Origin of the sequence: Roseobacter sp. EG26 (assembly GCF_049830555.1) — a bacterium.
Taxonomy (GTDB): Bacteria; Pseudomonadota; Alphaproteobacteria; order Rhodobacterales; family Rhodobacteraceae; genus Roseobacter.
In genome coordinates this window covers 1-115,343 of record NZ_JBNBLH010000005.1, presented here as the reverse complement: position 1 = coordinate 115,343, position 115,343 = coordinate 1, and the positions used below count along the sequence as shown (strand labels likewise).

The following is a 115,343-nucleotide window of genomic DNA, read 5'->3' as shown; positions in this document are numbered from 1 at the left end:
GATCAGGGTCAACAGCGCCACGAACATCAACACGAAGCCCGCCAGGAACTGGTCCTGGGATTTCAGCGCAGTCAGCAAGGACGGCCCGATGGTCTGTAGCCCCAGGACAACGGAGACCAGAACCGAGCCTGACACCATCGCGGGCAGCAGATTGCCGATATCCGCGACGAAGGGATTGAAGGCCATGCGCAGCGGATATTTGGCCAGCAGCTTTGAGGGGGCGAGGCCTTTGGCCTTGGCGGTTTCGACGTAGGGTTTTGACAGCTCGTCCAGCATGTTGGCCCGCAGGCGCTGCATCATGGCGGCTGCCCCCGAGGTGCCGATCACGAAGGTTGGGACAATCAGATGCACGAGAATGGATTTCACCTTGTCGAAGGACATCGGCTCGCCTTCGAATTCAGGTGACATTAGTCCGCCAATCGGCAAATCGAAATACTTGTTCCCATAGTAAAACAGCATCAGGGCAAGCAGGAAATTGGGTGTGGCCAGACCCAGATAGCCGACGAAGGCGGCTGTGTAGTCAATCCATGTCTCGGATTTCGCGGCGGCGATGACACCCAAGGGTAGCGCAACCAGATAGACAAACAGAACTGCGGCAAGGTTGACGAGTACGGTGAGCCAAAGGGCGTCGCCTACGATCTCTGAGACGGGGCGATCGAACTCAAAAGACCAGCCGAAATTGCCCTGAATGAGCCCGTACCAGCCCTGCGGGCCCGGTGCCATGCCGACCCATATAAGGTACTGTTCCCAGATCGGTCGGTCGAGCGCGTATTCGGTGCGCAGGAACTCCGCCTTGGCGACGCCCTCAGCCTGCCCGGTGGCGCGCAGTTCCGCGATCTGATTGCTGAGGTAGTCGCCCGGAGGCAGGTTGATGATCACGAAAATCATGATCGATACAACCCACAGGGTGAGCAGCATCGTGATGAACCGGTAGATCGCGTATTTGAGAAACATCATTGGGTGAGCTGCTGGAATGGTTCATCGTAGTAGAATTCATCAATACGGTGAATTCCGAAATGCGCCCCGGGATCCCAGGCCCATTTTGCTTCTTCCGGAACATTGCGCAGCCTTTCCGAGACGACCACAGGCTGCGGCGCTTCGGCAAGGATTCCGATGCCGAACTGATGATCCGCATGGATCGCAAGCATTTCGCGCCAAATCTTGGCCCGCTTGTCCGGATCATTGGTGTGATCCCATTCCCAACTGAGTGTCATCAGACGTTGGGCGGCGGGCATGTCCGGTGCTTCACCCAATTCCCCGCCAGTTTGGTAATACTGACCCCATTTGGGCCAGGCGAAGAATTCCTGATGCGTTGGAGCCAGATATTCGGGCGGCGTATAGGGTTGCGGAAGCCCGTTGTCCCAGCCAAACCAGACAGCGGCCATCGACAGCCCAGAATAGACGCGGTTCCGAAGAATGTCGCGGTCCAGGGGGCGCATAATCAGTTTGATCCCGATTTCGCGCCAGGTGTCGGTGACGATGGCAAGCGCGTTTTCAACCTCCTGTCGCTCCCCGGCGGTCTCGATCACAAACTCCATCGGACGCCCGTCGGGCAGTTTACGAATGCCGTCCGGCGTGCGCTCGGTCAGCCCCATTTCATTGAGCAGGGCATTGGCCTTGGTCGGGTAGTAGATTGACCATGAGAAGAGGTTGGCAGGATCAAAGAACGGGCTTTTGGCAAGCGCGGTCATGCCGCCTTCCTTGGCGAGGCCAAAGTAGAGGGCCCGATTGATCATCCGCCGGTCGATGCCCAGACTGAGGGCACGGCGGAACCGGACATCCCGGATAACGTCGCGCCAGACGGGGTCTGCAAAATTGAGGTTTGGATAGATGGTGATCTGGTTGGCCGCCCCATTGGCCCACAGCAGCGTGCGATATCCCGCGCCGTCGTTTTCGCCTTTTTTCAGGATGGAGATATCCGGAAAATCGAGCCCGCGCGCCTGCAGATCAACCTCGCCTGCATTGGCTTTTGCCGCGATCAGCCCACCTCCAACGATCGTCATTTCCACAACATCGATGTAGGGAAGCTGAACCCCGCGCGCATCAATGCGGTGATAATAGGGATTGCGTACAAAAAGATGTCGGCTGGATTTGCTGCCAGAGGCATTCAACCACGGCTGCAAGGTGGGCAAATCCGGATTGTCGAATTTGTACATGTTGTCACGATCATTGTGCAGCGCTGCCCAGGCGCGCACTCTGGCCTTTTTTATCTTTTTTTTCAGGATCTTGGCGTCGGTAAAATCGGCATGAAACTGTTTGAGGTAATGCGCCGGACGATAGATGAAGAACGGGCTGGCCTGCGCCAGCAGTTGTAGGAACTGCGGGTTCGGCGTCGGCCATTCTATGACCACGGTATGATTGTCCGGAAACGATACCTCAGCCAGAACGCCGTCGACAATCATGTTCTGTGGCGGACCCGACGGGTTAAGTTCCTTGTTCAGCGCTACGTGTTTCCAATAGTATTCAAAGTCCTTCGACGTAAAGGGATGCCCGTCCGACCACCGGTGACCCCGCCGCAGATGCAAAGTGAATTTACGTCCCTCAAAGACTTCAAGGTCTCGCAGGATGTCAGGATAGAGCTCGTAATTCTGGTCGTAACCGATCAGCCGCGCGTAGCCATAAACCACCATCTGGCGCACGTCTTTTGACCGTGAAACGAGCGTACGCAGCGTGCCGCCCTGCTCACCGAAACTGCGCCCCTTTGCTTCCAGATCGACAACAAGCGGTTCATCCGGCAACCGTTGCTCCACAGGCGGCAAGGCGCCGTTTTCAACCTCCATCTGCCAGAACGAACTTTCAGCAGGCGTTTGGGGGTCCGCCAACGCCGCGAGCGTGGACATTGCGAGCACAGCAAATGCGGTGATTAGTCTAGACATGGCAACGCACCTTATGTCCGGGTTCGAGTTCTGTCAGCGCCGGCACGGCAATGCCCTCGAAACGGAATTGTTCGGGCCAGCTGGCGGGGGTTCCGGCCCCTTTGGCGACCAAGGTCAAATCAATGGGCCTGTTCACATCCGGTTCGGGCTGTGCGGCGATCAGGGCGCGCGTGTAAGGGTGGCGCGGGTTGTAAAACAGCGTGTCAGGAGGTGCCTGTTCCACGACCACGCCCTGACGCATGACCGCGACCTCATCGGCAATGCGTGCGACCACAGCCAGATCGTGACTGATGAAAAGATAACTTAGACCGGCCCGATCGCGGATATCTTCAAGAAGGGTCAGTATCTGTTCCTGGACGGAAACGTCGAGTGCTGAGGTCGGCTCATCGCACACAAGCAGCACAGGGTCGAGCGTCAGTGCCCGCGCAATCGACAGGCGCTGCCGCTGCCCACCGGAAAAGGCGTGTGGGAAACGACCCAGCATGGATGCATCCAACCCGACCAAACGCAGCATCTCTGCTGCTTTCTCACGACGTTCGGCTTTTGTGCCGAGCTTGTGAATTTCCATGGGTTCGGTCAACGCCTGTTGCACGCGCATGCGGGGGGAAAGGGATGAATAGGGGTCTTGAAATACCATCTGCGCCTGGCGCTGAAATGCAATCCGCTCGGCTTGTGACATGGCGTTGATCTGCACAGGTGTCGCCCCGGCTGCGGGCCGAAACAGCACCTGTCCGCCTTCATCGGGCGTTTCAGCGCCCAGTGCAATCCGGGCGCAGGTTGTCTTGCCTGATCCGCTTTCACCGACAACAGCCAGTGTCTTGCCGCGTTGGAGAGATAAATCAACTTCGTGACATGCCGTGACTGTCATCGGTTTGCTCCATCCGCCCGCGCGCATGGTATAGGTTTTCGACACATTGCGCAGATGCAGGATCAGATCATCATGTTTGCCCTCTCGGGCGGGGGCGGCGACCTCCGGTATCATGGGTGCTGCGGCGAAGAGCTTTTTGGTATAGCCATGCGCGGGGGCGCCCAGAACGGCGGCGGCAGGGCCACGCTCCATCACGCGCCCCTTGTTCATCACAACCACGGATTCCGCCATGTTGGCTACGACGCCAAGGTCGTGGGTCACCAGAATGACGGACATGCCAGTGTCTTTTTGCAAATCCTTGATCAGGCCCAGAACCTGCGCTTGTGTCGTGACATCGAGGGCCGTGGTCGGCTCGTCCGCGATCAGCAAATCGGGTTTCGCAACCATGGCCATGGCAATCATCGCCCGCTGGCGCATCCCGCCGGACATTTCAAAGGGATAGGACCGCCAGACACGGGCCGGGTCCGGAAACCCAACTCTCTCGAAGGTCTCAAGAACGGTTTTCTTGCAGTCTGCCGGGCGCATATTGCGATGAAGCCTGAGCACCTCAGACACCTGATCTCCCAAACGGTGCAGCGGGGACAGCGATCGCATGGGTTCCTGAAAGATCATTGAAATCTGGTCACCCCGAATGGAGCGCATGACGCGCTCGCTGCGGTCGAGCAGATTGATGGCCTTGCCGTTGCACTTGAAATTGATCGTTCCGCCATGAATGCGTGCCGTTTCCGGCAGGATACGCAGAACCGACCGGCAGGTGATTGTCTTGCCTGATCCGCTCTCGCCGACAAGAGCGAGGGTCTCGCCGGGCATAACCTGAAAACTGACGCCGCGCACCACTGGTTCTGACGGCCCAAAGCCAATGCTCAGATCTTGCACATCAAGCAATGGGGTCATCACGCTACAGTCACTTCCTTGCTACTCTTTTCGTCCCAAAAAGCCGCATGTTTGCGCAGACAGTCAACGCGATTTCTCCGCCCGCGTCCAGCGCACAGATACGTGATTATCTTTGTACTACCAATTTTCCCAAATTAGAGGCATTTGTGCAGGAAGTGTTTTCAAGGGTATTCGCATGAGCCGTCTAGATCTTTTCATCGACCGAATGGTGTCCCAGCGCGCTTGTCTGAACCATGCAGCAGAGTTGACCAAGGGCCTGCCGGGACCGGTGTTCGAGCTGGGTTTGGGAAATGGGCGTACCTATCATCATATGTGCTCCATCATGCCGCAAGGCGACATTTATGTGTTCGAGCGGGCAGTCGCCTCACACCCTGACAGCACACCGCCGGACGCTCAGGTATTTTTAGGTGATGTCTTTGAAACACTGCCAGCTGCGTTGGCGCAGTTTGGTGCCACGGTAAGCCTCATTCACGCTGATCTTGGGGGCCATAATGCCGAGAAGAACGACATCTTTGCGCGCCGGATTTCGCCGGTGATCGCCCCGCTTCTTGCGCCGGGAGGGCTTATGGTCTCCAGCGATAGGATGTATTTCGACGATATGACAGAGATTGCCCTGCCGTCCGATGCGGTTCCGGGACGATGCTTCATCTATCAGCGCTAACGCTACGGTCCTGTTCAATTCGTTGCTCGGCTGTTTGCGGTGAATTTTCTTGCGCGCTTGGCGTGTGTCTCATAACAATGGTAAAAATAGTGAAACACAGTTTCACTATGTAAAACAATTTTGGGAGAGATTGCCTTGATGAAGCTGAAATCCGCTGCCCTTGGTCTTGCAATGATTGCCACGGCGACACTGGCACAGGCTGACATCACTTTGATACATGGCGAGGCAGGTCCCAATCGCGGCGCGCGCGCCGCCGCCTTGCAGTGGTTTGCAGATGAAATCGCTGAGCGGTCGGAAGGGGAGATCAAACTGGATATTCAGTGGGGCGGTGCCCTATTCAAATCCAACGCCGCGATGCAATCGGTTGGCGATGGCGTCGCGGACATGGGGTCTGTTATCGCGGTCTACTATCCGCAGGAAATGGTTGCCTACGGCATTGCGGATCTGCCCATCAACAACCCGGACGCTTGGGTGGGGATGCGGGCCACCGACGCGTTGATGCGCAATTCCACGGAAATTGCGGACAACCTGAGGGACAAGAACCTCGTCTACATCGGCACCTGGACGACAAGCCAGGTGAACATCGGGTGTAAGGGGGCTGCGATCAGAAAGGCATCGGACATCGAACGCCTCAAGGTGCGCGGCGTTGGTGCCTATGGCAAGGTTTTCGGCGAGATGGGCGCCAACATGGTGCGCATGTCCATTTATGACGCCTATCAGGGGCTCGACACCGGGCTGATTGATTGCAGTCAGGGCTATAGCTACGCCGTTGCCGCGCTCAAGCAGGCAGAGGTCATGGATAGCTATACACTGCTCAACTGGGGCCAAGTGGGCGGTGTCGGCATGTTCATGAACGCTGATGTCTATGACAGTCTCTCCGCCGCTCAGCAGGATCTTTTGAACGCGGTGGGCTCTGACATGGCGGATGAGTTTGGGCGCATCATCACCCAGGCAAATGAGGATGCCATTGTTGCAATGAAGGAAGCTGGCGTGGAAGTGATTGTCTTGCCGGAACCTGAGCGTGAAAAACTCGTTCGCAAGGGTGGCAAGTTTCTTGCTGAATGGGTCAACACCGCTGAAAAGTCAGGGTTGCCGGGTCAGGCGCTGCTTGAGGATTATCAGGTGTTGGTCGCCAGGTTTTCAGCCGAACGTGATCAGAAAGGCTATCCTTGGGAGCGAGAAAGTAACTGATCGCTGGCTTGAGGTCTGAGGTGCAAGTCAAACTAGAGCAGTTTCTGTTGGCTCTGGGCGCGGTCGCGGTGCTCCTTCTGGGCGGCGTAATTACCGTCAACGTGATCGCCCGGGCTCTTTTCGCCACTGCCGTGCCAGACAGTGTGACGATCGTGCGCGAGTTGATGGTCGCGGCCATTCTTTTGCCGCTAGCAGCAACAACGGCAGCACGTGCGCATGTCTGTGTCGATTTCATTTCGGACCGGTTTGGTGCGCGATTGCGGTCGTGGTTGATCGTGCTGGGGTCACTGATGGGCATGATCGCCCTATCTGCGCTGATCTGGGCGGGCACGCGCGATCTGAGCAAAGTTCTGGCGTCGGGAAGCTTCTTTTATGGTGATCTGAACCTGCCCAAATGGCCGGGCAGGTTGGTCTTCGTGCTGGGCATCGCAGCCTGCTGGTTGCGCTTGGCTGAACTGGCGTGGCGAGATACATGCACCATTCTGAGGGGGGGAACGGTTCTCGATACACAGGATCATTCCCTGACCGGTGGAGGGGCGGAGTAATGGACCCTGCGACCATCGGTTTCGTCGCATTTGGCGCGGTGCTGGTGCTTTTGGCTCTGCGCGTGCCCATCGCCTTTGCGCTGGCGGCAGTTGCGACCCTTGCCACCTTTTTCATTTTTGCCTTTCGCACGGGCACCTTCATGCCGGAACGTGCCCTTCGGGCGACCACATCCATGGTCTTTTCGAATTCGTTCGATTTGATCCACTCTTACGACTTGTCGATGATCCCGCTGTTCGTGGCTCTGGGGCATATCGCCTATCGCGCCGGGATCACCACACGCATCTATGACGCTGCCAAGGTCTGGCTGACCCGGGTGCCGGGCGGCGTCGCCATGGCCAGCGTGATGGGGTGTGGCGGCTTCTCGGCCATTACCGGCAGTTCCATTGCCTGCGCATCGACCATGGGGCGCATTTGCACGCCTGAAATGCTGCGCATGGGATATGACCCGCGTCTGGCCACCGCAAGTGTCGCCGCAGGCGGCACGCTGGGCTCACTCATCCCTCCGTCCGTTCTGTTCATCATCTACGGGATCTTTACCGAAACCTCGATCTCCGCGCTGTTCCTGGCAGGGGTTCTGCCCGGTCTTTTGACACTTGCCGGATTTGTTCTGGTCATCGCGATATGGGTCTGGCGCAGGCCAGAGATCGCCCCGGCAACGGATCAGAGATATTCGACGTCACAACGTATGCAAACCGCGATCGGCGCCTGGCCGGCGGTTCTTCTTTTTGGGGTGATCATTGGCGGCATATATGGCGGCATTTTCACCGCAACCGAAGCCGCCGCGGTTTGTGTAAGTGCTGCGGTTTTGATCGGGTTTGTGCAACGGAGACTGGATTTGCACGGGCTGTGGGTTTCGGTCAAAGAGACCTGCGTGCAAACCACTGCGATCTTCTTCATTGCAGCGGGTGCCAAGATTTTCGTGGCCTTTATCGCCCTGACAGGGATTGCCCCCATGATCGTTGAGGCGGTCACGCAAGCCCAGCTTTCAGTGGTTGTGCTGATGATCGCGATTGCACTGATCTATCTGTTGTTGGGCATGTTTCTCGATCCCATTGGCATCATGGTGCTGACCCTGCCACTGATGATCCCACTGGTGGAAAGCTACGGGCTCAACCTCATCTGGTTCGGGGTGGTCGTCATCAAACTGCTGGAGATCGGGCTGATCACGCCGCCTGTTGGCCTGAATGTTTTTGTGATTGCCAATGTGGTTGGGAAGGAAGCTCCGATAGACAAGATTTTTGCAGGCATCGCCCGTTTCCTGAGTGTCGATATCATCGTTTTGATCCTCATCATGAGTTTTCCTGCAATTTCGCTATTTGTTCCGATGGCCGCGCGATGAACCAATCCACCACAGATCGAAAATTTGCCAACACATTGGCAAGAGGGCTGAAAGTTCTTGGCGTTTTTCGGGCCAGTGATGATGGGTTGACGCACGCCCAGATCGCGGATCGGACGGCCTTGCCAAAACCAACGATATCGCGTCTCACGTATACGCTGTGCGAATTGGGTTTTTTAACCCAGGCCAGCCGGAATGACCGCTTTCACCTTGGCCCGGCAGCGATTGCGCTGGGATCGGTTGCGACTATTTCGGCAACTTTCATCGATCTGATATCTGACGCCATGCAGGAGCTTGCAAATGAAACCGGCACGCTTGGTCTGATCGCGGTTCGTGATACGATGCGCATGATGCTGGTCAAGACATGGCGACCGGAAGGAACGGCATCGATCTGGCTTGAACCCGGCCATAGAATCCCGCTTTTTGGGTCTTCTTCCGGACAGGCCACACTTGCTGCCATGTCGGATGACAAGTTTGCAGGTCTGGCGCCCAACCCGGCTCTGGTCGATTTTCGGCAGGATGGCTACGCCCAGTTGATTGCGCAGGGGTTTACCATTGCCCCCCGCCCGACCCGCTATGCCCGAACGGTGAATGCGGTGGGCGTCCCCTTCTTTGCGTCGGAATTCGGAGCGCCCGTCGCGATTTCCTGTGGGGCGTTGCCCGAAGTGTTGACCGACGCTCGTATGGTTGAGGAGGTGGGCCCGGCCTTGCGTGAGGTGGTCCGGGAATTGGAACGCAGAACCGGTCAGGCGCCTGCTCTGACGCGGCGTGGTTGAGAGCATGAAAAGAGGGATCAGATGACAGATAAAATTGCCTATGGGCGCCATGGTGACATCGCCGTTTTACGTATCCAGAACCCGCCGGTGAACGCGCTGAGCCACGCGGTGCGCAAGGGGCTGCTGGCCGGGTTGGAGCGCGCCGAGGCCGATGACGGCGTCAAAGCGGTGCTGCTGGTGGGCGAGGGGCGCGCGTTCATCGCGGGTGCGGACATCAAGGAATTCGGCAAGACCCCGCTGGAGCCGCATTTGCCCGATCTGTGCAATCGTCTGGAGGCCTCGCCGCTGATCGTGGTGGCCTCGATGCATGGGGTCAGTCTGGGCGGCGGGCTGGAGGTGGCGCTGTCCACCCATTACCGCATTGCGCAGCCCGATGCGCGCGTGGGCCTGCCGGAGGTGCATCTGGGGCTTTTGCCTGGCGCAGGGGGCACGCAGCGTCTGCCGCGTGTCACAGGTGTGGCGGCGGCCATCGACATGATCACCACGGGCCGCCACGTCAAAGCCCCCGAGGCGCTGGAGGCTGGCGTCATCGACCGGATCGAGGCGGGCGATCCGCAAACCGTGGGGCTGGCCTATGCGCAAGCGCTTTTGTCGGAAGGGGCCGCGCGCCGTCCGGTCAGCGCCTTGCCTGCACCGGACCTCATCGACTGGGATGCGGCCTATGACGCGGTGCTGAAAAAGGGTCGGGGCCAGATTGCACCGGCGCAGGCCGTGCGTGCGGTACAGGCGAGTGTGGAGCTGCCCTTTGCCGAAGGTCTCAAGGCCGAGCGGCAGATGTTCTGGGATTTGATGAAAACCGACCAGCGGCAGGGGATGATCCATGCGTTTTTCTCCGAACGGGCGGTTGGCAACCTGCCTGAGTTGAAATCTGTGGCAGCACGCGATCTGGTCGCCATCGGGGTCATCGGGGGTGGCACGATGGGCGCGGGCATTGCCACCGCCGCCCTGTTGGCGGGTCTGCCGGTGACGCTGATTGAGATGAACGACGCTGCGATGGACGCCGCAAAATCCCGGATTGCCGGGTATCTGGCCGGGGCTTTGAAGCGCGGCAAGATCAGCCAGTCAACCCATGACGCGATGCTGAACCAGGCCCTGACGATTGCTACGGATTATGACGCGCTTGGCACGGTTGATCTGGTGATCGAGGCGGTATTCGAAGAGATGGCCGTCAAGAAATCCGTCTTTGCGCGGCTAGATGCTGCCTGCAAACCCGGGGCCATTCTGGCCAGCAACACCTCCTATCTGGACATCAACGAGATTGCCGCCAGCACCTCGCGGCTTGGCGATGTGATTGGGCTACATTTTTTCTCGCCCGCGCATGTGATGAAGCTGCTGGAGGTCGTTGTGGGCGATCAGAGCGCTGCCGATGTGGTGGCCACCGGGTTTGCCCTTGGCAAACGCTTGGGCAAGATTTCGGTGCGCGCAGGGGTCTGCGACGGCTTCATCGGCAACCGCATTCTGAGCACTTACCGGACGGCGGCGGACCATATGATCCTCGACGGGGCATCGCCTTATCAGATCGACAGGGTGCTGACGGATTTCGGTTTCGCCATGGGGCCTTACGCGGTGGCGGATCTCGCGGGGCTCGACATCGGCTGGGCGATGCGCAAACGTCTGGCCCCCACCCGCGATCCGCGCGAGAGGGTCGGGCGCTACCCCGACAGGCTCTGCGAGGCGGGGCATTTCGGCCAGAAAACCGGGAAAGGCTTCTACGTTTACGAAAAATCCCAGCGCGCAGGCGCGCCGAACCCGGAAGTCATGGCGCTGATCGAGGCGGAGCGGCAGGAGCGGGGCATCACGCCGCGTGACTTCGCGGATACGGAGATCCTCCGCCGCTATATGGCGGCCATGGTCAACGAGGCCGCGAAAGTTGTCGGCGAAGGCATCGCACGCCGCCCGCTCGACGTCGATATGGTACTGCTTTTTGGCTACGGGTTTCCGCGCTATTGGGGTGGGCCGCTGAAATGGGCTGATCTGACCGGATTGATCGGCCTGCTGGAGGACATCGAAAGCTACGCCAATGAAGACGCCTATTTCTGGCAACCTGCACCGCTGTTGCAAAAGCTGGTTGCCGAAGGCCGCAGTTTTGACGACCTAAACAAGGAGGCCGCGTCATGAAAGAGGCCGTGATAGTCTCCGCCGCCCGCACCGGGTTGGCCAAATCCTTTCGCGGGTCGTTCAACCAGACCCATGGGGCGCACATGGGCGGTCACGTGGTGGCTGCCGCTGTGGCACGCGCGGCGCTCGCACCAGACCAGATCGAGGATTGCGTGATCGGTTGTGGCTTTCCCGAAGGGGCGACGGGCCAGAACATCGCACGTCAGATCGCGCTGCGGGCCGGGTTGCCGGTGACCACTTCCGGCATGACGCTCAACCGGTATTGCGCGTCCGGGCTGCAAACCATCGCGACGGCTGCGGCAGCGATTGTCTCGAACGGCACGGGGCCGGTGGTGGCGGGTGGTGTGGAGAGCATCTCTCTGGTGCAGCCCAAGACGCAACCGACCCCGGAGCCCTGGCTGCTGGAACACAAGCCCGAGGTCTATATGGCCATGATCGAGACGGCCGACATTGTGGCCGCGCGCTATGGCATCGCCCGCGACGCGCAGGACGCCTACGGGTTGCGCAGCCAGAGGCGCATCGCCGCCGCCCAGCAGAACGGTCTTTTCGATGATGAAATCGTGCCGATGCAGACCACAATGGCGGTTCAGGACCGCGCGACTGGGGAGGTTTCACACCGGCAGGTGCGTGTTGATCGGGACGAATGCAACCGGCCTGACAGCACGGCGGAAGGGCTGGCCGCGTTGACCCCGGTGCGCGACGGCGGTGCAGTAACCGCCGGGAACGCCAGCCAGTTGTCGGACGGGGCGGCGGCGGTCGTTCTGATGGAGGCGCGCGCGGCGGAACGCGCCGGGTTGGAGCCCATGGGAGCCTTCAGGGGGTTTGCCGTCGCCGGGTGCGAACCGGATGAAATGGGCATCGGGCCGGTTTTTGCGGTGCCGCGTCTGCTGGAGCGGCACGGGCTAAAGGTGGCGGACATCGACCTGTGGGAGCTGAACGAAGCCTTCGCCAGTCAGGCGCTTTACTGCCGGGATCGGCTGGGCATTGACCCGGAGATATTCAACGTCAATGGCGGATCAATAGCGATTGGCCATCCCTTTGGCATGACCGGCGCGCGTATGGCGGGGCATTTGCTGCGCGAGGGCAAGCGGCGCGGGGCAAAGCTCGGCGTTGTCAGCATGTGCATTGGCGGCGGTATGGGCGCTGCCGGGTTATTCGAAATCTACGGATGAGGAGCGATCATGGACCTGAGTTACAGCGACGCGGAATGGGCCTTCCGGACGGAAGTTGAGCAGTTTCTGACGCAGAACCTGCCTGCGGAATTGTCGGAGAAAGTGCGGTCCGGCAGGGCCTTGACGAAAGCCGATCACGAGCGCTGGCATGCGATCCTGAATGCGCAGGGCTGGCTGGCACCCAACTGGCCCAGGGAATTTGGCGGGGCGGAATGGAACGCAGTGCAACGCCATCTCTTTGAAGAGGCCTGCGCGCGGGCGCATGCACCGCGCATCGTGCCCTTTGGCCTGTCGATGCTGGGGCCGGTCCTGCAGAAGTTCGGCTCCAAGGCCCAGCAGGAACACTGGCTGCCGCGCATTCTGTCCGGGCAGGACTGGTGGTGTCAGGGCTATTCGGAACCGGGCGCTGGGTCTGATCTGGCCTCTCTCCAGACTTCTGCGGTGTGTGATGGCGCGCACTATGTGGTCAACGGTCAGAAAACATGGACGACGCTCGGTCAGCACGCCAACATGATTTTCTGTCTGGTGCGCACCGATAAATCGGTCAAGCAGCAGGAGGGGATTTCCTTTCTGCTGATCGACATGGCCACCCCCGGTATCGAGGTGCGCCCCATCGTGCTGCTGGATGGCGGTGCGGAGGTCAATGAGGTCTGGTTTACGGATGTGCGTGTGCCGGTCGAGAACCTCGTGGGCGAAGAAAACAAGGGCTGGACCTATGCCAAGTACCTGCTCACCCATGAGCGCACGAATATCGCCGGTGTCGGGTTTTCGCAGGCCGGTCTTGCGGCGGTCAAACGCCTTGCCCGGTCGGAAATGGCCGGTGGCAGACCGCTGATCGAAAACCCGCATTTCGCCGCTCGTCTGGCACAGGTCGAGATTGATCTGATGGCCATGTCCACCACCAACCTGCGGATCGTCTCACGGGCGGCGGCGGGGCAGGCCCCGGGCGTCGAAAGCTCCATGCTCAAGGTCAAGGGCACGATCATCCGGCAGGAAATCAACGATCTGGCACGGCGTGCGGCGGGGGTTTATGCGATGCCCTTTGCCTCTGAGGCCGTAGAGGGGACCAATGACCCGCTGCCCGATCCCAATGGTGCCGGTCCGGTCGCGGGGCAGTATTTCAACAACCGCAAACTGTCGATTTTTGGCGGGTCGAACGAAATCCAGCGCGAGATCATTGCTAAGACGACCTTGGGGGGCAGACCATGAATTTCGATCTGACCGAAGAACGGCAGATGTTGCAGGACACGCTGCGCCGGTTTCTGAGGGACCGGTATACGCCGCAGATACGTCATGACATTCTGCAAAGCGACAGTGGCCTGTCGACAGAAATCTGGCGCGACCTGGCGGAACTGGGCGTGATCGGGGCGCTTTTTACCGAAGCGCAGGGCGGTTTTGGCGGACACGGCTTTGATCTCGGCGTGGTCTTTGAGGAACTGGGGCGCGCCGGGGTGGTCGAGCCCTTTCTCGACAGTGCCGTGCTGGCCGGAGGGCTGATCGCGGATCTGGGGGATGAAGGCCAGCGCGCGCATGTGGAGGCGATCATCGCGGGCGAGCTACACCTGGCCTTTGCCCACGGTGAACCCACCAGCCGCTATGATCTGAGCCGGGTTGCCACAAGTGCCGTGCCCGAAAACGACCGGGTGGTGCTGAACGGGCGCAAGGCCGTTGTGCATAATGCCGAGGCTGCGGACCTGCTGGTGGTTTCGGCGCGCGAAAGCGGCGGTGTCGATGATGCAGGGGGCCTTTCGCTGTTTTTGGTGCCGACCGAAACGGAAGGGGTGATGCTTCAGGGTTATGCGCTGCTTGCCGGCGGGCGGGCGGCGGAGGTCATTCTCGAAGATGTGAGCCTGCCTGCCAGCGCGCGCCTTGGACCAGCGGGGCAGGCTTTTGCCGCCATCGAGGCCCGTGTTGCCGCCGCGAATGTGGCGCTTTGTGCTCAGACGCTGGGGGGTATGGAAACCGCCAGCCGCCTCACGCAGGACTATCTGGTGACGCGCAAGCAGTTTGGCCGCCCTATCGGCAGTTTTCAGGCGCTGGCGCACCGCATGTCGGATATGCTGATCGAACTGGAGCAGGGGCGATCCGCCGTCATCAATGCAGCAGGCCATCTGGAACGCCCCCGGCAGGAGCGGGAACGCCACGTGTCGGCGGCTAAAAACCTGATGAGCCGCGCCGGGCGTCTGGTGGCCGAGGACAGTATCCAGATGCACGGCGGCATCGCCATGACGCAGGAATACGAACTGGCCCATATCGCAAAACGCATCGTGATGGCCGAACACAGGTTCGGCGATTGCGACCATCATCTGGAGCGGTTCATTGCCCTCTCAGCAGCCTGAATTTCCCATCAGCGGCGCCCAGGGGTTGATTGGTTACAACGTCGATCTCGACCGCGCCTCCGGACGCGCCGAGGTCAGCCTTGAGATCGCGCCGCAGCACCTGAACCGCAACGCGAGCCTGCATGGTGGCATTCTGGCGATGATGCTCGACTGCGCGGCGGGGTTTGCCGCCTCGCTCGGGTTTGGCGGTGACAGGCTGGCGCAGGTTGTCACCGTGTCGCTGAGCACGCAGTTCATTGCCCCTGTGCACGACGGCCGCGTGGTGGCGCGCGGCACGCTATCCGGGGGTGGGCGCAAGATTGTTCATGCGGATGCGGTCCTGCATGATGCTGAAGGCCGCCTGATCGCCAAGGCCTCCGGCACGTTCAAGAGGGTTACGTAATGGCGCGTGTCGAGGATAGGGGGGACCGTCTGATCATCTGGAACGGCAATGCGGCCCGGCGGGGGGCGCTTTCGCCCGAACTTTATGCCGCGCTGGCCGAAGCGATGCGCCTTGCTGAAGAGCCGCGCGTCCGGGCTGTCATTCTGACCTCGGAGGGGGATTTTTTCTGCGCGGGCGGGGACCTCAATGTGCTAATCGAGCGTCGCAAACTCTCCGAAGCGGCGCGCCGCGCCAAGGTGGACGACCTGCATGATCTCATCCGCGCGCTGCGTGCTTGCCCGGTGCCGCTGATTGCCGCGATAGAAGGTGGGGCGGCGGGTGCCGGTTTGTCGCTGGCACTGGCCTGTGATCTCATCATCGCGGCAGCGGGAGCCAAATTCACGGCGGCCTATGTCAAGGCCGGGCTGGTGCCGGATGCGGGGCTGACCGCCTCAATGGCGCGCTGCCTACCGCGCCCGCTGGCCATGGAGATGTGTCTGCTGGGACAACCGGTGTCGGCGGAACGCATGGGCGCATTGGGCGTGGTCAATGAGGTGGCAGCACCGGGGGAGGCCCTTGCCTGCGCTATGGTGCTGGCGGACAGCCTGGCACAGGGGCCACGCGATGCGCAGCGCGTCATTCGGGCGCTGGTCGCTGACAGCTATGAGACACCACAGGCGCAGCAGTTGGACGCGGAACGCGACGCCATGGCGCGTGCCGCAGGGGGTGTAGAAGCGGCAGAGGGCATCACCGCCTTTCTGGAAAAACGCGCGCCGGAGTTCGGGTCATGATCTGGGACACCGAACTGACGCGACGTCTGGGCATCCGCCGCCCGATCGTTGCGGGAGGCCTGCAATGGCTGGCAAATGCGCCCTATGTCTCTGCCGCTGCCCATGCCGGGATCATGGGGTTCATCACGGCGGCCAGTTTTCCCGACCCTGCCGATTTGCGGGCGGAAATTGCCAGAACGCGCGCGGCCTGTGGCAACCTGCCCTTTGGGGTCAACGTCTCCATGCTGCCGAAACTGGTGCCGGGTGATCAGACCGAAGATATTTTACGGCTCATCGCGGATGAAGGTGTCAGGGTGATCGAGACATCAGGGCGCAACCCGGAACCCTATATGCCCTTGCTGAAAGATCTGGGCCTGACCGTTCTGCACAAGGTTCCGGCGGTGCGCTATGCGCTGAAGGCGCAAGCGGTGGGCGTTGATATGGTCTCTATCGTAGGGGCGGAATGTGGCGGGCATCCGGGGCTGGATATGATCGGCTCTTTTGTGAATGGCGCCATGGCGGGTGAGGCGCTGGACATTCCGTTTCTGATCGGTGGGGGCGTCGGGCATGGCAGCCAGTTGGTAGCAGCCCTTGGCATGGGGGCGGCTGGCGTTGTGATGGGCACACGCTTGCTGGTCAGCACGGAACTGGTGGCACATGAGGGCTATAAACAGGCGCTGGTGGCGGCCACGGAACGCGACACGGCGCTGACCATGCAGTCGGTGCACAATACCGTGCGCACGCTGGCCAATGATACTACTGCCGAAGTACTCCGGATGGAGGCCGAGACGCAGGAGATCACCATTCAGGACCTGATGCCACTTGTGGCGGGCAGGATCGGGCGCAAGGCTTATGAGAGCGGAGATGTGAGCCGGGGCCTGCTTTCGGCAGGTCATGCGCTGGGGCTGACCGACAGGATCGAACCCATGGCGGATATCATTGCGCGCATTGAGGCACAGGCGCTGGCCGCCCGAGGCCGGCTGTCCGGCGTGGTTCAAATGCCGGAGGCCGCACAATGAGCCCGCGTGTGGAGGATTTTCTGAGCGATCAGATGGCCCGCCGCCCGGCGGCTTTTGCGATGTCCGATGGCACGGGCGCGCAGTGGCGCTGGCAGGATTTGAGCGTGGCCAGTTACGCCGCCGCCGCCTGTCTGACCGAGCGCGGCGTGGTGGCCGGAGACCGGGTTGTGATCTTATGTGAAAATTCCGCTGCGGCGGTTGCGTTTCTTTTTGGTTGCTGGCGCATGGGCGCTGTTGCGGTGCCGGTGAATGCGCGTCAGTCGGTAGCGGAACTTGCGCGCATCTTTGATCATGCGGCCCCTCGCGCGGTTGTTTTCACGACCGCCGTGTCCCCGGATGCGACCGCCCATGCCGCGCGGCATGATGCGGTGTCACTGACCGGTGCCTTCGGCACGGTGCAGATTGCCACGCCGCACGCCTCCAACCCCGAAGAAGATCCGCGCCTTGCGGTATTGCTCTATACAACCGGCACGACGGGCGTGCCGAAAGGTGTGATGCTGAGCCATGCCAACCTGCGGTTCGGCGGCATGGCGTCGGCGCGGTTGCGCGGTATGACGGCGCGCGATCTGATCTATGGCGTCTTGCCGATTTCCCATGTGTTCGGTCTGGCCTCGATTGTGACGGCGGCGGCCTCGACAGGGGCGACCATTCGGTTTGAGGCGCGATTTTCGGCGGCAAAACTCCATGCGTCACTGGGTCAGGGCATCACGCTTTTGTCCGCCGTGCCGCAGATGCACGCGCTTTTGATGCAATATACCGCCGAGCAGGGGCATGAGCGGCTGGGGTCGGACGATCTGCGTTATGTGTCTTCGGGGGCGGCCCCGCTTGATCCCACGTGGAAGCGCAAGGCGGAGGCGTTTTACGGCGTGGCGCTGCAAAACGGATATGGCATGACGGAGACGACAGCAGGGGTGACGATCACTGATAACCCGTTGGGATCAGAAGATATCTCCGCTGGGCCGCCCTTGCCGGGCGTGGAGCTGCGCATTGACCAAAGCGTGCCGGGCGGCGGCGATGGCATGGGGGAGGTGTTGACGCGTGGAGGCCATGTCATGCTGGGGTATTTCCGCAATCCTGATGAGACGGCGCGGGTGCTGGATGCACAGGGCTGGATGCATACGGGCGATCTGGGCAGGATTGATGAGGCGGGAAACCTGCACATATTGGGGCGCTCAAAAGAGCTGATCATCCACGGCGGGTTCAATGTCTATCCACCGGAGGTGGAGGCCGCGATCAACGATCATCCGCAGGTCATTCAGTCGGCTGTGATCGGGAAGATGACAGCAGGGGACGAGGAGGTTCTGGCCTTTGTGCAGGTGGCCCCGGCCTGTGATCTGAGCCCGGATAGGTTGCGCGATTTTCTGAATGACCGGCTGGCGGGATACAAACGCCCGAGTGTGATTGTGCTGGCCACGGAACTGCCCGCCGCCCCGACGGGCAAGATCCTAAAGCATCGGTTGCTGACGCATTTCGCGGATCAACTGCGCGAACGGGCGGGGTCTTAAGTGGCGGTGGCCTGAAGCCCACCTTACCGGATGCGGCGCTGTTTGTGCTTTCAGTCAGACATATGTGCCTTCTGCGGCCTGCCTTATGGCGCGGATGTTTGCGCCGTAAGGGGTCGGGTCCTGAACTGACCCACCCCGGAAGACCGCAGAGCCTGCCACCAGCACATCCGCGCCTGCCGTGGCCACGATCGGCGCCGTGCTCGGGTCGACCCCGCCGTCGATTTCGATATGCACGGGGCGCTCCCCGATCATTGCGCGCAGCTTTCTGATCTTGGCTGACATGTCGATGAATTTCTGCCCGCCAAAGCCGGGGTTGACGGTCATCACGCAGATCAGATCGACGCTGTCGATCAGTTCCGAGACAGCCTCCGCCGGTGTGCCGGGGTTCAGCGCGACCCCCGCCTTGGCACCTGCGCCGCGAATGGCTTGCAGCGTGCGGTGAATATGCGGACCTGCCTCCACATGGGCGGTGATCACATCGGCACCGGCCTGCGCGAAAGCGTCGATATAGGAATCCACCGGCGCGATCATCAGGTGCACGTCCATCACGCCCTTGATATGCGGGCGAATGGCGGCACAGGTCGCAGGGCCAAAGGTGATGTTGGGCACAAAATGCCCGTCCATCACATCCACGTGGACCCAATCGGCCCCCTGCGCCTCTATTGCCTCGCATTCAGCGCCGAAATTGGCAAAATCAGCGGCGAGGATGGAGGGAGCAATCTTGATGGAACGGTCGAAGGACATGCGCGCGCCTTTGGTCAGAGAGGGGTCCTCCGCGCTATAGCCTCCGGCACGGCCCTGGCGCAAGGGCAGAGCCTGCTTGCACGGGGCAGGGCCTGCGCTACACTGGCTGCGACAGCGCATCTGCGCCCGATCTTTGGGGGAGACCATCATGCCTAATTTCAACCGCCGCGAAGCACTTGCCAGCTTGGGGGCCGCAACGGCTCTGGGCCTCGCCGCACCCGCCTATGCGTCCGGCAAGAAGATCACTGTGGGGGCGCTGCGGTTCACCAGCCATTCAGGCTCTTTCATCGCTTTTGAGCGGGATTATTTTGCGGATGCCGGGCTGGACGTGGACCTGAAGTTTTTCCAGGCGGCGCAACCGATGGCCGTGGCCATTGCCAGCGGCGATGTGGATTTCGCGGTGACGGCCATTTCGGGCGGGTTGGTATCGCTGGCCGACAAGGGGGCGATCAAGGTCATTGGCGGGGCTCTTTCGGAAGAGCCGGGCATTGACGGTCAGAAAATCCTGGCCTCGGATGCGGCGTTTCAGGCCGGTCTGACAACGCCTGCAGCGCTGGATGGCAGGACATTCGGGATGTCCACGGCGGGATCATCCTTCCATTACATGGGCTCCAAAGTGGCGGCTGCGGAAGGGGCCACGCTGTCCTTCAAACCGTTGCAAAAGGTGGGCGCGATCATCGGCGCGCTGAAATCAGGCCAGATTGATGCCTGGTCCATCGTGCCCCATATCGCCAAGCCGTTGGCGGGGTCGGGTGCTGTGCATATCATTGGCAGCATCGCTGACTATCTGCCCGACTATCAGGTCACAACCGTTTTCACATCCGCCGCCAATGCCAGCGATGAACCTGCGCTGACACAGGATTTTCTGGGCGCCTACTCGAAAGGTGTGGCCGATTACAACGCGACGATGATTGCGCAGGAAGGCGGTCAGGAAGGCATCGATGCGATGGTCGATCTGATCCACAAATATGTCTATGCGGACAGGCCGCGCGAAAAGGCCGCCCCGTCGATCATCAACGGGACCATGCGGTTGAATGAGGGGGCGAAGCTGAACGTTGCCTCGGTGCGTGATCAGTTGGAATGGTTCCAGGCTGAGGGTCTGGTGGATGCCGGGATCACGCTCGATACGCTGCTGGATACCTCTTTTGTCGAGACCGTGGGCAGCTAGGGGTGGAACTGCGTCTGGCCGACGTGGGCCACCACTACGGCGCGCGCGAGGTTCTGCGCGACATCACTCTGGACATTCCCGAAGGGCAGATCGTCTGTGTCGTTGGCCCCTCGGGTTGTGGCAAATCGACATTGCTGCGCCTTATGGGCGGGCTGGAACGGCCAGATGCAGGCGCGGTGATCCAGCGCGGGGAGACGCCTCGGGGGTGCTTGAATGCACTCACCTATATCTTTCAGGATTTTGCGCTGCTGCCCTGGCGGACGGTGGCGGGAAATGTGTCGTTGGTGCTGGAAGATCACGCAATGCCGTCACCGGAACGGCGCGCGCGGATCGCGGATGTGCTGGCCCGGACCCGGCTGTCGGATTTCACGGATGCGCTGCCGCGCCAGCTTTCGGGTGGGATGAAACAGCGGGTGGCGATTGCGCGCGCACTGGTGGTCAATCCGGCGGTGATGCTGATGGACGAACCGCTCTCTGCGCTGGACAGCCAGACGCGTGAACTCTTGATGGATGATCTGGTCGGGCTCTGGACGCGGACGCCTTTCACGGCCGTTTATGTGACGCATAATCTGGCCGAAGCGGTGCGTCTGGGGCACCGGATTGTGGTTCTGTCCCGCAGGCCGGGCGAGATCCGCGAGATTGTCGAACTGGCGATGCCACTGGCACAGCGCGGCTACGGCGATGCGACATTGGAGCGGGCGCAGCAACACCTGTGGGGTATGATGCGCGATGAAGCAGCCGCAGCGGATGCGGAGCTGATAGATGCCTGAACCGGGCAGGCAGGTGGCTTTTCGCGGTGGTGGCTTTGCCCCGACACCACGCCGCTGGGTCGGGTTTGCCGTTTTTGCCGCGCTGATCCTGCTGGCCGAATGGGGCACCCGGTCGGGTGTGATTTCCGCCCTGACCTTGCCACGCCCCAGCGATGTGATTTTGACCTTTCAGGAGCTTTACGCCTCGGGTCTGCTGTTCAAACATCTTGGCCCGTCGTTGAGCAGGCTGGTGATTGGCGCGGTGCTGGGGGTCACGGTCGGCATCGGCGTCGGGCTGATGATGGGGTTGTTCTCCTACATTCGCGCCGGTCTGGTGCCGCTGGTGGCGGCGATTTTCCCGATCCCCAAGATTGCGCTGCTGCCGCTCTTTGTCATCTGGTTCGGAATAGATGAGGGGTCGAAATATGCGCTTATCGCCTTTGGCACCTTCACGCCGACGGTTGTTGCGACCTACGCGGCGGTGGACAATGTGGACCGCACGCTCATTCGCATGGGGCAAAGCTTCGGGCTGAGCTGGGTGAGCATTCTGCGCAAGATCGTGCTGCCGGGGGCGATGCCGGGCATTCTGGCAGGGCTGCGGATTTCACTGGCCATCGCGATCATCCTGCTGGTCGCGGCGGAGATGTTGGGCGCGGAATACGGGATCGGTGCCTATATTCTGGAGGCCGGGGCGCTTTATGATCTGGAGCGGCTTTTTGCAGGTGTGGTCATCCTGTCTGTTCTTGGGGTTCTGGTGAGCGCTTTGATCGGGCTGATCGAAAAGCACCTGCTGGGCTGGCGCAGCTAGGGCGCGGGTGTCACCAGCGCGGTGAGTTCGCAAAACCGCGCATCCGGTTCGAGCAGCCGGTCGCGCATGGACCAGATCCGCGCGCTGCGTTCGGCCCCCAACGTAGGTGCGGTAAAATTGTGGAACTTCCGCTCGATTTCAGCTTCCGTAAGGGGCGCGTCAAGTCCGCCGCGCGCATGGGTATCGCCGGATTTGAGCTCGCGCCCGTCGGTTGTTGTGAGGGTTACATCCGCCATGCGGTATTGCGGGAAGGTAGCATTGTGGCGCGCCTCCACTCGCACGGAAATGCGCGGCATAAGGCGCGCAACCTCCGGATCGGTGAGACCGGCACCTGCGATATGTTCAGGCCCTACGTGCCCGTAGCGCATCAGCGTGGCCAGCGCGAAAGCCAGTGAATACTGCGCCTGCCCGGTGGTTTCCGGCATCCCCGGATAAAGCGCGGCGCTTTCTGCAAAGGTACCGATGCGCAGGCTTTCTATGTCGTTGTGTGTCAGATCGTGCTGGCGCATGAGGCCGTCCAGCGCGTCCAGAGGGGCATGCGCCCAGCGGCAGACGGGGTAGGGTTTGATGTAGTTCTCAAGGATCGTCCAGCGGGTGCCGAGGTCCTGCCAGAAGTCTGACACCTCTGGTGCCTCTACGGTGATCGCGGGTGCTCCTTCAAAGCCGCGCAGCGCCAGCAGGGTGGCCATGGAACCGGTCAGAGCGCCCATGCCCGAGCCATCGTGCAACATGGTTGGATGGGCAATCTCGCGCATCATCTGGCTGCGCGGCCCGTGGTATTCGGCGATCCCCAGGGCTTCGCGCAGCTGTTTCTGTGACGCGTTCCGAAGACGGCACCCAAGCGCCGCAACCGCCAGCGCATTCCATGCACCGGAGGTATGATAATCGTGCACCGTTGCGTGCAGCGCCAGACCGGCTCGCGCGCCGATTTCGTAAGACATGGCCAGAGTGTCGAGCGCCGCTGTCGCCGTCAGATCGGGTAGGGCCGCCGAAAAGGCGATCAGCGCCGGGACAACCGCACAGCCAATGTGGCCCTTGACCGGGTTGAAACCATCATGTCCGTCCAGATTGTCGATCTGCGTGGCCGCGGCAAAGGCGGCCCCGGGGACCGAGGCCAGACGACCGTCAAAAAGAAGGGGGGCTGCATGTTCTGACCTGCCCGCGCCATGAAAATCGACGACGAAATCCCGCGCAATCCTTGAAGGATCGAGCCTGGTTGCACCGGCCGCGACACCCAAGGTATCAATCAGCAGGAGAGCTGCCATGCGCCGCGCGGGCGGCGGAACATCAGGGGTGTCGATGAAGCCTGAAACCATGTCAAAATGTGATGCCATGTTGGGGGTGTTTTCCAATTGCTGCCCACTCAGCAAGCACCGGTTTTCACCCTGAGGCATGTCTGTCTGCGACATGGATGCTGCGGAAATCAAGCACAAGATTATGTGAACATGGGTCACTGGTCTTGGTGCGACATCCATGAGAGATAACAACCGAAATTCAAATTCAGGAGATCTGCCATGCTGATGCCACGCCAGAAAGTACCCAACCTCGTTTTGCCCTTGCTTGATGGGGGCACGTTCGATCTGTCGGGTGATGCGGCCGAAACCGGAACTGTTGTGTGCTTTTATCGCGGGTTGCATTGCCCGATCTGTGCGACTTACCTCGCAGAGCTTGAAAAACGCACCGGCGATTTTGCCGAACGGGGTGTGAAAACAATCGCGGTAAGCTCGGATGATGAAGAACGGACCCGTGCGATGGCCGACAAGATCGAGGCGAAATCCTTGCGGTTTGGATATGACCTGAGCTTGTCGACAGCCAAGGAATGGGGGCTTTACATTTCAACCTCGCGTGGCAAGACGTCGATCGGGATCGAAGAACCCGCCCTGTTTTCCGAGCCAGGGTTGTTCATGATCACCCCGCAGCAAACCTTGTACTATGGTTCGGTGCAGACCATGCCGTTCGTGCGTCCGCATTTTTCTGAACTTGTCGGCGCTTTGGATTTTGCCATCAAGAACGATTATCCGGCGCGCGGCGAATACACCGGTGCCGTCTAAAAATTGAGCGGCTCCGCCGCATGACATGTCCCGGACAAATTCTTGCAGGATTTGTCCGGTGCTGGCGCGCGGTGAGAGGGCGTGACAGTTTAGCTGCCGTGCCCGCTTGTTGCGTTTTCAGCCTGCCAGTTCCGCTATCATCTGATCACGCATGATGAATTTTTGAGGCTTGCCCGTGACGGTCATCGGCAATTCATCCCGGATGGAGACGTGGGCCGGCACCTTGAAGTGGGCGATATTGTCTTTGCAGAATTGCCTGATGTCTTCTGGGGATATCTTGCTGCCTGCGTGAAGAACGATCCATGCGCAGACAATTTCGCCATAGGTATCATTGGGGATGCCAAACACCTGCGCCTGGGCGATGTCAGGATGCGTGTAGAGAAATTCTTCGATTTCGCGCGGATAGATGTTTTCGCCGCCACGCAGGATCATATCTTTGACGCGACCGGTGATGGTGCAATACCCCTGCGCATCCAGTGTGGCCAGATCGCCAGTGTGCATCCATCCATCCGGATCAATGCTGTCAGCTGTCTTGGCGTCCTCCCCCCAATAGCCGCGCATCACCGAATAACCGCGCGTGAGCAATTCACCCTGGGCGCCAATTGGCACGGTCTGTCCCTCTTCATCGACAACGCGGACCTCCACATGGGGATGGATGCGACCGACAGAGGAGACGCGTTGTTCAAGCGGATCATCCACGTTGCTCTGAAAGGAGACCGGGGAAGTTTCGGTCATCCCGTAGGCGATGGTCACATTGTGCATGTTCATTTTCGCCTGCACCTGCCGCATCACTTCGATGGGGCAGGGTGCACCGGCCATGATGCCGGTGCGCAGATGGGACAGATCGTAGCTTTCAAAATCCGGCAGGGCCAATTCATTCACGAACATCGTTGGGACCCCAAAAAGAGCGGTGCATTTTTCTTCGGAGACGGCAGCGAGTGTCTCACGCGGGTCGAACCCTTCGCCCGGGACTACGATTGTTGCCCCTTTCGTCACGCAGCCCAACGTGCCCATAACCATGCCAAAGCAGTGATAGAAGGGAACGGGGATGCAGAGCCGGTCGTTTTGCGTGAACTCCATCGCCTGAGTGACGAAGCGGGCGTTGTTGACGATGTTGTGGTGGGTCAGGCTGGCCCCTTTGGGGCTACCGGTGGTGCCGGAGGTAAACTGGATATTGATCACATCCTGCGGGTCGAGGGTTTGCGCGATGGCTTCGAGATCGGCCTCGGGTCTGGCCTTACAGAGGTTTGCGAAGCTCAGCATGCCAGCGGGTACATCTTCGCCCATCACGATGATGCTGCGCAGATGCGGCAGGCGTTCGGCGTGTAGATTTCCAGGCGTCGCCGCCGCCAGTTCCGGCGCAAGCTCGCTGAGCATTCCGGTGTAATCCGATGATTTGAAACGGCGCGCGGCGATCAATGCCGTGCAGCCAACCTTGTTGAGGGCGTATTCCAGTTCTGACCGTCTGTAGGCTGGATTGATGCAAACAAGGATTGCCCCGATACGTGCGGTGGCAAATTGGGCGAGCAGCCATTCGAACCGATTGGGCGACCAGATACCAACGCGGTCCCCCTTTTGCAGATTGAGGCTTAGCAATCCGTGGGCAAGGCGATCGACCTGATGATTGAGCTCAGCATATGTCCATCTGACACCCTGGGCTCGAAATACCGCCGCAGGATGGTCTGCAAGGCGCGCGGCTGTTTGCGACAGCAGATCCGAAATCGTCACATTCCAAAGCGGCTCTGCCCGATCGCCGATGACATGAGAAACTCCGTTCTTTGGACATCTGTCATGATCGGTCATCGCAAAGCTCCTCAATGGGTTGCCGCAAATTACCTGAAAGTCAGGGCAGCAGGCAATTGCGCGGCGGCTGAATATCAGGTGAATTTTCGGAAGAGTTTGGTTTGGTCGAACATTTCTTCAAGCGTGTGCATGCGGTTTTTTGTGGTTTCCCAGCTAAGATCCTGCACGGCTGCGATGACCGTTTCAACAAGCAATAGCGTGGTGGCAGCGGAATCCCAGGCAGAGGGCACGACAATGCGGCTGGAGAAGGAAACATGTGCCAGACGATGGATGGGCGAGCGCCATTGATCGGTAAACAGGATGATCTTTGCGCCGCGCTGATGGGCCATTTCCGCCAGCTTGAGCGTATTGCTTTCGTAACGGCGGACATCGAATATCACGAAAGTGTCCCCCGGTCCCACGTCCAGCAAATAATGCGGCCACGCGTTTGAGGTGGATTGGATGTGGATGACGTCGGGCCGGATCATCTGCATGTGCAGGAAAAGATATTCCGCCATTGTATGTGTTATGCGGCCACCGACAATGTTCAACCGCGACCTGGTGTCGGCCAGCTGGGCACAGGCTTTGTCGAAATCGGCGGTGTCAATCTGTCCCAGCGAGTGGCGGATATTGTCGATGACAGCCTCGGTGAACCGATTGAGCACATGTCCTGAGGGCGCACCTTCGGCCCAGGTGTCGTGTTTTGCGATGGGGCTTTTGACCTTGGCGCGCAGTTCCTCGCGCAGTTCCGCCTGAAATTCAGGATAGCCTTTGAACCCCAGTTTCTGAACCATCCGCGCCACCGTCGGTGTGGAGACATCGGCGTCATTGGCGAGGGTCGTGATGGGCCCCAGACCGGACGCGGGATAGTTTTCAAGTATCGAATGTGCAAGTTGCCGTTCGGCCCGGGTCAGGTTTTCCAGGCGGTCCTGAATGCGGTCAGCGATGGTCAGATTAGCGTCGCCCAAGTTACCTGCCCCTATTTTGACGGATTTTATTACAGAAAGATGAAATCTGAAGAGAATCTTTCATTATTGTGTTGACAGAATCCTGATCCGGCAAGAAGTTTGTGCGGACCGGGGGAAATATGACGCCTGAAAACCAGATAAACGCTGTGGTTGAATCCGCAATTGTGACCCGTCCGGCGGGTGCCTCTGGTATCGTTCTGGTGTGCGAACATGCGTCGAACCATTTCCCGGAAACCTTCGGCGGGTTGGGGTTGGATGACACCGTGCGCGGCAGCCACGCGGCGTGGGATCCGGGGGCTCTGGCCGTGGCGGAACATCTGTCTGAAATGCTAGAAGCACCACTGGTGGCAGGCGGCGTATCACGTCTGATCTACGACTGTAATCGTCCGCCCGAAGCGGCAAGTGCGATTCCAGAGCGTAGCGAAGCCTTTGATATCCCCGGAAACATCGGGCTGAGCGCGGAGAGCAAACAACGCCGCGCCCGGCAGATTTACGATCCTTTTCACGCGACCGTCTCGGAGCTGCTGGACGAGACCCATGCGCAGGTTATTATCACCGTTCATAGCTTCACGCGGGTCTATCTGGGCAAAACGCGCGACGTTGAAGTTGGTGTTTTGCATGATGCGGACAGCCGTCTGGCGGATGCGATGCTGGAGATTGCAGGGGATCACACAAGCCTGTTGGTGGCACGGAACCAACCCTACGGGCCCGGTGACGGGGTGATGCACACGCTCAAAAGGCACGGTGTTGGCCGCGGCATCCCACATGTGATGCTTGAGATGCGTAACGACCTGATCGCCACGCCTAAAGACCAAAAGGACATCGCCGCGATGCTGGCGGGCTGGCTGAAACAAGCCCTTGCGTCCGTCGTTCCGGATACTTCGCGCGCATGACCGAAATGGCCAAAAGATACATCCGCATCGTGGATGCCATGAACTACCGGATCGGTCGGGTCATGATGTACGGCATCTTCGTGATGATGGCGATCTTGCTGTGGTCCTCGGTTTCCAAAACGTTTTTTGTGCCATCGCTCTGGACACTTGAGGTGGCGCAGTTCGCGATGGTCGCCTACTATATGCTGGGGGGTCCGTACTCGATCCAGATGGGGTCAAATGTACGGATGGACCTGCTCTATGGCGACTGGTCCCCTCACCGTAAAGCGCAGGTCGACGCGATGACCGTGTTGTTCCTGATCGTCTATCTGATCTTCCTGCTCTGGGGCGGTTGGGAAAGCCTGATGTATTCGTTCAGCTATGGCGGAGAGCGCAGTTCCTCGGTCTGGCGACCCTATCTATGGCCGATCAAATCGATCATGGTTCTGGGCATCTTCCTGATGTTGTTGCAGGCCATTTCCGAATTTTTCAAGGATGTTCTGCGCATCAAAGGCCACGACATGGGAGAGAAGGTCTGATGTCGTACGAGGCCATCGCCATCCTCATGTTCTCCTCGATGATGCTGATGCTGCTGACGGGCCAGCGGGTTTTCGGCGCCATCGGTTTTGTCGCCGTTGTGGCCGCGTTTTTCCTTTGGGGGGACCGGGGCGGCTATGATCTGGGCTTTGCTGCTGCGATCAAACTGATGAAATGGTATCCGCTGCTGACCCTGCCGATGTTCATCTTCATGGGGTACATCCTGTCGGAATCCAAAATTGCCGATGATCTATACAAGATGTTCCACGTCTGGATGGGCGGGCTTTCGGGGGGCCTTGCAGTAGGCACAATCGGATTGATGGTGCTGATCTCTGCCATGAACGGGTTGTCGGTGGCGGGCATGGCGATCGGGGCAACGATTGCGCTGCCGGAACTGCTGAAACGCAATTACGACAAGCGGATGGTCACGGGCGTCATCCAAGCGGGGTCGTCGCTGGGCATTCTGGTGCCGCCCTCTGTGGTTCTGGTGCTTTATGCGATGATCGCGCGGCAACCGGTGGGCCAGCTGTGGCTGGCGGGGGTCGTGCCGGGGCTGCTGATGGCGGGGATGTTCGTGATCTACATCGTGATCCGCTGCCGGTTGAACCCGGCGCTCGGGCCCATCCTGCCGCCCGAAGAACGCGCCATGCCGATGGGCGAAAAGCTCAAACTGCTCGGGGCCGGGTTCCTGCCGCTCTTCATCTTCTTTGCGATGATGGTGCCTTTTGTGAACGGCTGGACGTCACTTGTGGAAAGCTCCGCCATTGGGGCCATCGCGGCCTTTGTCGCGGCTGTCGTGAAAGGGCGGATGACCCGCAGGGTATTCGAGGTATCGGTGCGCAAAACCCTTGGCATCTCCTGCATGTTCATGTGGATCATCCTCGCGGCCCTCGCCTTTGGCGCCGTGTTTGACGGTCTGGGCGCGGTGAAGGCCATCGAGAGCCTCTTTACAGAGAAGTTGGGCCTTTCTCCCTGGATGATCCTGATCCTGATGCAGCTCAGCTTTATCCTGATGGGCACGTTTCTGGACGATACCGCCATGCTGGTGATTGTGGCCCCTTTGTACGTGCCACTGGTTGGTGCGCTGGGTTTTGATCTGATCTGGTACGGGGTGCTTTACACGATCACCACGCAGATCGCCTATATGACGCCGCCCTTCGGCTACAATCTCTTCCTGATGCGCGCCATGGCCCCGCCGGAAATCACCTTGCGCGACATCTATGCCTCCATTTTGCCGTTTGTGCTGGTCATGGTGGTGGCTCTGGCAACCATCATGGCCTTCCCCGAAATTGCCCTGTGGCTGCCGGGATATGTGTATGGAAATTAACCAAGCGAGATCCCTCAAAGGGACAAATGAGACGAGCGACAACAGAGAGGAAATCAACATGACGACGAGACGTAAGTTCCTGACCACTGCCGGTGTCGGTGGTGCTGCGGCCCTGGCCAGCCCTTCCATCGTAAAGGCGCAGACGGCCATCAAATGGCGGTTCCAGACCTATGCCGGTGGTGCATTGGGCGAGCATGTGACCAAGCCGGTCATCGATTACATCAATGCCAATTCCAATGGCGAACTGGAGGTCGAACTGTTCTATGCGGATCAGATCGTGCCCACGGGCGAGCTTTTCCAGGCGCTGCAACGCGGCACCATTGACGGGGTCCATTCCGATGACGACTCGATGGCGTCCCCGACACCCCTGCGGATGTTTGGCGGGTATTTCCCGTTTGCGACCAAGCATATTCTCGACGTGCCGGTGCTCTTCAACCAGTATGGGCTGAAAGAGATCTGGGAAGAGGAGTACGCCAAGGTAGGGGTCAAGTGGCTGTCCGCTGCGGGGCAGGATCCTTGTAATTTCAATACCAAGAAAGAGATCACCTCGGTCGCTGATCTTGACGGTCTGAAGCTATATACTTTCCCAACGGCGGGCCGCTTCCTGTCCAAGTTCGGCGTGGTGCCGGTGAACATTCCCTATGAGGATGCGGAGGTTGCCGTGCAGACCGGTGAGCTTGATGGCATGGCTTGGTCGGGCATCACCGAAGACTACACCGTGGGCTGGGCGGATGTGACAGACTACTTCCTGACCAACAACATCTCGGGCGCATGGATCGGGTCGTGGTTTGTCAACGAGGAGCGCTGGGCGGAACTGCCGGATCACCTAAAATCGGTTGTCATGGCGGCAACCGAAGCCGGACACACCTATCGCAACCAGTGGTACTGGGGGGGCGAAGCGGCCCTGCGGGCCAATGGCGACAAGCTGCAACTGCGGTCCGTGCCACCCTCAGAATGGGCCGAGGTCGAAAACGCCGCCAAGGAGTTCTGGGAAGAGGTTGCCCAGGAAGGTGAAGTGCATCAGAAGATCGTCAACATCTTCAAGGAATACAACAGCGTCATCAACCAGGCGGGTGTGCCTTACAACTTCGAGTAAGCCGCCAAAGATGACCAAAAGCGTCCCCGTCCCGCGGGGGCGCTTCCCCATGAGAAAGGATCCTGAACATGGCCGGAACCCTGACGTTTGAGGCATTGAAAACAGCCGCCAAATCCGGTGAGATCGACACCGTTCTTGCCTGCATCGTCGACATGCAGGGCCGCCTGATGGGCAAGCGTTTTCACGCGATGAACTTTGTCGAGCATTCTCATGCGGAAACCCATTGCTGCAATTATCTGCTGGCCACCGATCTTGAAATGGCCACGCCTGATGGGTACGCCAGCACCTCCTGGCAATCCGGTTACGGCGACTACGTCATGAAACCGGACCTCGACACGCTGCGCCCGGTGCCGTGGCTGGAGGGCACCGCTTTGGTTCTGTGCGATGTGCTGGACCATCATACGCATCAACCGGTGCCGCATTCCCCCCGTGCGGTTCTGAAAAAACAGATCGCGCGGCTCGATGCGCTGGGCTTCACCGCGATGATGGCCACGGAGCTGGAATTCTTCCTCTTCGAGAAGAGTTTTGACGACATTCGCAAAAACGGGTTCCGCGATCTCGCGCCGATCAGCGGGTATAACGAGGATTACCATATTCTTCAGACCACTAAGGAAGAGGCGATCATGCGCCCGCTGCGCAACCACCTCTATGCTGCGGGTGTGCCGGTTGAGAATACAAAGGGCGAAGCTGAGGCGGGTCAGGAAGAACTGAACATCCGCTATGCTGAAGCGCTCGATTGTGCCGATCATCACAGCCTGGCCAAACACGCGGTCAAGGAGATCGCATGGCAGCAGGGGCATGCCGCGAGTTTCATGCCCAAGTGGAACGCGGGGAAGGTTGGCAGTTCGTCACATGTGCACCAATCCCTGTGGCAGGGCGGCAAGCCGGTGTTCTATCAGGAGGGCGCCGATCTGGGCATGTCCGATCTAATGCAACATTATATGGCCGGGCTGATCGCCTATGCGCCTGATTATGTGTGTTTTCTGGCGCCTTACGTGAACAGCTACAAGCGCTTTGCCAAGGGCACCTTTGCGCCCACCAAGACGGTCTGGTCGGTCGATAACCGCACGGCGGGCTTTCGGTTGTGCGGCGATGGCACCAAAGGTGTCCGCGTCGAGTGCCGGATTGGCGGGTCAGATCTCAACCCCTATCTGGCGCAGGCAGCGATGCTGGCGGCAGGCATCAAGGGGATCGAGGACAAGCTGGCGCTTGCTCCGCCCACCACAGGTGATGTCTATGAGGACGACAAAGCCGCCGATATCCCCCAGACGCTGCGCGCAGCAACCGAGACCCTGCGCAACTCGAAAATGCTGCGAGAAGCCATGGGCGATGATGTGGTCGACCATTACACCCGCGCTGCCGAATGGGAGCAGGAGGAATTTGACCGGGCTGTGACAGATTGGGAAATCGCGCGCAGTTTTGAAAGGGCCTGAACCATGACCATCACCTGTATCTCTCCGGTCGACGGATCGATCTATGCGACCCGCTCGACATTGAACGAATTCGAAGCCGCCGAAGCGGTCGCCAAGGCTAAAGTGGCGCAAACTGCCTGGGCCGCACGCCCGCTGACAGAACGGATCGAACTGGTGCGCGCCGGTGTCGCGAATGTGGGCGCGATGAATGACGAGATCGTGCCGGAACTGGCCTGGCAGATGGGCAGACCCATCCGCTATGGCGGTGAGTTCGGCGGGTTTGATGAGCGTAGTCAATATATGGCCGAGATTGCCGAAGAGGCGCTGGCCCCGATTATGTTGGAGGACAGCGGCGCTTTCAAACGCATGATCAAACGTGTTCCGCACGGGCTGGTGCTTGTCGTGGCCCCTTGGAACTATCCTTATATGACGGCGATTAACACGGTGGCACCAGCGCTGATTGCCGGCAATGCCGTGATGCTGAAACACGCGAGCCAGACGCCGCTGGTGGGTGAGCGCATGGCGCGGGCCTTTCAGAACGCTGGCGTACCGGCGGATGTTTTCCAGAATGTCTTTCTCGATCACAAAACGACCTCTGCGCTGATCGCTGATCGGGCCTTTGGTTTTGTGAATTTCACCGGATCGGTCGCCGGTGGACGGGCGATGGAAGCCGCAGCACAAGGCACCTTCACCGGTCTGGGGCTTGAGCTTGGCGGCAAGGACCCTGGCTATGTAATGGAAGACGCGGATCTGACGGCAGCGGCAGAGACACTGATCGACGGGGCGATGTTCAATTCCGGCCAGTGCTGCTGCGGGATCGAGCGGATTTACGTGACCGAGAGCCTTTTTGACGCCTTTGTCGAAAAGGCGGTCAAGATCGTGGAGGGCTACAGGCTGGGCAACCCGCTTGACCCCGAAACGACGTTGGGCCCGATGGCGCAGGCGCGCTTTGCCGATCTTGTGCGCAGCCAGACGGCGGAGGCAGTGGCCTCCGGTGCCCGCGCGCTGATTGATCCGGCACTTTTCCCGCAGGATGAGGGGGCCTATCTGATGCCGCAAATCCTCGTGGATGTGGATCATTCGATGCGGGTGATGCGCGAGGAAAGCTTTGGCCCGGTGGTCGGGATCATGCCGGTCAAGGATGATGCCGAGGCCATCCGGCTGATGAACGACAGCGACTATGGGCTGACGGCTTCGCTCTGGACCGCGGATGCCGCCCGTGCCGAGGCCATTGGTGATGCCATCGAGACCGGCACCGTGTTTCTCAACCGCGCCGACTACCTCGATCCGGGCTTGTGCTGGACTGGTTGCAAGGATACCGGTCGCGGGGGCGGTCTGTCAGTCATTGGCTATCACAACTTGACCCGCCCGAAATCATACCATCTCAAGAAGGCCTGAACTGATGTCACTCGTTGCAAACTGGTCCTACCCCACCGCCATGCGCTTTGGTGCCGGACGCATCTCGGAACTTGCCGACGCCTGCAAGGCAGCAGGGATCACCAAACCGCTGCTGGTCACGGACAAGGGGCTGGCAGAGCTGCCGATCACGCAGAACGCGCTGGAACTGCTGACCACGGCTGGTCTGGGCCGGGCGATGTTTTCAGATGTGGATCCGAACCCCACAGAGATAAACGCCGCAGAAGGGGTGCGCGTCTTTCGCGAGGGCGGGCATGATGGGGTTGTGGCCTTTGGCGGTGGTTCGGGTCTTGATCTGGGCAAGGTGATTGCTTTCATGGCGGGGCAAACGCGCCCTTTGTGGGATTTCGAGGATATTGGCGATTGGTGGACGCGCGCAGATGCGGATGCGATTGTGCCTATCGTCGCGGTGCCGACAACGGCGGGCACCGGGTCCGAAGTCGGACGCGCCAGCGTCATCACCAATTCGCAAACCCATGAGAAGAAGATCATTTTCCACCCGAAAATTCTGCCCGCCGTGGTGATCTGCGATCCTGAACTGACCGTGGGCATGCCCCCCGCAATCACCGCCGGAACCGGCATGGACGCCTTTGCCCATTGTCTGGAGGCCTATTGTTCCCCCCTTTACCACCCGATGAGCCAGGGTATCGCGCTTGAAGGGATGCGCCTGGTCAAGGACAACCTGCTGCTGGCCTATGAGGATGGCACCAACCTGACGGCGCGTGCGCATATGATGTCGGCGGCGGCGATGGGCGCCACGGCCTTTCAAAAGGGCCTTGGGGCCATTCACGCGCTTTCGCATCCCATCGGGGCTGTGCATCATACGCATCATGGCACGACAAATGCGGTGGTGATGCAGCAGGTGTTGATGTTCAACCGGCCCAAGGTGCGCAAACATCTTGCGCGGGCGGCGAACTACCTCAGCATCTCGGGCGGTTTCGATGGGTTTTACGGGTTTGTGGGCGATTTGAACGACAAACTGGGGATACCGAAAAACCTGACCGATTTGGGTGTGACGCGACCGGATATCGACGCGCTGGTCGCTTCGGCCCTTCAGGACCCGAGCTGCGGTGGCAACCCGGTCAAGATGACGGTCAAGAACACAACCGAACTGCTGCAATCCTGTTTCTAAGCGTACCAGATTGCGCGACGTAGCAGGTTGAGGCCCAGGAAAACAAAGACGATCAGCAGCGCGTTGCGAAAGCCGGAGACGGAGAGCTTTTTGCGCAAAACCTCTCCCATGCTGAACCCTGCGATTGTGGGGATCAGCATGATCGCTGATGCCCCGGCAAGGAGACCCGTCAGGAACCCCAATTGGGCATAGGCGATGCAAAGGGGCAGGCTGCCCACGAAGATGAGAAATCCGGTTGCGCGGACAAATTCATCCTTATCGACACGTTTTGTGGCCAGATACATGGCCAGCGGTGCGCCCCATCCGGCGGTCATGCCGCCGATGATGCCGGCCATGAGGCCGAAGCCAAACTGCGCCTTGCGGTCGTGGCGTTCCGGCAAGGGCGGCACCATACCCTTCCAACTGACGGCGACAAAAATCAGGATGACCACGCCCAGAACAGCGAGCAAAGCGCGATCCGATGTGTCTTTTGTGAAAAAGGTCGTGGCGGCGACGCCCACAAGCAGCACGACAGCAAACACGGCATAGAGACGCGCGGTTCGCCAAAGATGACCCGAACGAAACACCTGCCATGCATTTGATCCGATCATCGGGAACATCACGAGGGCAATTGCGGTGCGGGGGTCAAGGAAGAGCGTCATCAGCGCGATGGCAGCTGTTGGCAGACCAATGCCCGTCAGCCCCTTGATTGCACCCGAAAAAAGAAACGCCCCGGCGGCGATCAACAGGAGTACCGAATAGTCCAAAGTGCTGCTTCCTGTCTTGATGGGCCTTGCGGGTAATCCGCGCACGAGGATCGTTCTGACGTCCCGCATGTGTCAATTGAAGAGGTTCGCGCCATTGCTCTTGTGGCAGCAGTTGTTGCCCCCTGCAAGCTGTGCAAGAGTTCGCATCATACCCGATCCCCTCAAGAACCGGAGAGCGAAACATGGCTGCATTAAAAACGACTTCCGCACAGATGGTTGCGGAGGCCCGTGAGCGGATTGAAGAGATTGAAACACGCGATCTGATCGCGATGCTGGATGATCCGGATGTGGTGATCGTGGATATTCGTGATGTTCGCGAACGGCAGCGCAGCGGGTATATTCCGGGCAGTTTTCACGCGCCGCGGGGGATGATCGAGTTCTGGATTGACCCCGACAGCCCTTATTTCAAGGATATTTTCGCGCAGGACAAGAAATTCGTTTTTCACTGCGCCTCGGGGTGGCGCTCCGCGATAACCACGGCGACGCTGCAGGATATGGGGTTCGAGGCTGCCCATCTGAAAGAAGGGTTTTCGACATGGGAAAAGCAAGGTGGACCGGTCGAATACCCGGACCCGAAAGATTGAAAACCGCGCCGTCTGGCGGTTGGGGCCGCTCGCAAGAGGGCGAGGCCTCACAACGCACACCCATCTAAAGATGCGCAAATCGTCGCATCGCAATGGGCATTGAGACATCCGCAACTACTTCTGGAGTAAGCGCCTTCGAGGCGGTTGTTGATGATTTGAGGTACGCACTATGGACACATTGCTTTTGTCGCGCATTCAATTTGGCGCGAATATATCGTTCCATATCCTGTTCCCGACGATCACCATCGCTCTGGGCTGGGTGCTGCTGTTCTTCAAGCTGCGTTTCAACGCAACGGGAGAGCAGAAGTGGATGGACGCCTATATGTTCTGGGTGAAAATCTTTGCCCTCTCCTTTGCCATGGGCGTGGTGTCGGGCGTCACCATGTCTTTCCAGTTCGGAACGAATTGGCCGGGTTTCATGGAAACTGTCGGCAATGTGGCGGGGCCGCTGCTGGCCTATGAGGTGATGACTGCCTTTTTCCTCGAAGCGGTCTTTCTGGGGATTATGCTCTTTGGCGCATCACGGGTGAAGCCCTGGGTGCATACGCTGGCGACATTCCTCGTGGCTTTCGGCACCACCATGTCCGCCTTCTGGATCATCGTGCTGAATTCCTGGATGCACACACCACAGGGGCATGAACTGCGCGACGGGATCGTTTTTGCCACCAACTGGTGGGAGATTATTTTCAACCCCTCGATGCCCTACCGGTTGATCCACATGCTGCTGGCCTCGGGGCTGACCGTGGCCTTCCTGATCGCGGGTATCTCTGCTCTGCGCCTGCTGTGGGGTGACCGGGCGGAGAATGTGAAATCCACTTTTCGCTTCGGCATTATCACCGGGGCGGTGCTGATCCCCTTGCAGATTCTGGCGGGCGATCATCATGGTCTGAACACGTTGGAATACCAGCCTGCCAAGGTCGCGGCCATGGAAGGCAATTGGGAGACCGGACCGAACGTGCCGCTGTTGCTCTTTGCGATCCCGGATGACGCGGAGCGCACCAACCATTTTGAGCTGCGCATACCCAATGGTGCCTCTCTGATCCTGACCCATAAACTGGATGGCGTGGTGCCGGGGCTGAATGATTTTGTGGCCGAAGATGGCAGGCCCCTGCACCCGCGTGTGGCCCCGGTGTTTTTTAGTTTCCGCGTGATGGTTGGCACTGGCATGGCCATGCTGATCCTGTCCTGGGCCGGTCTGTACTATCTGCGCAGATACGGGGCGGAAAACATGCCCAGATTGCCGCTATACGCCTTTACGGCGATGAGTTTCAGTGGCTGGATCGCGACGCTGGCCGGTTGGTACACCACTGAAATCGGGCGACAGCCGTGGCTGGTGCAGGGCATTCTGACAACCAAGGAGGCGGTCAGTGATGTGCCGTCGGGCATGGTTCTGGGCACGTTGATCGGATACTTGCTGGTCTATGCCGCGCTGATCATCGCCTATATCGCTGTCATCACCTATCTGGCACGCAAGGCCTCCCGGGGCGAGCCCATGTCGACGCGCCGATATCCGCGTAGCGGTGAAGCCGAAGTCGCCGCCCTGCAACCGGGAGAATGAGCATGGAGATGTTTGGAGACCCCGCCGTCTGGCTGCCCTGGACTTTCGCCTTTCTGATGGGCCTGTCGATCCTGATCTATGTGATCCTTGACGGGTTTGATCTGGGCGTGGGCCTGTTGATGCCGCTGGCGGAACCGGTGGAAAAGGATCGTCTGGTCGCCTCCATCGGCCCTTTCTGGGACGCCAATGAAACATGGCTGGTGCTGGCCATCGGCCTGTTGCTGGTCGCCTTTCCAACCGCCCATGGGGTCATCCTGACCTCGCTTTATTTTCCGGTCTTTGTGATGCTGATCGGGCTGATCCTGCGGGGTGTTTCCTTTGAGTTTCGCGCCAAGGCACCCATCGCGCAGAAACCGCGGTGGAATGCCGCGTTTTTCGCCGGGTCCCTGATGGCGTCGATGAGCCAGGGGTTCATGCTTGGGATGTATGTCATGGGGCTGAACTGGACATGGAGCCACATCGGCTTTGCGCTGCTGACAGCGGTTTTTCTGACCGTGGGATACAGTTTCATCGGCGCGGCCTGGCTGATCGCCAAAACCGATGGTGCGCTGCAACGACGCGCCGTTGGCTGGGCCAAGGGGGGCATCTGGGGGCTGGTCCTGGGGATCGTGGCGATATCGCTGGCCACGCCCTTTGTCAGCCCGCGCATTTTTGAGAAATGGTTCAGCCTGCCGGAATTCCTTTACCTGTCGCCGCTGCCCGTTCTGTCGGTTGTGCTGGTCATCTACTTGTGGTGGCAACTGCGCAACCTTCCAAAGACCACCGGCAAACGGGTCTGGGCACCTTTTGCCGCCGCGATGGCGCTGTTTGTGCTGGCCTTTTGCGGCATGGCCTATTCGTTTTACCCCTATGTGGTGCCTGAACAGATCACCATTTACGAAGCGGCGTCTGCGCCTGAAAGCCTCTTTATCATCCTGATCGGCACAGTATTCGTTTTTCCCGCCATCCTCGGCTACACGGTGCTGTCCTATTATATCTTCCGGGGCAAGGCGACCGAACTGCGCTACGACTGAGGGGTCACAACCACCTACGTCAAACTGTTTCTGAGCCTGTCTTCCCCGAAGAACGCAGACAGGCGCGCCCACTGTTGGGTTCCCGGCATGAGGCCGAGAAAACCCACGGCATTGTCATGAAATACCCGGCGGGCATCAAGCCCAACGGTCTGCACCACGCCTTCGATTTGTCCGATATAGTCAGGATGCGTGGGCTCTCTGGCAAGTATCGACCAATCGGTGCCAAACATCAGGCGATCTTCGAGCGTGGGGTAGTCGCGGACCAATTGGCGCAGGCGGTTCCTGATCCTCGACCTATTGGAAAACGGTCCGTCATAGGCTTTGACCCAATAGCCAAGATCAGTATGGAGACCTGGATCGCTGTCAAGCATTTGCGCCGTCAGCTCTTCCCAATCGGTGGGGCCGCCGCTGCATTTGCTTGTTTCAACCGATTCATCAAACCGACCAAAATGCGCGAGGTTCAGCCGGAGCTCGGGCCGGGCCTTGAGGACCGGTGCCCAAAGTGCCGGAGAGGCATTCTGGGCCGTGCAAACGCCGGCATCATTCGAATTGGTGGCATGGGATTTGATCGGGACATCGTTTCTGACGCACCAATCAAATAGGGCATTCAATTCGCGATCTATCTGGGCGCCGCGTACCTTTTTCCCGGGTTTTTCCCCAAAGCTTGCGTCTGCGGCATTGCCGATTGGCTTATAGCCAAGCGGTGGATACAGCTTGACGCCTGCAAAACCGCGCCGCTTCACCGCGTGTTCCAGCAACTGCAGTGGGTTTCGTCCCTGCCTGCGCTGCAATGCGGCCCGAAGCGGGCAGAATTGCAGGAAGTTCAGAACAAGCAACTCATTGTTCCGCCTGGCGATTTCGGACATGACCTCAACCTGATCACTCATTGGCGACACCTTGTCATCGGCGCGGAACCACAGTTCAAAATCCAATATGGAAGGCGACAACACGCTGACCTGACCGGTTTCTTTGTAGAGCGAGACATATTCATCAAGAATGCGACTGCGTGGTCGGGTCAGAAGCCCTGCCCAACGGATCGTCTGAAAGATGCGCGAATTGCGGACATAGGTTTTCTGACCCGGTTCACGTTCATAAATGCGTTGAGCGGTGGGAAAATCCGCGGGGGCACCGATGCTTGGGGCGAAGTCAGGAATCTCGTCAGAAGGGCCCGCGAGCAGATCCAGAAGCTCCTGATCGGGATTGCTGCCATCGAGTGAGGGTGCTGCATCCCGATTGGCAAGGTTGGCGCGAAAATTGGCCAGCGCGCGTGCCACGGCGGCGCTGTCACCGGCGTCTGATCGTCCCGCCACGGCCGGTGCAAAATCACCCTGCGTCGGGGACCTGAGCGCATTCAACTCCTGTTTCGCGTCCGGCGTGGCTTCCCTAAAAATGAAGACCAGCAGGCGCAGCAGCGATCCGACGAGGCCGGGCGGCTCAATCTCCGAATGGGGATCGCGCAAGAAGACCTGCTCCAAATAGCCCTGAACGGGAATGTCCGTACCGTTGAAGATATGGCCGTGGATATCAATCACCGGAAAATCAAAATCTGTGGGTGTCAAGCTTCGGAGGACAGAACATCCACCCAATGCAGCAGCGGCCCCAAAGGCGGAAAAGTGTAATAACTTTCGGCGATTTATCATGATCAATTCCTTAAATATCCCGCAGATTCCCTAGTCGACCTGCTCAAAATCAAACAGGTATAGCGGTCAAAACTGACCACTCAGGAACCACCTGAACTAAGGGTGGCATTTTTTGGGAAGTTTCGTAAAGAAATTGAGTGGCGTGCTGCGGAAACTTGCCAACCTGAAAAAGATATCAGGGGTCTCACAGCTTGATAACGATGCCTTGCGATCTCCGAATCGCACAATAGTATTTGCCTATGGGACCCATTGATATTCGACGCGCCACGCCCGTTGATGCCGACCGCCTCGCTGCTTGCATTCAAGATGCATACGCCAGTTACACAGAAACGATACCGGATTTGCCGGATATTGCCGCAGATGTAGAGCAGGACATAGCCAATCACTTTACCTGGGTTGCGGTGCTGGAGGGTGAGATCGTCGGCGGGGCCATCGTTGTCTTGGATATTCCCGATGCTCAACTGGCCAACATCGCCGTGGCCAGTTCTGCAAAAGGGCGCGGGGTGGGGCGCATGCTGTTGAGACATATTGAACAGGCATGCCAAACGCTGGCGGTGCAGGTTCTGAAACTGAGTACCCACGTCAACATGCCTGACAATGTGGCGATGTATGAACACCTGGGATGGCGGGAAACCGGGAGAGCCGGCAGTAAGGTCCATATGGAAAAGCACCTGAGCGAAGAACCATAAAGGGCGCGCTGCCGACCGGCATTTGAAATCAGAAGATCATGTTTGTTTATCAAGTCTATCGAAAATAAGAATTTGAAGCTATCATGTGCGCCTGATTAAGTGTCGGTGAGCTTTGATCAGAGTAGGCCTGTAATGCAATCTTCAATTCGCCTTGGTGTAGATATTGGCGGCACGTTTACGGATGTGGTGCTGGAAAAGGCGGGGGAGCCATTCTCCACCAAGGTGCTGACCACCTATGCCGCGCCGGAAAACGCGATCATTGATGGCATGCATCAGGTTTGTGCCAAGGCGGGTGTCAGCCCATCAGACATTGATCAGATCATTCATGGGACAACGCTGGCCACCAATGCGTTGATCGAACGTCGCGGGGCCAAAACTGCATTGATCACCACGCGTGGATTTCGCGACGTGATTGAAATGCGCACCGAAAGCCGGTTTGAGCAATATGATCTGAACCTCAACCTGCCCGAACCGCTTTTGCCACGCCAAAGGCGCTATACCGTGACCGAACGCATTGACGCGCGGGGGGAGGTGCTGATCGCGATGGACCGCAAGGAGGTCGAAACGCTTGTCGACGAGATCGCGCAGGCCGGTTACGAGAGTGTCGCCATTGGCCTGATCCATTCCTATCTGAATGACGCGCATGAAAGGCTGGTGGCTGAAGTCGTCGCTGAGAAAATGCCCGACGCGATGATCTCAATATCCGCCGAAGTCTCCCCGCAGATGCGCGAATACGAGCGTTTTAATACGGTGGTTGCGAATGCCTATATCAAGCCGCTGATGAAATCCTACCTTGGTCGGCTTGAGGGGCGTTTGAGCGACGAGGGCGTGCGCTGCAATACCTTTCTGATGCATTCGGGTGGCGGGATCATCTCGCTGGAAAGCGCTGCGGAATTTCCGGTGCGTCTGGTGGAATCCGGCCCGGCCGGGGGCGCGGTTTTTGCCGCCCATATTGCGGCGCGCTACGGGCTGAACAAGGTGCTGTCCTTCGACATGGGGGGCACCACAGCGAAAATCTGCCTGATCAAGAACCAGACGCCAAAAACCAGCCGGGTTTTTGAAGTGGCGCGCACCTATCGGTTCAAGAAGGGCTCCGGCATGCCGATTTCGATCCCGGTTATCGACATGGTGGAAATTGGCGCGGGCGGCGGGTCACTGGCCCATGTGGATGCGCTGCGGCAAATCCGGGTGGGGCCCGAAAGTGCAGGTTCTGAGCCGGGGCCTGCCTGCTACGGTCGGGGCGGAGACAGACCTGCCGTGACAGATGCTGATCTGGTGCTGGGCAAGCTTGATCCGGAGAATTTCGCGGGCGGGTCCATTCCACTACATACGGACAATTCCCAAAACGCCCTTATGTCGGAGCTGGGCGAGACACTGGACATGGATGCGGCGACATCGGCCTTTGGATTGGCCGAAGTGGTGGATGAAAACATGGCCAACGCCGCGCGGGTGCATGCTGTCGAGAATGGCGAGGACCTCAGCGAATACACCATGATCGCCTTTGGTGGCGCCGCCCCGCTGCATGCCGGGCGTCTGTGTGAAAAACTCGGGGTAGACAGGCTGCTGGTGCCGCCGGGTGCCGGGGTGGGATCGGCCATCGGCTTTTTGCGCGCGCCTTTCAGTTTCGAGGCGAACCGCTCAGTCTACATGAAGTTGTCGGATTTTGATGCGGTCAGAATCCAGGCGCTGTTGTCGGAACTGCAATCCGAAGCCACGGGGTTTGTGCGCAACTGCGATGCCACGGCGGACATCCTGTCGGAATTCAAAGTCTATATGCGCTATACCGGGCAGGGGTGGGAAATCCCGATCGTGCTGACCCAGGCGCAGGCCATGGCCCCTGACGCCGCAACATTTGAGCGCCTTTTCGAAGAAGATTATGCCAAGCTCTTTGGTCGCACGGTGCAGGGTCTGGACATTGAGATCACGGTCTGGTCGGTCAATGCAACAACCCCGCAGGATGTGGTCGCTCCGGTCGCCTTGGCCGAGGTGCGTAGCACGGCAGCGGTTGCTGGCCACAGACAGATGTTTGACCCGGCAAAATCCGGTTTCACAGAAGCTGCGGTGGTGCTGCGGGGCGGCATGGCCGAGGGGGCGGAGGTCAGCGGCCCTGCGGCCATCACAGAGGATGAAACCACCATCATTGTGCCGTCATCGCGCCGGGCCATACGCCAACCAGACGGCTGCATTGATGTGATAGCGAAGGGCTGAAACCATGGCAGAGACACATTCCAACGTCGCCTATCAGGTCATGTGGAACCGCCTCATTTCGGTGGTTGAGGAACAGGCCCAGGCCCTTGTGCGGACCGCTTTTTCGACGTCGGTGCGCGAAGCGGGCGATCTTTCGGCGGGCGTTTACGACACCCACGGGCAGATGCTGGCGCAGGCGGTCACAGGGACACCGGGGCACGTCAATGCCATGGCCGACGCAGTGGCGCATTTCATTCGCCGGATCGGGCGGCAGAACATTGTCGACGGGGATGTCTACATCACCAATGATCCCTGGGAAGGCACCGGCCATTTGCACGATATCACCATGGTGACGCCTTCGTTCCACGACGGGCTGCTGGTGGGGTTTTTCGCCTGCACGGCGCATATCGTGGACATCGGCGGGCGTGGTTTCGGTGCGGATGCGGCCAGCGTCTATGAAGAAGGGCTCTATATTCCGATCATGAAGTTTGCCGACGCTGGGTCTGTGGACGACACATTGGTGCGCATCATCCGTGGCAATGTGCGCGAACCAGACCAGCTTATCGGGGATATCCATGCGCTGGCCACCTGTAACGAGATCGGACATCGCCGCCTGACGGCCATGATGACGGAATTTGGCCTTTCCGACCTCGATGGCATTGCCGCGTTCATTCTGGAGAATTCGCGGCGCGCCACGCTGGAGCGCATTGCCGCTTTGCCGCGTGGGCAGGCCAGTGGCGATATGACTGTGGATGGGTTCGACACGCCGATCACGCTCAAAGTGACGCTGACCATCGAGGCGGACCGCATCCTGTCGGATTTCGCAGGCACCTCGGGGCTCGACAAGAAAGGCATCAACTGCCCGCTGGTCTACACCAAAGCCTATGCCTGCTATGCGCTCAAATGTGCGATTGCGCCGGAAATTCCCAACAATGCCGCCTCTCTGGCCCCGTTCGAGATTGCAGCCCCTGAGAACTCCATCGTGCATGCGCTGCATCCGGCCCCGGTGGCTCTGCGTCACATCGTGGGCCATTTTGTGCCCGACACGGTCTATGCGGCGCTTGACAAGATTCTGCCGGGGGTTGTGCCTGCCGAAGGAGCGGGATGTCTGTGCAATTTTCAGGTCAGCCTGCGGCCCCGCACCGATGCACCAGCGCCACTGGGTGCGATGCGCTCCGAAGTGCTGACCTTCAACTCCGGCGGCTCCGGCGCGCGCCCCGCCCATGACGGGCTGAATGCCACCGCTTTTCCGTCCGGGGTGATGACCATGCCCATTGAGGCGACGGAACATGCGGGTCCGGTGATCATCTGGCGCAAGGAGTTGCGCCCCGATTCAGGCGGTGCAGGCAAGCAGCGCGGCGGGCTGGGCCAGCACATGGAAGTGGGCGCGCGCGAGGGTCATGAGTTCGATTTTCAGGCGATGTTTGACCGCGTGGGGCACCCCGCGCGCGGACGGCGCGGCGGGGCGTCCGGTGCGCCCACAACCATCGCGCGCGACGACGGTGCGGCGATGCGCGGCAAGGGCAAGCAGTTCGTGGCACACGGGCGCAGAGTTGTTTTGGCCTTCCCCGGCGGGGCCGGCTACGGCGTCGCGGCAGAACGTGACAAGGCCCGCGTCAAACGTGACCTGGCACGCGGCTATATTTCGCCGGATGTGGCGGCGGCCGATTACGGATTAACGGACGATGAGATCGCTGCCGTCGAGAAGGCCCGGCGGCTGGGTGAAGACATTTAACGCAGCTTTGGCTGCCTGCATCAAAAGGACAGAAAATGACAGACGTCAAAGTAGCGCTGGTGACGGCGGGTGGTAGCGGCATGGGGGCGGACAGTGCCCGCGCGCTGGCAGCCGATGGGTTCAAACTGGGCATCCTGTCGTCTTCCGGCAAGGGCGAAGCGCTGGCAAAGGAACTGGGCGGTGTCGGTATCACGGGCACCAACCAGTCCGAAGAAGATTTGCAAAGGCTTGTGGATGCGGCGATGAACCATTGGGGTCGGATTGATGTGCTCGTTAACTCCGCCGGTCACGGCCCGCGCGCGCCGGTGCTGGAGTTGACGGACGAAGACTGGCACACGGGCATGGATGTCTATTTCCTGAATGCGGTGCGCCCGACGCGGCTGGTGACCCCGATCATGCAGAAACAGGGCGGCGGCGCGATCATCAACATCTCGACCTTTGCCGCGTTCGAGCCGAACCCGGTCTTTCCCACATCGGGTGTCATGCGCGCGGGGCTGGCAGCATTCAGCAAACTCTTCGCCGATAAATATGCCGCCGAGAATATTCGGATGAACAACGTTCTGCCCGGTTTCATTGACAGCCTGCCCGAAAAGGACGAATTCCGCGCGATGATCCCGATGGGCCGCTACGGCAGTTCGCTGAACGAGATTGCCAGTGTCGTGGCCTTTCTCGCCTCTCCGGGAGGTGCCTATATCACCGGGCAGAACATCCGTGTGGACGGCGGGATCACACGATCTGTTTGATCCGGCGCCTTGTCAGCCTGGTCGCCTCGCTCGTGTCAAGCGGGGCGAATTCTTGATGTTATGCAGTGCGCCTCTTGGCGTCGAATTTTTTTTTGTATAGATTTCCGGCGCCACGCGTTTTCTTTATGTGGACCCTTTGAGTTCACAGGAAACTCGGAGGAAATGTTTCATGAAGTTTTTTGCCAATGTCGCCTGCGCCACTGCCCTGATGGCTTCCACAGCCTTCGCCGGAGGGCACGCAAATTGGGCGTCTGTCGAAGCTGAATCCAGCGTAGCATTCGGGTCGATCAAGAAAGACACGGTCGGCGAGGTACATCATTTTAGTGGCGTAAGCGGCACCGTGAGCGAAGCGGGCGATCTGGTGGTCACCATTGATTTGTCTTCGGTCGAGACAAACATCGATATTCGCAACGAACGGATGATGGAGCATGTGTTTCAGTCTGGCAAAGCCACAGCCGTACTGAGCGGTGAGTTGGACATGGCCGAGGTCGACGCATTGGCGGTAGGTGCGACCACGCTCGTCGATGTCGAAGGCACATTGGCCTTCGCCGGACTTCAAACCGATGTCGAAGCGGAGATGCTCGTCGCCCGTCTGGGCGAAGACCGCGTGTTGGTGACAACGGCTGATTTCATCATGCTTTCAACAGAAGATCTCGGGATCAATGCTGGCGTCGATAAACTTATGGAGCTTGCCAGCCTGCCAGGGATTACCCGGGTGACGCCCGTTTCAGTTCGTATGGTTTTTGAAAAGTAGGTTGTTAACGAGTGACACGACCGCGTTGCGCCGACTGGTGCAACGCGGTGGTGATCTGTTCGAACACAGGAGTGAAGAAGTGAAAATGCTATTGATTGGTCTTTCGACCGCGTGTTGCCTGGCGACCCAGAGTTTTGCTGAAGGTGATCCAAAAGCCGGCAAGAAGGTCTTCAAGAAGTGCAAAGCTTGCCACGAAGCGAAAGCCGATAAGAACAAATCCGGCCCATCGCTCTACAAGATCGTTGGCGCCTCTTCGGGGGCCGTGGAAGGGTTTTCATATTCGGGCGCGATGGCCGAGGCCAATCTGGTTTGGGACGAAGAAACGCTCGCAGCGTTCCTTGCCAAGCCGAAAGAAGTGGTTCCCGGCAACAAGATGGCCTTTCCGGGCTTGAAAAAACCGGAGCAGATTCAGGACGTCATTGCATATCTCATCGCTGCGGGTGAAAAATGAATGCGGTAATCGGTACCCTCGGCTAAGGATATCAGGTGAAACTCTGGCGTAACAACAATGCACAGCAGGTTGTTCGGGAAGGTATTCCCGTGATTTTCCCGCGCATTTGGCGTTATAGTTTGACGTTGACCGGCACGCCAGAACGTGCGGACGACCTGGCGCAGGCTGTAGTGTTACGCGCCCTGGAAAAAGCCGAGAAATTCGAGATCGGCACGAGGTTGGACCGGTGGATGTTTCGCATCGCTCATAACCTCTGGGTCAGTGAAATCCGCAAGAATACTGTGCGGGCAGGGGGCGGTTTGGTCGCCATCGAAGAAGCTGATATCATCAGCCCTGAACCGGGTCCCGAGGCTGTTGCGATAAACCGCGAGGTGATGATGGCCGTTCTGCATTTACCGGAGGCGCAGCGCTCGACAGTCGTATTGGTCTATGTTGAAGGGTACTCTTACAGGGATGCGGCCATGATACTGGACATCCCCCTGGGCACCGTCATGAGCCGACTGGCGACAGCCCGCGCGACATTGGGTCAGAAATTCAGAGAAGAAGGGCAGGCGCGTGATGCAAGATAGATACTTCTCCGATGAAGAACTTGTCGCCTATCTGGACGGCGAGGATGATTTGGCCCCGGTGGCAGATATCGCGCAGGCGGCTGAAACCGATGCGGCGCTTGGCGCGCGCATTGCGGCGTTGACCGTGGACACGGCGCGTATTGCGGCCAGTTTTGATCTGCTGAAAGCGGATGAACGACCGATGCCGAAATTACCTGAGCCCGCTTTGCATGCACCGAAATTCCAGATCGCTGGAATGGCACTGGCAGCCAGTGTGGCGCTGGCAATAGGGATCGGCATCGGGGCCTACTCTTCAGGTCAAAGAACCCCGGGTTGGGTTGACTATGTCGCCGCTTATCAGGCGCTCTACTCAAACAGCACCCTGGCGCACATCGACCAGACCGAGACCGCCAAGCAAGCCGAACTCGACAGGGTCACCGCGGCTATAGGTAAATCGGTTGGTGTTGGGACCCTTCAGACACTGCCCGAGGTGGAATACAAGCGTGCGCAGGTGCTGAGTTTCAATGGGCGTGCCCTTATACAATTGGCGTTTCTGACCAGCACCGGTGAGCCGGTGGCCCTCTGTATCATTCGGTCAAACGTGGCTGACACGCCAGATCCGGCATTGAGCGAAATGGAAGGTCTCAGCGCCGCCCGATGGGCGCGTGACGGGTATGACTACCTGCTTATCGGTGGCAATGATGATGCGCTCATTGACCGGATTGCAACGGAGTTTTCGACGGCTCAGATTTGACGTTCTCTGCGGGCGTTTCGTTTTATTGCTGATCATTTGCCCCCTTGTTGCCGCGTGGTTTGACCGGCGACAAACTCAATCGGGAGTACCGTTTTGACATCGGTTTTGGCCCCGTTTATCCGAGCCAGCAAATTGCGTGCGCCGACAATGCCCATCAGTTTTCGCAAAGTTCGCACCGTGGTAAGCTGCATCGGCAAAACGCTGGCCAGATCAAGCTCGTTGAACCCGACAATGCCAATATCCTCCGGAACAGACAGTCCCCGCGACTGGCAGCACATCATGCCGCCAAACGCCATGTGGTCGTTCAGATAGCAGATGATGTCCGGTGGATCGTCCGAAAGAAGTGCGGCTGTTCCTTCAAAGCCGGTCGCGAAGGTGTTCCCTGCCTCTGGTCTGGAAGACGCGACAGCGACAGATTTCAGCCTGCCAAAGACCTCCCGAACACCGTCAAGACGCGCATCGGCGCGCGTATCATGGCCCCGCGCGGTGCTGACAAAGGCGGGCCGTTCATACCCCAGGGCGACGGCGTGTTCCCCAATTATCTGTCCGGCTTTGAAGTGATCGATGCCGACGCAGATATCTATGGGATTTTCGGCCTCATCCCAGATTTCCAGAACCGGAATGGGTGCTGCGCGCAGCAGCTCCACGGTTTCCGGCCGGTGATCCGTGCCTGTCAGGATAATCCCGGCGGGTTGCCATGATAACAGGCGCCGCACCCAGTTGAGTTCGGCGTCCGGGCTGTATTCCGTTGTGTCGATCACGCTCGCATAACCGGCGGATTCAAACGTTTTACGCATGCCGTTGAGGATGTCGGCAAAGACCTCGCCCGCAAATGTCGGTAGTGAAATTCCGATCAAGTTTGAGTTCGCCACCGCCAGGGATCGGGCATTGCTGTTGGGCACATATTTCAATTCCCGGGCAATCTTCAGAATCTCGGCGCGTTTCTTTTCAGAAACCCCTTCAACACCTCGAATGGCCCGTGACACGCTCATGATGCTGACATTCGCCTTGGCCGCAACGTCCTCAATCTTCGTGAGTTTACCACGTCTGGCCATTTACCTGTCCACCTAGATATCTATTATTATCAATAGCTTGTCGGTTGCAATACGTTAACGCTAACGTTGTTTATCGCTTTTTCCCTTCGGGATTGCCAGCCCTTTGTGCACTCTAGAGGCGCGATCAGTCACATCGCTGCCGCGGTGTTGGTGGGGGAACACGTGCCAAAAATTATCTTTGATCAAGTGTCAAAAATCTACGGATCGGTAGAGGTGCTGCCGCCATTCGATCTGACGTTGGATGACGGTGAATTCACCGTGCTGGTTGGTCCGTCTGGATGCGGCAAATCCACGACGCTCAGAATGCTCGCCGGTCTCGAAACGCTCAGCGGCGGCGAGATATATTTCGATGAAAAACCCATCAGCAGGCTGGATCCGAAAGAGCGTGATCTTGCGATGGTGTTTCAGGACTACGCGCTTTACCCGCATATGAACATCGCCAAGAACATGTCTTTTGCGCTGCGTCTGGCGCGGGTGCCGAAATCCGAAATCGAAGAAAAAGTGCAACGCGTCGCGAAGATGCTGAACATCGCGCATCTGCTGGACCGCAAACCAGCGGAGCTTAGCGGCGGGCAACGTCAGCGCGTGGCGATGGGGCGTGCTTTGGTGCGTGATGCGGGTACCTTCCTTTTTGATGAACCGCTCTCGAACCTTGACGCCAAACTGCGCGGCAAGATGCGTGCCGAGCTTGCCGAGATGCGCGATACCATCGACAAGAACATGGTCTATGTGACCCACGATCAGGTCGAGGCGATGACGCTTGGCGACCGGATCGTTGTGATGAGCGATGGGTTCATCCAACAACAGGGCACGCCCGAAGAGCTGTTCAAACGACCAGTCAATAAATTCGTGGCGGGGTTCATCGGATCGCCCACTATGAATTTTCTGGACGGGGAGTTGACGCAGGAAGGCGACGCCATGTGGGTGCGCGGCGCGGGCTATGCGCTGCCGCTGAGCCCTGAAACTACGGCCGACGTCAAAAATACCAAGTCCAAGGATGTGACATTGGGGCTCAGACCATCGAGCTTTGTCTCTGAAGGCACCGAAGGGGCGGCGATTGAGTTGCGCGTGATCGTATCTGAATACCTGGGCGCGCAATCCGTTCTGGTGACGCGCTGCGGCGAGGCGGATGTTCTGGTGGAAACACAAAGTGCCACCCCGATTAAATCCGGCGCTGTCCGGACGTTTGGCGTGCTTACTGACGAAATCATGATTTTCGACAAATCAACAGGGCTCAGGCTCTGACATAGGCCGAAATTGGCATTAGGGAGGAACCAAGAATGCTATCACTGAAATCAGTTCTGACGGGGACGGCGGTGTCCGTCTCCATGGCGGGGGTCGCACTTGCGGACGGCCACGGCGGGCCCTATGCGCCCTATGCCGGCACCACGCTGGTGATCAACGTACCGGCACACCCGCACTACAATGCGATGATGAAAGTCCTGCCGGAGTTCACCAAAGAGACCGGCATTGAGGTTGAGGTCGACCAACTCCAGTACCTCAAGATGCGCGAGAAACAGACGCTGGAACTGACCAAATCCGAAGGCGATTATGACATGATCGCCTATGTGGTTTTCTCCAAGGCGGACTATGTTTTTGCGGACCAGCTTGAAAACCTCGCACGTTTCTTCATGGATCCCAAGCTGGCGGATCCGGCTTATGACGCCGAAGACCTGATTGACGGTTATGTCGCCAACATCGGTGTTGCAGGCGGGTTCAAAGGGTATCTTCCGGGGGCAACAGGATCGCTTTTCGGCATCCCTTATGGGTCTGAGACATCCGTTCTGGCCTATCGCAAAGACATCTTTGAAAAGCACGGCATCGACGTGCCGCAAAACTATGACCAACTGCTGGATGCGGCCTGCAAGGTGCCCGAAGTGGAACCGGGCATGGGCGGCATGGCGTCGCGCGCAGCCTCTGGCCACCAGGCATCTCACGCGTTCCTGTTGCATCTGGCCCCTCTGGGGGGGCGTGTTTTCGACGACAAATGGGAACCGATCATCAACAATGAGGCCGGTGTTGCTGCCGCCAACGCGCTGAAAACCATCGTGGATTGCGGTCCGGAAGGCAGCCAGACATTCGGCCCCGCCGAAGCCGCTGCCGCTTTCAGTCAGGGGCAGGCTGCGATGTTCATGGACAGCATCGCCTTTGCCGCCGGGTTTGAAGACCCCAGCAAATCGAAGGTGGCGGGCAAGGTCGGCTACGCGCTGCACCCCGAGGGCGTGCGCAGAGGCTCGCAAACCGGTGGTTTCGGCATCGCAATTCCGAAAAATGCGCAGAACAAGGAAGCTGCCTTTTTGCTGATGCAGTGGCTGACGTCGAAAAAAGGCGATCTTCTTGTGGCCATGGCCGGGGGCAACCCGTCGCGTTTCTCCACCTATCAGGATGCAGCGCTGAATGAGAAATATCCCTACTCCGCGACCTTTGGCGAAGCGCTGAAATATGCCGATCCTGACTGGCGTCCGATCATCCCGACATGGGGCAAGATCAACGCCGATATCGGCACCACCATGAGCCAGGTTCTCACTGAGGGGCTCGACCCGCAGGAAGCCCTGAACGGTGTCGCCGAACGGGCGCGGGCCATCATGGATGAGGCCGGGTACTACACCTGGCAGTAACCCTCTCCCAGAGGGGTCGGGCGGCACAAGATCGTCGCCCGACCGAACCACGGCTTTCCCGGAAATGAGATCATGCAAAGCGCAAACATAAACAGGGTGACGCCATATCTGTTCCTCGCCCCGGCGGCGCTGGTCATGGCGGTGGCACTGCTCTACCCGATCGGGTACATGATCTACGCCAGTTTTCTGGATTGGAACCCCAGCCAGCGCATTGGTGAGGCCGAGTTTGTCGGATTGCGGAACTATGTCAACCTGCTGGGCGACGCCGCTTTTCGCGAAAGCTTTTTTGTTACGCTGAAATTCGCCGCCGTTGTGGTCAGTCTGGAGATGGTCATTGGCGTTGGGCTGGCGCTTCTGCTCGACAGGAATATCCGCGGCATGTCGGTGCTGCGCACACTCTTTATCCTGCCCATGATGATTGCGCCCATCGTTGTGGGTCTCATGTGGCGCTACATGTATCACCCGTCTGTCGGTGTCTTTAACCGCACGCTGAAATCACTTGGGCTCGATCCGATCCCGTGGTTGTCCGATGGGTCCTGGGCTTTTGCCTCCGTGGTGATTGCCGACATCTGGCAATGGACCCCATTCATTTTTATTCTGTCGCTGGCTGCGCTGCAATCGCTGCCGCAATCTGCCATGGAAGCGGCCCGGATTGATGGTGCCACGGGATGGCAGCAGGTGCTCTACATCAAGCTGCCGCTGATGATGCCGGTTTTGATTGTCACCTTGCTGCTGCGGCTGATTGATGCCTTCAAGGTGCTCGAAGTCATCCTTGTGCTCACCAACGGCGGGCCGGGTCTGTCGACCGAAATCCTGTCCTTGCGCATTTCCCGAACTGCGTCGGAGTTCCGCGAGTTGGGGGAGGCGGCGGCCATGTCGAACTACCTGCTGATCCTGCTGGTGATCCTGACCTTCGCGATGTTCGCCTACAACAAGGCGGTCGAGGCGCGCACCGCCCGTCTGCGCAAAGCCGCGGAGGAGGACATCTGATGGCCGACAGGACCTACGAAAAACAGAACCCGGCATTCTATGCGCTGCTTGTGGCGCTCGTCGTCATGGCCATTGGCCCCATCCTGATGATGCTGACGACCTCGCTGAAGCTGAATGTGGACATCATGTCCGACAGCTCGTCGCTTCTGTTCATGCCAACGCTGCGCAACTACGAAACCGCGCTGTGCGACTTTCTCTGGTACGAAGCGCCCCATATCGACTATTGCGACAAGACCTTCGGGCGCGCGTTGGTCAATTCCCTGATCATATCGCTGGTCTCGACCGTGCTGACACTGGTGATCGGCTGCATGGCGGCCTATGCGCTGGTGCGTTTCCGCTTCATGGGCCGGGATGCGGTGTCCCTGTCCACGTTGGCCATGCGCATGGTGCCGCCGGCGGTGCTGCTGGTGCCGGTCTTTGGCATCTGGACCTTCCAGTTTCAGATCGACGGGACGCGCGCAGGGATCATTCTGGTCTATGTGGCAATGAACCTGCCCTTCGTCATCTGGATCTTGCAGAGCTTCATCATTCAGGTGCCTATCCAGCTTGAGGAGGCCGCGCGTATGGACGGGGCGGGTCCGTTTCAGGTCTTTTTCCTTGTCGTCCTTCCGCTGATCAAACCGGGACTGGCGGCAGCGGCGATTTTCACCTTCCGGGTCGCGTGGAACGAATTCCTGCTGGCCAATGCGCTGGCGGATCGCAATTCGCGCACGGTGCCGGTGACCATCGTGAATTCCATCACCGAATTTGACATCGACTGGGGGGTGATCATGGCAACGGGCATGTTGCTGGCAATTCCGCCCATCATCTTCACCTTCGTGGCGTCGCGACAGATCATCACTGGCATGACCGCGGGCGCGGTCAAAGGTTGATGATGGAGTGGCTGCTGGCTCCGATGGATGTGACCCGCGCGCATGACGTGGGCTGGCATCTGAGTTGGCACGCACGGTTCATGGTGATCGCCTGGGGCGTGCTGGTGCCAATCGGCATTTTTATTGCGCGTTACTTCAAAGTATTTCCAGGACAGAACTGGCCCGCTCATCTGGACAGCCATTTCTGGTGGAACACGCACCGGGTTTGTCAATATTCGGCCTGTGTCCTGATGTGTGTCGGGCTCATTCTGATCTTGATCGCACCCCCTTTTGTGTCCCTTACCGGCCCGCATATGTGGCTGGGGTGGACCGTATTGGCGCTGGCGCTGGTGCAAATACTGGGCGGTATTCTGCGCGGCACCAAGGGCGGCCCGACGGAACCTGCCGCCGACGGTTCACTGCATGGGGATCACTTCGACATGACCCCGCGCCGTCTTGCCTTTGAATATGTCCACAAAGCGGCCGGATACGCGGCCCTGATCCTGTCGGTTGCAACCATTCTGGCCGGGTTGTGGCAGGCCAATGCGCCCAACTGGATGTGGCTGTGCCTGTCGCTCTGGTGGGTCGGCCTGTTGGTACTTTCAATCCTTTTTCAACGCCGTGGCATGGCCGTCGACACCTATCAGGCGATTTGGGGCCCGGACCCGGCCTTGCCCGGCAACAGGCGCAAACCCATCGGTTTTGGCGTCACGCGTCACACGCCCAAAAACTAGAAACCGACCGCCATGCCGTCTTTGCGCGGATCGGACCCGGCAACATAGCCTTTGCCCGGTAATCGGTGGATCAGTTGTGCTCCGCCAAAACCAAAGGCATTGTCCGGTGTTTCCAGCGATATGTCGTGACCCATGGCGCGCAGCCTTTCCAGAACCTCTGCGGGCATGGTGGTTTCGCAGGCCACGCCCAGTCCATCCGTCACGCGCCAGCGCGGCGCATCAACGGCCATCTGCGGGTCCTGACCAAATAGCTGCGTTCTCAGCACCATCTGCACATGGCCTTGGGCCTGCATGGGCCCGCCCATCACGCCAAAGCTCATCACCGGCCCCTCGTGATCCATCAGAAAGCCGGGGATAATGGTGTGAAACGGCCTTTTGCGCGGGCCAACGGCGTTTTGATTGCTTGGATCAAGCGAGAAACCGGCTCCGCGATTTTGCAAGGCGATACCGGTGCCGGGCACCACAACACCCGAGCCGAAGCCTGCGTAATTCGACTGGATAAAGGAGACCATCATGCCACTGGCGTCAGCGGCGCTCAGATAGACGGTGCCGCCGTGTCTGGGCGCGCCAACGCCAAAATCACTGGCGCGGTTGGGGTCAATTTCGCGCGCACGTGCGGCCAGATACCCGTCATCAAGCATGTCAGACACGGTGATATTGCGCATGTGATCAAGATCGGCCACGTAGTGTTCTGCGTCGCGCAGCGCCAGTTTCATGGCCTCGATCTGCAAATGATGTGCCTGCGGGTCGTCTGCGTCCAGATCGCGGATGTTGGTGCCCGACAGAATGCCCAATCCCATAAGCGCCGCAATGCCCTGACCATTTGGCGGAATTTCATGCAGGATACTGTCGTCAAACCCTTTGCTGATCGTGCCGCACCAGTCCGCGCGGTGCGTGGCCAGATCATCCAGGGTCAGGGCCGCATCATGCTCAGCGGCAAAGGCTGCGATCTCTTCAGCAATATCACCTTCGTAAAAGGCTTTGCCTTTTGTCTCGGCAATGCGTTTCAAAGTTCGCGCGTGCCCGGGACTTTTGAAGTACTCACCTGCTTTGGGGGCCCGCCCGTCGGGCATGAACGTTTCAGCAAAACCCGGCTGATGCGAGAGCTGTCCAGCGCCACGTTGCCAAAGGGCGGCGATGACGGGAGATACCGGAAACCCGTTCTGCGCATAGCCGATTGCTGGCTCGAACAGTTTTTCGAAAGGCAGTTTGCCAAATCTCTCTGACAGATTGACCCAGGCCGAGACGGCCCCGGGGACGGTCACGCTTTCCCATCCGTGAAAAGGCATCTTCGCGTGGCCGGAAAAACGCTCAGCGGTCCAGTTGGCGGGGGATCGCCCGGACGCGTTCAGACCGTGCAATTCTGCGCCATCCCAAAGAATCGCAAAGGCGTCTGAACCAATACCATTGCCTGTTGGTTCTACGACCGTGAGCGCTATGGCGGCGGCCAGGGCCGCATCTACTGCATTTCCGCCCTGATAGAGCATGGACAAACCGGCCTGGGCGGCCAGCGGATGTGATGTCGCGACGAGGTTGTCCGCAGCAACAGCAGATCGGCGAGAAGGGTAGGGATGGTGGGACTGGAGGTGCATGGGCCTTGCTCTTTAGGGGGCTGCCGCAGTTTCCGCAGGAAGCTGGGCGTCATCCTAGAGCAATGGCAAAGACAGTAAAATGGGCATTCAGGTCAACAAGCTGCGATCCGTTCTGTGAACGACGGTCAAGAGCGCAGAAACCAGGTTCACGATGTTGAAACAGCCACTACCGTGAGGCAGTGGCCATTGTCTTCAGCGGGACCGGACAGGGTTACAGTGTGCAAGTAGCCCTCTCGTGATCTGGTTGGATTATCCGACCTTATATCCCCAGAAACTGGTTTGATCAGCCAGGAAATATCCATCAAATCCGCGCAGGTGTCCCTGCAATTCGACCGTATCCCCGGCATTCAACAGCACCATGCATTGAATGTTCAGGCACGTCTGCTCCGAGATATGCGGCCCGGTGTTTTCGCCCAACGACCCACTGATCACTTCTGCGCCGTTTCGGAGCAGGCGCGCGCCAATCCGGGCCTGGTTTGATGCGTTTTGCTTGAATGTCAGCGCGGCAGCAAAAACGTAGCTGCCAGCCGCCGGGGCAACAAAGTGATTGTTTGCTGAATCAAACGCATTCTGATCGTTGAACTCGGTCAGGTTGATGGCGATTTTGGTCCATGCATCCGCAGACAGATAGTTGTCGAAATTCGTCACACCCTTGAAGCGCGGCAAGTTGGGCTGATCGACCACGCCGGTACCCGCATCCACGATCAATCCGTCATGAAAACTGGTGCCATCCGCAGATGTCGCCAGCCGAATATTATCGCTGCCGAAAAGGCCAAAGAGACCGCGCGTTTCAAAATCCTGTTGCAGGATGAATCCGGCATCGTCCCCGCTCGCTTCCTTGTTCAGGGTGGAAATCATGCTGCCATTGCCACCATCATCCCGATAGAGCGCGGTCCAGAGTGCTGCGTTCAGCTTGGCGGAAAAAGGGGATGAGGGCAGGGAGATCATACCAAGCCCGAAGGCTTCGATCTCCTGCAGCTCGGCGCTGTCCAGATCGATCCAATCCGTGCCATCATGCACAATCAGGGAATCCCGCCCGATCACATAGGCGCGCCAGCCGGGTTTCGGGGTGAAAAACTGCCAGACGCCGTTCTCAAAAAGCGCAATATCCCCGTCGTGCCCGGCCCAGTCGCCTGTCCCGCTATCCCCGACGATATAGCGGTCTCCTTCAGCGGGTGTTGCAGGTGGCACGGGCTGGTCATCGGCCTGCACGCCCAATTGGGTCAGGATATCGAGGATCCGCAAGGCTTCATTGTGCGTGACGTGTTTCTGGGCCTGGTTCGGTTGAATGAACGGCAAAGACAGGCAGCTTGAGGTATCGGCCATTGGTTTTCCCATGAGACAGTTGTGATCTGCCCCAACGTGCGTCAATCGCCTTGCCGCGCGCTTAAACGGGCGTACGCAGCGGTAACCTTCAGAAAACCGAAGAATTCATCGGCTTTGCCATTATCCGCCTTGCACGCGCGAGTGTCTTTAGCGCAGGCAAAAATAATGTTAATCATTTGGCTGGTGGATCGCATCCTTGCCGGAACTGCGCACCCTATTGTTTTGAAAGAGTACATATGATGATTTTTGCCAGATTTGTTGTTGCGCTGTTTCTGATTGGTATCGTTTTGCCACCAGGCTTTGCGATCGCTCAGGTGCCTCCGAACTGTGAGATCACCAAGGCAGACGATCCCGAGCGTGATATTCTGCGGTGTGCATTTGGCATCATCCTCGAGATCGAGGCTGTCGCCGAGATGGCGTTTACTGACGGTGACGAGGCTGAACTCGACCTGAAAAACGGCGCAGTTTTACTTGAGGTGACGCCCGGAGAGGCGCGCCCTCAAATCCGAACGCCACATGCGATCGCGGCGGTACGCGGCACAGTTTTCGTGGTCGATGTTTCGGAGACGTCGACGGCGGTGTTTGTCGTGCAGGGCGAAGTTTCCGTGTCACCGCTTGGGGCCGAAGCGCCAGTGGCCTTGGTGCGCGCAGGCGAGGGCATTGATGTATCTTCGCAAGGCGCGTCCGAGGTTGGGGTTTGGGGGGAGGAACGTGCCGCGGCATTGATGGCACGCTTCGGGAGATGAAAACCGTATCTGCGTCCCCACTCTGGACCGGCGTCATCGCGTTGGGCATGGCCGCTTTGTGGGTTTACTGGATTTCTCTTCCCCATATTTCCGGGACCAGCAGTCGATTGGATGGGTTGGAAGCGGTGCTTCTGGACTACCGGTTCGCCTTGACGGGCCCGGTCGACCCTGCCGGGGATGTTATCATTGTCGCAATCGACAACGCGACCATAGAAGGCACGCGCGATACGGCTGCCGAAGGCCGGTTGCTCCTGGCCAAAGTGATCGAGAGCGTAAGTGCCGCAGAACCCAAGGTTGTGGGGCTCGACGTGATCCTGGCCGATGCCGGTGCTCCGGAAACCCATAACAAGCTGGCGGCGGCACTGGCCAGTGTCCCCACGGTGATAGCCTCCGCAGGAAGTTTCTCGCAATCCAATGCACCTTGGGAAATTGTGACACCTGACACGGTGCTCAGGCCGCAATCAATTTTTGCCAGTGCTGCTATGACCGGATTGGTGAATGTCTCGACCGACGCCAGCGGGACGCCGCGCCATATGCCGGTTGTTTTCCTGACGGACCAAGGCATTGAGCCCTCTTTGCCGCTGCGTGTCGCTGCCTTGTTCGCTGGTGCAGAGCCGAGGGTCTCCGAGGATGCCGTGACCTTGGCGGGCATGGTCATTCCTCTGGATTTGGGTATGCAGATGCCGCTTCGGCTGGTTGGTCCGGAGGGAACCTTGCCGACCCTCTCTGCCCTGGATGTTCTGGCGGGAAATCACGACGCACAGCTGCGTGGCAAAGCCGTCGTCATCGGCTATACTGCAACGGCCTTCGGGGATCGGTTTCCCACCGCCTTCGGGGATGACACACCCGGGGTTGAGGTCATTGCCACGGCGGTCTCTCAATTGCTGGGTGGTGAGACCCTGCAGCGTGATATGACTACCCGATGGGCAGATGTGGGAGCCTCGATTGGGCTTGCCCTGATTTGCACGGTTCTGGTACTCAGCCTGCCTTTGTCTACGGGCATACCGCTGGCGCTTGGGGCGCTCGGGGCCTATATGGCGGTCGTTTGGTTTGCTTTTTCGAATGGCATCTGGCTCAGTGCCGCTGTGCCGCTGGCCAGCGCCGGCCTGCCTATGATCGCCGGATCGGCGCTGCGTTACTTCCGCGAGAAGCGCAAAGCCAGTCTCGGCGCGCGCGCCCTTGCCGCGCTCAAGCAGTTTCAGTCACCTGCTCTGGCCGAGATGATTTCAGAGAACCCGGCATTCCTGAAAGAGCCAACCCCGATGATCCTTTCCGTATTTTTCGTGGACCTCAGCGGGTTCACCCAATTGTCCGAAGCGCTTGGCCCGGCTAATACGCAAGATTTCCTGAAACGGTTCCATCAGGTGATTGCCAATCGGGTCGAAGAACACGATGGCATCGTTCTGAATTACATGGGCGATGGTGCATTGGCCGTTTTCGGGATGACGGATGCCGTCAAACCCAGCGCGGATAATGCATTACAGGCTGGTTTTGAGCTGGTTGATGATGTGCGGGGTCTGGGTCGGGCGGTCGTTGGGACGCCCGTACTCGGGTGCCGCGTCGGCATTCATCGTGGTGAGGTGGTGCTCTCGCGGCTGGGGGGTGAGCGGCATCAACAGGTCTCGGTTGCCGGTGATACTGTCAATCTGGCCAGCCGTTTGATGGAAGTAGCCAAATCGGAAAGCGCGGTCATTGCAGCTACCGAGGAATTGATGCAAGGGCTCGGTACCCCTGCTTCGCAGCCTTCGAGCGATGTGAAACCGGTTAAGGTACGTGGACGGCAGGAGGAGGCACAGGTCCACCTCTGGCACAATGTTCAGAACCTCAGCTGTTGATCAGCGCGGTAAGCTCCTGCGCTGCGGTCTTTAACGCATCAATGTTCTTGGCCAAACCGGCCAAATCCTGACGCTGCAACGGCGCATGGACCGATAATGTCGACACAAGGCGTTTGCGGTCGTCCAGGATGGGGACGGCAATCGCAGCCATACCCTCCATGAACTCTTGATTATCGGTCGAGTATCCGCGCTTGCGCGTTGCCTCGATTTCCTCTTTGAGCTTGGCCTTGCTGGTGATCGTTCCGGGTGCACGTCTTTCCAGCCGCGCATTGGAGAGAAACCGGTCCAGATAAGCGGGTCTCAGGGAGGATAGGAACATCTTGCCGCTGGCGGTGCAGTAAAACGGTACCTGCGTTCCAACAGGCAGTTGAATACGCAAGGGCCAATGTGTCTCTACGCGGTCAAGATAGGTCATCCCATCCCGGTCGGGGACCGCGATATTGCAGGTTTCACCGATCTTCTCAGCGACACTGCGCAGAATTGCCAGACGCACGGTTCTGAGGCGCTGCGAAGAGACCGTATTGATGGAAAGTTGCCGCAGCCTGGGGCCGGGGCCATAGGACTTGCCATCAATATCTCGCTGTAGGAAACCGGATGCTTCGGCCGTGTGAAACAGCCGATGCAGGGTTGGTTTGGGCAATTGCAGACTTTCCTTCAGAGCCGACGGTGTGACAGGGACACCCGCCTTTGCAACTTCTTCCAACAGGACCAGCAACCGTAGGTTGGTTGGTATCTGGCCCTGTCCTTCATTTGCAAAATCGTCCGGCATTTGTCTTCTTTAGTTTGGTAGCAAAAAGAGTGCCAGTTGAGGTGTCAGGGCGACCAGTATCCAAACCGCCAGGAGCGAGAACAGATACATTGTCGAATATCTCAGCAGGCGGAAATAGGGAACGCCTGTGACACCCGACGCCACGTAAAGGTTCAAGCCATATGGTGGCGTGATGAAGCCGATGGATGCGCCAACCAGGAAAATGACCGCGAAGTGGATCGGATCCACACCAACGGAGGCTGCAATAGGCGCAAGGATCGGGGCCATGATGATCGTCACAGGAAGGCTTTCCAGGATCATTCCGGCGACAAAGACCATCGCCATCGCCGTAAAGAGCACCGGATAATATCCACCCATGCTGGTCACGAACCCACCAATGGTCTCCTGTGCGCCCAGGAGCGACAGGATTTGTTGCATCACCACCGAGACCGCGATCAGTGGGGCGAGAATGCCGGTGATCTGTGCGGAGCGTACGACAATTGAGGGGATTTCCGGCAGGGTGAACCCTTCGACAACAACCATTGAGCCGAAGGTTCTTTCATCCACGGGAATGCTGGAATCGTTGCCCATCAGCTTGTTCAGCGGGTAGCTGACCAAACCAACGATGATCCCGAACCCAACGGTGACCCCCGCCGCTTCGGTGGGGGAGAACTTGCCGGTGTAAATGCCCCAAAGCACCAGACCGATGGCAAAGAAACCCAACCAAGCGCCAAGCGCCGTTTTGGTCATGCGGGTGATGCTGAGGTTTGTCAGAATGCCCCACTTGTTGATCGTGCAGACCACAAAGCAGACCGACATCATGGCGAGGACCATCAGAATACCCGGAATGATACCTGCCAGGAACAGCTGTCCCACTTCGAGATTCATCAGGAAGCCGTAGACGATGAAGATGATCGACGGCGGAATGATGATCCCGACTGTACCACCAGCAGCAGCCGTGGCCGCGGAGAAGCGTTCGTCGTAGCCGCCCTTGACCATCTCGGGGTGTAGCATCGAGCCGATGGTTGCGGTAGTCGCCGAGTTCGATCCTGAGATCGCAGCGAAAAGGCCGCAGGCCCCGATGGAAGCCATCGCGAGGCCGCCGCGCAACCAGCCGAGACAGGCGTAAGCATAATCCGACAGGCGTTTGGCGATCCCTGATTTGTTGATCAGGTCCCCGGTCAGGATGAAAAGCGGCATCGCCAGTAGCGCAAACCCGTCCTTGAAGACGTTCAACATCTCCGATCCGGTGTTGTCGAGCGTCAGGTCGAGTACGAAGCTACAGCCAACCACCCAATAGAAAATGATGAGCAAAACTGGCGTGCCAAGCATGAAGAGAAAGGTCACCCCGAGCGAGATGATTGTGATCCATGATCCGTCAGACATCAGACATCTCCCCCGATAACGGCTTGTTCAATCAACGGCTCGCCGTTGCGGTATTTCTCAAGATCTTCGAAAAGGTTCTCTAGCACTCGCCCGGCCATCATCACGAAACAAATCGGCATGGTGACGATGAACCACCAGCGCATGACGTTGTCGGTGCCCAACACGATGGCGAAATTGTCATAGGTGTTGACGGTCACCCGCGCGGTTGTGGTGACAACGATGATGCAGAAGATGAACCACAGCAAGTTGTCGAGCAGCAGGCAGGTCAATTGCCCTTTGGGTCCCATCTTGGTGCGGAACTCGTTGAAGCTGAGGTGCGTGCGCAGTTTGACATTATAGGAACATCCGTACCACGCCATGATCATGAACAGGAGCGGGGGGATCGTCGTCGACCAGGGCACCTGCGCCGAAAAAACGAAACGCTGGATTACGCCGACAAAGATGATCAGGGCGATGATGATGTAGGTGTAGACGATGATCGTGCGTTCCAGATGCCGGTCAAGCCACGGAATCTTCTTGTACAACCAAAGCACCAGAAAGCCGCCGATCACGGTCAGTGGTCCAAACACGAACCAAGCCCCCGGGGACCGGTAGGCCTGGACCACTTTGAAATTAATATCGCCACTCAGCGTCGCCGTGACGATGGTGCCCATATCCGCCAAGATTGACATCTGGCGCCCTCCCTATGTTGTTCTCATGCAATGCTGCCCGAAAAGCACCATTGGATCAAAGCACTATAACCATCGGCCCGAACATTTTTTGGACTTTTTCAAACGGATGAACCGTTCAAGGGCCATTTGCGAGATACTGAAAAGTACTGGAAAGCCGGCCCGCCTGTTGACGGACCGGCTTCTTATTTGGGTTAGGCCGGAATTAGGCTTTCCACCAGCGGCGTGGTTCGACGTTTTCTGGCAGTGTATCTTCGTCGATCTCGCGCGCGATGTTGTAGATCTCCTGGTACGTGTCGAGACCACCCGACCATCCGTTGAGACGCTCGCGCCAGTCTTCCCACAATTGTGGCTGGAACTCTGGCGAGCACATTTCTTCGGCCTTGCGACGCTCTTCTTTCGACAGGAAGGCGTTACGCACGTTGTTTTGAGCGAAGATTGTGTTTGGCAGAATCGGGTCGGAGAGACCAACCGTTTTGACCAGAGCCGCCTCGTTTGCAGCCTGTACATGGACCTGGCTCCAGTAGGAACTTTCCATCACGGCGTCCTGCAATTCGCCGCCAAGGCTGTCGAAGACACCTGCGTTCATCGCCGTGTGCTCTGTGCCGCAGAAGAAGTCGAGGTGTACGGACTGGGACACAACCGGCGACATGTTGGCGTAGGCCACGGCGGATGCCCATGTTTCCGCACCATCAATCAGACCCTGCTTGAGACCGTCGAGGGTTTCTTCCCAGGCGACGGGTACCGGGTTCAGGTTCAGCGCTGTCATGGCGATTCGGCCCAACTGGGTGCCCGTGACGCGGTTTTTCGTGCCAAAGAGCTCTTCGATGCTGGTCACCGTTGGCTTGTCTTCCCAGGACAGGCCCAACTGGATGCCGCGAAGCTCCGCGTGGGAGAACAGGAATTTCAGACCGTGGCGGCGCTCATAGGGTTCGCGCAGCAGTTCCTGAGATTTGGGGTGATAGAGGAAGTGATACTGGTCGGCCCGGCTGCGGAACATGAAGGCGTAGTCCAGAACGTTCAGATAAGGGGCGCCCCCGGCGGAGTTCTGAGTGGAGGCCGCATAGATATCAACGATTCCCTGTTGGGCTTTTTCGACGCAGGAAACCTGACCACAAATCTGATTATCGCCGATAAACTCGACGCGAATCTCTCCGTCGGTGCGACTTTCAAGGTCACGAGCGAATTCCAGCGCACCGGCGCGTTCGATCAAAAGGTTGCGTGCATTGAAGCCCGCGGCGCCAAATTTCAACGTAAATTTAGGCTCTTTTGCGAAACGTTTTTCGTAGGTCGATTCGGCCGCATTAGCCAAGTTTGCAAGGCTCATCGCCCCACCAAAGCCACCCGCAGCGAGCAAAGTGGAGCTCATGCCGTAGCGCCCCGCGACCCGGAACAGATCCCGGCGCGAAATGTGGTTTAGTTTGTCGTAAATTCCCATGACTTCCTCCCTGAATGTCATTTATTGAGACTATTAGTCCCAAAAAACACTAGTATAGTATTCTCTTTTTGCATAGAGTTTTTTTCACACTGGTTTGGGAGGTCGATATGGAAGCTGATTTTGTTGTCGTCGGAGCAGGGTCCGCAGGATGTGTGTTGGCCAATCGGTTGAGCGCCGACCCCAAGAACAAGGTGATTTTGCTGGAGGCAGGTGGGCGGGATTTGAACCCCTGGATTCACATTCCGGTCGGATACTTTAAAACCATTCACAACCCGTCCGTGGACTGGTGCTACAAGACCGAGCCTGATCCCGGGCTGAATGGCCGGTCGATCGAATGGCCCCGAGGGAAGGTGCTTGGGGGGTCTTCTTCACTGAACGGTCTGCTTTATGTACGTGGGCAACCGCAGGATTATGACCGCTGGCGTCAGATGGGAAATACCGGGTGGGGCTGGGATGATGTGCTGCCCCTGTTCAAACGTGCCGAGAGCAACGAACGCGGCGCAGACGCGTATCATGGCGATCAGGGCCCGCTGTCGGTTTCCAACATGCGCATTCAGCGCCCTATTACAGATGCATGGGTCGCCGCGGCCCAGGCGGCAGGGTACAAATTTAATCCCGACTACAACGGCGCTGATCAGGAGGGTGTAGGGTTTTTCCAACTTACGGCCCGCAACGGCCGTCGGTGTAGCTCCGCCGTCGCCTATCTGAACCCGGTCAAAAAACGGCCGAACCTGCAGATTGTCACACATGCGCAGGTGGACAAGGTCGAGATTGAAGATGGTCGTGCCACGGGGGTCAGCTACAAGGACCGATCAGGACGGGTCCAGACCATCAAGGCAAATCGCGACATTATCCTCTGCGGAGGGGCCATAAATTCTCCACAGCTCTTGATGCTGTCAGGTATTGGCGAAGCTGAGCAACTTTCCGAACACGGCATTGAGGTCAAAAAAGAACTCAAAGGGGTCGGCAAGAACATGCAAGACCATTTGCAGGCGCGCTTGGTATACAAATGTAACGAGCCGACCTTGAACGATGAGGTCAGCAGTTTGTTTGGTCAGGCAAAAATCGGTCTGAAGTACGCGCTTTTCCGGGCGGGTCCCATGACCATGGCGGCAAGTCTCGCAACCGGTTTTCTCAAAACCCGCGAAGATATGGAAACGCCGGACATCCAGTTCCATGTCCAACCCTTGTCAGCCGAGAACCCGGGCAAGGGGGCCGACAAGTTCTCGGCGTTCACGATGTCGGTTTGCCAGTTGCGGCCCGAGAGCAAGGGCGAAATTCGTCTGAGTTCTGCTCAGCCGCGCGCCTATCCGAAAATTGTTCCGAATTACCTGTCCACTGAAACCGATTGTCGGACGATTGTGGCAGGCGTGAACATCGCGCGCAAAATCGCGCGCCATGCGCCCCTGACCTCCAAGATCTCGGAGGAATTCAGGCCGCACTCAACTCTGGACATTGACGACTATGATGCAACGCTCGATTGGGCGCGGAACAATACGGCCTCGATCTATCACCCGACAGGGACCTGCAAGATGGGATCAGGCGAGGACGCGGTGGTTGACGCTGAGTTGAAAGTCCATGGCATCAAAGGCCTGCGTGTCGCAGATTGTTCGATCATGCCCGAGATCGTTTCAGGAAATACAAATGCGCCTGCGATCATGATTGGGGAAAAGGCCTCTGATCTGATACTTGGAACAACCTGAGGCTGCGGGGGGCTTCGCAGCCCCCCGCGCAAGTCGTTCACAATTCGGAGAAATCGGCACATTGCGCCTGTTGACGGGGCGCAATGCATTGTCATCGGGTGCTGATTAAACGTACCTTGCTTAAAATTTGTGCGGTGATCTGCACAGTGATTTGCACAGGCCAAAAAGACCTTCGAGGAGGCGCAAAATGAGCTTCCGGTTTTTCTCCACCCGGAATAGGGCGCCACATCTGGGGCCCTACCCGTTGGAGCGTCTTGTGCGTGGCGAGATGCCGGATTTGGCGTCACTCCCGCCATTTCAACCTCCGGATTTCCAACGACCGCATACCCCTGCCTCGATCGTGAATGCGATGGCGGATTATCAGGCGACAATGGACGCCATCCGTGACGGGCTGGTCAACAAAACGCGGTCCCAATGTCCGGATGACTTGCACGAAAGGGCCAATCATCTGAAGTCGTTCGGGTACTTCAGTGATGCCTCGATGGTGGGGGTTGGCCCGCTGGTTGCGTCTGCAATTCTGAACCAGCCCATTCGAAACCCTGACATTGACAGGCTGGCAGAGGATTTGCGCACCAAGCAAACCAAAACCCTCGCGTCGGGCATAGATGTGATCATGGCGGATCTGCGCGATTCCATGACCGCGCCACCGACCACGATTGTCGATCACGCCCATTGCGTGGTTTTCCTGTATGAAATGCCGCGTGACCCGCGTGACGGGGAGGCTGGGACAGACTGGCTGGAGGACGCGCAGGCCCATCGCGCCTGTCTGCGCGCCACAGAAACAGCGGTCGTTCTGGCCAACTACATCCGACTGTTGGGTTGGGATGCCAAGGCCCATACCGGCACCAGCACGGATGTTGACCTCGACCGGTTGACGGTGGCCGCCGGTCTCGCCTCGATCGAAGAGGGGACCCTTGTGAACCCCTATCTCGGAACCCGATTTGGCGTGGCCGTTTTGACAACGACCATGCCGCTTGCCCATGACGCCCCGCTGGCACCGATGCGCGCTCAGACTTGGTTGCGCACCAACGCCCCGGCCTGGTGGCTGGGCAAAGGCAGTCAGAAATCGGCTTTCAACAAGGACCCGTTCGCCAGCCGGGATTTTGCCCTTGGGCCACATCCATTTGAGACGCTCACACGCGTCGATCAGCCCACAACCTATATTGATGAGCCCAATGTGGCGCGTGTGCCCAAACGCACCGACATGTTCGCACGGGCGCAGTTTGGCGATATGGGCAAGGCCAATCAGGAAGGATCAGCAGGGGGGCACTATGCCCGCAAAGCAGCGCCATCCATGGCACAGCGCCGCATGTTGGGAGCGTTTGTCCTGTTGCAGGATGGCCCGCGCAATGAAGGACCCCGCCCCGATGATGCAGAGTGCAATGCCGCGAATGTCAAAGCGGCCTGTTATTTCCTGGGCGTGGACGCTGTTGGGCTGAGCCGGTGTCCGGACTGGACCTGGTACAGCCACGACGCCACCGGCGCGCCACTCAAACCGCCACATGATCAGGCGATCAGCATGATCATTGATCAGGGGTTTGACACCATGGAAGGGGCCTCTGGCGACGACTGGATTTCCGTGGCCCAGTCCATGCGGGCTTATCTTCGGTTTTCTCTGCTGGGCGGCGTGATCGCTCGGCAAATCCGAAATCTCGGCTACAAGGCCAAGGCGCATACGGTTCTGGATGGCGAAGTATTGCAGCCGCCGCTGTTGTTGTTGTCCGGGTTAGGGGAGGTCAGCCGCATTGGCGAGGTTATTCTGAACCCCTTTCTGGGGCCGCGGCTGAAGTCGGGCGTTGTGACCACGGATATGCCCCTGGCGCATGACAAGCCGATTGACTTCGGCCTGCAGAAGTTCTGCGAAAGCTGCAACAAATGCGCGCGCGAATGCCCCTCGGGGGCAATTACCGCAGGCCCCAAGCTGATGTTCAACGGCTACGAAATCTGGAAGTCGGATAGCCAGAAATGTGCGACATACCGGATCACCACACCGGGCGGGGCCATGTGTGGCCGCTGCATGAAAACATGTCCCTGGAACCTCGAAGGGCTCTTTGCAGAACGCCCCTTCAGGTGGGCGGCGATGAATGTACCGAAGTTGGCACCGGCGCTCGCAAAACTGGACGATGCGGTGGGCAATGGCCGGTTGAATACGGTCAAGAAGTGGTGGTGGGACATCGAATTGGCCGAAGACGGCGGATACCATCCGACCTGCAAACCGGTGAATGCGCGCGATCTGCAAAAGGATCTGGCGCTGAAATACGAGGACCAGACGCTGGCGGTCTATCCGGCCAGTCTCGCCCCGCACCCCTGGCCCTACCCGTTCCCGATGGATCGCGAGGCGGGGATCGAAGCCTATCAGGCGATGATCACGGCGGAGGAATACAAATCCCGCAAGGCGGCGGGTGAGACAGGCGCGTGGGATCACCGCTATCTCAATGGCCGTGACAGCCCGGTGGTTCGGGTTGAGATCGCGCAATCAGAGAAGCTGACAAACGAGGTCAGCCGCTACGTCTTTCGTGCATTGGACGGCGGGGAATTGCCGGAATGGGCCGCGGGCGCCCATCTCGACATCGTCGTGACTCCGGACAAGCTGCGGCAATATTCGATGTGTGGTGACCCAGGCGACCGCTCACGCTATGAAATTGCAGTCTTGCGGGAAGCGGACGGGCGCGGCGGGTCGGAACTGCTGCACCGTATTTTCAACGAGGGTCGCAAGGTTTTTGTGTCCCGTCCGATCAATCACTTCCCGGTCGAAAAATCGGCTTCGCACAGCTTTCTGATGGGCGGCGGGATTGGGATCACGCCGATGATCGCCATGGCGCATGAGCTGCATCACTTGGGCAAGCCCTTCGATCTGCATTATTCTGTGCCCACCCGGCAGGCAGGGGCGTTCATCCATGATCTGGCTGAAATGCCCTGGGCGGATCGGGTCCACATCCATATTTCAGATGAAGACACGCGCGCTGATCTGGATAAGGTACTGGCAGGATACCAGCCGGGCTGGCATGTTTATACCTGTGGACCTGAAAGCTACATGAACGCGGTTGTCGCGGCAGCCGAGCGTGGGGGTTTCCCGGAAGAGGCGCGGCGTTTGGAGTATTTCTCGGTCCCTGAACTGCCGGAATATGAAAACCACCCCTTCACATTGGCCTTGAAAGACGGTCGAAAAATCGCCGTCCCGGCGGACCGTTCGGCGGCGGATGTACTGGTCGAGCATGGCGTGAAGGTGGATATCAAATGCTCGGATGGCATTTGCGGTGTGTGCAAATGTGGGGTGATTGCCGGCGAGGTCGAGCATCGCGATTTTGTTCTGTCCAAGGCGCAGCGCGAGAACAACATCATCCTGTGCCAATCCCGGGCGGCGGACGAAAACGGCGAAATCGCAATCGATCTTTAAAACCTGCTTTCACAAAACTGATACCGGAATGTCATGCCCATGTGTCCTGAATCTGCGCCTTTGCGCGCATGTCGAGACATATGGAGAAATCAATGACCAAGACCCTGCTGCTGACCAGCACCTTGCTTGCCGGAATTGCCTTGTCGCCTGCCCATGCGGAGATGAACTTCAACCGCATCGCCTCTTTTCCCGTGACCGCCAATTTTGAGGGCGACGTCCCCGAAGAGACATCCGCGGAGATCATTGATGTCTCCGGTGACGGGCTGACGCTGATATATACCGATAGCCCCGCAGGGGTGATTGGCGCCATTGATATCACGAATGCTCATGCGCCTTTGCCCAAGGGAACCTTGCCAATGCAGGGCGAGCCGACAGCCGTTTCCGTGATCGGCAACATAGCCTTCGTCGCCGTGAACACATCCGAAAGCTACACTGCGCCCTCTGGTATGATCAAAGCCGTTGATCTTGTGGACATGCAGGTCGTGCAATCCTGCCAATTGGGGGGGCAGCCCGATAGCACAGCGCGGGCAAAGGATGGATCCTTCCTCGCTATTGCCATCGAAAACGAACGCGACGAAGATTTAGGAGAAGGGCGGGTGCCGCAAATGCCTGCGGGTGATCTGGTCCTTGTGGATGTCGCTGACGGCAGAATGGATTGCGGCTCCATGCGCCGGTCCGGTCTGGCTGGATTGGCCGATATCGCAGGCGAAGATCCCGAGCCGGAATTTGTCGACATCAACGGCCTCGGCGAGGTCGTCGTGACGCTTCAGGAAAACAACCACATCGCCATTGTCGCCAGGGACGGGTCGGTCTTGTCGCATTTCTCCGCCGGGGCGGTTGATCTGGAAGGGATTGATGCCACCGATGAACGGGCGGCATTGATCTTTGATGAACGCCAGCCGGGCCGTCTCCGTGAACCCGATGGTGTGCAGTGGATCGACGATGACCACTTCGCCATCGCCAATGAGGGCGACATGGACGGCGGTGCGCGTGGGATGACCATTTTTCGCAAGGACGGCACGTTGATCTGGGAAAGCGGTGCCACGCTGGAACAGGCGATTGTGCAGATCGGGCATTATCCCGACAAGCGCTCCGACAGCAAAGGTGTTGAACCGGAAGGCATGGAGTTCGCCATCTATGACGGCACGCCCTTCGTATTTGTCATGGCGGAACGCGCCTCAATCGTTGCCGTATACGATGTCACTGACCCGACGGCACCGGTTCTGCATCAGCTGCTGCCGTCTGGCATCTCCCCCGAGGGCGCCGTGGCCATCCCCGAAAGAGGGTTGTTGGTCACCGCCAATGAATTTGATGGGCGCCAGGACGGGGCCGCGCCCGCACATGTCATGCTCTATGAATACACGGACAGGGCGGCGAGCTATCCGCACCTTACATCGGAGGGAATGGAAACGCTGACCGGGTGGGGCGCGATCTCTGGTCTGGTGTCGGATCAGAACGGCATGATCTACGCGGTTTCTGACAGTTTCTATGGCCACCAGCCCCGGATTTTCAAGATCGATCCCAGAACCTCGCCCGCCCGCATTGTCGAGGCGATTGATGTAACGCGTAATGGCTTGCCAGCGCAAAAGCTGGACATGGAAGGGATCGCGCTGGACGGCAAAGGCGGCTTCTGGATTGCGTCCGAAGGGCGCACGGATCGTCTGCGGCCCCATGCCATTCTGAACGTAAGCGCGAACGGCGAAATCATCGCGGAAATCGGTTTGCCCCCTTACCTCATGGCCTTTGAACGGCGTTTTGGCTTTGAGGGTATTGCGAAGGTGGGGGAGATGCTCTGGATGCCGGTTCAGCGGCAATGGGCGGATGACCCCAAAGATCACGTGAAACTTGTCGCCTACAATCTTGAGACCGAAGAGTGGGGCGCTGTGCTCTATTCAAAAGCGGCCGCAGAAGAAGGCTGGGTTGGACTGAGCGAGTTGAGCCTCTATGGGGACAGCGTCTACATCATTGAGCGCGACAATCAGCACGCAAGCGACGCCGTGACCAAGAAAATCTATGCGGTGCCGCTTGATGATTTGACACCCGTAGCGCTCGGATCGGATTTGCCGGTGGTTTCCAAAACGTTGGTGCGCGACATGATCCCGGACCTCAAAGCGACGGGCGGATATGTTCTCGACAAGATCGAGGGTCTGGCCATCACCCCGGAGGGCCAGGCATGGATTGCAACCGATAACGACGGGGTTGATGATCATTCCGGCGAGACCATGTTCTTTGACATCGGGAACATCTCGCGCAAGGCGTTGAACTGACAACATCAAAATCCCTGCTTCGCCGTTTTCTGGCGGAGCAGGCTCCTTGAGCGGGGCAAGCTTTTATAGGCCGGCGCGCAGTTTAAAGCGCCTGATTTCGCGGAACCGGCTATCCGCGCCTTCCCCCACCAGCGTCAGGCTGTCGATGACAAAGGGGCGCGGCGGGAGATCGCCAAAATGTGTATTGGCCCGCGCCAGAACAGCATCACGCTGTGCTTGCGGGAGCGGGCCGGTCAGGGTCATGTGAAACTTGAAAGCCTCCATCACGTAAGGATAGCCCCAGTCTTTGAGGTTTTGTTCCTGCAAGGCCGTCAGGTTGGATTGCCGCCGGCGGGCAAGCTCTGCCTCATCTGGGGGCGCGCGGTAGCCATCCAAGTCGCGCACAACCTGACCTGCCATCTGCGCCAGTTCCCGGACGTCTCCCACAGCCGTCAGCGCGAGGAACGGGCCAATCCTGCTCAGCGTCAATCCTTCCAGTACCACCGGTTCAAGAGCATCACAGAGCCTTTCCAGATCGCTCTCAAGCGCCTGTGCGGTCTTGCTGGGCGCCAGATGAAACGGTGGCTTGATGGTGCCGTGAAACCCGTAGCGGCGCGGGCGTTTGGTGACATCATCATCGGGGGCACCCACGCGGCACCCGTTCGCCACGTCCCACCCGAGCCATGTCGCGCCCGCTTCAGCGAAGGGGCCCGGAGCGGGTGTGAAATAAATGCCGTATCTGGAGAAGGTCATGGGCTGCTTTTCGTCGTTGCCAGTCGCTTGGATCAGTGAAAGATAACACTGTCATGACAGGAAGGTCACTGGATTTGATGCCTTGGTCATTTACGGTCATTCACGAATAGCGCTGGCTTGAGCCGGTCAGCCGCGACCCAGAAAGGAAACGTCGATGCGCGCCATGCAGGTCACCGAACTCGGTCAACCTCTCGTACTGCGGGATATCCCGACACCAAAGCCCGCGCCAGGGCAGGTACAGGTCAAGGTGCACACATGTGGCCTGAATTTTGGCGATCTGCTGATCATCAAGGGAACCTATCAGGAAAAGCCCGCACTGCCCTTCACGCTGGGTATGGAGCTTTGCGGCACGGTGACCGACGTCGGTGAAGGTGTCACAACTTTGCGCGTCGGCCAGCGGGTGGCGGCCTACTGCGGGTTTGACGCCTTGGCAGATTACGCCGCCATTTCCGCCGATATCTGTGTGCCGATCCCGGACCAGATGACCGATGAAGACGCCGCGGCATTTTTGATCGCTTATGGCACCAGCCACGTGGCGCTTGACTACAAGGCGCATTTGAAACCGGGCGAAAGGTTGCTGGTGCTGGGCGCTTCCGGCGGGGTTGGTCTGACGGCGGTGGAACTGGGTAAACTCATGGGGGCGGAGGTCATCGCTGTTGCCAGAGGTGACGACAAACTACAGGTCGCCAAGGCCGCAGGTGCGGATCATCTGATCAATTCTGAGACCGATGATATCCGCGATACTGTCAAATCACTGGGGGGTGCGGACGTGGTTTATGATCCCATCGGAGGGGATCAGTTCAAATCCGCTCTGCGGGCGTGCAGACCCGAGGCGCGGCTTATCCCGCTGGGCTTTGCGTCGGGCGAGGTGCCGCAAATCCCCGCCAATCATCTGCTAGTCAAGAACCTCACCGTCATCGGGTTCTATTGGGGGGGATATACACGTGTGAATCCGAAAGTTCTGACCGACAGTTTCGAGGTCCTGACGCAATGGTACGTGGACGGCAGGATCAAACCGCATGTCAGTAACATCTTGCCGCTGGCGCAGGTCAACGAAGCGCTCGATCTGCTGAAAACACGCAAAGCCACGGGCAAGGTCGTTGTGCGGATCGACTGAGCTCACATGACTTTGGCTCTATGATATAACCCCCATTTGTTGGCGGTTCCGGGGCTGTGTTACTGCGCGATGAACTGGCGAATGGCGTTGGTATATTCACCGGGGGCCTGGAACGATGCGAAATGGCTCACGTCTTCCAGAACGCGCAACTCAGCCGCAGGCATGATGCCCGCGATCATTTTCGAATGATCCATCAGGATGGCTTCGTCGAATTCGCTTTGTACCACCAGGGTCGGCACCGTCACGCTTTTGAGCGCCTCGGCCCCGCCGGGTTTTGACGTACTCCACATCTCCACCACGCCCGCCAGAAAATCATCGAACCCATCCGGGACGGGCGACATCTGCGCGTAGTCAGACGCCATCATCCCGACGTAGGTGCCAAAGACCGCGTTGTTTTCAACGGAAGGGTCGATGCCATCGAGCGTGATATTGCCTGCATGGGCAAAGTGGCTGGCCAACCGGTCCGGGTGTGACTGGGAGATGGCATAGCCGATGTTAGCCCCATCCGACCAGCCGACAAGATGCACCTTGTCCACGCCGATCTGATCCAGCAGCGCGAGGTAATCGGAGGCCAGCAGGTCGTAGGAATAGGCGCTGCCATCGTTCGAGCTTCGCCCGTGCCCGCGCGTATCGGCAACGATGACCTTGAAATCTGTCATTAGATCCTTGACCTGCTCCGCCCAGATGTCCGCATGGGCCAAACCCCCATGGATCAGCAGAATAGGGGTTTCCGAAGCATCGCCATAGGTGGCGTGATACATCTCGATCCCATTGACCGAGACCGTGCCACTCGTCGCTGCTTCCGGCATCGCGGGTGTTTCCGGGATCGACAGCCATCGGTCTTCCGCCGCTGCAATGGTTGCTGTGAATACCAGGGTGGCGGCTATCAGGTGCTTGAACATTTCACTCTCCCTTATTGATCCGATCATTGGTGTCGGGCCATCCTAGCGCGTCCTGCGCCTGTGTCGTCAGGTTTTTGACGGGGGAGTTTAGCGCACCAACCATCCGCGAAGGATGTCGCGAGACGGGTCAGGAAACAATGGGCTGGTGCAGGCGCGGATAAGGCAGGCGCACGCCTAGCGCCGCCGGACCGGGGCACGGGCAACAATGCGGGCCTTCTGGCGTTCGCGAAGAAAGACAAAGAGACCAGAGCCGAGGATCAGGGCGATCCCCGCCCAGACCTCCCAGACGGGCAATTCGGCAAAAACCGCCCAGCCCCAGAACACGGCAAGAGGCAGGCCCACATATTCGAACGGAGCAACCGTTGCGGCATCTGCCAATCGATACGCTTGGCTGAGGCAATAGCCGATGATCGCGGAATTTGCGCCCAACCCGATGATGACCCACCAGTCCGCCGCCGCAGGCCAGACCCAGGCGCGCAGCAAAAATTGCATCGAAGGATTGTCGATGCCTGTCGCAAAGCGGCCATCTCCGGCGACGACATAGAACAGCAGGGAGACGACGACGAACGTCGCCTGAATATAGACCGCAAGGGCAGAGGCCTTGCTTTCGACACCCAGCTTGCGGGTCATCAATTGATTGAGCGCATAGGTCAGGGCCGCGACGATGGGGAGCAGCAGGACAAGGCGGGAAGCTTGCAGGCTGTCTGCGTCCGCCCAGGGCCGTTGCATGATGATGACGCCTGCAAAGCCCACAAGAACCGCGCTCATGCGCATCAGGCCGACTTTTTCGCCGAGGATCGGAATGGAAAGGACAGTGATGAAGAGGGGGGCTGCGAAGAACAGCGCCGTGGCATCCGCCAGAGGAATTGCCGCCAGAGCCACGAAATAGCTCATGTTTGCGATGACAATCAGAAGGCCTCTTGTCGCATGCAGGAGTGGGCGGCGTGTCCTGAGAATGCCAAAACCGCCTTCCATCTGCACCATGATCAGCGAAAACAACATGCCGATCCCGGACCGCAGGAAAACGATCTCGTGCAAGGGATAGCCACCCGACAATTGCTTGATCAGCATATCGTTGATGGATATTGCAAAAACGCCTGCCAGCACGAAGAGAATTCCAAGCCCGGCGCGGTTCTGAGGGAGGGCAGTCATGGCCCACTCCTATCAGGCAGGCAGGGGCTGTCCAGCACAGAAACGACATAGACCAAATGCCGATTGGTGCTTTGCGATTCTCTGAGGTAGAACGGCCAAAGGTCAGTAAGAAGGAGCCTTCCGATGCAGATGTCCGATACCCGCCAGATAGCAGCTTCCCCGGCGCAGGTTTACGCAGCCTTGCTGAGCCCGGAAGTGTTGGAGGCCTGTGTGCCAGGCGCGCAGGGAGTGACCGGATCGGCAGAGGAAGGTTTCGAGGCGACGGTTGTGCAGAAGGTGGGGCCGGTCAAAGCGACCTTCAAAGGGGCCGTGACCCTTTCTGATCTTGTGCCGGACCAGTCCCTGACAATTTCCGGTGAGGGCAAGGGTGGTGCGGCAGGCTTTGCAAAGGGTGGCGCAGAGGTGCGCATGACCGCCAAGGATGGTGGCACCGAATTGTCCTATGACGTTGAAGCAAAGGTGGGCGGTAAGCTCGCGCAGCTGGGCAGCCGGATCATTGATGGGTTTGCCAAGAAAATGGCCGACCAGTTCTTTACCAACCTGCAGGAAACGCTCGAAGGCCCGGCGACTGCCGAGGAGGCACCCGCCGATGATGCGCCTGAGGCGGAAAAGAAAAGCTGGTTAAAGCGTCTGACTGGCAAATCCTGATATCCCCTTTGCGGACTGGCGCACATTTCAGCGAAAAGCTGTGCGTATCTGCGCTGTTGTTTACGGCGCGCGCCGCCTAGTTTGCGCGGGATAGCAAGTGGGACAGAGCGACAATGCCACCAATTCTCGACATTTCAGAGTTGCGGAAATCCTATTCTGACGGATTTGAAGCGCTCAAAGGGGTCAGCCTGCAAATAGATGCGGGTGAAATCATCGCATTGCTGGGGCCAAACGGGGCTGGCAAGACCACCCTGATTTCAACCGTTTGCGGCATTACCACGGCAACGTCCGGGACCGTTGCGGTTGGCGGCCATGACATCATCCGCGATTTTCGCGCTGCGCGATCCATGATCGGTCTGGTGCCCCAGGAGATCAATCTTGAGCCTTTTGAGAAAGTCATCAACACGGTGCGGTTCTCCCGGGGGCTTTTTGGCAAAGCCCCCGATGACGCAGCGCTGGAACGGATCTTGCGGCAATTGTCGCTGTGGGACAAACGCAATAGCCAGATTCGCGAGCTCTCCGGTGGGATGAAACGCCGCGTGCTGATCGCCAAGGCGCTGAGCCACGAGCCGCGCCTGCTGTTTCTCGACGAGCCCACCGCCGGGGTCGATGTGGAATTGCGCAAGGACATGTGGGAAATCGTCGAAGGGCTGAAAGCCGATGGCGTGACCATCGTGTTGACCACCCATTATATCGAGGAAGCCGAAGCCATCGCCGACCGGGTGGGCGTGATCGCCAAGGGCGAGTTGCTGTTGGTCGAAGACAAGGAGAACCTGATGGCGCGCATGGGGCAAAAACAGCTTGATGTGCAACTGTCAGAACCTTTGTCGGCGGTCCCAAAGGCGTTGGAGAAATACGATCTGATCCTTTGCGACAACAATCGCACGCTGACCTACAGCTACGACACCCGCGCTGAACGTACCGGCATCACGAAACTGCTGTCGGATGTCTCCGCCGCCGGGCTTGTCCTGCGGGATGTGGTCACCCGTCAAAGCAGTCTTGAGGATATCTTTGTCGGCCTTGTGCACGAAGACATGGGGGGTGCGTCATGAACTGGACTGCGATCAAGGCGATTTATCTATTTGAAATGGCACGTTTCTTCCGCACGTTGGCGCAAAGCTTGATTTCACCGGTGCTGTCCACCTCGCTCTATTTCGTCGTGTTTGGTGCCGCCATCGGCAGCCGCATTCAGGAAATCGAAGGCGTCAGCTACGGGGCCTTCATCGTGCCGGGTCTGATCATGCTGTCGGTGATCACCCAGGCCATTTCCAACGCGTCCTTCGGCATCTATTTCCCCAAATTCATCGGCACCATCTACGAACTGCTGTCAGCACCGGTGAATTTTCTGGAGATCGTCGCCGGATATGTCGGCGCTGCGGCAACCAAGGCCCTGTTCATTGGCGTGATCATATTGATCACCGCGTTTTTCTTTGTGGATGTCCAGATCGCGCATCCGCTGGCTATGGTGGCTTTCCTGCTTCTGACCTGCCTGAGTTTTGCGCTTCTCGGTTTCATCATTGGCATCTGGGCCGGCAATTTTGAACAATTGCAGCTTGTGCCGTTGCTGGTGGTCACGCCGCTGGTGTTTCTGGGTGGGTCGTTTTACTCAATCTCCATGCTGCCTCCGGTCTGGCAGACAATCTCCTATTTCAATCCGGTCGTTTACCTGATCTCAGGCTTTCGCTGGGCATTCTTTGGCACGTCGGATGTGCCAATTGCCCTGTCGCTGGTCGCAATCGCCGGCTTCACGTCTTTGTGCCTGCTGGTCATTGGCTGGATCTTCAAAACCGGCTGGCGCATCCGGCAATAAAGACGCAGTGTAAAACTCTAGGGTTCTTCTCCTTGTTTGGAGGGGGGTGCCATTCTACATGGGAACACATGAAACGCTGGATACCCTTTCTGAAATCTGACCCAACCGTTGCTGTTATTCGCCTTGCTGGCATGATCAGCGCGTCGGGGCGTGGCGCATTGAATGACGCAGCACTCGCGCCGGTGATCGAAAAAGCCTTCTCGCGCGGCAAACCCAAAGCCGTGGTATTGGAGGTGAATTCGCCGGGCGGCAGCCCCGTGCAATCGTCGCTGATCGGTGCCCGTATTCGCCGGTTGGCCGAAGAAAAAGACATCCCCGTGATCGCCTTTGTAGAGGATGTTGCGGCCTCTGGTGGCTATTGGTTGGCCGCTGCTGCAGATGAGATATTTGCGGATGAAAGCTCGGTTGTGGGATCAATTGGCGTGATCTCTGCCTCTTTCGGCGCGCATGAACTGCTGGCGCGTCAGGGGATCGAACGACGCGTCTATACGGCGGGCAAGTCGAAATCCATGCTGGACCCGTTCCGCCCGGAGAATCCCGAGGATGTGGCGCGTCTGAAGGGGTTGCTGGAAGACATCCATACGAATTTCAAAGACCACGTCAGCGCGCGCCGTAAAGGCAAACTGCCGGAAGATCAGGATCTCTTTACCGGTGAGGTCTGGCTGGCACGACGGGCGGTGGACCTTGGGCTGATCGACGGCATTGGGCATCTGAAACCAATGATGCAGGACCGTTTTGGAGAAAAAGTGAAATTCCGCCGCTACGGGGTGCGCAAATCCTTCCTGTCGCGCTTCGGTGCGCGGGTTGTGGACGACGCGCTTCAAAGCGTGGAAGAACGCAGCGCCTTTGCACAGTTCGGGCTTTAACCCATATGATTTTCAAGATTGTCACCCTCTTTCTGGTCGTTATGGGCGTCCTTGCCATGTTCGGCAAAATGCATTGGTTGGGTGGCAAACGACTGACATCGGCAAAATGCAGCCGCTGCGGTCGCTACCGGATCGGGCGCGGGCCTTGTGCCTGCGGCGGGGATGATCGTTCATGATGATGCCGTGGTTTCTCTGCGGCTTTGGCCTGATCCTGTTGCTGCTTGCAGGGGACGCGTTAGTCAAAGGCGCGGTTAACCTCAGTCTGCGATTGGGTGTCCCGGCTCTGATTGTCAGTTTGACAATTGTGGCTTTTGGCACCTCTGCGCCCGAATTGTTGATCGCCATTCAGGCCATCAAGGACGAGGCGCCGGGTCTGGCATTGGGCAACGTCGTGGGATCCAACACCGCGAATATCCTTCTGGTTCTGGGAGTTCCGGCGCTGCTGGCCACCATGCATATGGCGGAGTGCAACACCCGGAAAACCTATAATTTCATGATCCTGGCCAGCCTGCTCTTTATCGGGCTCGCCTTTCGCGGCGTCTTCGACTGGATCGCAGGTATGGTGCTGCTGGTTTGCCTGGCGCTGATGCTAGGGGACGCCTTTCGCGACGCCCAAAAGCACCGGAAGGCCTGCAGGGATCTGCCCGAAGAAGAGCCTGAAGGCGCTGATCCGGATATGCCCTGGTGGCGGATCATCGTGTTTCTTGTCCTGGGTCTGATTGGCCTGCCTCTGGGGGCCGACCTGCTTGTCGATAACGCGACGATCATTGCGAAAACCTATGGGGTCTCGGACACTGTGATCGGCCTTACCCTGGTGGCAGTGGGCACATCACTGCCGGAACTGGCAACAACTGTCATGGCCGCACTGCGCCGTCAGGCGGACGTGGCGCTTGGTAATGTCATAGGGTCTAACATGTTCAATCTGCTGGCGATCATCGGCATCGCAAGTTTCGTAGGACCAATCAGGGTAGACCCGGGCTTTTTGACCTTTGATTTGTGGGTCATGCTGGGGGCCTCTGTTCTTTTGGCCCCCTTCGTCTATCTGTGTTGGAACATCACACGTATCTGGGGCGTCATCCTGACAACGCTCTACCTGACGTATCTGATCGTGGTTCTGAGCTGATCTAACTTGAGGAGCAGAGGATATGGCAACAGCGCTAGTCACCGGTGCAGGGCATCGTATCGGGCGTGCCATGGCACTATTTCTGGCAGACCGCGGGTATTCCGTGGCCGTGCACTATGCCTCATCAGACAAAGGTGCGCGCGAGACCGTGGCCCTGATCGAAGAGCGAAACGGTCGTGCCATTGCCCTGCAAGCCGACCTTTTGGACGACGTGCAGACAACAAAGCTCTTCTCGGATGCGATTGCGCAATTGGGAGGGCCGATTACCTGTCTGGTCAATAATGCGTCGATCTTTGAATATGATACGGTTGAAACGGCAACCCGCGACACCTGGGACCGGCACATGCAAAGCAATCTGCGCGCGCCATTCCTGTTGACACAAGCCATGGCCGCGCAGGGATTGTCCCCGCTGAAGGATGATGCCGGTGAGCCGATGGCGGCGGCGCTGATCGTCAATATGGTGGATCAACGGGTGCGCAAGCTGACGCCTGAGTTCATGACGTATACGCTGGCCAAGATGGGGCTTTGGGCGATGACGCGCACGACGGCTCAGGCGCTTGCTCCGGCGATACGGGTGAATGGTATTGGTCCCGGGCCGACGTTGCAGGGCGGTCGTCAGTCGGCGGAACATTTCGCCACCCAACGCGCGAATACAACCCTTGAGCGTGGCTCAAATCCACAGGATATGACGGCGGCGCTGGGGTACTTTTTGGACGCGCCTGCGGTGACCGGCCAGCTGCTTTGCGTGGATGGTGGGCAGCACCTTGGATGGCAGACCCCCGATGTCTTGGGCGTTGAATAATTCGGTGACCCGGTTCGAGTTTTGCACCACGTTAATGGGTGTTACAAAACCGTTACCAAAATGTCTTTGTTTTCAAAAACTTGCACTGTGTAAAAGAATATTTCTTTATTTATCAGAAGCTTAACATAGTGCCTATTTTTTGTGCAAATCGTGGAAATGCCCCAATTCAAACAGAATTTTCCAAATGCCTTGAAGTTATCGGCAGAGTTATCCACACGATCCGTGGAAAGGTTATGGCTTGCAGTCGGCTACGCTACAGTGCAGCCAGCAGATAGAATCGACACCGGGATCAGATGACAGACAGAGACAACATTCAGCTTCCGCGCGAGCTGACCGGGCATGAAGTGATCCAGGGTTATCTCAAGACCCTCGATTCCTCGCCGGGTGTCTACCGGATGCTGGATGGGGAAAGCCGGGTTTTATACGTGGGCAAGGCGCGCAATCTGCGCGCGCGTGTCAGCAGTTACGCGCGGCCAGCTGGGCATTCGCCGCGGATTGCGCGCATGATCTCCAATACCGCTTCGATGATGTTTCTGACCACGCGGACGGAAACCGAGGCGCTCCTTCTGGAGCAGAACCTGATCAAGCAGCTGAAACCGAAATTCAACGTTCTGCTGAGGGATGACAAAAGCTTTCCCAACATCCTGGTGACTGCGGAGCACGATTTTCCCCAGATCAAGAAACACCGCGGGGCCAAGAAGGAAAAGGGCAGCTACTACGGCCCCTTTGCGAGTGCGGGGGCGGTCAACCGGACGCTGAATCAGTTGCAGCGGGTTTTTCTGCTGCGCGATTGTTCCAACGCCATGTTTGAAAGCCGCACGCGTCCCTGTCTGCAATTCCAGATCAAAAGATGCTCGGCCCCCTGCGTCGGCAAGATCAACCCGCAGGAGTACCAGCAAACCGTTCGGGATGCGGAAAAATTCCTGACCGGGAAAACAACCGATATCCAGGCGCGCCTGGCCGCCGAAATGAGCGCTGCCTCCGACGCCATGGAATTCGAACGTGCTGCGGCATTGCGGGACCGCATCAAGGCCCTGACCCAGGTGCAAACAGCGCAGGGCATCAACCCAAAGAATGTGGCTGAGGCCGATATCATCGCGCTGCATATGGACAGCGGACAGGCTTGCGTTCAGGTGTTTTTCATTCGCGCCAATCAGAACTGGGGTAACCGGGACTATTATCCGCGGGTGGGCAATGATGTGGATGCGGCGGAAGTTCTGGAAGCCTTTGTCGGGCAGTTCTACGACACGCGTGAGCCGCCGCGTCAGCTGATCCTGAGCAATGAAATTGAAAACCCAGATCTGATGGCAGATGCTCTGACCGGGAAACTCGGGCGCAAGGTCGAGCTGATTGTGCCGCAACGGGGCGAAAAGGCCGAACTGATCGACAGTGCCTTGCGAAATGCCCGGGAATCGCTGGCACGCAAGATGGCGGAGACGGCGACACAGGCGCGCTTGATGAAAGGGGTGGCGGAAGCCTTCGATCTGCCAAATCCGCCCGAACGCATCGAGGTCTATGACAACTCTCATATTCAGGGCGCATTTGCCGTGGGCGCTATGATCGTCGCGGGTGCTGAAGGGTTCATGAAGAACCAGTACCGCAAATTCAATATTCGGGGGGAGGAGCTGACGCCGGGGGATGACTTTGGCATGATGAAGGAGGTGCTGACCCGGCGTTTCAAGCGGCTCAAAAAGGAAGATCCGGATCGTAAGGAAGGCCATTGGCCGGATCTCCTGCTGATCGACGGTGGGGCCGGGCAGGTCAGTGCAGTGCGTGAGATCATGCGGGAATTCGGCGTCGAAGACATTCCCATGGTGGGCGTGGCCAAGGGGCTGGATCGGGATGCGGGCAAGGAAGAATTCCACCGGACCGGAAAGCGGCCCTTTGCGCTGAAGCACAATGACCCGGTTTTGTATTTCGTGCAGAGGATGCGGGACGAGGCGCACCGGTTTGCCATCGGAACACATCGGGCAAAACGGTCCAAGGCCGTTGGCGCGACGCCGCTTGATAACGTGCCCGGTGTGGGGGCTGCGCGCAAACGGGCGTTGTTGGCGCATTTTGGATCGGCCAAGGCGGTATCGCGGGCAAATCTGAGCGATCTCAAAGCGGTGGAGGGTGTCTCGGGCGCCCTGGCCGAAAAGATTTATGACTATTTCCACGAGCGCGGTTGATCCAGCGGACGCGCGTGCCGCGCGACACGATGTTTTGCTTTTCTGCCGAAAAGCGTGGCTGCGTGTCACGGTTAGTTCATGCGCTCTTGCGGTTGTCGCTTTCGCAGCCAATTTGAGCGATGTAAGGTAGCCTCATGACACTCACGATGCCCAATGTCCTGACGATCGTTCGCTTGCTGGCGGCACCCATGGTGGCTGTCATGTTCCTTTATTTCACAAGACCTTATGCGGACTGGTTTGCCTTGGTGCTGTTTGTGCTGGCCGCTATCACCGATTGGTTCGACGGGTATCTGGCGCGGGCCTGGAAACAAGAAACCAAGCTTGGGGCGATGCTGGACCCGATTGCGGATAAAGCCATGGTTGTCATTGCCCTGATGGTGATCATCGGATTTTCCAGCTGGTCACCGTGGCTGGTTCTGCCCGCGACGGTCATCCTGTTTCGCGAGGTTTTCGTCTCCGGACTCAGGGAGTTTCTGGGGGATACCGCCGGCACACTCAAGGTTACGAAACTGGCAAAGTGGAAGACGACCTTTCAGATGGTCGCGATTGCGGTTCTTTTTTCGCAGGGCGTGTTCGAACATTACCTTGGCATGTCGGCCTATGGAATGGACCAAACCATGGTCAATGCGATTTTCGAGGGCACGGAGCCGGATTTACAGGGGCTGCGCTGGAAACATGCGGCAATGGAATGGGCGGGCAGTACCGGACATGTGCTCTTGTGGGTGGCCGCGGGTCTGACGCTGATCACCGGCGTGGACTATCTACGCAAGGCCATGCCTCACCTCAAGGATGATGAGAAATGAACGTATTATATTTCGCCTGGGTGCGTGAACGCATCGGTTTGCCGCGCGAGGATGTTGAAACAACGGCCGCCACTGTTGCGGAACTTGTCGACGAACTCCGGGCCCGCGAGGATCGTTATGCGCTGGCTTTTTCGGACCTTTCCGCCCTGCGCGTGGCGATTGATCAGGAACTCAGCGATTTTGATGCCAAGCTTGATGGCGTGCGTGAGGTAGCGTTCTTTCCGCCGATGACCGGGGGCTGAAACATGCGGATTGCCATTCAGCAAGCGCCTTTTGATCTGGGTGTCGAAAGTGCCCGTTTTGCGGCCGGTCATCGCGATGTCGGTGCCGTGGTAACATTCACGGGGATCGTCCGCGACACAGGCAATGCGCCGTTGGATGCCATGGAAATCGAGCATTACCCGGGCATGACCGAAACGGCGGTGACCGAAATTGCACGCGAGGCGCAAACCCGCTGGTCGCTTGCGGATGTTCTGATCATTCATCGCCATGGGCGCCTTGAGACCGGCGACATGATCATGATGGTTGCCACCGCGTCACGGCACCGCAAGGATGCCTTTGAGGCGGCTGAATACCTGATGGATTATCTGAAATCCCGCGCGCCGTTCTGGAAGCGGGAAGTTACTGCCGAAGGGGCCTCCTGGGTTGAGGCGCGGGGTGAGGACGAGGATGCGCTAAGCCGTTGGTAATGCCGCACCTATCCTCCGGGTCGCTTGCACTGTTCTGTTTTGAGGGCTTCGGCGGAACGTTGCACGACATCGGAAACCTGGTGGAGCTGAGCCGACAGTGGGCTGGTTTTTCGCCAGACCATCCCAATGGTGCGGGAGGGCTCCGGCGCGTTCAGGGAGGCAATGGAAACGGCGGCTGATTTGGTTTCGACCGGCACGGCCATCTCCGGGATCAATGTGACACCAATGCCTGTCCCGACCATTTGGACAAGGGTCGAGAGCGAACTGCCATCCATCCCCTCGCGCGCCAAGGGCGACCGCAAGCCGCAGAACGACAAGGCCTGATCGCGAAAACAATGGCCTTCTTCGAGCAAAAGTAGCCGCATTTCGCGTAAGGATTCGCGATTTGGCACCGGTTTTCCGGCATCTTCCTGACTGCGAACAAGGACAAAATTCTCCTCGAACAGCGGAATTTCTGTCAGCGAAGGCTCGGAAATCGGCAAGGCCACAATGGCCGTATCAAGCCGCCCCTCGATCAGCTCCTTGATCAGCTTGTCCGTCAGCGTTTCGCGGATGTGAATGTCCAGATCGGCATGGGCCAGGGACAGGTTGCCAATGATCCTGGGCAAGAGATAAGGGGCAATTGTAGGGATAATACCAATGCGCAGCTTCCCCACCAGCCCGTCATTGGACGCGCGCGCCAGATCGCCCAGATCGTCCACAGATTGCAGGATCGCGCGGACCCGCTCGGCAAAAACCTCGCCAAAGGCTGTCAGGCGTACATGACGCGCGCCGCGCTCGAAAAGCGGTGTGCCAAGCGATTCCTCAAGCTCCTTTATCTGCACAGAGATCGCCGGCTGCGAGATCGAACAACTGTCTGCCGCGCGACCAAAATGCCCCAGCGCGGCCACGGCTTCGAAATAGCGCAATTGTTTGAAGGTGAGATTGAGGGCCATAGGTTCAGATTATCGCTGCGATAGGAAAATCCAAATTAAACATATCAAAGTGATCTGGTAAACCACCCTCGACAGCAACATCTTCAGGAGCGAGAAAATGGACGGAAACGATATTGGCAAGTGCCCGGTCATGCATGGGGCCAGCATTCATGCGACCAATGAAGTCAGAGGCAACCGCGATTGGTGGCCCAACCAGCTCAACCTGAAAATCCTGAACCAGAACGCGCCGCAGACGGACCCTTTCGGAAACGCCGTGGATTATGCCGAAGCGTTCAAAAACCTTGACCTTCAGGCGCTCAAGAAAGACCTGACCGCCCTGATGACCGACAGCCAGGACTGGTGGCCGGCGGATTACGGTCACTACGGCCCTTTGTTCGTGCGGATGGCCTGGCATTCGGCGGGCACCTACCGCACCGGTGACGGGCGGGGGGGCGCGTCTTCGGGCTCTCAGCGGTTTGCGCCGCTCAACAGCTGGCCGGACAACGGCGGTCTGGACAAGGCGCGTCGCTTACTGTGGCCGATCAAGCAGAAATACGGCAATCAGATTTCCTGGGCCGATCTGATCGTTCTGGCAGGTAATGTCGCCATGGAAACAATGGGTTTCAAAACCTTTGGTTTTGGCGGCGGTCGTGAAGATGTCTGGGAGCCCGAGGAAGATATCTATTGGGGCACAGAGGAAACATGGCTGGGCAACAGCCGTTACACTGGCGACCGCGAGTTGGAAAACCCGCTTGCCGCGGTGCAGATGGGCCTGATTTACGTCAACCCGGAAGGCCCGGATGGCAATCCTGATCCGGTGGCCTCCGGCCGCGACATCCGCGAGACATTCGCGCGGATGGGGATGGACGATTATGAAACCGTGGCTCTGACGGCGGGCGGCCACACCTTTGGCAAGGCCCATGGCGCGGGGGATGCCGCATTGGTTGGTCCCGAGCCTGAAGGCGCGCCTATCGAACAGATGGGTCTGGGGTGGAAGAACGCCTTTGAATCCGGAGTTGGGGGCCATGCCACCGTCAGCGGGATCGAGGGCGCGTGGACGCCGACGCCGACAACGTGGGACATGTCCTATTTCGATACGCTGTTTGGGTACGAGTGGGAACTGACGAAAAGCCCGGCCGGCGCGCAGCAGTGGACAGCCGTCGGCGGTGAAGGCACCGTGCCGGATGCCCATGATGGCGGCAAAAGCCATGCGCCGATGATGACCACTGCGGATATGGCCATGCGGATGGACCCAGCCTACGAGAAAATCTCGCGCCATTTTCATGCCAATCCGGAGGAATTCGCGGATGCCTATGCGCGGGCATGGTTCAAGCTGATCCACCGCGATATGGGGCCAAAATCGCGCTATCTTGGCAATGAAGTTCCGGCAGAAGATCTGTTGTGGCAGGATCCTTTGCCCGCCGTTGATCACGCTCTGGTCGACGCATCTGACGTCGCGGATCTGAAGGCCAGGGTTCTGGCGTCAGGGCTGTCGATTTCGGAACTGGTGTCGACCGCATGGGCGTCTGCATCGACCTTCCGTGGGTCGGACCGTCGCGGTGGTGCCAATGGTGCCCGCATCCGTCTTTCTCCGCAGAAAGACTGGGAGGTCAATCAACCCGCGCAGCTGTCCAAGGTGCTTGGCGTATTGGAAGGCATTCAGGCCAGCTTCAACGGCGCGCAATCCGCCAAGGCAATTTCGCTGGCGGACCTGATCGTGCTGGCGGGTTCGGCTGCGGTCGAGCAGGCGGCGAAGGCTGCTGGCCATGACCTTGAGGTTCCTTTCACAGCCGGACGGACGGATGCCTCGCAGGAGCAGACAGATGTCGAGAGCTTTGCGGTTCTGGAGCCGGATGCAGATGGTTTCCGCAACTACCAGAAAGCCGAGTTCACCGTATCCGCCGAAGAGATGCTGGTCGACAAAGCACAATTGCTCACACTGACCGCGCCGGAAATGGCCGTCCTGGTAGGGGGCCTGCGGGTTCTTGGTGCTAATGTGGGTGGCTCCAAACATGGTGTCTTCACCGACCGCGAAGGGGCCCTGACCACGGATTTCTTCACCAATCTCGTGGATATGAACACCAGATGGGCACCCACCTCTGACGACGCCGTGTTCGAGGGCAGCGCAGATGGGGCGGTGAAGTGGACGGCAACCCGTGTCGATCTCGTTTTCGGGTCGAACTCGCAGTTGCGTGCGCTTGCCGAGGCCTATGCGCAGGACGACGCCAAAGACGCTTTTGCCCGGCAGTTCGTGGACGCCTGGGTCAAGGTGATGGAGCTGGACCGCTTCGATCTGTCCTAACAAACGGACCTGCCTGGCAGGCCAGTTTCAGATAAACCAGACTATTTTGGCGGGTGGCTTCGGCGCCCGCCAAAACTTTATCTGCCGCGCCATCCGGGTCTTGTGTTGACGTGTATCAAGGCACGGGTTCCGCGTGGGCGCTAAGCTTTTGACATCCCAATTTTTTAGCAGGAGACAAAAGCAATGTTTAGCAAGATTACCGTCGGATTTGACGGATCGAAACCATCTGAAAACGCACTTCGGCTCGCCTGCGACCTTGCAGGGAAATACGCCGCGGAGATTCACATCGTTCACACGCCGAAACCCGAAACCGTTGCCTTTGCCACAGGGGCGGTGTCGGGCTACCACGTTGCCACCACCATGCCGTCGGCCGAAGAAGTGGAAAAAACCGCCAAGAAGTTATTGTCCACCGCCATCGAGATCACCAAGGAGGCAGGCTTGCCATCGGTTGCCACGCACATCGAACATGGCGATCCCGCGCAATCCCTGCTGGATATGACCGAAAAGCTGGGTTCTGATCTGATCGTGACGGGGCGTCGCGGTCTGGGCAATTTATCCGCTTTGGTTCTGGGCAGCACATCGCAAAAGGTCAGCCATCTGGCGACATGTGCCCATCTGACGGTTTCCTAGCCGCGCGTCAGCCGACGTGCAGACGATCCAGGCGCGCGCGCAGCTCTTCGGCTTCGTGGCGCGCATCGCGCAGCCCGTCCATGGCGGCGCGCAACTCGGCCTCGGTTTGGGCCAGCTGATTGGTCAGCTCGGCCTCGCGCTGTTGCAGGTAGGTAATGGCCTGATCGCGGGTCTCTTCGGCCTCGTGTAACTCCTGGCTCATCCGGTCAAGTTCTGCCACATCCCCTGCGGCAACACGGCTGAAGCGATGCACGATCCAGTTGGCAAACCAACCAAGGCAGAAAGCCACAAAGAGGATGATCGCTGTCGCAATGACAAACTCTGTCCTACTCATTGTTGCTTCCCTCTTCCGCGGTACCTGCTGCTGCGTCACCGGTCTGAGCTCCTGTATCACCGGATTCGGCCACGCTTTCCAGTGTTGTTTGCGGCTCAGGCTCTGAAGGTTTCGGGCGGATCAGCCTGAATTCAATGCGTCTGTTGGCTTCCCGGCCTGCCTCGCTGCCGTTGTCGGCGACGGGGGCGGTCTCACCATATCCCTTGGCCGCAAAAGAGCCCGTCAAAACCCGGCGCGCGCGCAATTCGTTCAGAACCGATTCCGCTCGGGCCTGGCTCAATGACAGGTTCATTTCTTCACGGCCCTGGCTGTCGGTATGCCCCTGTACCTCAAGGCGGATATCGCCGCATTCCTTCAGAATCTCGGCGATGCTGTCCATCGTACTCAAGGCGCTGGTATCAATGGTCGCGCTGCCGGGTTCAAAGTTGATCTTGGCCTCAGAAACAACCGTCGCGATCTGCGCCTCGCACTCTTCGGGCGATGGCAATGCCGCAATCGGGTCGAGCGCTTCGACATAAGCAATGTCGATCTCGAAGGTGGCCTCTTCACCCAGCTTGTCAGCCATCAACTGGGCAATGGCGGTGCTGGCATTGGCGTTGCCGGAACGGCCTGTCATGGTAATGGCATCCGGGGTGACGGTTGCGGCACCATTGTTGAGAAAACCCAGAGCCTCAATGCCCGTCAGGACACGCGCGGGCCAATCTGCGGGCAAGTCATCGACAACCCGCGCGGCCGTGTAGACATTTTCCGATCCGAACTTTGCCCGCGCGAAGCTGTCGGCGACCTCGCGCATTTTTGCGTCTGTGATGCGCCCGCGTAACTGAATCTGACCCTCGGGGCTCAGGGTGGCCACGAATTCCGGTGGTCCCGCTGATGGCTCCGGGGTCTCGGGCAGCACCGGGTAGAGCGCGAAGACTTCCGGCAGGCTGTTTTCCAACTCGCCCGTGACGCGATCAAACAGGCGTTGTTCAGTCCCTTCCGCGGCCACCAGGGTGATGTCGGCATTGGAAAAGGTCACACTGCCCGCGCCCAGTTCGGCCAGCGCGCCAATGGCCGCTTCGGCGGCGTCGGTCCAGTTTCTGGACGGTACGCCCATGCCAATGGTACAGCGCCCGGGTCCGGTAAGGCCCGCCTCAAAAGCGGCTGTCAGAATACGCCGCTGGCTTTCTTCGGTGTCCGCCGAGCAGGAATCAAACCGGCTGCCGTTTTCATCTTTCACAAAACGCAGCGTAAAGGGCGTGATAACCGGGCGCGGGGCCGTGATGTTCATCGACAGGCGCAGCGCCGGGGGGGCCGAGCGGATCAGATCTGCTTCCATTTTGGCCTTGGCATCGCTGCTGTCGGCGATGGCCGTGATTTCAACGCGGCCTGCGTCAACCGACACTTTGGCGCGCGGCAGATCTTCTATGGCGGCTGTCGCAAAGGCCAGGGCATCGTCCCAACCGCCGGGGACGGGGTAATCCGCGGTCTCCAGAAGATCGGTCACCGGCAGATCGCTCATGTCCACGAAGCCTTCAATCAGCGCGTCGCGGTCCGTCGCTTCCGGGATCAACCCGATGATCGACAAACCCGCGGTGTTGCGCAGCACTTCGACGGAAAACCGCGGGGCGATGATAGAGGCCGCGGCTTCGACTTCCATCTCGTCGATCACCCGCGCGGCATCCACGACCGAGCCCGCGACGCTGAGGGCGCGAAACCGCACAGCTTCATTCGGGGCCAGCCCGGCGAGGGTGACGCGCAGCCCGTCTGCCTCAACCTCCGCCCAGACAAGATCATTGCTGTCCAGCGCATCTCTCACGCCGATTTCAGATGAGTCCTCGATCAGTTGAACTGATGAATTGGCGGCAAACAAAGCCGCCGCGGCAGCGGCCACAAAGGCAGAGATAACAAGAGAATACTGAGACAGGCGCATATCACCGGGTGGTCTGAACAAGGTCTCTCACCTGATACGCCTCCGGGCGCGGGGTTTCAATCATGCCAGCAGTGCTGCGGCAAAAAAGAGCAGCGGGATCATGCCAGTATCCCGGTTGGCGCGAAACAGTTGTAACAATTTCCCGCTATCCTCGATGTCGAGCCCGCGCAATTGCCAGGCCATGTGCCAGCCCATGGCCCAGGGTCCCGCCAGCGCCAGCACCATGGCCAGCACGCTGGCACGGGGCAGCGCGCTGTAAATCACTGCCAATCCCATCAACCCCACTGTCGCCATCAGGAAGCGGCGCAGCCATTTTGCGGTGTTTTTTCCAAAAAGACGGGCGGTGGATTTGATGCCGATCAGGGCGTCATCCTCGGTATCCTGATGCGCGTAGATCGTGTCGTAGAATAATGTCCAGGCGATTCCGGCGGCGTATAACACAATCGCCGGGGCGTGCAGGGTGCCGCTATGGGCGGCCCATGCGAGCATGGCGCCCCAGTTGAAGGCGAGCCCCAGAAAAACCTGCGGCCACCACGTGAACCGCTTTGCAAAGGGGTAGATGGCCACCGGCAGCAGCGCAAGCACCCCCATGGCAATCGCCGCCTGATGGAAGGTCAGCAGAATGCAAAGGGCCAGCAACGACTGCGCGCACATCCAGATCACGGCCCCCCGAACGCTGACCTGCCCTGACGGGATGGGCCGTGATCGCGTGCGCTCGACCTGCCCGTCAAAATTGCGATCACTGATGTCATTCCAGGTGCAGCCCGCGCCCCGCATGAGCCAGGCGCCAATGCCACAGCCGACCGCGATCCACAGATCGTGCCAGCTGGTGTTGCCATCGTGGATCATCGCCAGAATGAGACCCCACCAACAGGGCAACAGCAAAAGCCAGGTGCCGATCGGTCGGTCGGCGCGGCTGAGGCGCAAATACGGGCGTGACCACGCAGGGGCATGTATATCGACCCAGTTGTCTTTTACCGCATCGGCCACCTGACCATCTGGTACTGTCTTCGGGTCTTGCATATGTATCTCTCCATGGACCGTATCGTGACAGCCAAGATCCGACTTTATGTAGAGCATGCTTTGGGGCAGGGGCAATTGGTTCCGATGTCGCGGGAGCAGGCACATTACCTTTTTGGCGTGATGCGGCTGGGTGTGGGTGCCCCCGTGCTGCTTTTCGATGGAAAGAATGGCGAATGGCTGGCCGAAGTGGCCGAGGCTGGCAAGCGCGGCGGTGTGCTGAGCGTTCTGGAGCAGACAAGGCCGTTGCAGATGCCGCCCGATCTGTGGTTGCTCTTTGCGCCGATCAAAAAGGCGCGCACGGATTTCATCGTGGAAAAAGCGGTCGAGATGGGGGCGGGCATGATCGTTCCGGTCCAGACCGCGTTCACGAATTCCGGACGTATCCAGAAAGATCGTCTTCAGGCCCACGCGGTGGAGGCAGCCGAGCAATGTGGTGCCACATATGTGCCCGAAGTGCCCGATATGGTCCGGCTGGACGCGGCACTGGACCGCTGGAACCGGTCGCGCCAGATCATGTTCTGCGACGAAGCCCGGGCCGGGGAGCAGGCGGCTCTGCCTCCGGCAAACGGCCCCTGGGCGATCCTGATCGGTCCCGAAGGCGGGTTTTCACCCAAGGAACGGGACCGCTTGCACCGGCTGGAATGCGCGCACCCGGTGCCGCTTGGCCCCCGGATTCTACGGGCGGATACGGCGGCGGTTGCGGCGTTGACCCTGTGGCAAACTCAACTGGGAGACTGGCAATGATCCGACCCGAGGCCAAGGCCCAGCTGCTCAGATGGCGCGAAGCCCTCGCGGGCGCTTTCATGGTTGCTGTGGGCCTGTGGTGGCTTCTGGGTCCGGGGCGGCTCTTGATCTTCCCGGCAGCGGCACTGATTGTTGCCGGGGGCGCGCTGATCTGGATCGGTGTGCAACGCGCGCGGTTTCGAAATGCGGGTGAAGGGCCGGGTTCCGTGCGTGTCGACGAGGGACAGATCACCTATTTCGGACCCCTGACGGGCGGCGCGGTTGCTTTGCAGGAACTGTCGCAACTCACTCTGGACAAAGGGCTTTTCCCGGCGCATTGGCGGTTGCGGCAGCCCGGTCATCCTGAACTGCTGATCCCGATCAACGCCGAAGGGGCCGACGCACTTTTTGACGCTTTCGCGACGCTCTCGGGATTGCGGACAGAACGCATGCTGAGCGCCCTGCAGACAAAGGGCAAACACCCGATTGTGATCTGGCAGCGCGACCCTTCGGCGAATGCACAGATTAGTCTGCATTGACACCCCGATGAATTCGCCGCATCCCTGAGCCCTGATACGCATCGGCTGAACAAACGGAGCCTCGCACATGTCCATTCCTCAATCCGGCGGCGGCCCGATCACCTCCCATGACCAATTGGCGCAATATCTGGCGGATGGCTGCAAGCCGAAAGAAGACTGGCGCATCGGGACCGAGCACGAGAAGTTCGGCTATTGCAAGGACACGCTGCAACCGCTGCCCTATGAGGGTGCGCGTTCGATCCGGGTGATGCTGGAAGGCCTGCGCGACACCCACGGCTGGGCGCCGGTCGAAGAAGGCGGCAAACTCATCGGGCTGGAAAAGGACGGGGCCAATATCAGCCTGGAACCCGGCGGGCAGCTTGAGCTTTCGGGGGGTCCGCTGGAGACCATCCACGAGACCTGCGACGAGGTGAACACCCATCTGCGCGAAGTGCAGGACGTGGCCGACAGGATCGGCGCGGGGTTCATCGGTCTGGGGGCAGCCCCAATCTGGACCCATGGCGACATGGATCTGATGCCCAAGGGCCGCTACAAACTGATGAATGAATATATGGCCAAAGTCGGCACCATGGGCCGGGTCATGATGCGCCGCACCTGCACGGTTCAGGTCAACCTCGATTTCGGCTCCGAGCAGGACATGATCCAGAAAATGCGTGTGGCTCTGGCGCTGCAACCGATTGCCACGGCACTGTTCGCCAATTCGCCTTTCTTTGAGGGCAAACCCAACGGGCATAAATCGTGGCGCAGCCGCGTCTGGCGCGATCTAGATGATGCGCGCACCGGGACCTTGCCCTTTGTCTTTGAAGACGGCTTTGGCTTTGAGCGCTGGGCTGAATATGCGCTCGATGTGCCGATGTATTTCGTCTATCGCGACGGCCAGTATATCGACGCGCTGGGCATGTCTTTCCGCGACTTCCTGAAAGGCGAACTGCCTGCCTTGCCGGGCGAAATCCCGACATTGAGCGATTGGGCGGATCATTTGACCACCGCCTTCCCCGAGGCGCGGATGAAGCGGTTTATCGAGATGCGCGGGGCCGATGGTGGCCCATGGCGCCGTCTGTGTGCCTTGCCCGCGTTCTGGGTCGGACTGATGTATGACCAGTCGGCACTGGACGGGGCCTGGGATCTCGCAAAAGACTGGGATGCCGAAACCCGTGAGGCCATGCGCGTGGCGGCCTCCGTCGACGGGCTTCAGGCCGAGGTGAACGGTATCAACATGCATGACATCGCGCGCGAAGCCGTGGCGCTCAGCCATGAAGGGCTGAAAAACCGCGCCCGGCCCGGAGCCGGCGGGCTGGTGCCGGATGAGACCCATTTCCTCAACGCGCTGCAAGAGAGCATCGAAAGCGGCAAAGTGCCCGCCGATGAGCTGCTGGATCATTATCACGGCGACTGGCAGGGTGATCTGAACCGCATCTATGCGGAATATTCCTACTGAGCGCAGAGCGCCCCGCAGCCTGATGCAGGCGCGAGGCCCGAACGCCGGTCACGATATCGGGCTCCTGTAAATGGCAGGGCCCTGGTTTCAAGGATCGCGCGCCGCTCAACGCCTGAATACGATCTGAAAAATGGCACCCTTGTTGCCGGGTTTCGCTCTCAATGTCGCGCCATAGCCCTCCAGAATGGTTTTGCAGATCGCTAGCCCCATGCCGGTGCCGCCCGTGTCGCGCCGGGTCGTGAAAAACGGCTCGGACAGGCGGTCAATATCTTCCGCCTCGATGCCATCGCCATCATCCGCAAGCGTCAGGATATGCCCATCCCGGGAAATCCGCAGCGTTTGTGCATTATGGGCCTGCGCGTTTTGCGCTATGTGCAGCAGGATCATCCGGCCATGTTCCATGGTCAGGGGCAGCTGTGTATCCTCAGGGCAGCCATTGTCGATGCGCAAGCCGTCCACCTGCGGGATCATTTCGCAGAGCTTGCCCGGCTCACCCGGCGCCATGGTTCTCGCCTGTGTCATTTCGCGCAACTGCTCCAGCAAGGCGTTCATGCGGTGTCCCTCGGCGGCGATGTTATCCAGCAGTTTGAGGCGGTCGTCATCGGCAAGGCCATCGCCCTGTAACAGCTCTGCCGCAGCCACGATGGTCGTGACGGGTGATTTCAGCTCATGGGTCACATGATCCGAATAGGTTGTGATCTCCTGCGACCGTTTGGTCAGCGTGGCAGCCATCTGTTCAACGCTTTCACCCAGGGTGGCCAGCTCGCGAAATCCGTAATGCGGCAGCGCTGCTGCGTGGTCCTTGTGGCCCTCGGCCACCGCCATTGCCGCATCGCGCAGCCCCGTCACGGGACGTGAAATCAGCCGGGTCAGCACCCATCCGATCAGAGAGGCAAGGGCGAGCATGACGACAAACATGGTCAGGATGGCGCTGCGTTCCTGATAGAGGAATTTGCCCAGATTGAGGGGTGTTCGTGAAATGTGGACGGCACCAATGACACGATCTGCAACAATCACCGGGTAGGCGACAAAAACGCGAAACCCGGTGTCGCGGCTCAGGGACGCAAGCGGATGCACCTTGTTGCCATCGCCGCGCAACCGCAGCACCCGACCGATGTCACCACCCAGTGCCGCCTGAACTTCGACAAGATCGCCAAGGCTCGGGGCACCGGGCGCGTTCAAAAGCCGCCCGTCATGGTTCAGAAACGCAACGCCTGAGAAAGTCGTCTGCTGCGCCCCCCGGGCGATGCTGACAAGCGGGTCAATGATGGCCATATACCGCGGGTCAATTTCCGTCGAAACCGGGTCACCTGCCGGGCGCGGTGGCAGCACCGGATCGTGACGCACATTCAACAGCGCCCGCGCCGGATGCAGGTCCTGGCCCCAGTGCTGCTTTTGTGCATCCGTCAGAGCGGTGCCAATTGTCGGTCCGGGCAGGGGGCTGAAGGCGCTCGCGTAAAGCTCGGCATAGATGGCGGCTTGCTGAATAAGCGATTGTTCTGTCTCCCGCACGAACTGGTTCGAGGTCAGCCGAAGGGCGAGCAGTGCGATCAGCGGAACCGAGACAAGGGCCGCACAAACGCCTGCAACAACCATCGCAATGGACGGGCGCCGGCGTTTTCGGATGCCGGTCACCTGCGACATGTGCCCAGTTTCAGGCCAACGCTATGGACGGTTGCGATCAGATCGCCACACCCCACTGCCGCTGCCTTTGCGCGAATATTGCGCAGGTGGCTGTCCAATGTCCGGCCTGACAGGGCGGTATTGGGCCCATAGATGCCGGTGATCAGCTGGTTGCGGTCAAAAACCCGCTGTGGCGCGCGCACCAGCAGTTCCAGCAAGGAAAATTCCGTCGCGGTCAGGACCAGTTCGGCCCCGCCAAGAACACAGCTGTGAGCGGTCGGATGCAAGGTCAGATCCCCGTGGCTCAGACTGTCATCCGCCGCAGGTTTACCGCGCGCAAGGATCGCCTTGATCCGCAGAACCAGTTCGCGCGGACTGAAGGGTTTGGGCACGAAATCATCCGCGCCCAGTTCAAAGCCCAGCACCCGGTCAATCTCATCTTCCTGTGCAGTCAGGAAGAGCACCGGAACATTTGAGGTGGCGCGGATCGCCTTGCAGCAGTCAAAGCCATCCATTTGTGGCATCCCGATATCAAGAACCACCAGATCGACAGCCTCACGCGAGATCCGGGTCAGCGCAGCCTGACCATTTGCCGCCTCCAGCGTCTCGAAACCCGCCGATTGCAAGGCGATCCGCACGACATCGCGAATATGCGGGTCATCATCAACAATCAGGACGCGGGACATCATGGGTGACGTTGTACTTCCGCGCATCGCTTTGTCCAGAACCAACCGGCACTTGCGATCCTGCGGCGCAGGCTGATCAGCGACATGACGAGGACGATCAGAAAGCCGAAGATCGTTTGAGGCTCCGGTGTGGACGCGCCGGAAAACCCGCCCTGAAACGCGGTGACGGGCACGCCTGCGGGGATCGGCAACGGAACCGATGCCGGTGTCGCCGCCTGTCCGGTCGTGTTCACCTTTTGCCGGGACACCGCAACAAAGGAGGTGTTCTGCGTTTGCAGCGAGAAGGCCAAGCCAAGGCGGGTGATCTCCGCATTCGCGGCCTGCGCATTGTCGCGCCCAAGGGCCACGTCGCGCGTCAGCGTCGCAATCCGGTTGCGGGCCCAGACCAGCGGCAAACCCGCCGCCTGTTCGTTATGTGTCAGGCTCAGCGCCACCGGCATTTCCGCAGCCCGGCCCTGGACGCGACCTTTGACCACGATTTGTGCTGTGTCGGGGCCGTTGTGACGCGCATAGACCCGCAGACCCTGCCCCGCGAACAGGTCAGGAATGCGCGACGGGGTAACATCGGAAACCTCCAGATCGCCCCAATCAATAAGGATGTCGGTCAACAGCGGCGTCTTTAAGTCTGCGGCAAGGGTTTCGGCCACATCATTGGCCTTTTCCCCCACCGGCACATAGCGGGTATAGCCACGCCCCTCTTGTGTCATGGCATCGAGCAGATAGCGGTTCACCGAACTGCCAATGCCAAAGGCATAGATGCGCGCATCACCGATCTGCCGGTGGATCGTGCGCAAGACCTGTGCCTCGTCACCGATGTAGCCGTCGCTCAGAAAGACAACGATCCGTAGGGTGTCGGCGGGCTGCTCAGTGGCAAGGGCCGTGCGGATGGCCTTGTCGATCTCGGTCCCGCCACCAGCGCTCAGGCGGCGCACGTAATCGCGCGCTTTCCGAACATTGCGCCCCGTCGCAGGCTGGGCTTCGGCGGAATAGATCCGGGTGGTGTCGGCAAAAGGGATGATCCGGAAATAGTCGTCTTCGCGCAGGCCCTGCAGGGCCCTGTCCATGAACACCTTGCTGGCCTCCATTGGCGCGCCATTCATGGAACCAGAGGTGTCCAGAACAAAGACAAGCTCGCGCGGGGTAATCATCGCGTCGTCAGGCAGTGCGGGGGGTTCCACCATCAGCGACAGAAAGCCGCCGCGTTCGTCAACATGCGACAGGCTCGCCGCCTCCAGGGTCGCGCCCCCCAGCTTGTAGCGGATCACGAGGTCTTTGTTGTCGAGCACCCGCGCATCGGAGAAGGCAGCGGTCAGCCCGTCTTCGGTTCTTTCAACGGTCAGAGGATGCGTTGCACTGCCGAAATCCGCGACGGAAATGCCGCTGATCATTTTCAGGTCAAGCGAGACCCGCTCAGCGCGAAAGGTCTCTGGGATCTCCAGCCCAAACACCGGCGGGTGATCCGGCACATCGGCGATGGTCCATGTGTTGACCGGCAACGCCGCCGAATCCTCTGTCGCAATCGCTGCGGTTTCTGCCCCCTCCGGCGATCCCTTGTAGCGCGGGCCGACGACCAGGGGGATGACCAGCTCCTGTTGTCCGTCGATTTTTGGTACCATCTGTACATAGCGCAGGGTCACTTCGATGGGCAGCCCCGGCATCAGATTGGCGATGCGTTGCGTGAACATATTCGGGCGGTGCTGGGTCAGGAGGGCTGCGGCCTTACCCGCCTCGGCAGCCTCCTCAAACGTGGCTTCGGCCTCGGCCCTTTCCTGAATGACGGCTGTTACGATGTCATCGCCCACGACCATCTCCATGCCGTAGATGGCCGCGCTCTGGTTCAGGGGGAAAAGATATTCCGCCTCAATCGGCAGCTGCGCGTCGTTGACAAAGGTCTGCGTGATCTCGACCGTGGCCACATCGCCTTCGATGCTGACCGCGATGTCGCTGTGCAGCATCGGCAGCAGAAACGCCTCACCTCCCAAGGACCCGATCACGTGACCTCCCATGTCGTCAGGGGTGAGTGCCCGCGCGACAGGCGCGCTTGTGAGGCTGAAAAGGGCGCAGAGAAGCGCAAGGAATGAGTGTTGCATGGTATCCTCGTGTTAGGGAAGGTCGAGTGCAGCCAGCGTTGCCAGCTCATAGGAATTTCGGGCGGGCTCGGGAAGTGCTGCGGGGGTGATCCGTTGAACAGACCGCCAGGTGCGGGATGTGCCGATGAGCCACCGCCACACCGCCTCTACCACGCTTGCGGTTGCATACCCCTGTTCCGAGATGAAACTCACCGCGACGGTCCAGACCTGACCGTCCGGTCCCGTGGCCTCATAGATCGAGGTCGGGATCGGGTCGAACCAGGTGCCCTTGAACACGACCTCAAAGCCCATGCCCCGCAGACAGGTTTCCGGGGAATGCAAGTGGCGCAATGGCGATGAGGTGCTGACAAGGTTCAGGCCAAGCGGGCCGTATTGCACCTTCTGGGCCGTTCCCCCGAAGGCGGTGAAATAATGCTGTTCGATCTCAGACAGGGCAACCTCGACCGCGGGGTGGCCGCGCAACTGTATGGGCAAAACCGCGGCTTTTACGGGGGCGGATACGTCGAGGGGCCGTTCAGGCGCGCTGACGATGCTCAACGCGGTGATGATCGCGCAGGCCACGATGGGCAGCTGCGCTTGCCGTGGTATTTGCCATGGGACGCAGATGCGTCTGTTTCGGCGCGCTGGGGTCGGACGGTAGAAACAAAGGGACAGCCCGGCGGAAAGCGCAATCGTCATCACCCCGATTGCCACATGCGGCACTTGGGCCATCGTGTCATATCCAAGCGCCAGCCCGCTGGCCAAAAGGCTGATCCGCAGGGCATTTCCCAACAAGGCAAACAGCATAACCACCCCCAGACCGCTGATGGCAGGCAAAAAAGCAGGTCGGTAAATTACGTTCAGAAAGGCCCAGAGGCTGACCATCAACAACAATCCCGACGCACCGGAGCAGGGCAGGTCCACCAGAACGTCAACCCCGTTCACCTGGAGCCGCACCCCTTCGCAGATCAGATCGTCAAAGACCGGCGACAGCATTCGGCAGGCCACTTCCGCAGATAGCCTTTGCAACGGATAGCCCGCGATCCGTTGCAGGATCGGGCCGAGCGGCAAGGCAAAGAGGAAAAATACCGCGAGCCAGAACGGCGAGATCGCGAAACGGCGATGTTCAAGGCGTAGCAAGGCCGCCAGCGCGTAGATGTCAGCCGCAAGGGCAAGCGCGCTTACGATGTTTACGGCAAGTATCTGGCCCAGCAGGCGCAGGCCCGCAGCGAAGAGAAACAGAACAAAAACGCGACCGGTCGGGGGTGCCGCTCTGGGGGAGGAGCTTTTAAGGGACAGACCAACCAGACCGAAAAGTGCCAGACAATAAAGTCCCCCATCGGATTGATAGGATGGATCGTGCCAGCTGTGAACGAGCCATTTGAGGGGCTCGACAGCCAGCAGGGCAGAGGCCAGAGCCAAACCCGTCCAAAGCAATGTATTGCGTTTTTGTTCCATGCTTGGTGGTATGACGCGCGGCTTTGCAGATCGGCCTGTCAGGATGTGCAGAAACTGTGCAGCATGGAACATCGTGGATCGGCGGTAAGATACGTGCGCCGGGGCAGGGCTTGTTTAACCGAGGCGGGTGTTTTCCGGTCTTTGACGTGGATATGCATGGAAACGCCGCTGATCGGTGCACGGGCTGTGCACAGCTTGTGTACGGGGTGTGCGCCGGGGATATCCCTTGTTTTGCGGGCCGGTTTGGGACCCGGGCCAGGGGGCATGTCCGGGCCGCCTCGCGGTGTTGCGCGTACGCCTTGGTGACCATTCGGGCAGTGGCCAAAAAAAATGCCCCGGCGGTTGGGCCGGGGCATCGTTACCAACAGATGTCAGATGGATCAGTTCGGAATGTCGCCTTCAATGCCCTCGACATAGAAGCTCATGCCCGCAAGGGTGCCGTCATCGGCCACTTCGCCATCTGCCAGCCAGTCGCTGCCGTCCTGCTTTTTCAAAGGGCCGGTGAAGGGGTGATATGCGCCGGAGGCAATCGCGTCTTTCATCGCCAGCGCTTCGGCCTTCACGTCGGCCGGCACCGCGTCAGAAATCTCGCCAATCCCGACCATGCCCGCGCCGATGCCGTCCCATGTGTCAACGCTTTCCCAGGTGCCATCCATCACCGCTTTTGTCCGCGCGATGTAGTAGGGCGCCCAGTCATCAATGATCGAGGAAACGCGCGGCAGGGGCGCATATTGGCCCATATCGGAGGCCTGACCAAAGGTGATCACATTGCCTGCTTCCTGTGCAGCCGCCTGTGGCGCGGTCGAATCCGTGTGTTGCAGAACAACATCAGCCCCCTGTTCGATCAGGACCTTGGCCGCGTCCGCTTCTTTGGCCGGATCAAACCAGGTGTAGGCCCAGACGATCTTGAACTGCACGTCAGGGTTTACCTTTTTCGCATGAATATAGGCGGAATTGATGCCCCGGATCACTTCGGGGATGGGGAAAGACCCGATATACCCGATGATGTTCGATTTGGTCATCGACCCGGCGATATGTCCCTGGATCGCGCGCCCTTCGTAGAACCGCGCCGAATAGGTCGAGACATTCTCCGCGCGCTTGTAGCCCGTAGCATGTTCGAATTTCACCTTCGGGAACTTCTTGGCGATGTTGATCGTCGGATCCATGTAGCCAAACGACGTGGTGAAGATCAGATCCGCCCCGTCAAGCGCCATTTGTGTCATCACACGCTCGCTGTCCGGGCCTTCTGCGACGTTCTCCACGAAAACGGTCTCAACCGCATCGCCAAACGCCTCTTCGACCGCAAGGCGGCCTTTGTTGTGTTCATAGGTCCAGCCGCCGTCGCCGACCGGGCCCACGTAGACAAAACCAACCTTGGTTTTCTCGTGGCCATCAGCAAAGGCGCTTGTGGCCAGACCCAGCGCCACCGCAGCGCTGGCCAAAAGGGTTGTGATTTTCATTTCAGGTCTTCCCCATATTGTGCAGCCCCTTGTTTGGAGCGTTGATTGGCCCCTAGTTTGAGGCGTGGAATGTTCGGCCCAAAGAGCCGGGTGCCGCACTTTTATCCGCAGACAGGATGACCAGTACGACGATGGTGATCAGATAGGGCGACATTGCCAGATATTCGACGGGAATGGCAACGCCCGCCCCTTGCAGATTGAGCTGCAATTGCGTGATCCCGCCAAAAAGATAGGCACCCAGCAGAACGCGCCACGGCTTCCAGCTGGCAAAGACGACTAGCGCGAGCGCGATCCATCCGACGCCTGCGGTCATGCCTTCGGTCCATTGCGGCACGCGGATCAGACTGATGTAGGCGCCCCCCATGCCCGCGCAGGCACCGCCGAACATGATGGCAAGCGTGCGGATGCGGACGACCTTGTAACCAAGCGCATGGGCCGCATCATGGTTTTCACCGACGGCCCGCAGAACCAACCCGACGCGGGTATATTTGAGCGTCGCCCAGACTGCCGCAACAAGGCCAATGCCGAAATAAAGGATCGGATCATGGGAAAAGACGACCGGCCCGACGACCGGAATTTCCGCCAGAAACCCGAAGTTGATATCCGGCAGACGCGGCGGCTTGATGCCCACATATCCCTGCCCCAGAAGGGCCGACAAACCCAGACCAAAGAGCGTGAGCGCGAGGCCGGAAGCCACCTGATTGGCCAGCGTAATCTGGGTCAAAAACGCGAAAAGCAGGCTCAACACAGCCCCACCTGCGGCCGCTGCCACAAAGCCGATGATCGGCGATCCGGTTTCAACCGCAATGGCAAAGCCGCAGATCGCTCCGAGGATCATCATGCCTTCGACCCCGAGGTTCAGGACACCCGCACGCTCGACCACAAGCTCGCCGGTGGCCGCCAGCAGAATGGGTGTGGCGGCACTCATCAGTGCAGCAAATAGCAGGATCGGATTAATGACTGAAAGGTCCATTATGCGGCCTCCGACCGGCCAAAACGCAGCCTGTAGTTCGTGAACATGTCCAGCGCCAGCAGGAAGAACAGCAGCATGCCCTGAAAAACCTGTATGGCCGCGGCAGGCAGGCCCAATTGGCTTTGCGCTATGTCACCGCCAATGTAGGTCAGCGCCATCAACAGCCCCGCAAGCACGATGCCGATGGGGTGCAGGCGGCCCAGAAACGCCACAATGATGGCTGTGAAACCGTATCCGACGTTAAAGTCGATGCTGACCTGCCCCGCCGGACCGGAGACCTCAAAGAGACCGGCAAGTCCGGCTAGCAGACCAGATGTGCCCAGGCAAAAGAGGATCAGCCGGTTTGGGTTCACACCAGCAAACCGCGCCGCGCGCGGGGCTTCGCCGGTGACCCGAACCGCAAATCCCAGCCGGTGCCGCGCCAGCAGCACATAGGCAAAAATCACCGCAATCAGGGCCGCGACAACACCCCAATGCATGCCGGACCCGGCAATGATCTCGGCGTTATGGGCGGAGGCATATTGTTGCAGGTTGCGGCTGCCCGGAAATCCGAATCCTTCCGGGTTTTTCAGCAATCCCAACGACATGGAGGCAAGGAACTGCTCTGCCACATAGACCAGCATCAGCGACACGAGGATTTCATTCGTCCCGAATTTTACCTTCAGGAAAGCGGGGATCATCGCCCAGAGCCAGCCGCCGAATGCACCCGCCAGCACCATAAACGGAAAGATCAGGACATTTTCAGTGGGGTAGAAGGCCAGCCCGGCCCCGGCCCCGAAAAGCGCGCCCATGATGTACTGCCCTTCGGCACCGATGTTCCAAATACCGGCCTTGAAGCCAAGACTCAGACCAATCGCGATCAGAACGAGCGGCGCGCCTTTGATCAGAAGCTGCGGGCGATAATAAAACGAGAACTCGCCAAAAAGCGGTTCCCAGAAGATGGTGAGAATGGAGGTCACCGGATCCTTGCCCAATGCCGCAAAGAGCAACCCGCCAAAAAAGAACGTGGCGATCACCGCAAGAACAGGCGTCAAATAAGAAAAGGCGCGACTGGGTTCGGGGCGTTTTTCCAGCGCAATCATTGCGGTACGCCCCGTGGGTCAAGAAGGATCGTAGGCTTCAGACGTTCAGACATGCGCCACCTCCATGCCATGTGCGCCGCCCATCATCAGCCCGATCTGCTCGACTGAGAGGCCATCCGTGCTGCACGGCTCGGACAATCGTCCTTCGTTAAGCGCTGCAAAATGGTCGGAAATCTCCATCAACTCGTCGAGGTCCTGGCTGATCACGATGACCGCAGCCCCTTTGCCCGCGAGATCAAGCAATGACTGCCGGATGGCGGCCGCGGCAGAGGCATCTACGCCCCATGTCGGTTGATTGACGACCAGCACCTCAGGGTTCTGTAACACCTCGCGCCCAATGACAAATTTTTGCAGGTTTCCACCGGAGAGGGACCGTGCGGCATTTCCCGGGCCGGGCGTACGTACATCAAATGCTTCGATAATTTTTTCTGCGAAGCCACGTGCTGCGGGCCAGTTCAAAAAACCATTCCGCTCCAGGTTCTGGCGCGCCGCTCCTGTGAGCATCGCGTTTTCGGTCAAAGACATATCCGGCGCGGCGGCATGGCCCAATCGTTCTTCTGGGGCTGCCAGTAACCCGATTGCGCGCCGCGCGTTGGGTCCCAGATGTCCAATGTCTTCATTCCTCATCTTGATGCTGCCCGCAGGTGACAGGAGTTCGCCTGATAATGCCGCCAGCAGCTCGTCCTGCCCGTTGCCAGCGACGCCGCCGACGCCCAGAATCTCACCCTTGCGCAGCTGAATGGAAACTTCCCGCAAGGGCATGCCGAACGCGGAAGGTGATGGCAGCGACAACGCGCTGACCTCAAGCACGGTTTCTCCCAATGTGAGGCCCGCGCGCGTGGGTGTCCCGAGGACTTTGCCGACCATCATTTCGGCCATCTCCCGCGCTGTGGTTTCGCGCGGGACACAGGTGCCGACGACCTTGCCAAGCCGCAGAATTGTTGCTGAATCGCACAGGCTCCGGATTTCTTCAAGCTTATGAGAAATATACAAAATTGCCGTTCCTTCGGCGCTTAGCTTGCGCAGGGTCTGAAACAGAATGTCCACTTCCTGCGGTGTCAGAACCGATGTCGGCTCATCCATGATCAGCAATTTGGGTTCCTGCAACAAACAACGGATGATCTCGACCCGCTGCCTTTCGCCCGCAGACAGATCACCCACAATCCTGTCGGGTGCCAGCGGCAATCCATAGGTGTCGGAGACCTTCCGGATCTGCTCCGACAATGCGGTCAGTTTAGGTGCGTTCTCCATGCCAAGGGCGATATTTTCGGCAACACTCAGCGCGTCAAAGAGGGAAAAGTGCTGGAAGACCATTCCCACACCAGAACCGCGCGCCGCGCGGGGCTCGGACGGGGCGTAGGCTACGCCGTTCATCTTCATCTCGCCATGATCCGGCTTGACCAGCCCATAGATCATTTTGACGAGCGTTGATTTGCCGGCGCCGTTTTCGCCTAGCAGGGAATGCACTTCTCCGGGGTTGATTTCCAAAGATACATCGTCGTTCGCGACAACACCCGGGTAGGCCTTGGTCAGCCCCTTGAGCGACAACAAGGGCGTCATCAACGTGTCGTCCGCAAGTTCGGGATTGAGAGAATTGTGGCTTTGTCGATCGAGCGGTTAACCCGATCCAAGAGCAACACCCGCAAGCGCTGCGCCCCTGTTTCTCCAATTCGGCGAAACGCTGAGTTCATTTAGTCAGATCCGCCGCGGTACCAAGGGCCCGGACTGCCATGCGTTCGATGCGGCGTAGAACGTCAGGCAGGCGTTAAGCAAACAGAGGCTAAGCGCACGTAATGTCGTTTTGCAAGTAAAAATATGTATTTCTACCGTGGCTTGAATAGGTCCTGACGAAATCTGACATCGCGATCCTCTTCCCTCTGGCAGCGATCAATATGGTCCTCTAGGGTCACGTCATGAGCTCTGATCCCCGATTCATTCATCTGCGCAGCCATTCCGAATACTCGTTGTTGGAAGGGGCTTTGCGTCTCAAGAAATTGCCTGACCTATGCCATGACGCGCAGATGCCAGCACTGGCGCTGACCGACACAAACAACATGTTCGCAGCACTGGAGTTTTCTGTTGCGATGTCTGGTGCCGGTGTACAGCCGATCCTCGGTTGTCAGGTCGATGTCACTTACATGCAAACGCACCCTGGAGAGAAACCGCGCTTGCCTGCGCCGCTGGTTTTATTGGCTCAATCCGAGGTCGGTTATGAAAACCTGATGAAGCTCAATTCCTGCCTCTATCTGGACAAGGGCGGTGCGCTGCCGCAAGTCAGTCTGGATGAACTGGAAACGCATGCTGCGGATGTGATTTGCTTAACGGGTGGTGCAAATGGCCCTGTTGGGATGTTGCTGCAAGGGGGGCAAAAACCAGCAGCTCAAACGTTGATGAACCAGTTGAAGGCGGCTTTCGGCGACAGACTGTATGTGGAATTACAGCGCCATCCGGATGAGAATGGGCAACCCGAAGCGGAACGTCTGACCGAACGGGGCTTTGTGGAGATGGCCTATGCGATGGATTTGCCCTTGGTTGCGACCAATGACGTCTATTTCCCCAAATCCGACATGTATGAGGCTCATGATGCGCTGATCTGCATTGCCGAAGGGGCTTATGTCGATCAGCAGGATGCACGCCGCCGCCTTACGGCGCAGCACTATTTCAAGTCACAGTCCGAGATGGTGACACTTTTTGCCGATCTCCCTGAAGCCATTGAAAACACGGTCGAGATTGCAAAGCGCTGCGCGTTTCAAGCCTATCGGCGCGACCCCATTCTGCCCCGGTTTGCCGATAACGAGATTGAAGAGCTCAGGCGCCAGTCGCACGCCGGTTTGAAAAACCGGCTGTCCGTCATTCCGCATGCCACCAGCGTGGAAGAGTACGAGAAACGGCTCGATTTCGAATTGGACATCATCGAAGGGATGGGGTTTCCGGGTTATTTTCTGATCGTTGCGGATTTCATCAAATGGGCCAAGGACAATCACATTCCGGTCGGCCCGGGCCGGGGGTCGGGTGCGGGCTCTCTGGTGGCCTATGCGCTGACCATCACGGATCTGGATCCGCTGCGCTACAATCTGCTGTTTGAACGATTTTTGAACCCTGAACGCGTATCCATGCCCGATTTCGACATCGACTTCTGTATGGATCGGCGTGAAGAGGTCATTAGGTACGTTCAGGATAAGTATGGCCGCGATAAGGTGGGCCAAATCATCACTTTTGGTGCGCTTTTGTCAAAGGCTGCGGTGCGCGATATCGGCCGTGTATTGCAAATGCCGTACGGTCAGGTGGATCGTTTGTCCAAAATGATCCCGGTTGAAGGGGTCAAACCTGTCTCCATCGAAAAGGCGTTGGCAGATGAGCCGCGCCTGCGTGAAGAAGCCCGTAACGAAGAGGTTGTGGCCCGGCTTCTCGATTATGGTCAGCAGGTCGAGGGTCTGCTCCGGAATGCGTCTACCCACGCGGCGGGTGTGGTGATCGGGGACCGGCCACTGGATGCGCTGGTGCCGCTCTATCAGGATCCACGTTCGGACATGCCTGCCACGCAATTCAACATGAAATGGGTGGAACAGGCCGGGTTGGTGAAATTCGACTTTCTGGGCCTGAAAACCCTGACTGTCATTCAGAACGCGGTGGATCAGATCAAGGCGTCGGGTCGTCATCTGCACATTGCGGCGGACGGGACGGAGCTTTTTCAGCCCCCTGATGGGCTCGAAGATGACATTGGCACCATCCCGTTGGATGATGAAGCGTCCTACAAGCTTTACGCCTCTGCCAAGACGGTTGCGGTTTTTCAGGTTGAAAGTTCGGGCATGATGGATGCCCTCAAACGTATGAAGCCCACCTGTATTGAGGATATCGTGGCGCTGGTTGCGCTCTACCGGCCCGGCCCGATGGAGAACATTCCGACTTATTGCGAGGTCAAGAACGGGCTGAAGAACCGCGAATCCATTCACCCGCTGATCGACGATATTCTGGAGGAAACCCAAGGGATCATCGTTTATCAGGAGCAGGTGATGCAGATCGCGCAGGTCATGGCCGGATACAGCCTGGGTGGTGCCGATCTTCTGCGTCGCGCCATGGGCAAGAAGATTGCCGAAGAGATGGCCAAGGAGCGCCCTAAATTCGAAAAGGGCGCGATGGAAAACGGGGTCGACAAGAAAAAGGCCACCGAGGTTTTCGACCTTCTGGAAAAATTCGCCAACTATGGTTTCAACAAGTCCCACGCGGCGGCCTACGCGGTAGTCAGCTATCAGACCGCCTGGCTGAAAGCGAACCACCCTGTGGAGTTCATGGCGGGTGTGATGAATTGCGATATTCATCTGACCGACAAACTGGCCGTTTATTTCGAGGAGGTGCGCAAGCAGCTTGAATTGCCCTGGGTGCCCCCTTGTGTGAACCGCTCGGATGCGACGTTCAAAGTGGTGGATGGGGCGCTCACCTATGCGCTTGGTGCGTTGAAAAACGTGGGCGTTGAGGCAATGAGGCTGATCACTGATGGCAGAGGTGACAGACCCTTTGCAACGCTGTTTGATCTTGCGCGCCGGGTCGATCTCAAACGCGTGGGAAAGCGCCCGTTGGAGATGTTGGCGCGTTCAGGCGCATTTGATCAACTCGACCCCAATCGTCGCCGTGTGTTTGGCGCGCTGGACGCGCTGGTCGGGTATTCAGCGGCGATTCATGAACAAAAGGCCTCCAGTCAGGTCTCGTTGTTTGGAGAGGCGGGGGAGGACCTGCCAGAGCCAAGGCTGCATCCGATGGAAGATTGGCTGCCTGCAGAACGGCTTGGCGAAGAATTCAAGGCCGTGGGTTTTTATCTCTCTGGTCACCCCCTCGACGATTACATGGGGCCGTTGAAGCGCAAGGGTATTCTGACATTGGATGAAGTCCTCGAAAAAGCGCAGTCAGGTCCGATGAATGCAAAGCTGGCGGGCATCGTTGCTGGCAGGCAGGAGCGCAAATCTGCGCGTGGTAACCGTTTCGCCTTTTGCCAGATGTCTGACACCACCGGCGCGTATGAGGTAACGCTTTTCTCTGAAACACTCGAAAAATCCCGCGAGCATCTTGAAACCGGGGCGAAGGTCGTCATCGCCGTCGAAGCGAGCCTGGAAGCCGATCAGCTTAAGCTGTTGGCGCGATCCGTATCGCCGATCGACGTTGTCACGGCAGACGCGGGCGCCATGGGGCTCAGGGTATTTGTCGAAGCGCCCGAGGCGATCACCGCTGTGGCAAACGTGTTGGAGGGGGCCGCAAACGCCGTAAAAACCGCCGCGCGGGGGCCCGTGGAGCTTTGTTTGATGGATCCGACCTTGCCCGGCGAGGTGGAGGTCGAGCTTGGTCAGGAGTTCGTTGTAAATCCGCAAATCAAGGGCGCCATAAGATCGCTCGCCGGTGTTCTGGAGGTCGAAGAGCTCTAGTAATGAGGGGGCCGTTCGTCGCCAACAACCACACCGCCGGATTGTTGTGCGTCGCGTTCCCCTTCACGCTGCATCAACATGAATACGCGGCGGTTCAAGGTTGCAATTTCAGTTTCCTGTCGGGCAATCACATCGGACAGATCGTCGACCACGCGCGTTAAATGCGCAATCTGTTCTTCGAGCTTTTCCATGGCGATTTCCTTTGATTGAAGGCGGTCGCGTATCATGGGGAGCCGATGCGATAAAGCCATAATCATCAAGTGTCATCGCCGCCTTGTCTGTTCCAGCCCCATCCGCTAGACCGCGCGCGAGCCCAAACGCCAAAGGTAGAACCATGGCCAAAACCAAAAAGACCCCGCGCCCCAAGGCAGAGACGCCCAAGGGTTTCCGTGATTATTTCGGTGCCGAAGTGACGCAACGTGCCGAAATGCTGCGCAAGATCGCGGCGGTCTATCATCGTTACGGGTTCGATGCGCTCGAAAGCTCCGGCGTGGAAACGGTTGAGGCTTTGGGAAAGTTCCTGCCGGATGTGGACCGTCCAAATGAAGGTGTCTTTGCCTGGCAAGAAGATGCCGAAGGTGAAAAGCCGGGTGATTGGCTGGCGCTGCGCTATGATCTGACTGCACCACTGGCCCGCGTATACGCGCAGCATCAGAATGATTTGCCCAAGCCATATCGCCGCTACGCGATGGGCCCGGTCTGGCGTAACGAGAAGCCCGGTCCGGGCCGGTTTCGCCAGTTCTACCAATGTGATGCGGATACGGTGGGCGCGCCTTCGGTTGCCGCGGACGCGGAGATTTGCGCCATGCTAGCCGATTGTCTTGAAGAGGTTGGCATTCCACGCGGCGACTATGTGGTGCGCGTCAACAACCGCAAAGTCTTGAACGGTGTGCTTGAAGTTACGGGCTTGTCCGGCGATGACAGGCAATCCGAACGGGGCATTGTGTTGCGGGCCATCGACAAGCTGGACCGGCTGGGGTTGGCAGGCGTCAAGGCGCTGCTCGGTCCCGGACGCAAGGACGAAAGCGGAGATTTCACCGATGGTGCCGGGCTCAGCGACGCGCAAGCGGATGTCATCATGAGTTTCATGCAAGCCAAAGCAGACACCGGCGCGGAAACGGTCGCCGGACTGCGTGCGCTGGTGCAGGATTCCGAGATAGGTGTGCAGGGCGTGAACGAGCTTGAAACCATCGCAGATTTGCTTGCAGCGGGAGGTTACGGACCGGATCGGATAGAGATCGACCCTTCGGTTGTGCGCGGCCTTGGGTATTACACCGGTCCTGTATTTGAGGCGGAACTCACCTTCGAGATATTCGACGAAAAGGGTCGCAAACGTCAGTTTGGCTCCGTCGCAGGTGGTGGGCGCTATGACGATCTGGTCAAGCGGTTTACCGGGCAGGAAGTTCCGGCAACGGGCGTGTCGATTGGCGTGGATCGGTTGCTTGCCGCATTGCACGCGAAGGGCCGTATGCGGGCTGATATGCAGGGGCCGGTCGTCGTGACCGTCTTGGACCGCGACCGCATGGCCGATTATCAGGCGATGGTTGCGGAGCTGCGCAGTGCGGGCATTCGTGCGGAGGTTTACCTTGGCAATCCGAAGAACTTCGGCAACCAGCTGAAGTATGCGGATCGGCGGGGTAGTCCGATTGCCGTCATTGAAGGGGGCGATGAAAAAGAGCAGGGCGTCATTCAGATCAAGGATCTGATCCTGGGTGCTCGGATCGCCGAAAGTGCCACCCTGGAAGAGTGGAAAGATCGTCCGAGCCAATTCGAAGTTCCCCGCAATCAGCTGGTTTCAAAAGTGCGCGATATCCTCTCGCAACATGGCCTGCCCGGAGGCGGTGCTGATCAATGATCCATCGCGCAAAGACGCTTGCGCGCGCAGCAGAGCTTCGGGCGGATTTCGAGGCGGCAGGTGCCGTGCCTGTGGAGACCCCGATTCTGCAACCCGCGCGGACATTGCTTGATCTTTATGGTGAAGAAATCCGGGCACGGGCCTATGTGACGTCAGACGCGCTACGCGGGGAGCAAATGCTGCGCCCGGATTTTACGGTCCCGGTTGTGCAGATGCATATGGCGCACGGGGCGGAGCCCGCGCGGTATACTTATTCCGGCGAAGTGTTCCGGCGTCAGGAGCATGACCCTGACAGGGCCAACGAATACGTTCAGGTAGGGTACGAGATTTTTGACCGAACTGATCCAGCCTCCGCTGACGCCGAAGTCTTTTCATTGCTGTCAGAGGCGGTGGTTCATCTGAATTTGCGCGCTGCGACCGGCGATATCGGTGTTCTCATGGCCGCAGTTAAAGGATTGCAGACAACAGCGCCGCGCAAGGCAGCGCTGCTCCGGCACATCTGGCGCCCCCGCAGGTTTCGGGCGTTGCTTGAGCGTTACGCAGGGCGGGTGCCTGTATCCGATGAGCGTGCAAAACTGCTTTCGGGGGCGCTTTCCGATACCAGCATACCCATGGTGGGCAAGCGCAGCCGAAGGGAAATTGACAGGCGCATCGACGCATTACGCGAAGATGCAACTGCCGCCCCCCTGTCCGCTGGGGAAGTCGATCTGCTGGACGCCTTGCTTGATGTCAGGGAAACGACCCCCTTCGCTTTGGAGAGACTGCGCGACATCGCCGTCGATATGCCGTCAATTTCTCTTGCCGTCTCAGGTATCGAAATGCGGGCCGACGCGCTCGACAGGCGGGGTGTCGATGTGGAGCATCTGGCTTTCGAGGCGAGTTTCGGGCGTACGTCGATGGAATACTACGACGGCTTTGTCTTTGGGTTTTTCAGTGCGAAACGCCCCGATCTGCCCGCGGTTGCCACGGGCGGACGCTATGATGCGCTTACACATCGCCTCGGTAGTGGTGCGGAAATCCCCGCAGTGGGTGGCGTTCTGCGCCCGGGATTGATGCTGGAACTGGAGGCGCAGCCATGACCGTGAAGCTGGGTGTTCCTTCCAAGGGACGGTTGATGGAAAAGACCTTTGACTGGTTCAGACAACGTGGCGTTTTACTGACGCGTACCGGATCGGAGCGCGAGTATGCCGGGGCTGTTGGAGGGATAGAAGGCGTATCTTTGGTCTTGCTGTCCGCAGGAGAAGTGCCGCGGGAGTTGGCTGCCGGTCGTCTCCATTTCGGGATCACCGGCACCGATCTGATTCGGGAAAAACTTCCCCTTTGGGAACAGCAGCTTCAATGCATGCAGGAACTTGGTTTCGGTCAGGCGGATTTGGTCATGGCTGTCCCGAAAGCATGGGTCGATGTGGACACGCTGGATGACCTCGATGCAGTGGCCGCTGCATTCCGAATCACGCATGGGATGCGTCTGCGGATTGCGACAAAATACCACCGGCTGGTGCGGGATTATCTGCGTCACGGGGGTGTCGCGGACTATGCGCTGGTCGACAGTCAGGGAGCAACGGAAGGCACTGTTGCGAATGAAACGGCCGAGGCTATTGCGGATATAACCTCAAGCGGTGAAACGCTACGGGCAAACCATTTGAAAGTGCTGAAGGAAGAGCCAATACTGAAGTCTCAGGCAACGCTCTGGCGCAGTCGGCTGGCGCCGGTCGACGATCAGGATCGCAACGTGATCAAGAATCTGATTGACCAGCTGTCTCTTTGATCTTCAAAGAACCCCAATCTCGGCCAGAGCACGGTTTAGCTCTACTGGCAATGGATCTTCCGAAGCGCGGCCTTTTGGCAGATCTGGTGGTGCATCGTTCACTGGCAGATAACGCCATCCCTGAAAGGGGCGTTTGAGGCTGCCCTGAGTGCGGATGACCTCATGGTCCAGCACAATCGCGCAGCGGCGAATACCATCGTTGCCGATCACTTCATCCAGGCGCAGGATTTTCTGGCGGCATTGCACGACGCCTTTGATCACCCAGTAGATCGAACCGCCGTTCAGGATTTCCGCTTCGCGTTTTGGCCACATGCGCGTGACATGCCGGGGCAGACCATCTTTGGTTTGGGCAGGCTTCGTGGCCTGCCAGGCTGCCAGGCTTTCCACGTTTTCCGATCCCACGGAAAGCTTGATCAGATTGACGCATTTATCCACAGCTTTGCCCACCGAAACACTCACAGAATCCCCTGCCTGAACACTATATATATTAATACTGCGCAGGTCTTCTTCAACTTCTTGTGGAAATACCCGCGATTCTGGGTTAATTTACGTATCTCCCCCACTCCAAGGAACGGAACCGATGACACGTTTTGCCGCCCCGATTGCTGAACAGATTTGGGACATGAAATATCGCTTCAAAGAAGCGGATGGCACGCCCAAAGACAAAACGGTCGAGGATACATGGCGTCGCATCGCGCGGGACCTCGCGAAAGCCGAGAATGAACCGGAGGTATGGGAAGACCGCTTTTATGCGGCGCTGGAAGATTTCAAATACCTGCCTGCGGGGCGGATTACGGCCGGGGCGGGTACGGCGCGGTCGGTGACGCTTTTCAACTGTTTCGTGATGGGCACGGTGCCTGACAGCATGGGTGGCATTTTTGAGATGCTGAAGGAGGCGGCCCTGACCATGCAGCAGGGCGGTGGCATCGGCTATGATTTTTCGACGATCCGTCCCAAGGGCGCGGATGTACATGGCGTTGCAGCAGATGCTTCTGGTCCGTTGAGTTTCATGGATGTGTGGGATGCCATGTGCCGGACAATCATGTCTGCGGGGTCGCGGCGCGGGGCGATGATGGCCACCATGCGCTGTGATCATCCCGACATCGAAGATTTTATCGCCGCTAAATCAGACCCGGCGCGGCTGCGCATGTTCAACATGTCGGTTCTGGTCACTGATCCTTTTATGGAAGCGGTCAAAGCGGATGCATCCTGGGATCTGGTTTTCGACGGTAAGACCTACCGGACGGTACAGGCATTGGATCTCTGGAACCGGATCATGCAGGCGACATATGACTACGCGGAGCCGGGTGTGATTTTCATCGACCGGATCAATGCCGCCAACAACCTCAGCTATTGCGAGAGCATAGCCGCCACCAATCCCTGTGGCGAGCAGCCCTTGCCGCCCTATGGCGCATGTCTGCTGGGATCCATCAATCTGGCGCGGCTGGTGTCCGATCCCTTTGAAAAGGCGGCGGCTTTGGATCATGCTGCGCTGCAGGAACTGGTGGGCACCGCCGTTCGGATGATGGATAACGTTGTGGATGTGTCGCGATTTCCTTTGGAAGCGCAGGCCGGAGAAGCGCAGGCCAAGCGGCGCATCGGGCTGGGCGTGACGGGTCTTGCGGATGCTTTGCTGATGATGGGCTTGAGATATGGCTCCGACGAGGCGGCGCGTCAGACCGAGGACTGGTTGCACGCGATCGCCCGCGCCGCGTACCTGGCGTCGGTGCAATTGGCGAAGGAGAAAGGGCCGTTCCCCTTGTTCGACGCAGATGCCTATCTGGCATCCGGCACGATGCAGGCGATGGATGAAGATGTGCGGGATGCTGTTCGGACCCATGGTATTCGCAATGCGCTGCTGACGTCGATTGCGCCGACGGGGACCATCAGTCTTTATGCGGGCAACGTGTCCTCGGGCATTGAACCGGTTTTTGCCTATGCCTACACCCGGAAAGTTTTGCAAAAGGACGGATCGCGCACCGAAGAGGAAGTCGTTGATTATGCGGTCAATCTCTGGCGCGAGAAATTCGGGGACAAGGCTCTGCCTGAATATTTTGTCAATGCCCAGACCCTGGCGCCGCTTGACCATGTAAAGATGCAGGCGGCCGCGCAGAAATGGGTGGATTCGTCGATTTCGAAGACAATCAACTGTCCTGTGGACATCGGTTTTGATGATTTCAAGGACGTCTACATGCAAGCCTGGGACACGGGCTGCAAAGGTTGCACGACATATCGGCCAAATGCGGTGACAGGGTCGGTTCTGAGCGTGGCGGAAGACAAACCGGCCAGTGGCGCTCCCGAAGTGATCACCAGTGACGTCGCCGAGCCGCAGCAGCCCCATGGTGACGTCATTTATATGTCAGAACCGCTGGATCGCCCTAGCGAACTGGAAGGCAACACCTACAAGGTCAAATGGCCGGATAGCGAGCATGCGCTCTACATCACGATCAATGACATTGTGCTAGGCGGCCATCGGCGGCCTTTTGAAGTATTCATCAACTCCAAAAACATGGAGCATTTCGCATGGACCGTTGCGTTGACAAGAATGATCTCGGCGGTGTTCCGGCGCGGCGGGGACGTGTCCTTTGTCGTTGAAGAGTTGAAAGCGGTATTTGATCCGCGCGGTGGCGCCTGGATGCAGGGCAAATATATCCCGTCCATTCTGGCGGCTATCGGCGGGGTGATCGAGCAACACATGATTGCAACAGGGTTCATCGAAGGTGAAGGGATGGGGCTGAAATCGGACCCGCAAGCGCAGGTCGTTGGCCTGGATGCGCCACGAGGGCAGGCGTGCAGCAGTTGTGGCCAATATGATCTCCGCATGGTCGAAGGATGTATGACCTGTGGAAGCTGTGGCTTTTCGAAATGTAGTTAGCCGCTTGATAGTGTAATTGTGAATTGGCCGACAGTTTTTCCATTATTGCATAATGAACTGCCATTGATTGGGGGGTAATCTCCCCATTTTTAGAGGGGCGCGTCAGTAGAATCTAAGCTGCCTTCAGTTTTTGTATCGGGGTTATCCCGCCGATCCCCATGTTTGGTCTTTCGTTGTTGTATGTCCATAGCCAATGAGTG

General features: G+C 58.8%; 99 protein-coding genes (1 of these 99 running past the window's edge). 66 read left to right on the top strand and 33 right to left on the bottom strand.

What is annotated here, in order from left to right:
* The 3 genes in view from ACOTTU_RS12795 to ACOTTU_RS12785 are tightly spaced (each overlapping or abutting the next) and all read right to left on the bottom strand, a layout consistent with a single transcriptional unit that may run on beyond the window.
* Positions 1–957 carry the 5' portion of an ABC transporter permease gene (locus ACOTTU_RS12795; protein ID WP_298913720.1) on the bottom strand. Its footprint begins 72 nt before the window's first position, so only the first 957 of its 1,029 coding nucleotides appear in the window; the start codon lies at positions 955–957; its stop codon lies off the left edge, out of view.
* Positions 954–2,876 carry an ABC transporter substrate-binding protein gene (locus ACOTTU_RS12790; protein ID WP_425658527.1) on the bottom strand — a complete coding sequence of 641 codons (1,923 nt, stop codon included), beginning with the start codon at positions 2,874–2,876 and terminating at the stop codon, positions 954–956. The genes ACOTTU_RS12795 and ACOTTU_RS12790 overlap by 4 nt, the downstream gene beginning before the upstream one ends.
* Entirely contained in the window at positions 2,869–4,638 is a 1,770-nt protein-coding gene (locus ACOTTU_RS12785; protein WP_425658525.1) for a dipeptide ABC transporter ATP-binding protein, read from the bottom strand. The genes ACOTTU_RS12790 and ACOTTU_RS12785 overlap by 8 nt, the downstream gene beginning before the upstream one ends.
* Before the next feature lie 175 nt (positions 4,639–4,813).
* Between ACOTTU_RS12785 and ACOTTU_RS12780 the strand changes: the two genes are divergently transcribed.
* From ACOTTU_RS12780 to ACOTTU_RS12720, 13 genes are all read left to right on the top strand, one after another.
* Entirely contained in the window at positions 4,814–5,299 is a 486-nt protein-coding gene (locus ACOTTU_RS12780) for a class I SAM-dependent methyltransferase (RefSeq protein WP_425658524.1), read from the top strand.
* A gap of 138 nt (positions 5,300–5,437) precedes the next feature.
* The gene (locus tag ACOTTU_RS12775) at positions 5,438–6,490 is read left to right on the top strand and encodes a C4-dicarboxylate TRAP transporter substrate-binding protein (protein ID WP_425658522.1); all 1,053 of its coding nucleotides are present in this window, start codon (positions 5,438–5,440) and stop codon (positions 6,488–6,490) included.
* A gap of 20 nt (positions 6,491–6,510) precedes the next feature.
* A complete protein-coding gene (locus tag ACOTTU_RS12770) occupies positions 6,511–7,035 on the top strand; it encodes a TRAP transporter small permease (protein ID WP_425658520.1) in 525 nt (174 codons plus the stop codon).
* On the top strand, positions 7,035–8,375 hold the full coding sequence (locus ACOTTU_RS12765) for a TRAP transporter large permease (protein WP_425658518.1): 1,341 nt from the start codon (positions 7,035–7,037) through the stop codon (positions 8,373–8,375). The genes ACOTTU_RS12770 and ACOTTU_RS12765 overlap by 1 nt, the downstream gene beginning before the upstream one ends.
* Entirely contained in the window at positions 8,372–9,148 is a 777-nt protein-coding gene (locus ACOTTU_RS12760; protein ID WP_425658516.1) for an IclR family transcriptional regulator, read from the top strand. The genes ACOTTU_RS12765 and ACOTTU_RS12760 overlap by 4 nt, the downstream gene beginning before the upstream one ends.
* A gap of 21 nt (positions 9,149–9,169) precedes the next feature.
* A complete protein-coding gene (locus tag ACOTTU_RS12755; protein WP_425658514.1) occupies positions 9,170–11,266 on the top strand; it encodes a 3-hydroxyacyl-CoA dehydrogenase NAD-binding domain-containing protein in 2,097 nt (698 codons plus the stop codon).
* A complete protein-coding gene (locus ACOTTU_RS12750) occupies positions 11,263–12,438 on the top strand; it encodes an acetyl-CoA C-acyltransferase (protein ID WP_425658512.1) in 1,176 nt (391 codons plus the stop codon). Before ACOTTU_RS12755 ends, ACOTTU_RS12750 begins: the two co-directional genes overlap by 4 nt.
* 9 nt (positions 12,439–12,447) lie before the next feature.
* Complete coding sequence (locus ACOTTU_RS12745; protein ID WP_425658510.1) at positions 12,448–13,647, top strand: acyl-CoA dehydrogenase family protein; 1,200 nt, start codon at positions 12,448–12,450, stop codon at positions 13,645–13,647.
* Entirely contained in the window at positions 13,644–14,777 is a 1,134-nt protein-coding gene (locus tag ACOTTU_RS12740; protein WP_425658509.1) for an acyl-CoA dehydrogenase family protein, read from the top strand. Before ACOTTU_RS12745 ends, ACOTTU_RS12740 begins: the two co-directional genes overlap by 4 nt.
* Entirely contained in the window at positions 14,758–15,159 is a 402-nt protein-coding gene (locus ACOTTU_RS12735) for a PaaI family thioesterase (RefSeq protein ID WP_425658508.1), read from the top strand. The genes ACOTTU_RS12740 and ACOTTU_RS12735 overlap by 20 nt, the downstream gene beginning before the upstream one ends.
* Positions 15,159–15,929 carry an oxepin-CoA hydrolase, alternative type gene (locus tag ACOTTU_RS12730; protein ID WP_425658507.1) on the top strand — a complete coding sequence of 257 codons (771 nt, stop codon included), beginning with the start codon at positions 15,159–15,161 and terminating at the stop codon, positions 15,927–15,929. Before ACOTTU_RS12735 ends, ACOTTU_RS12730 begins: the two co-directional genes overlap by 1 nt.
* Entirely contained in the window at positions 15,926–16,927 is a 1,002-nt protein-coding gene (locus tag ACOTTU_RS12725; RefSeq protein ID WP_425658505.1) for an NAD(P)H-dependent flavin oxidoreductase, read from the top strand. The genes ACOTTU_RS12730 and ACOTTU_RS12725 overlap by 4 nt, the downstream gene beginning before the upstream one ends.
* Entirely contained in the window at positions 16,924–18,432 is a 1,509-nt protein-coding gene (locus tag ACOTTU_RS12720) for a class I adenylate-forming enzyme family protein (protein ID WP_425658503.1), read from the top strand. The genes ACOTTU_RS12725 and ACOTTU_RS12720 overlap by 4 nt, the downstream gene beginning before the upstream one ends.
* Positions 18,433–18,486: 54 nt before the next feature.
* Here ACOTTU_RS12720 and rpe read toward each other — a convergent pair whose 3' ends face one another.
* The gene (rpe, locus tag ACOTTU_RS12715) at positions 18,487–19,176 is read right to left on the bottom strand and encodes a ribulose-phosphate 3-epimerase (protein WP_425658960.1); all 690 of its coding nucleotides are present in this window, start codon (positions 19,174–19,176) and stop codon (positions 18,487–18,489) included.
* Between the two features lie 148 nt (positions 19,177–19,324).
* Here rpe and ACOTTU_RS12710 point away from each other — a divergent pair, with 148 nt between their 5' ends.
* From ACOTTU_RS12710 to ACOTTU_RS12700, 3 genes are read left to right on the top strand one after another with little or no spacing between them, the layout of a single operon-like run.
* Positions 19,325–20,344 (top strand): ABC transporter substrate-binding protein, encoded by a 1,020-nt coding sequence (locus ACOTTU_RS12710; protein WP_425658501.1) that lies wholly within the window; start codon positions 19,325–19,327, stop codon positions 20,342–20,344.
* 2 nt (positions 20,345–20,346) lie between these two features.
* Positions 20,347–21,114, top strand: a complete 768-nt coding sequence (locus ACOTTU_RS12705; RefSeq protein WP_425658499.1) for an ABC transporter ATP-binding protein — start codon at positions 20,347–20,349, stop codon at positions 21,112–21,114.
* Positions 21,107–21,901, top strand: coding sequence for an ABC transporter permease (locus ACOTTU_RS12700; RefSeq protein ID WP_425658497.1), 795 nt, complete (start codon positions 21,107–21,109; stop codon positions 21,899–21,901). The genes ACOTTU_RS12705 and ACOTTU_RS12700 overlap by 8 nt, the downstream gene beginning before the upstream one ends.
* Here ACOTTU_RS12700 and ACOTTU_RS12695 read toward each other — a convergent pair.
* Positions 21,898–23,235, bottom strand: a complete 1,338-nt coding sequence (locus tag ACOTTU_RS12695) for an MmgE/PrpD family protein (protein WP_425658496.1) — start codon at positions 23,233–23,235, stop codon at positions 21,898–21,900. The two genes, ACOTTU_RS12700 and ACOTTU_RS12695, sit on opposite strands and share 4 nt — an antisense overlap.
* Positions 23,236–23,415: 180 nt before the next feature.
* On the opposite strand from ACOTTU_RS12695, the gene ACOTTU_RS12690 reads away from it, so the two are divergent.
* Positions 23,416–23,952, top strand: a complete 537-nt coding sequence (locus ACOTTU_RS12690) for a peroxiredoxin-like family protein (RefSeq protein ID WP_425658494.1) — start codon at positions 23,416–23,418, stop codon at positions 23,950–23,952.
* 117 nt (positions 23,953–24,069) lie between these two features.
* Here the strand turns inward: ACOTTU_RS12690 and ACOTTU_RS12685 are convergent, their stop codons facing one another.
* Positions 24,070–25,755 carry an AMP-binding protein gene (locus tag ACOTTU_RS12685; protein WP_425658492.1) on the bottom strand — a complete coding sequence of 562 codons (1,686 nt, stop codon included), beginning with the start codon at positions 25,753–25,755 and terminating at the stop codon, positions 24,070–24,072.
* Between the two features lie 74 nt (positions 25,756–25,829).
* Positions 25,830–26,702 carry a MurR/RpiR family transcriptional regulator gene (locus ACOTTU_RS12680; RefSeq protein ID WP_298913788.1) on the bottom strand — a complete coding sequence of 291 codons (873 nt, stop codon included), beginning with the start codon at positions 26,700–26,702 and terminating at the stop codon, positions 25,830–25,832.
* Between the two features lie 119 nt (positions 26,703–26,821).
* Here ACOTTU_RS12680 and ACOTTU_RS12675 point away from each other — a divergent pair, with 119 nt between their 5' ends.
* From ACOTTU_RS12675 to ACOTTU_RS12645, 7 genes are all read left to right on the top strand, one after another.
* Positions 26,822–27,595 carry an N-formylglutamate amidohydrolase gene (locus ACOTTU_RS12675; protein WP_425658490.1) on the top strand — a complete coding sequence of 258 codons (774 nt, stop codon included), beginning with the start codon at positions 26,822–26,824 and terminating at the stop codon, positions 27,593–27,595.
* On the top strand, positions 27,592–28,113 hold the full coding sequence (locus ACOTTU_RS12670) for a TRAP transporter small permease subunit (RefSeq protein ID WP_425658488.1): 522 nt from the start codon (positions 27,592–27,594) through the stop codon (positions 28,111–28,113). The genes ACOTTU_RS12675 and ACOTTU_RS12670 overlap by 4 nt, the downstream gene beginning before the upstream one ends.
* Entirely contained in the window at positions 28,113–29,438 is a 1,326-nt protein-coding gene (locus tag ACOTTU_RS12665; protein WP_425658486.1) for a TRAP transporter large permease, read from the top strand. The genes ACOTTU_RS12670 and ACOTTU_RS12665 overlap by 1 nt, the downstream gene beginning before the upstream one ends.
* A 58-nt stretch (positions 29,439–29,496) precedes the next feature.
* A complete protein-coding gene (locus tag ACOTTU_RS12660; protein WP_425658484.1) occupies positions 29,497–30,534 on the top strand; it encodes a TRAP transporter substrate-binding protein in 1,038 nt (345 codons plus the stop codon).
* Positions 30,535–30,602: 68 nt separating this feature from the next.
* Complete coding sequence (locus tag ACOTTU_RS12655; RefSeq protein WP_425658482.1) at positions 30,603–31,967, top strand: glutamine synthetase family protein; 1,365 nt, start codon at positions 30,603–30,605, stop codon at positions 31,965–31,967.
* A 3-nt stretch (positions 31,968–31,970) separates the two neighbouring features.
* Positions 31,971–33,344 (top strand): aldehyde dehydrogenase family protein, encoded by a 1,374-nt coding sequence (locus ACOTTU_RS12650; protein WP_425658480.1) that lies wholly within the window; start codon positions 31,971–31,973, stop codon positions 33,342–33,344.
* Positions 33,345–33,348: 4 nt separating this feature from the next.
* Positions 33,349–34,494: an iron-containing alcohol dehydrogenase gene (locus tag ACOTTU_RS12645; RefSeq protein WP_425658478.1), complete on the top strand. Its 1,146-nt coding sequence runs from the start codon at positions 33,349–33,351 to the stop codon at positions 34,492–34,494.
* On the opposite strand, the gene ACOTTU_RS12640 is transcribed toward ACOTTU_RS12645, so the two are convergent.
* Entirely contained in the window at positions 34,491–35,309 is an 819-nt protein-coding gene (locus tag ACOTTU_RS12640; RefSeq protein ID WP_425658476.1) for a sulfite exporter TauE/SafE family protein, read from the bottom strand. The genes ACOTTU_RS12645 and ACOTTU_RS12640 overlap by 4 nt on opposite strands.
* 113 nt (positions 35,310–35,422) lie before the next feature.
* On the opposite strand from ACOTTU_RS12640, the gene ACOTTU_RS12635 reads away from it, so the two are divergent.
* The 3 genes from ACOTTU_RS12635 (at position 35,423) to ACOTTU_RS12625 (ending at position 38,395) form a co-directional block, all read left to right on the top strand.
* Positions 35,423–35,824 carry a rhodanese-like domain-containing protein gene (locus tag ACOTTU_RS12635; protein ID WP_425658474.1) on the top strand — a complete coding sequence of 134 codons (402 nt, stop codon included), beginning with the start codon at positions 35,423–35,425 and terminating at the stop codon, positions 35,822–35,824.
* A gap of 169 nt (positions 35,825–35,993) precedes the next feature.
* Complete coding sequence (locus ACOTTU_RS12630) at positions 35,994–37,382, top strand: cytochrome ubiquinol oxidase subunit I (RefSeq protein ID WP_425658472.1); 1,389 nt, start codon at positions 35,994–35,996, stop codon at positions 37,380–37,382.
* A gap of 2 nt (positions 37,383–37,384) precedes the next feature.
* The gene (locus ACOTTU_RS12625) at positions 37,385–38,395 is read left to right on the top strand and encodes a cytochrome d ubiquinol oxidase subunit II (protein ID WP_425658470.1); all 1,011 of its coding nucleotides are present in this window, start codon (positions 37,385–37,387) and stop codon (positions 38,393–38,395) included.
* 14 nt (positions 38,396–38,409) lie between these two features.
* Here ACOTTU_RS12625 and ACOTTU_RS12620 read toward each other — a convergent pair whose 3' ends face one another.
* Positions 38,410–40,035, bottom strand: a complete 1,626-nt coding sequence (locus tag ACOTTU_RS12620) for an amidohydrolase family protein (RefSeq protein ID WP_425658468.1) — start codon at positions 40,033–40,035, stop codon at positions 38,410–38,412.
* Positions 40,036–40,274: 239 nt separating this feature from the next.
* On the opposite strand from ACOTTU_RS12620, the gene ACOTTU_RS12615 reads away from it, so the two are divergent.
* From ACOTTU_RS12615 to ACOTTU_RS12580, 8 genes are all read left to right on the top strand, one after another.
* Positions 40,275–40,724 (top strand): GNAT family N-acetyltransferase, encoded by a 450-nt coding sequence (locus ACOTTU_RS12615; RefSeq protein WP_425658466.1) that lies wholly within the window; start codon positions 40,275–40,277, stop codon positions 40,722–40,724.
* A gap of 132 nt (positions 40,725–40,856) precedes the next feature.
* Positions 40,857–42,932, top strand: coding sequence for a hydantoinase/oxoprolinase family protein (locus tag ACOTTU_RS12610; RefSeq protein WP_425658464.1), 2,076 nt, complete (start codon positions 40,857–40,859; stop codon positions 42,930–42,932).
* A 4-nt stretch (positions 42,933–42,936) separates the two neighbouring features.
* A complete protein-coding gene (locus ACOTTU_RS12605) occupies positions 42,937–44,646 on the top strand; it encodes a hydantoinase B/oxoprolinase family protein (protein WP_425658462.1) in 1,710 nt (569 codons plus the stop codon).
* Positions 44,647–44,681: 35 nt separating this feature from the next.
* Positions 44,682–45,389, top strand: coding sequence for an SDR family oxidoreductase (locus tag ACOTTU_RS12600; protein WP_425658460.1), 708 nt, complete (start codon positions 44,682–44,684; stop codon positions 45,387–45,389).
* Positions 45,390–45,558: 169 nt separating this feature from the next.
* Positions 45,559–46,143: a YceI family protein gene (locus ACOTTU_RS12595; protein ID WP_425658458.1), complete on the top strand. Its 585-nt coding sequence runs from the start codon at positions 45,559–45,561 to the stop codon at positions 46,141–46,143.
* 85 nt (positions 46,144–46,228) lie between these two features.
* Positions 46,229–46,594 carry a c-type cytochrome gene (locus tag ACOTTU_RS12590; protein ID WP_425658958.1) on the top strand — a complete coding sequence of 122 codons (366 nt, stop codon included), beginning with the start codon at positions 46,229–46,231 and terminating at the stop codon, positions 46,592–46,594.
* Between the two features lie 35 nt (positions 46,595–46,629).
* Positions 46,630–47,163, top strand: coding sequence for an RNA polymerase sigma factor (locus ACOTTU_RS12585; RefSeq protein WP_425658456.1), 534 nt, complete (start codon positions 46,630–46,632; stop codon positions 47,161–47,163).
* Positions 47,153–47,896, top strand: a complete 744-nt coding sequence (locus ACOTTU_RS12580) for a hypothetical protein (protein ID WP_425658454.1) — start codon at positions 47,153–47,155, stop codon at positions 47,894–47,896. Before ACOTTU_RS12585 ends, ACOTTU_RS12580 begins: the two co-directional genes overlap by 11 nt.
* 32 nt (positions 47,897–47,928) lie before the next feature.
* Here ACOTTU_RS12580 and ACOTTU_RS12575 read toward each other — a convergent pair whose 3' ends face one another.
* The gene (locus tag ACOTTU_RS12575; RefSeq protein WP_425658452.1) at positions 47,929–48,951 is read right to left on the bottom strand and encodes a LacI family DNA-binding transcriptional regulator; all 1,023 of its coding nucleotides are present in this window, start codon (positions 48,949–48,951) and stop codon (positions 47,929–47,931) included.
* A gap of 162 nt (positions 48,952–49,113) precedes the next feature.
* Here ACOTTU_RS12575 and ACOTTU_RS12570 point away from each other — a divergent pair, with 162 nt between their 5' ends.
* The 5 genes from ACOTTU_RS12570 (at position 49,114) to ACOTTU_RS12550 (ending at position 54,144) form a co-directional block, all read left to right on the top strand.
* The gene (locus tag ACOTTU_RS12570; RefSeq protein ID WP_425658450.1) at positions 49,114–50,196 is read left to right on the top strand and encodes an ABC transporter ATP-binding protein; all 1,083 of its coding nucleotides are present in this window, start codon (positions 49,114–49,116) and stop codon (positions 50,194–50,196) included.
* A 35-nt stretch (positions 50,197–50,231) separates the two neighbouring features.
* Positions 50,232–51,569 carry an extracellular solute-binding protein gene (locus ACOTTU_RS12565; protein WP_425658448.1) on the top strand — a complete coding sequence of 446 codons (1,338 nt, stop codon included), beginning with the start codon at positions 50,232–50,234 and terminating at the stop codon, positions 51,567–51,569.
* A 96-nt stretch (positions 51,570–51,665) separates the two neighbouring features.
* A complete protein-coding gene (locus ACOTTU_RS12560; protein ID WP_425658446.1) occupies positions 51,666–52,559 on the top strand; it encodes a carbohydrate ABC transporter permease in 894 nt (297 codons plus the stop codon).
* A complete protein-coding gene (locus tag ACOTTU_RS12555; RefSeq protein WP_425658444.1) occupies positions 52,559–53,431 on the top strand; it encodes a carbohydrate ABC transporter permease in 873 nt (290 codons plus the stop codon). Before ACOTTU_RS12560 ends, ACOTTU_RS12555 begins: the two co-directional genes overlap by 1 nt.
* Positions 53,431–54,144 carry a cytochrome b561 domain-containing protein gene (locus ACOTTU_RS12550; RefSeq protein ID WP_425658442.1) on the top strand — a complete coding sequence of 238 codons (714 nt, stop codon included), beginning with the start codon at positions 53,431–53,433 and terminating at the stop codon, positions 54,142–54,144. Before ACOTTU_RS12555 ends, ACOTTU_RS12550 begins: the two co-directional genes overlap by 1 nt.
* On the opposite strand, the gene ACOTTU_RS12545 is transcribed toward ACOTTU_RS12550, so the two are convergent.
* Together ACOTTU_RS12545 and ACOTTU_RS12540 are read right to left on the bottom strand one after the other, a co-directional pair.
* On the bottom strand, positions 54,141–55,736 hold the full coding sequence (locus ACOTTU_RS12545) for a gamma-glutamyltransferase family protein (protein ID WP_425658440.1): 1,596 nt from the start codon (positions 55,734–55,736) through the stop codon (positions 54,141–54,143). The genes ACOTTU_RS12550 and ACOTTU_RS12545 overlap by 4 nt on opposite strands.
* A gap of 249 nt (positions 55,737–55,985) precedes the next feature.
* Entirely contained in the window at positions 55,986–57,062 is a 1,077-nt protein-coding gene (locus ACOTTU_RS12540; RefSeq protein WP_425658438.1) for a DUF2793 domain-containing protein, read from the bottom strand.
* A 236-nt stretch (positions 57,063–57,298) separates the two neighbouring features.
* Here ACOTTU_RS12540 and ACOTTU_RS12535 point away from each other — a divergent pair, with 236 nt between their 5' ends.
* Together ACOTTU_RS12535 and ACOTTU_RS12530 are read left to right on the top strand one after the other, a co-directional pair.
* Positions 57,299–57,808 carry a FecR domain-containing protein gene (locus ACOTTU_RS12535; RefSeq protein ID WP_425658437.1) on the top strand — a complete coding sequence of 170 codons (510 nt, stop codon included), beginning with the start codon at positions 57,299–57,301 and terminating at the stop codon, positions 57,806–57,808.
* Positions 57,805–59,643, top strand: coding sequence for a CHASE2 domain-containing protein (locus ACOTTU_RS12530; protein ID WP_425658435.1), 1,839 nt, complete (start codon positions 57,805–57,807; stop codon positions 59,641–59,643). Before ACOTTU_RS12535 ends, ACOTTU_RS12530 begins: the two co-directional genes overlap by 4 nt.
* Here ACOTTU_RS12530 and ACOTTU_RS12525 read toward each other — a convergent pair.
* The 4 genes from ACOTTU_RS12525 to ACOTTU_RS12510 form a co-directional block, all read right to left on the bottom strand.
* Positions 59,633–60,412 carry an IclR family transcriptional regulator gene (locus ACOTTU_RS12525; RefSeq protein ID WP_425658433.1) on the bottom strand — a complete coding sequence of 260 codons (780 nt, stop codon included), beginning with the start codon at positions 60,410–60,412 and terminating at the stop codon, positions 59,633–59,635. The two genes, ACOTTU_RS12530 and ACOTTU_RS12525, sit on opposite strands and share 11 nt — an antisense overlap.
* Positions 60,413–60,421: 9 nt before the next feature.
* Entirely contained in the window at positions 60,422–61,777 is a 1,356-nt protein-coding gene (locus ACOTTU_RS12520; protein WP_298913873.1) for a TRAP transporter large permease, read from the bottom strand.
* Positions 61,777–62,448 (bottom strand): TRAP transporter small permease, encoded by a 672-nt coding sequence (locus tag ACOTTU_RS12515; RefSeq protein ID WP_298913876.1) that lies wholly within the window; start codon positions 62,446–62,448, stop codon positions 61,777–61,779. The genes ACOTTU_RS12520 and ACOTTU_RS12515 overlap by 1 nt, the downstream gene beginning before the upstream one ends.
* 202 nt (positions 62,449–62,650) lie before the next feature.
* Positions 62,651–63,883 carry a TRAP transporter substrate-binding protein gene (locus ACOTTU_RS12510; RefSeq protein ID WP_298913879.1) on the bottom strand — a complete coding sequence of 411 codons (1,233 nt, stop codon included), beginning with the start codon at positions 63,881–63,883 and terminating at the stop codon, positions 62,651–62,653.
* A 107-nt stretch (positions 63,884–63,990) separates the two neighbouring features.
* Here ACOTTU_RS12510 and ACOTTU_RS12505 point away from each other — a divergent pair, with 107 nt between their 5' ends.
* The 3 genes from ACOTTU_RS12505 to ACOTTU_RS12495 all read left to right on the top strand — a co-directional run bounded on the left by ACOTTU_RS12505 (position 63,991) and on the right by ACOTTU_RS12495 (position 71,250).
* Entirely contained in the window at positions 63,991–65,586 is a 1,596-nt protein-coding gene (locus ACOTTU_RS12505; RefSeq protein WP_425658431.1) for a GMC family oxidoreductase, read from the top strand.
* 187 nt (positions 65,587–65,773) lie between these two features.
* On the top strand, positions 65,774–68,983 hold the full coding sequence (locus ACOTTU_RS12500) for a 2Fe-2S iron-sulfur cluster-binding protein (RefSeq protein ID WP_425658430.1): 3,210 nt from the start codon (positions 65,774–65,776) through the stop codon (positions 68,981–68,983).
* Positions 68,984–69,075: 92 nt separating this feature from the next.
* Positions 69,076–71,250: an esterase-like activity of phytase family protein gene (locus tag ACOTTU_RS12495; RefSeq protein ID WP_425658428.1), complete on the top strand. Its 2,175-nt coding sequence runs from the start codon at positions 69,076–69,078 to the stop codon at positions 71,248–71,250.
* 63 nt (positions 71,251–71,313) lie between these two features.
* Here the strand turns inward: ACOTTU_RS12495 and ACOTTU_RS12490 are convergent, their stop codons facing one another.
* Entirely contained in the window at positions 71,314–71,982 is a 669-nt protein-coding gene (locus tag ACOTTU_RS12490; protein ID WP_425658426.1) for a DUF1045 domain-containing protein, read from the bottom strand.
* 154 nt (positions 71,983–72,136) lie between these two features.
* Here ACOTTU_RS12490 and ACOTTU_RS12485 point away from each other — a divergent pair, with 154 nt between their 5' ends.
* A complete protein-coding gene (locus ACOTTU_RS12485) occupies positions 72,137–73,099 on the top strand; it encodes an NADPH:quinone oxidoreductase family protein (protein WP_425658424.1) in 963 nt (320 codons plus the stop codon).
* 59 nt (positions 73,100–73,158) lie between these two features.
* On the opposite strand, the gene ACOTTU_RS12480 is transcribed toward ACOTTU_RS12485, so the two are convergent.
* Positions 73,159–74,001: an alpha/beta fold hydrolase gene (locus ACOTTU_RS12480; RefSeq protein ID WP_425658423.1), complete on the bottom strand. Its 843-nt coding sequence runs from the start codon at positions 73,999–74,001 to the stop codon at positions 73,159–73,161.
* A gap of 174 nt (positions 74,002–74,175) precedes the next feature.
* Positions 74,176–75,153, bottom strand: a complete 978-nt coding sequence (locus tag ACOTTU_RS12475) for a DMT family transporter (protein WP_425658421.1) — start codon at positions 75,151–75,153, stop codon at positions 74,176–74,178.
* Between the two features lie 123 nt (positions 75,154–75,276).
* Between ACOTTU_RS12475 and ACOTTU_RS12470 the strand changes: the two genes are divergently transcribed.
* The 10 genes from ACOTTU_RS12470 to ACOTTU_RS12425 all read left to right on the top strand — a co-directional run bounded on the left by ACOTTU_RS12470 (position 75,277) and on the right by ACOTTU_RS12425 (position 84,065).
* The gene (locus tag ACOTTU_RS12470) at positions 75,277–75,801 is read left to right on the top strand and encodes a CoxG family protein (RefSeq protein WP_425658419.1); all 525 of its coding nucleotides are present in this window, start codon (positions 75,277–75,279) and stop codon (positions 75,799–75,801) included.
* A 113-nt stretch (positions 75,802–75,914) separates the two neighbouring features.
* Entirely contained in the window at positions 75,915–76,853 is a 939-nt protein-coding gene (locus ACOTTU_RS12465; protein WP_425658417.1) for an ABC transporter ATP-binding protein, read from the top strand.
* A complete protein-coding gene (locus tag ACOTTU_RS12460) occupies positions 76,850–77,611 on the top strand; it encodes an ABC transporter permease (protein ID WP_425658416.1) in 762 nt (253 codons plus the stop codon). Before ACOTTU_RS12465 ends, ACOTTU_RS12460 begins: the two co-directional genes overlap by 4 nt.
* Before the next feature lie 68 nt (positions 77,612–77,679).
* Complete coding sequence (locus ACOTTU_RS12455; protein ID WP_298913910.1) at positions 77,680–78,477, top strand: S49 family peptidase; 798 nt, start codon at positions 77,680–77,682, stop codon at positions 78,475–78,477.
* A 175-nt stretch (positions 78,478–78,652) separates the two neighbouring features.
* Positions 78,653–79,600, top strand: coding sequence for a calcium/sodium antiporter (locus ACOTTU_RS12450; RefSeq protein WP_298913913.1), 948 nt, complete (start codon positions 78,653–78,655; stop codon positions 79,598–79,600).
* 22 nt (positions 79,601–79,622) lie between these two features.
* On the top strand, positions 79,623–80,402 hold the full coding sequence (locus ACOTTU_RS12445) for an SDR family oxidoreductase (RefSeq protein ID WP_425658415.1): 780 nt from the start codon (positions 79,623–79,625) through the stop codon (positions 80,400–80,402).
* A 293-nt stretch (positions 80,403–80,695) separates the two neighbouring features.
* Complete coding sequence (uvrC, locus tag ACOTTU_RS12440) at positions 80,696–82,573, top strand: excinuclease ABC subunit UvrC (protein WP_425658413.1); 1,878 nt, start codon at positions 80,696–80,698, stop codon at positions 82,571–82,573.
* A 134-nt stretch (positions 82,574–82,707) separates the two neighbouring features.
* The gene (gene pgsA, locus ACOTTU_RS12435) at positions 82,708–83,376 is read left to right on the top strand and encodes a CDP-diacylglycerol--glycerol-3-phosphate 3-phosphatidyltransferase (protein WP_425658411.1); all 669 of its coding nucleotides are present in this window, start codon (positions 82,708–82,710) and stop codon (positions 83,374–83,376) included.
* The gene (gene moaD / locus ACOTTU_RS12430) at positions 83,373–83,618 is read left to right on the top strand and encodes a molybdopterin converting factor subunit 1 (RefSeq protein ID WP_425658409.1); all 246 of its coding nucleotides are present in this window, start codon (positions 83,373–83,375) and stop codon (positions 83,616–83,618) included. The genes pgsA and moaD overlap by 4 nt, the downstream gene beginning before the upstream one ends.
* Before the next feature lie 3 nt (positions 83,619–83,621).
* Positions 83,622–84,065 (top strand): molybdenum cofactor biosynthesis protein MoaE, encoded by a 444-nt coding sequence (locus ACOTTU_RS12425; protein WP_425658407.1) that lies wholly within the window; start codon positions 83,622–83,624, stop codon positions 84,063–84,065.
* Positions 84,066–84,073: 8 nt separating this feature from the next.
* On the opposite strand, the gene ACOTTU_RS12420 is transcribed toward ACOTTU_RS12425, so the two are convergent.
* Complete coding sequence (locus ACOTTU_RS12420; protein ID WP_425658405.1) at positions 84,074–85,000, bottom strand: LysR substrate-binding domain-containing protein; 927 nt, start codon at positions 84,998–85,000, stop codon at positions 84,074–84,076.
* A 97-nt stretch (positions 85,001–85,097) separates the two neighbouring features.
* Here ACOTTU_RS12420 and katG point away from each other — a divergent pair, with 97 nt between their 5' ends.
* Both katG and ACOTTU_RS12410 read left to right on the top strand, forming a co-directional pair.
* On the top strand, positions 85,098–87,281 hold the full coding sequence (katG, locus tag ACOTTU_RS12415) for a catalase/peroxidase HPI (RefSeq protein ID WP_425658403.1): 2,184 nt from the start codon (positions 85,098–85,100) through the stop codon (positions 87,279–87,281).
* A 183-nt stretch (positions 87,282–87,464) separates the two neighbouring features.
* The gene (locus ACOTTU_RS12410; protein WP_425658401.1) at positions 87,465–87,911 is read left to right on the top strand and encodes a universal stress protein; all 447 of its coding nucleotides are present in this window, start codon (positions 87,465–87,467) and stop codon (positions 87,909–87,911) included.
* A 7-nt stretch (positions 87,912–87,918) separates the two neighbouring features.
* On the opposite strand, the gene ACOTTU_RS12405 is transcribed toward ACOTTU_RS12410, so the two are convergent.
* Genes ACOTTU_RS12405 through ubiA form a run of 3 tightly spaced genes read right to left on the bottom strand, consistent with a single transcriptional unit; the run spans position 87,919 to position 91,180 of the window.
* Positions 87,919–88,245 carry a hypothetical protein gene (locus ACOTTU_RS12405; protein ID WP_298913938.1) on the bottom strand — a complete coding sequence of 109 codons (327 nt, stop codon included), beginning with the start codon at positions 88,243–88,245 and terminating at the stop codon, positions 87,919–87,921.
* Positions 88,238–90,157 carry an OmpA family protein gene (locus tag ACOTTU_RS12400; protein WP_298915254.1) on the bottom strand — a complete coding sequence of 640 codons (1,920 nt, stop codon included), beginning with the start codon at positions 90,155–90,157 and terminating at the stop codon, positions 88,238–88,240. Before ACOTTU_RS12400 ends, ACOTTU_RS12405 begins: the two co-directional genes overlap by 8 nt.
* 60 nt (positions 90,158–90,217) lie before the next feature.
* On the bottom strand, positions 90,218–91,180 hold the full coding sequence (gene ubiA / locus ACOTTU_RS12395; RefSeq protein ID WP_425658399.1) for a 4-hydroxybenzoate octaprenyltransferase: 963 nt from the start codon (positions 91,178–91,180) through the stop codon (positions 90,218–90,220).
* A gap of 24 nt (positions 91,181–91,204) precedes the next feature.
* Between ubiA and ACOTTU_RS12390 the strand changes: the two genes are divergently transcribed.
* The 3 genes from ACOTTU_RS12390 to ACOTTU_RS12380 all read left to right on the top strand — a co-directional run bounded on the left by ACOTTU_RS12390 (position 91,205) and on the right by ACOTTU_RS12380 (position 93,880).
* Positions 91,205–91,924, top strand: coding sequence for a 16S rRNA (uracil(1498)-N(3))-methyltransferase (locus ACOTTU_RS12390; protein ID WP_425658398.1), 720 nt, complete (start codon positions 91,205–91,207; stop codon positions 91,922–91,924).
* The gene (locus tag ACOTTU_RS12385) at positions 91,921–92,442 is read left to right on the top strand and encodes a hypothetical protein (protein ID WP_298913945.1); all 522 of its coding nucleotides are present in this window, start codon (positions 91,921–91,923) and stop codon (positions 92,440–92,442) included. Before ACOTTU_RS12390 ends, ACOTTU_RS12385 begins: the two co-directional genes overlap by 4 nt.
* 67 nt (positions 92,443–92,509) lie before the next feature.
* Positions 92,510–93,880 (top strand): glutamate--cysteine ligase, encoded by a 1,371-nt coding sequence (locus ACOTTU_RS12380; protein WP_425658397.1) that lies wholly within the window; start codon positions 92,510–92,512, stop codon positions 93,878–93,880.
* 105 nt (positions 93,881–93,985) lie between these two features.
* Here ACOTTU_RS12380 and ACOTTU_RS12375 read toward each other — a convergent pair whose 3' ends face one another.
* From ACOTTU_RS12375 to ACOTTU_RS12340, 8 genes are all read right to left on the bottom strand, one after another.
* Positions 93,986–95,524, bottom strand: coding sequence for an ATP-binding protein (locus tag ACOTTU_RS12375; RefSeq protein WP_425658395.1), 1,539 nt, complete (start codon positions 95,522–95,524; stop codon positions 93,986–93,988).
* Complete coding sequence (locus ACOTTU_RS12370) at positions 95,512–96,192, bottom strand: response regulator transcription factor (RefSeq protein ID WP_425658393.1); 681 nt, start codon at positions 96,190–96,192, stop codon at positions 95,512–95,514. Before ACOTTU_RS12370 ends, ACOTTU_RS12375 begins: the two co-directional genes overlap by 13 nt.
* Entirely contained in the window at positions 96,189–98,279 is a 2,091-nt protein-coding gene (locus ACOTTU_RS12365; RefSeq protein ID WP_425658391.1) for a VIT and vWA domain-containing protein, read from the bottom strand. The genes ACOTTU_RS12370 and ACOTTU_RS12365 overlap by 4 nt, the downstream gene beginning before the upstream one ends.
* Before the next feature lie 12 nt (positions 98,280–98,291).
* Complete coding sequence (gene xrtT, locus ACOTTU_RS12360) at positions 98,292–99,716, bottom strand: exosortase T (RefSeq protein WP_425658389.1); 1,425 nt, start codon at positions 99,714–99,716, stop codon at positions 98,292–98,294.
* Positions 99,717–100,096: 380 nt separating this feature from the next.
* Positions 100,097–101,176, bottom strand: a complete 1,080-nt coding sequence (locus ACOTTU_RS12355; RefSeq protein ID WP_425658388.1) for a BMP family ABC transporter substrate-binding protein — start codon at positions 101,174–101,176, stop codon at positions 100,097–100,099.
* 52 nt (positions 101,177–101,228) lie between these two features.
* Positions 101,229–102,149 carry an ABC transporter permease gene (locus tag ACOTTU_RS12350; protein ID WP_425658386.1) on the bottom strand — a complete coding sequence of 307 codons (921 nt, stop codon included), beginning with the start codon at positions 102,147–102,149 and terminating at the stop codon, positions 101,229–101,231.
* A complete protein-coding gene (locus ACOTTU_RS12345; protein ID WP_425658384.1) occupies positions 102,149–103,231 on the bottom strand; it encodes an ABC transporter permease in 1,083 nt (360 codons plus the stop codon). The genes ACOTTU_RS12350 and ACOTTU_RS12345 overlap by 1 nt, the downstream gene beginning before the upstream one ends.
* A gap of 45 nt (positions 103,232–103,276) precedes the next feature.
* Entirely contained in the window at positions 103,277–104,791 is a 1,515-nt protein-coding gene (locus ACOTTU_RS12340; protein ID WP_425658382.1) for an ABC transporter ATP-binding protein, read from the bottom strand.
* A 353-nt stretch (positions 104,792–105,144) separates the two neighbouring features.
* Here ACOTTU_RS12340 and dnaE point away from each other — a divergent pair, with 353 nt between their 5' ends.
* Positions 105,145–108,645, top strand: coding sequence for a DNA polymerase III subunit alpha (gene dnaE / locus ACOTTU_RS12335; protein ID WP_425658381.1), 3,501 nt, complete (start codon positions 105,145–105,147; stop codon positions 108,643–108,645).
* On the opposite strand, the gene ACOTTU_RS12330 is transcribed toward dnaE, so the two are convergent.
* Positions 108,642–108,836, bottom strand: coding sequence for a SlyX family protein (locus tag ACOTTU_RS12330; RefSeq protein ID WP_298913967.1), 195 nt, complete (start codon positions 108,834–108,836; stop codon positions 108,642–108,644). The two genes, dnaE and ACOTTU_RS12330, sit on opposite strands and share 4 nt — an antisense overlap.
* A 143-nt stretch (positions 108,837–108,979) precedes the next feature.
* On the opposite strand from ACOTTU_RS12330, the gene hisS reads away from it, so the two are divergent.
* The 3 genes from hisS to hisG are packed head-to-tail and all read left to right on the top strand — an operon-like array spanning position 108,980 to position 112,268.
* Positions 108,980–110,500 carry a histidine--tRNA ligase gene (gene hisS, locus ACOTTU_RS12325; protein ID WP_425658379.1) on the top strand — a complete coding sequence of 507 codons (1,521 nt, stop codon included), beginning with the start codon at positions 108,980–108,982 and terminating at the stop codon, positions 110,498–110,500.
* Positions 110,497–111,579, top strand: a complete 1,083-nt coding sequence (locus tag ACOTTU_RS12320; RefSeq protein WP_425658377.1) for an ATP phosphoribosyltransferase regulatory subunit — start codon at positions 110,497–110,499, stop codon at positions 111,577–111,579. The genes hisS and ACOTTU_RS12320 overlap by 4 nt, the downstream gene beginning before the upstream one ends.
* The gene (hisG, locus tag ACOTTU_RS12315; RefSeq protein ID WP_425658375.1) at positions 111,576–112,268 is read left to right on the top strand and encodes an ATP phosphoribosyltransferase; all 693 of its coding nucleotides are present in this window, start codon (positions 111,576–111,578) and stop codon (positions 112,266–112,268) included. The genes ACOTTU_RS12320 and hisG overlap by 4 nt, the downstream gene beginning before the upstream one ends.
* 3 nt (positions 112,269–112,271) lie before the next feature.
* Here hisG and ACOTTU_RS12310 read toward each other — a convergent pair whose 3' ends face one another.
* Positions 112,272–112,703, bottom strand: a complete 432-nt coding sequence (locus ACOTTU_RS12310; RefSeq protein ID WP_425658955.1) for a DUF1489 family protein — start codon at positions 112,701–112,703, stop codon at positions 112,272–112,274.
* A 145-nt stretch (positions 112,704–112,848) separates the two neighbouring features.
* On the opposite strand from ACOTTU_RS12310, the gene ACOTTU_RS12305 reads away from it, so the two are divergent.
* Positions 112,849–115,143, top strand: a complete 2,295-nt coding sequence (locus ACOTTU_RS12305; protein ID WP_425658373.1) for an adenosylcobalamin-dependent ribonucleoside-diphosphate reductase — start codon at positions 112,849–112,851, stop codon at positions 115,141–115,143.
* Positions 115,144–115,343 lie beyond the last annotated feature (200 nt).

Coding starts and splice junctions, on each gene's coding strand:
- ACOTTU_RS12790 (WP_425658527.1), bottom strand. CDS start 2,876: ATGTCTAGACTAATCACCGCATTTGCTGTGCTCGCAATGTCCACGCTC.
- ACOTTU_RS12785 (WP_425658525.1), bottom strand. CDS start 4,638: ATGACCCCATTGCTTGATGTGCAAGATCTGAGCATTGGCTTTGGGCCG.
- ACOTTU_RS12780 (WP_425658524.1), top strand. CDS start 4,814: ATGAGCCGTCTAGATCTTTTCATCGACCGAATGGTGTCCCAGCGCGCT.
- ACOTTU_RS12775 (WP_425658522.1), top strand. CDS start 5,438: ATGAAGCTGAAATCCGCTGCCCTTGGTCTTGCAATGATTGCCACGGCG.
- ACOTTU_RS12765 (WP_425658518.1), top strand. CDS start 7,035: ATGGACCCTGCGACCATCGGTTTCGTCGCATTTGGCGCGGTGCTGGTG.
- ACOTTU_RS12760 (WP_425658516.1), top strand. CDS start 8,372: ATGAACCAATCCACCACAGATCGAAAATTTGCCAACACATTGGCAAGA.
- ACOTTU_RS12755 (WP_425658514.1), top strand. CDS start 9,170: ATGACAGATAAAATTGCCTATGGGCGCCATGGTGACATCGCCGTTTTA.
- ACOTTU_RS12750 (WP_425658512.1), top strand. CDS start 11,263: ATGAAAGAGGCCGTGATAGTCTCCGCCGCCCGCACCGGGTTGGCCAAA.
- ACOTTU_RS12745 (WP_425658510.1), top strand. CDS start 12,448: ATGGACCTGAGTTACAGCGACGCGGAATGGGCCTTCCGGACGGAAGTT.
- ACOTTU_RS12740 (WP_425658509.1), top strand. CDS start 13,644: ATGAATTTCGATCTGACCGAAGAACGGCAGATGTTGCAGGACACGCTG.
- ACOTTU_RS12730 (WP_425658507.1), top strand. CDS start 15,159: ATGGCGCGTGTCGAGGATAGGGGGGACCGTCTGATCATCTGGAACGGC.
- ACOTTU_RS12725 (WP_425658505.1), top strand. CDS start 15,926: ATGATCTGGGACACCGAACTGACGCGACGTCTGGGCATCCGCCGCCCG.
- ACOTTU_RS12720 (WP_425658503.1), top strand. CDS start 16,924: ATGAGCCCGCGTGTGGAGGATTTTCTGAGCGATCAGATGGCCCGCCGC.
- rpe (WP_425658960.1), bottom strand. CDS start 19,176: ATGTCCTTCGACCGTTCCATCAAGATTGCTCCCTCCATCCTCGCCGCT.
- ACOTTU_RS12710 (WP_425658501.1), top strand. CDS start 19,325: ATGCCTAATTTCAACCGCCGCGAAGCACTTGCCAGCTTGGGGGCCGCA.
- ACOTTU_RS12700 (WP_425658497.1), top strand. CDS start 21,107: ATGCCTGAACCGGGCAGGCAGGTGGCTTTTCGCGGTGGTGGCTTTGCC.
- ACOTTU_RS12695 (WP_425658496.1), bottom strand. CDS start 23,235: ATGGCATCACATTTTGACATGGTTTCAGGCTTCATCGACACCCCTGAT.
- ACOTTU_RS12690 (WP_425658494.1), top strand. CDS start 23,416: ATGCTGATGCCACGCCAGAAAGTACCCAACCTCGTTTTGCCCTTGCTT.
- ACOTTU_RS12685 (WP_425658492.1), bottom strand. CDS start 25,755: ATGACCGATCATGACAGATGTCCAAAGAACGGAGTTTCTCATGTCATC.
- ACOTTU_RS12675 (WP_425658490.1), top strand. CDS start 26,822: ATGACGCCTGAAAACCAGATAAACGCTGTGGTTGAATCCGCAATTGTG.
- ACOTTU_RS12670 (WP_425658488.1), top strand. CDS start 27,592: ATGACCGAAATGGCCAAAAGATACATCCGCATCGTGGATGCCATGAAC.
- ACOTTU_RS12665 (WP_425658486.1), top strand. CDS start 28,113: ATGTCGTACGAGGCCATCGCCATCCTCATGTTCTCCTCGATGATGCTG.
- ACOTTU_RS12660 (WP_425658484.1), top strand. CDS start 29,497: ATGACGACGAGACGTAAGTTCCTGACCACTGCCGGTGTCGGTGGTGCT.
- ACOTTU_RS12655 (WP_425658482.1), top strand. CDS start 30,603: ATGGCCGGAACCCTGACGTTTGAGGCATTGAAAACAGCCGCCAAATCC.
- ACOTTU_RS12650 (WP_425658480.1), top strand. CDS start 31,971: ATGACCATCACCTGTATCTCTCCGGTCGACGGATCGATCTATGCGACC.
- ACOTTU_RS12645 (WP_425658478.1), top strand. CDS start 33,349: ATGTCACTCGTTGCAAACTGGTCCTACCCCACCGCCATGCGCTTTGGT.
- ACOTTU_RS12640 (WP_425658476.1), bottom strand. CDS start 35,309: ATGCGGGACGTCAGAACGATCCTCGTGCGCGGATTACCCGCAAGGCCC.
- ACOTTU_RS12635 (WP_425658474.1), top strand. CDS start 35,423: ATGGCTGCATTAAAAACGACTTCCGCACAGATGGTTGCGGAGGCCCGT.
- ACOTTU_RS12630 (WP_425658472.1), top strand. CDS start 35,994: ATGGACACATTGCTTTTGTCGCGCATTCAATTTGGCGCGAATATATCG.
- ACOTTU_RS12625 (WP_425658470.1), top strand. CDS start 37,385: ATGGAGATGTTTGGAGACCCCGCCGTCTGGCTGCCCTGGACTTTCGCC.
- ACOTTU_RS12620 (WP_425658468.1), bottom strand. CDS start 40,035: ATGATAAATCGCCGAAAGTTATTACACTTTTCCGCCTTTGGGGCCGCT.
- ACOTTU_RS12615 (WP_425658466.1), top strand. CDS start 40,275: ATGGGACCCATTGATATTCGACGCGCCACGCCCGTTGATGCCGACCGC.
- ACOTTU_RS12610 (WP_425658464.1), top strand. CDS start 40,857: ATGCAATCTTCAATTCGCCTTGGTGTAGATATTGGCGGCACGTTTACG.
- ACOTTU_RS12605 (WP_425658462.1), top strand. CDS start 42,937: ATGGCAGAGACACATTCCAACGTCGCCTATCAGGTCATGTGGAACCGC.
- ACOTTU_RS12600 (WP_425658460.1), top strand. CDS start 44,682: ATGACAGACGTCAAAGTAGCGCTGGTGACGGCGGGTGGTAGCGGCATG.
- ACOTTU_RS12595 (WP_425658458.1), top strand. CDS start 45,559: ATGAAGTTTTTTGCCAATGTCGCCTGCGCCACTGCCCTGATGGCTTCC.
- ACOTTU_RS12590 (WP_425658958.1), top strand. CDS start 46,229: ATGCTATTGATTGGTCTTTCGACCGCGTGTTGCCTGGCGACCCAGAGT.
- ACOTTU_RS12580 (WP_425658454.1), top strand. CDS start 47,153: ATGCAAGATAGATACTTCTCCGATGAAGAACTTGTCGCCTATCTGGAC.
- ACOTTU_RS12575 (WP_425658452.1), bottom strand. CDS start 48,951: ATGGCCAGACGTGGTAAACTCACGAAGATTGAGGACGTTGCGGCCAAG.
- ACOTTU_RS12565 (WP_425658448.1), top strand. CDS start 50,232: ATGCTATCACTGAAATCAGTTCTGACGGGGACGGCGGTGTCCGTCTCC.
- ACOTTU_RS12555 (WP_425658444.1), top strand. CDS start 52,559: ATGGCCGACAGGACCTACGAAAAACAGAACCCGGCATTCTATGCGCTG.
- ACOTTU_RS12550 (WP_425658442.1), top strand. CDS start 53,431: ATGATGGAGTGGCTGCTGGCTCCGATGGATGTGACCCGCGCGCATGAC.
- ACOTTU_RS12545 (WP_425658440.1), bottom strand. CDS start 55,736: ATGCACCTCCAGTCCCACCATCCCTACCCTTCTCGCCGATCTGCTGTT.
- ACOTTU_RS12540 (WP_425658438.1), bottom strand. CDS start 57,062: ATGGCCGATACCTCAAGCTGCCTGTCTTTGCCGTTCATTCAACCGAAC.
- ACOTTU_RS12535 (WP_425658437.1), top strand. CDS start 57,299: ATGATGATTTTTGCCAGATTTGTTGTTGCGCTGTTTCTGATTGGTATC.
- ACOTTU_RS12530 (WP_425658435.1), top strand. CDS start 57,805: ATGAAAACCGTATCTGCGTCCCCACTCTGGACCGGCGTCATCGCGTTG.
- ACOTTU_RS12525 (WP_425658433.1), bottom strand. CDS start 60,412: ATGCCGGACGATTTTGCAAATGAAGGACAGGGCCAGATACCAACCAAC.
- ACOTTU_RS12520 (WP_298913873.1), bottom strand. CDS start 61,777: ATGTCTGACGGATCATGGATCACAATCATCTCGCTCGGGGTGACCTTT.
- ACOTTU_RS12515 (WP_298913876.1), bottom strand. CDS start 62,448: ATGTCAATCTTGGCGGATATGGGCACCATCGTCACGGCGACGCTGAGT.
- ACOTTU_RS12510 (WP_298913879.1), bottom strand. CDS start 63,883: ATGGGAATTTACGACAAACTAAACCACATTTCGCGCCGGGATCTGTTC.
- ACOTTU_RS12505 (WP_425658431.1), top strand. CDS start 63,991: ATGGAAGCTGATTTTGTTGTCGTCGGAGCAGGGTCCGCAGGATGTGTG.
- ACOTTU_RS12500 (WP_425658430.1), top strand. CDS start 65,774: ATGAGCTTCCGGTTTTTCTCCACCCGGAATAGGGCGCCACATCTGGGG.
- ACOTTU_RS12495 (WP_425658428.1), top strand. CDS start 69,076: ATGACCAAGACCCTGCTGCTGACCAGCACCTTGCTTGCCGGAATTGCC.
- ACOTTU_RS12490 (WP_425658426.1), bottom strand. CDS start 71,982: ATGACCTTCTCCAGATACGGCATTTATTTCACACCCGCTCCGGGCCCC.
- ACOTTU_RS12485 (WP_425658424.1), top strand. CDS start 72,137: ATGCGCGCCATGCAGGTCACCGAACTCGGTCAACCTCTCGTACTGCGG.
- ACOTTU_RS12480 (WP_425658423.1), bottom strand. CDS start 74,001: ATGTTCAAGCACCTGATAGCCGCCACCCTGGTATTCACAGCAACCATT.
- ACOTTU_RS12475 (WP_425658421.1), bottom strand. CDS start 75,153: ATGACTGCCCTCCCTCAGAACCGCGCCGGGCTTGGAATTCTCTTCGTG.
- ACOTTU_RS12470 (WP_425658419.1), top strand. CDS start 75,277: ATGCAGATGTCCGATACCCGCCAGATAGCAGCTTCCCCGGCGCAGGTT.
- ACOTTU_RS12465 (WP_425658417.1), top strand. CDS start 75,915: ATGCCACCAATTCTCGACATTTCAGAGTTGCGGAAATCCTATTCTGAC.
- ACOTTU_RS12460 (WP_425658416.1), top strand. CDS start 76,850: ATGAACTGGACTGCGATCAAGGCGATTTATCTATTTGAAATGGCACGT.
- ACOTTU_RS12455 (WP_298913910.1), top strand. CDS start 77,680: ATGAAACGCTGGATACCCTTTCTGAAATCTGACCCAACCGTTGCTGTT.
- ACOTTU_RS12450 (WP_298913913.1), top strand. CDS start 78,653: ATGATGCCGTGGTTTCTCTGCGGCTTTGGCCTGATCCTGTTGCTGCTT.
- ACOTTU_RS12445 (WP_425658415.1), top strand. CDS start 79,623: ATGGCAACAGCGCTAGTCACCGGTGCAGGGCATCGTATCGGGCGTGCC.
- uvrC (WP_425658413.1), top strand. CDS start 80,696: ATGACAGACAGAGACAACATTCAGCTTCCGCGCGAGCTGACCGGGCAT.
- pgsA (WP_425658411.1), top strand. CDS start 82,708: ATGACACTCACGATGCCCAATGTCCTGACGATCGTTCGCTTGCTGGCG.
- moaD (WP_425658409.1), top strand. CDS start 83,373: ATGAACGTATTATATTTCGCCTGGGTGCGTGAACGCATCGGTTTGCCG.
- ACOTTU_RS12425 (WP_425658407.1), top strand. CDS start 83,622: ATGCGGATTGCCATTCAGCAAGCGCCTTTTGATCTGGGTGTCGAAAGT.
- ACOTTU_RS12420 (WP_425658405.1), bottom strand. CDS start 85,000: ATGGCCCTCAATCTCACCTTCAAACAATTGCGCTATTTCGAAGCCGTG.
- katG (WP_425658403.1), top strand. CDS start 85,098: ATGGACGGAAACGATATTGGCAAGTGCCCGGTCATGCATGGGGCCAGC.
- ACOTTU_RS12410 (WP_425658401.1), top strand. CDS start 87,465: ATGTTTAGCAAGATTACCGTCGGATTTGACGGATCGAAACCATCTGAA.
- ACOTTU_RS12405 (WP_298913938.1), bottom strand. CDS start 88,245: ATGAGTAGGACAGAGTTTGTCATTGCGACAGCGATCATCCTCTTTGTG.
- ACOTTU_RS12400 (WP_298915254.1), bottom strand. CDS start 90,157: ATGCGCCTGTCTCAGTATTCTCTTGTTATCTCTGCCTTTGTGGCCGCT.
- ubiA (WP_425658399.1), bottom strand. CDS start 91,180: ATGCAAGACCCGAAGACAGTACCAGATGGTCAGGTGGCCGATGCGGTA.
- ACOTTU_RS12385 (WP_298913945.1), top strand. CDS start 91,921: ATGATCCGACCCGAGGCCAAGGCCCAGCTGCTCAGATGGCGCGAAGCC.
- ACOTTU_RS12380 (WP_425658397.1), top strand. CDS start 92,510: ATGTCCATTCCTCAATCCGGCGGCGGCCCGATCACCTCCCATGACCAA.
- ACOTTU_RS12375 (WP_425658395.1), bottom strand. CDS start 95,524: ATGTCGCAGGTGACCGGCATCCGAAAACGCCGGCGCCCGTCCATTGCG.
- ACOTTU_RS12370 (WP_425658393.1), bottom strand. CDS start 96,192: ATGATGTCCCGCGTCCTGATTGTTGATGATGACCCGCATATTCGCGAT.
- ACOTTU_RS12365 (WP_425658391.1), bottom strand. CDS start 98,279: ATGCAACACTCATTCCTTGCGCTTCTCTGCGCCCTTTTCAGCCTCACA.
- xrtT (WP_425658389.1), bottom strand. CDS start 99,716: ATGGAACAAAAACGCAATACATTGCTTTGGACGGGTTTGGCTCTGGCC.
- ACOTTU_RS12355 (WP_425658388.1), bottom strand. CDS start 101,176: ATGAAAATCACAACCCTTTTGGCCAGCGCTGCGGTGGCGCTGGGTCTG.
- ACOTTU_RS12350 (WP_425658386.1), bottom strand. CDS start 102,149: ATGGACCTTTCAGTCATTAATCCGATCCTGCTATTTGCTGCACTGATG.
- ACOTTU_RS12345 (WP_425658384.1), bottom strand. CDS start 103,231: ATGATTGCGCTGGAAAAACGCCCCGAACCCAGTCGCGCCTTTTCTTAT.
- ACOTTU_RS12340 (WP_425658382.1), bottom strand. CDS start 104,791: ATGACGCCCTTGTTGTCGCTCAAGGGGCTGACCAAGGCCTACCCGGGT.
- dnaE (WP_425658381.1), top strand. CDS start 105,145: ATGAGCTCTGATCCCCGATTCATTCATCTGCGCAGCCATTCCGAATAC.
- ACOTTU_RS12330 (WP_298913967.1), bottom strand. CDS start 108,836: ATGGAAAAGCTCGAAGAACAGATTGCGCATTTAACGCGCGTGGTCGAC.
- hisS (WP_425658379.1), top strand. CDS start 108,980: ATGGCCAAAACCAAAAAGACCCCGCGCCCCAAGGCAGAGACGCCCAAG.
- ACOTTU_RS12320 (WP_425658377.1), top strand. CDS start 110,497: ATGATCCATCGCGCAAAGACGCTTGCGCGCGCAGCAGAGCTTCGGGCG.
- hisG (WP_425658375.1), top strand. CDS start 111,576: ATGACCGTGAAGCTGGGTGTTCCTTCCAAGGGACGGTTGATGGAAAAG.
- ACOTTU_RS12305 (WP_425658373.1), top strand. CDS start 112,849: ATGACACGTTTTGCCGCCCCGATTGCTGAACAGATTTGGGACATGAAA.